The sequence below is a fragment of the Planococcus sp. SSTMD024 genome, from assembly GCF_041320495.1.
Lineage (GTDB): Bacteria > Bacillota > Bacilli > Bacillales_A > Planococcaceae > Planococcus.
Genome location: NZ_JBGGNS010000022.1, coordinates 115343 through 230437, shown reverse-complemented (window position 1 = coordinate 230437; position 115095 = coordinate 115343). Strand labels below are relative to the sequence as shown.

114 protein-coding genes, 2 pseudogenes, 1 riboswitch and 1 other annotated feature (2 of these 118 only partly in view) are annotated in these 115095 nt (G+C 50.4%); of the genes and pseudogenes, 35 read left to right on the top strand and 81 right to left on the bottom strand.

The features are described 5' to 3' along the window. Nucleotides 1-384: the 5' portion of a TetR/AcrR family transcriptional regulator gene (locus tag AB9R92_RS09980; RefSeq protein WP_370669302.1), read on the bottom strand. Its footprint begins 228 nt before the window's first position; only the first 384 of its 612 coding nucleotides appear in the window; it begins with the start codon at nt 382-384; its stop codon lies beyond the left edge, outside the window. Between the two features lie 189 nt (nt 385-573). Here AB9R92_RS09980 and AB9R92_RS09975 point away from each other — a divergent pair, with 189 nt between their 5' ends. Beyond that, the gene (locus AB9R92_RS09975) at nt 574-1230 is read left to right on the top strand and encodes a Type 1 glutamine amidotransferase-like domain-containing protein (RefSeq protein WP_370669301.1); all 657 of its coding nucleotides are present in this window, start codon (nt 574-576) and stop codon (nt 1228-1230) included. A gap of 83 nt (nt 1231-1313) precedes the next feature. On the opposite strand, the gene AB9R92_RS09970 is transcribed toward AB9R92_RS09975, so the two are convergent. Continuing rightward, nucleotides 1314-2309 carry a YhdH/YhfP family quinone oxidoreductase gene (locus AB9R92_RS09970; RefSeq protein WP_370669300.1) on the bottom strand — a complete coding sequence of 332 codons (996 nt, stop codon included), beginning with the start codon at nt 2307-2309 and terminating at the stop codon, nt 1314-1316. 142 nt (nt 2310-2451) lie between these two features. Next, nucleotides 2452-2693, top strand: a binding site (T-box leader). 79 nt (nt 2694-2772) lie between these two features. On the opposite strand from AB9R92_RS09970, the gene tyrS reads away from it, so the two are divergent. Continuing rightward, a complete protein-coding gene (tyrS, locus tag AB9R92_RS09965) occupies nt 2773-3987 on the top strand; it encodes a tyrosine--tRNA ligase (protein WP_370669299.1) in 1215 nt (404 codons plus the stop codon). 55 nt (nt 3988-4042) lie between these two features. Here tyrS and aldA read toward each other — a convergent pair whose 3' ends face one another. The 4 genes from aldA to AB9R92_RS09945 form a co-directional block, all read right to left on the bottom strand. Next, nucleotides 4043-5485, bottom strand: a complete 1443-nt coding sequence (gene aldA / locus AB9R92_RS09960; protein ID WP_370669298.1) for an aldehyde dehydrogenase — start codon at nt 5483-5485, stop codon at nt 4043-4045. A 99-nt stretch (nt 5486-5584) separates the two neighbouring features. After that, nucleotides 5585-6283, bottom strand: coding sequence for a Type 1 glutamine amidotransferase-like domain-containing protein (locus AB9R92_RS09955; protein WP_370669297.1), 699 nt, complete (start codon nt 6281-6283; stop codon nt 5585-5587). A 32-nt stretch (nt 6284-6315) separates the two neighbouring features. Continuing rightward, the gene (locus AB9R92_RS09950) at nt 6316-6717 is read right to left on the bottom strand and encodes an NUDIX domain-containing protein (protein ID WP_370669296.1); all 402 of its coding nucleotides are present in this window, start codon (nt 6715-6717) and stop codon (nt 6316-6318) included. Beyond that, the gene (locus AB9R92_RS09945) at nt 6707-6949 is read right to left on the bottom strand and encodes a hypothetical protein (RefSeq protein ID WP_370669295.1); all 243 of its coding nucleotides are present in this window, start codon (nt 6947-6949) and stop codon (nt 6707-6709) included. Before AB9R92_RS09945 ends, AB9R92_RS09950 begins: the two co-directional genes overlap by 11 nt. A gap of 157 nt (nt 6950-7106) precedes the next feature. Between AB9R92_RS09945 and AB9R92_RS09940 the strand changes: the two genes are divergently transcribed. Both AB9R92_RS09940 and AB9R92_RS09935 read left to right on the top strand, forming a co-directional pair. Next, on the top strand, nt 7107-7772 hold the full coding sequence (locus AB9R92_RS09940; protein WP_370669294.1) for an ArsR/SmtB family transcription factor: 666 nt from the start codon (nt 7107-7109) through the stop codon (nt 7770-7772). Beyond that, nucleotides 7769-8989, top strand: coding sequence for an MFS transporter (locus tag AB9R92_RS09935; protein WP_370669293.1), 1221 nt, complete (start codon nt 7769-7771; stop codon nt 8987-8989). Before AB9R92_RS09940 ends, AB9R92_RS09935 begins: the two co-directional genes overlap by 4 nt. 278 nt (nt 8990-9267) lie before the next feature. Here the strand turns inward: AB9R92_RS09935 and AB9R92_RS09930 are convergent, their stop codons facing one another. The 8 genes from AB9R92_RS09930 to AB9R92_RS09895 form a co-directional block, all read right to left on the bottom strand. Continuing rightward, complete coding sequence (locus AB9R92_RS09930; RefSeq protein ID WP_370669292.1) at nt 9268-10626, bottom strand: hypothetical protein; 1359 nt, start codon at nt 10624-10626, stop codon at nt 9268-9270. Between the two features lie 16 nt (nt 10627-10642). Next, entirely contained in the window at nt 10643-11668 is a 1026-nt protein-coding gene (locus AB9R92_RS09925) for an ABC transporter ATP-binding protein (RefSeq protein WP_370669291.1), read from the bottom strand. Nucleotides 11669-11685: 17 nt separating this feature from the next. Further along, complete coding sequence (locus AB9R92_RS09920) at nt 11686-12648, bottom strand: ABC transporter ATP-binding protein (protein ID WP_370669290.1); 963 nt, start codon at nt 12646-12648, stop codon at nt 11686-11688. A gap of 18 nt (nt 12649-12666) precedes the next feature. Further along, nucleotides 12667-13512 (bottom strand): ABC transporter permease, encoded by an 846-nt coding sequence (locus AB9R92_RS09915; RefSeq protein WP_370670089.1) that lies wholly within the window; start codon nt 13510-13512, stop codon nt 12667-12669. A 71-nt stretch (nt 13513-13583) separates the two neighbouring features. Beyond that, nucleotides 13584-14498: an ABC transporter permease gene (locus AB9R92_RS09910; protein ID WP_370669289.1), complete on the bottom strand. Its 915-nt coding sequence runs from the start codon at nt 14496-14498 to the stop codon at nt 13584-13586. A 48-nt stretch (nt 14499-14546) separates the two neighbouring features. Then, nucleotides 14547-16094, bottom strand: coding sequence for an ABC transporter substrate-binding protein (locus AB9R92_RS09905; protein WP_370669288.1), 1548 nt, complete (start codon nt 16092-16094; stop codon nt 14547-14549). Beyond that, nucleotides 16091-17326, bottom strand: a complete 1236-nt coding sequence (locus AB9R92_RS09900) for a M20 metallopeptidase family protein (RefSeq protein ID WP_370669287.1) — start codon at nt 17324-17326, stop codon at nt 16091-16093. The genes AB9R92_RS09905 and AB9R92_RS09900 overlap by 4 nt, the downstream gene beginning before the upstream one ends. Continuing rightward, complete coding sequence (locus tag AB9R92_RS09895; protein ID WP_370669286.1) at nt 17310-18701, bottom strand: M20/M25/M40 family metallo-hydrolase; 1392 nt, start codon at nt 18699-18701, stop codon at nt 17310-17312. Before AB9R92_RS09895 ends, AB9R92_RS09900 begins: the two co-directional genes overlap by 17 nt. A gap of 168 nt (nt 18702-18869) precedes the next feature. Here AB9R92_RS09895 and AB9R92_RS09890 point away from each other — a divergent pair, with 168 nt between their 5' ends. Then, nucleotides 18870-20057, top strand: coding sequence for a M20 family metallopeptidase (locus AB9R92_RS09890; protein WP_370669285.1), 1188 nt, complete (start codon nt 18870-18872; stop codon nt 20055-20057). A gap of 103 nt (nt 20058-20160) precedes the next feature. On the opposite strand, the gene AB9R92_RS09885 is transcribed toward AB9R92_RS09890, so the two are convergent. The 4 genes and pseudogenes from AB9R92_RS09885 to AB9R92_RS09870 all read right to left on the bottom strand — a co-directional run bounded on the left by AB9R92_RS09885 (nt 20161) and on the right by AB9R92_RS09870 (nt 22130). Beyond that, nucleotides 20161-20514 carry a hypothetical protein gene (locus AB9R92_RS09885; RefSeq protein WP_370669284.1) on the bottom strand — a complete coding sequence of 118 codons (354 nt, stop codon included), beginning with the start codon at nt 20512-20514 and terminating at the stop codon, nt 20161-20163. Between the two features lie 22 nt (nt 20515-20536). Beyond that, nucleotides 20537-20806: a 30S ribosomal protein S14 gene (gene rpsN, locus AB9R92_RS09880; RefSeq protein ID WP_068487709.1), complete on the bottom strand. Its 270-nt coding sequence runs from the start codon at nt 20804-20806 to the stop codon at nt 20537-20539. 39 nt (nt 20807-20845) lie between these two features. Next, entirely contained in the window at nt 20846-20995 is a 150-nt protein-coding gene (rpmG, locus tag AB9R92_RS09875) for a 50S ribosomal protein L33 (protein WP_058382433.1), read from the bottom strand. Between the two features lie 15 nt (nt 20996-21010). Then, nucleotides 21011-22130: pseudogene (locus AB9R92_RS09870) on the bottom strand (GTP-binding protein). Between the two features lie 235 nt (nt 22131-22365). On the opposite strand from AB9R92_RS09870, the gene AB9R92_RS09865 reads away from it, so the two are divergent. Then, nucleotides 22366-23541, top strand: a complete 1176-nt coding sequence (locus tag AB9R92_RS09865) for an FAD-dependent oxidoreductase (RefSeq protein ID WP_370669283.1) — start codon at nt 22366-22368, stop codon at nt 23539-23541. A 44-nt stretch (nt 23542-23585) separates the two neighbouring features. On the opposite strand, the gene AB9R92_RS09860 is transcribed toward AB9R92_RS09865, so the two are convergent. After that, nucleotides 23586-24842, bottom strand: coding sequence for a Y-family DNA polymerase (locus tag AB9R92_RS09860; RefSeq protein WP_370669282.1), 1257 nt, complete (start codon nt 24840-24842; stop codon nt 23586-23588). Nucleotides 24843-25013: 171 nt separating this feature from the next. Between AB9R92_RS09860 and AB9R92_RS09855 the strand changes: the two genes are divergently transcribed. Then, a complete protein-coding gene (locus tag AB9R92_RS09855; RefSeq protein ID WP_370669281.1) occupies nt 25014-25763 on the top strand; it encodes an SDR family NAD(P)-dependent oxidoreductase in 750 nt (249 codons plus the stop codon). A 42-nt stretch (nt 25764-25805) separates the two neighbouring features. Here the strand turns inward: AB9R92_RS09855 and AB9R92_RS09850 are convergent, their stop codons facing one another. From AB9R92_RS09850 to AB9R92_RS09810, 9 genes are all read right to left on the bottom strand, one after another. Continuing rightward, nucleotides 25806-26696, bottom strand: a complete 891-nt coding sequence (locus AB9R92_RS09850) for a fumarylacetoacetate hydrolase family protein (RefSeq protein WP_370669280.1) — start codon at nt 26694-26696, stop codon at nt 25806-25808. A gap of 415 nt (nt 26697-27111) precedes the next feature. After that, entirely contained in the window at nt 27112-27411 is a 300-nt protein-coding gene (locus AB9R92_RS09845) for a hypothetical protein (protein ID WP_370669279.1), read from the bottom strand. Further along, on the bottom strand, nt 27412-28092 hold the full coding sequence (locus AB9R92_RS09840; protein WP_370669278.1) for a FusB/FusC family EF-G-binding protein: 681 nt from the start codon (nt 28090-28092) through the stop codon (nt 27412-27414). 128 nt (nt 28093-28220) lie between these two features. Continuing rightward, nucleotides 28221-29744 (bottom strand): tripartite tricarboxylate transporter permease, encoded by a 1524-nt coding sequence (locus AB9R92_RS09835; RefSeq protein ID WP_370669277.1) that lies wholly within the window; start codon nt 29742-29744, stop codon nt 28221-28223. A gap of 27 nt (nt 29745-29771) precedes the next feature. Further along, nucleotides 29772-30254, bottom strand: a complete 483-nt coding sequence (locus AB9R92_RS09830; protein ID WP_370669276.1) for a tripartite tricarboxylate transporter TctB family protein — start codon at nt 30252-30254, stop codon at nt 29772-29774. A 93-nt stretch (nt 30255-30347) separates the two neighbouring features. After that, the gene (locus AB9R92_RS09825) at nt 30348-31319 is read right to left on the bottom strand and encodes a Bug family tripartite tricarboxylate transporter substrate binding protein (RefSeq protein WP_157824188.1); all 972 of its coding nucleotides are present in this window, start codon (nt 31317-31319) and stop codon (nt 30348-30350) included. 16 nt (nt 31320-31335) lie between these two features. After that, nucleotides 31336-31869: a chromate transporter gene (locus AB9R92_RS09820; RefSeq protein WP_101191972.1), complete on the bottom strand. Its 534-nt coding sequence runs from the start codon at nt 31867-31869 to the stop codon at nt 31336-31338. Then, nucleotides 31866-32396: a chromate transporter gene (locus AB9R92_RS09815; protein ID WP_370670088.1), complete on the bottom strand. Its 531-nt coding sequence runs from the start codon at nt 32394-32396 to the stop codon at nt 31866-31868. Before AB9R92_RS09815 ends, AB9R92_RS09820 begins: the two co-directional genes overlap by 4 nt. A gap of 32 nt (nt 32397-32428) precedes the next feature. After that, the gene (locus AB9R92_RS09810) at nt 32429-34033 is read right to left on the bottom strand and encodes a gamma-glutamyltransferase family protein (RefSeq protein ID WP_101191973.1); all 1605 of its coding nucleotides are present in this window, start codon (nt 34031-34033) and stop codon (nt 32429-32431) included. 159 nt (nt 34034-34192) lie between these two features. On the opposite strand from AB9R92_RS09810, the gene AB9R92_RS09805 reads away from it, so the two are divergent. Beyond that, a complete protein-coding gene (locus AB9R92_RS09805) occupies nt 34193-35122 on the top strand; it encodes a LysR family transcriptional regulator (protein WP_370669275.1) in 930 nt (309 codons plus the stop codon). Nucleotides 35123-35179: 57 nt separating this feature from the next. Here AB9R92_RS09805 and AB9R92_RS09800 read toward each other — a convergent pair whose 3' ends face one another. From AB9R92_RS09800 to AB9R92_RS09765, 8 genes are read right to left on the bottom strand one after another with little or no spacing between them, the layout of a single operon-like run. Then, nucleotides 35180-36079 carry a hydroxymethylglutaryl-CoA lyase gene (locus tag AB9R92_RS09800; RefSeq protein WP_370669274.1) on the bottom strand — a complete coding sequence of 300 codons (900 nt, stop codon included), beginning with the start codon at nt 36077-36079 and terminating at the stop codon, nt 35180-35182. Beyond that, nucleotides 36079-36699 (bottom strand): flavin reductase family protein, encoded by a 621-nt coding sequence (locus AB9R92_RS09795; RefSeq protein ID WP_370669273.1) that lies wholly within the window; start codon nt 36697-36699, stop codon nt 36079-36081. The genes AB9R92_RS09800 and AB9R92_RS09795 overlap by 1 nt, the downstream gene beginning before the upstream one ends. Next, a complete protein-coding gene (locus tag AB9R92_RS09790) occupies nt 36696-37961 on the bottom strand; it encodes an MFS transporter (RefSeq protein ID WP_370669272.1) in 1266 nt (421 codons plus the stop codon). Before AB9R92_RS09790 ends, AB9R92_RS09795 begins: the two co-directional genes overlap by 4 nt. 39 nt (nt 37962-38000) lie before the next feature. Continuing rightward, nucleotides 38001-39497 (bottom strand): sodium:solute symporter family protein, encoded by a 1497-nt coding sequence (locus tag AB9R92_RS09785; protein WP_370669271.1) that lies wholly within the window; start codon nt 39495-39497, stop codon nt 38001-38003. Beyond that, nucleotides 39490-39750: a hypothetical protein gene (locus AB9R92_RS09780; protein ID WP_101191977.1), complete on the bottom strand. Its 261-nt coding sequence runs from the start codon at nt 39748-39750 to the stop codon at nt 39490-39492. Before AB9R92_RS09780 ends, AB9R92_RS09785 begins: the two co-directional genes overlap by 8 nt. A gap of 36 nt (nt 39751-39786) precedes the next feature. Next, entirely contained in the window at nt 39787-40398 is a 612-nt protein-coding gene (leuD, locus tag AB9R92_RS09775; RefSeq protein ID WP_370669270.1) for a 3-isopropylmalate dehydratase small subunit, read from the bottom strand. Continuing rightward, nucleotides 40395-41819: a 3-isopropylmalate dehydratase large subunit gene (gene leuC / locus AB9R92_RS09770; protein WP_370669269.1), complete on the bottom strand. Its 1425-nt coding sequence runs from the start codon at nt 41817-41819 to the stop codon at nt 40395-40397. Before leuC ends, leuD begins: the two co-directional genes overlap by 4 nt. A 13-nt stretch (nt 41820-41832) precedes the next feature. Then, complete coding sequence (locus tag AB9R92_RS09765; RefSeq protein ID WP_370669268.1) at nt 41833-43077, bottom strand: CaiB/BaiF CoA transferase family protein; 1245 nt, start codon at nt 43075-43077, stop codon at nt 41833-41835. A 311-nt stretch (nt 43078-43388) separates the two neighbouring features. Here AB9R92_RS09765 and AB9R92_RS09760 point away from each other — a divergent pair, with 311 nt between their 5' ends. Further along, nucleotides 43389-44060: a GntR family transcriptional regulator gene (locus AB9R92_RS09760; protein ID WP_370669267.1), complete on the top strand. Its 672-nt coding sequence runs from the start codon at nt 43389-43391 to the stop codon at nt 44058-44060. A 61-nt stretch (nt 44061-44121) separates the two neighbouring features. Here AB9R92_RS09760 and AB9R92_RS09755 read toward each other — a convergent pair whose 3' ends face one another. Together AB9R92_RS09755 and AB9R92_RS09750 are read right to left on the bottom strand one after the other, a co-directional pair. Beyond that, nucleotides 44122-46167, bottom strand: a complete 2046-nt coding sequence (locus AB9R92_RS09755) for a CocE/NonD family hydrolase (protein WP_370669266.1) — start codon at nt 46165-46167, stop codon at nt 44122-44124. Then, nucleotides 46167-47690, bottom strand: a complete 1524-nt coding sequence (locus AB9R92_RS09750; protein WP_370669265.1) for a BCCT family transporter — start codon at nt 47688-47690, stop codon at nt 46167-46169. The genes AB9R92_RS09755 and AB9R92_RS09750 overlap by 1 nt, the downstream gene beginning before the upstream one ends. Before the next feature lie 141 nt (nt 47691-47831). Between AB9R92_RS09750 and AB9R92_RS09745 the strand changes: the two genes are divergently transcribed. Then, complete coding sequence (locus AB9R92_RS09745; protein WP_370669264.1) at nt 47832-48485, top strand: TetR/AcrR family transcriptional regulator; 654 nt, start codon at nt 47832-47834, stop codon at nt 48483-48485. Nucleotides 48486-48995: 510 nt separating this feature from the next. Beyond that, complete coding sequence (locus AB9R92_RS09740; protein WP_370669263.1) at nt 48996-50279, top strand: L-lactate MFS transporter; 1284 nt, start codon at nt 48996-48998, stop codon at nt 50277-50279. An 81-nt stretch (nt 50280-50360) separates the two neighbouring features. Here AB9R92_RS09740 and AB9R92_RS09735 read toward each other — a convergent pair whose 3' ends face one another. Next, complete coding sequence (locus tag AB9R92_RS09735; protein ID WP_370669262.1) at nt 50361-51854, bottom strand: amidase; 1494 nt, start codon at nt 51852-51854, stop codon at nt 50361-50363. 279 nt (nt 51855-52133) lie between these two features. On the opposite strand from AB9R92_RS09735, the gene AB9R92_RS09730 reads away from it, so the two are divergent. The 3 genes from AB9R92_RS09730 to AB9R92_RS09720 all read left to right on the top strand — a co-directional run bounded on the left by AB9R92_RS09730 (nt 52134) and on the right by AB9R92_RS09720 (nt 55665). Continuing rightward, on the top strand, nt 52134-53210 hold the full coding sequence (locus tag AB9R92_RS09730) for a Fe(3+) ABC transporter substrate-binding protein (RefSeq protein WP_370669261.1): 1077 nt from the start codon (nt 52134-52136) through the stop codon (nt 53208-53210). Nucleotides 53211-53285: 75 nt separating this feature from the next. After that, the gene (locus AB9R92_RS09725; protein ID WP_370669260.1) at nt 53286-54917 is read left to right on the top strand and encodes an ABC transporter permease; all 1632 of its coding nucleotides are present in this window, start codon (nt 53286-53288) and stop codon (nt 54915-54917) included. Nucleotide 54918: 1 nt separating this feature from the next. Next, nucleotides 54919-55665 carry an ABC transporter ATP-binding protein gene (locus tag AB9R92_RS09720; protein WP_370669259.1) on the top strand — a complete coding sequence of 249 codons (747 nt, stop codon included), beginning with the start codon at nt 54919-54921 and terminating at the stop codon, nt 55663-55665. Between the two features lie 55 nt (nt 55666-55720). On the opposite strand, the gene pabB is transcribed toward AB9R92_RS09720, so the two are convergent. The 17 genes from pabB to AB9R92_RS09635 form a co-directional block, all read right to left on the bottom strand. Next, entirely contained in the window at nt 55721-57463 is a 1743-nt protein-coding gene (pabB, locus tag AB9R92_RS09715) for an aminodeoxychorismate synthase component I (RefSeq protein ID WP_370669258.1), read from the bottom strand. Continuing rightward, nucleotides 57441-58064: an anthranilate synthase component II gene (locus tag AB9R92_RS09710; RefSeq protein ID WP_370669257.1), complete on the bottom strand. Its 624-nt coding sequence runs from the start codon at nt 58062-58064 to the stop codon at nt 57441-57443. The genes pabB and AB9R92_RS09710 overlap by 23 nt, the downstream gene beginning before the upstream one ends. Before the next feature lie 293 nt (nt 58065-58357). Further along, nucleotides 58358-58756, bottom strand: a complete 399-nt coding sequence (locus AB9R92_RS09705) for a DUF1259 domain-containing protein (RefSeq protein ID WP_370669256.1) — start codon at nt 58754-58756, stop codon at nt 58358-58360. A gap of 244 nt (nt 58757-59000) precedes the next feature. Continuing rightward, entirely contained in the window at nt 59001-59183 is a 183-nt protein-coding gene (locus AB9R92_RS09700) for a hypothetical protein (RefSeq protein WP_370669255.1), read from the bottom strand. Nucleotides 59184-59256: 73 nt separating this feature from the next. Beyond that, on the bottom strand, nt 59257-59736 hold the full coding sequence (locus tag AB9R92_RS09695; RefSeq protein WP_370669254.1) for a flavodoxin domain-containing protein: 480 nt from the start codon (nt 59734-59736) through the stop codon (nt 59257-59259). Further along, nucleotides 59723-60769 carry a ribonucleotide-diphosphate reductase subunit beta gene (locus AB9R92_RS09690; RefSeq protein WP_370669253.1) on the bottom strand — a complete coding sequence of 349 codons (1047 nt, stop codon included), beginning with the start codon at nt 60767-60769 and terminating at the stop codon, nt 59723-59725. The genes AB9R92_RS09695 and AB9R92_RS09690 overlap by 14 nt, the downstream gene beginning before the upstream one ends. Nucleotides 60770-60776: 7 nt before the next feature. Next, nucleotides 60777-62954, bottom strand: coding sequence for a ribonucleoside-diphosphate reductase subunit alpha (locus AB9R92_RS09685; protein WP_370669252.1), 2178 nt, complete (start codon nt 62952-62954; stop codon nt 60777-60779). 2 nt (nt 62955-62956) lie between these two features. Next, nucleotides 62957-63445 carry an acyl-CoA thioesterase gene (locus AB9R92_RS09680; protein WP_370669251.1) on the bottom strand — a complete coding sequence of 163 codons (489 nt, stop codon included), beginning with the start codon at nt 63443-63445 and terminating at the stop codon, nt 62957-62959. Nucleotides 63446-63582: 137 nt separating this feature from the next. Further along, nucleotides 63583-63761, bottom strand: a riboswitch (cobalamin riboswitch). Nucleotides 63762-64857: 1096 nt separating this feature from the next. Next, complete coding sequence (locus tag AB9R92_RS09675; RefSeq protein WP_058382400.1) at nt 64858-65046, bottom strand: DUF3934 domain-containing protein; 189 nt, start codon at nt 65044-65046, stop codon at nt 64858-64860. 71 nt (nt 65047-65117) lie between these two features. Beyond that, a complete protein-coding gene (locus AB9R92_RS09670) occupies nt 65118-65594 on the bottom strand; it encodes a glutathione peroxidase (protein ID WP_370670087.1) in 477 nt (158 codons plus the stop codon). A gap of 28 nt (nt 65595-65622) precedes the next feature. Further along, nucleotides 65623-66060, bottom strand: a complete 438-nt coding sequence (locus AB9R92_RS09665; RefSeq protein WP_370669250.1) for a transcriptional regulator, SarA/Rot family — start codon at nt 66058-66060, stop codon at nt 65623-65625. Nucleotides 66061-66080: 20 nt separating this feature from the next. Next, nucleotides 66081-66500, bottom strand: coding sequence for an organic hydroperoxide resistance protein (locus AB9R92_RS09660; protein WP_370669249.1), 420 nt, complete (start codon nt 66498-66500; stop codon nt 66081-66083). A gap of 150 nt (nt 66501-66650) precedes the next feature. Further along, entirely contained in the window at nt 66651-67205 is a 555-nt protein-coding gene (locus AB9R92_RS09655) for a methyltransferase family protein (RefSeq protein ID WP_370669248.1), read from the bottom strand. 215 nt (nt 67206-67420) lie between these two features. Continuing rightward, entirely contained in the window at nt 67421-69073 is a 1653-nt protein-coding gene (locus AB9R92_RS09650; protein ID WP_370669247.1) for a b(o/a)3-type cytochrome-c oxidase subunit 1, read from the bottom strand. A 1-nt stretch (nt 69074) separates the two neighbouring features. Then, nucleotides 69075-69542 carry a cytochrome c oxidase subunit II gene (locus AB9R92_RS09645; RefSeq protein WP_370669246.1) on the bottom strand — a complete coding sequence of 156 codons (468 nt, stop codon included), beginning with the start codon at nt 69540-69542 and terminating at the stop codon, nt 69075-69077. Between the two features lie 17 nt (nt 69543-69559). Further along, complete coding sequence (locus AB9R92_RS09640) at nt 69560-69682, bottom strand: cytochrome C oxidase subunit II (RefSeq protein ID WP_068870976.1); 123 nt, start codon at nt 69680-69682, stop codon at nt 69560-69562. Between the two features lie 1289 nt (nt 69683-70971). Next, nucleotides 70972-71667 carry a Crp/Fnr family transcriptional regulator gene (locus AB9R92_RS09635; protein ID WP_370669245.1) on the bottom strand — a complete coding sequence of 232 codons (696 nt, stop codon included), beginning with the start codon at nt 71665-71667 and terminating at the stop codon, nt 70972-70974. A 171-nt stretch (nt 71668-71838) separates the two neighbouring features. Between AB9R92_RS09635 and AB9R92_RS09630 the strand changes: the two genes are divergently transcribed. Continuing rightward, the gene (locus AB9R92_RS09630; RefSeq protein WP_370669244.1) at nt 71839-72303 is read left to right on the top strand and encodes a universal stress protein; all 465 of its coding nucleotides are present in this window, start codon (nt 71839-71841) and stop codon (nt 72301-72303) included. Nucleotides 72304-72361: 58 nt separating this feature from the next. Here the strand turns inward: AB9R92_RS09630 and AB9R92_RS09625 are convergent, their stop codons facing one another. Beyond that, nucleotides 72362-73411 carry a M14 family zinc carboxypeptidase gene (locus AB9R92_RS09625; RefSeq protein WP_370669243.1) on the bottom strand — a complete coding sequence of 350 codons (1050 nt, stop codon included), beginning with the start codon at nt 73409-73411 and terminating at the stop codon, nt 72362-72364. A gap of 404 nt (nt 73412-73815) precedes the next feature. On the opposite strand from AB9R92_RS09625, the gene AB9R92_RS09620 reads away from it, so the two are divergent. The 5 genes from AB9R92_RS09620 to AB9R92_RS09600 all read left to right on the top strand — a co-directional run bounded on the left by AB9R92_RS09620 (nt 73816) and on the right by AB9R92_RS09600 (nt 76590). Next, the gene (locus tag AB9R92_RS09620; protein WP_370669242.1) at nt 73816-75135 is read left to right on the top strand and encodes a murein hydrolase activator EnvC family protein; all 1320 of its coding nucleotides are present in this window, start codon (nt 73816-73818) and stop codon (nt 75133-75135) included. A 198-nt stretch (nt 75136-75333) separates the two neighbouring features. Next, nucleotides 75334-75624 carry a hypothetical protein gene (locus tag AB9R92_RS09615; protein ID WP_370669241.1) on the top strand — a complete coding sequence of 97 codons (291 nt, stop codon included), beginning with the start codon at nt 75334-75336 and terminating at the stop codon, nt 75622-75624. 48 nt (nt 75625-75672) lie between these two features. Next, nucleotides 75673-75960 (top strand): hypothetical protein, encoded by a 288-nt coding sequence (locus AB9R92_RS09610; protein ID WP_370669240.1) that lies wholly within the window; start codon nt 75673-75675, stop codon nt 75958-75960. A 33-nt stretch (nt 75961-75993) separates the two neighbouring features. Further along, entirely contained in the window at nt 75994-76296 is a 303-nt protein-coding gene (locus AB9R92_RS09605; protein WP_370669239.1) for a hypothetical protein, read from the top strand. A gap of 15 nt (nt 76297-76311) precedes the next feature. Then, nucleotides 76312-76590, top strand: coding sequence for a hypothetical protein (locus tag AB9R92_RS09600; RefSeq protein ID WP_370669238.1), 279 nt, complete (start codon nt 76312-76314; stop codon nt 76588-76590). Nucleotides 76591-76945: 355 nt separating this feature from the next. Here AB9R92_RS09600 and panB read toward each other — a convergent pair whose 3' ends face one another. The 8 genes and pseudogenes from panB to AB9R92_RS09560 all read right to left on the bottom strand — a co-directional run bounded on the left by panB (nt 76946) and on the right by AB9R92_RS09560 (nt 81700). Further along, entirely contained in the window at nt 76946-77779 is an 834-nt protein-coding gene (panB, locus tag AB9R92_RS09595; RefSeq protein WP_370669237.1) for a 3-methyl-2-oxobutanoate hydroxymethyltransferase, read from the bottom strand. 204 nt (nt 77780-77983) lie between these two features. Continuing rightward, on the bottom strand, nt 77984-78454 hold the full coding sequence (locus AB9R92_RS09590; protein ID WP_370669236.1) for a GNAT family N-acetyltransferase: 471 nt from the start codon (nt 78452-78454) through the stop codon (nt 77984-77986). Continuing rightward, nucleotides 78451-78867 (bottom strand): HIT family protein, encoded by a 417-nt coding sequence (locus AB9R92_RS09585; RefSeq protein WP_370670086.1) that lies wholly within the window; start codon nt 78865-78867, stop codon nt 78451-78453. The genes AB9R92_RS09590 and AB9R92_RS09585 overlap by 4 nt, the downstream gene beginning before the upstream one ends. 87 nt (nt 78868-78954) lie before the next feature. Then, nucleotides 78955-79368, bottom strand: a pseudogene (locus AB9R92_RS09580) (class I SAM-dependent methyltransferase); the annotation flags it as partial. Nucleotides 79369-79498: 130 nt separating this feature from the next. Beyond that, the gene (locus AB9R92_RS09575; protein WP_370669235.1) at nt 79499-80056 is read right to left on the bottom strand and encodes a GNAT family N-acetyltransferase; all 558 of its coding nucleotides are present in this window, start codon (nt 80054-80056) and stop codon (nt 79499-79501) included. Continuing rightward, entirely contained in the window at nt 80037-80570 is a 534-nt protein-coding gene (locus AB9R92_RS09570; RefSeq protein WP_370669234.1) for a GNAT family N-acetyltransferase, read from the bottom strand. Before AB9R92_RS09570 ends, AB9R92_RS09575 begins: the two co-directional genes overlap by 20 nt. A 53-nt stretch (nt 80571-80623) precedes the next feature. Continuing rightward, nucleotides 80624-81076, bottom strand: coding sequence for a hypothetical protein (locus tag AB9R92_RS09565; protein ID WP_370669233.1), 453 nt, complete (start codon nt 81074-81076; stop codon nt 80624-80626). A 129-nt stretch (nt 81077-81205) separates the two neighbouring features. Beyond that, nucleotides 81206-81700, bottom strand: a complete 495-nt coding sequence (locus AB9R92_RS09560; RefSeq protein WP_370669232.1) for a DUF4181 domain-containing protein — start codon at nt 81698-81700, stop codon at nt 81206-81208. 267 nt (nt 81701-81967) lie between these two features. Here AB9R92_RS09560 and AB9R92_RS09555 point away from each other — a divergent pair, with 267 nt between their 5' ends. From AB9R92_RS09555 to AB9R92_RS09540, 4 genes are all read left to right on the top strand, one after another. After that, a complete protein-coding gene (locus AB9R92_RS09555) occupies nt 81968-83197 on the top strand; it encodes a dicarboxylate/amino acid:cation symporter (RefSeq protein ID WP_370669231.1) in 1230 nt (409 codons plus the stop codon). 83 nt (nt 83198-83280) lie between these two features. After that, nucleotides 83281-83613, top strand: coding sequence for a heme oxygenase (locus AB9R92_RS09550; protein WP_370669230.1), 333 nt, complete (start codon nt 83281-83283; stop codon nt 83611-83613). Between the two features lie 114 nt (nt 83614-83727). Beyond that, nucleotides 83728-85368, top strand: a complete 1641-nt coding sequence (locus tag AB9R92_RS09545) for a diguanylate cyclase domain-containing protein (RefSeq protein ID WP_370669229.1) — start codon at nt 83728-83730, stop codon at nt 85366-85368. 458 nt (nt 85369-85826) lie between these two features. Continuing rightward, nucleotides 85827-87017 (top strand): MFS transporter, encoded by a 1191-nt coding sequence (locus AB9R92_RS09540; RefSeq protein WP_370669228.1) that lies wholly within the window; start codon nt 85827-85829, stop codon nt 87015-87017. 329 nt (nt 87018-87346) lie between these two features. Here AB9R92_RS09540 and AB9R92_RS09535 read toward each other — a convergent pair whose 3' ends face one another. Then, on the bottom strand, nt 87347-87763 hold the full coding sequence (locus tag AB9R92_RS09535) for a cupin domain-containing protein (RefSeq protein ID WP_370669227.1): 417 nt from the start codon (nt 87761-87763) through the stop codon (nt 87347-87349). A 75-nt stretch (nt 87764-87838) separates the two neighbouring features. After that, nucleotides 87839-88888: an NAD(P)/FAD-dependent oxidoreductase gene (locus AB9R92_RS09530; RefSeq protein ID WP_370669226.1), complete on the bottom strand. Its 1050-nt coding sequence runs from the start codon at nt 88886-88888 to the stop codon at nt 87839-87841. 156 nt (nt 88889-89044) lie between these two features. Between AB9R92_RS09530 and AB9R92_RS09525 the strand changes: the two genes are divergently transcribed. The 4 genes from AB9R92_RS09525 (at nt 89045) to AB9R92_RS09510 (ending at nt 92838) form a co-directional block, all read left to right on the top strand. Continuing rightward, nucleotides 89045-89836 (top strand): ABC transporter ATP-binding protein, encoded by a 792-nt coding sequence (locus tag AB9R92_RS09525; RefSeq protein WP_058382374.1) that lies wholly within the window; start codon nt 89045-89047, stop codon nt 89834-89836. A gap of 7 nt (nt 89837-89843) precedes the next feature. After that, nucleotides 89844-90773, top strand: a complete 930-nt coding sequence (locus AB9R92_RS09520) for an iron-hydroxamate ABC transporter substrate-binding protein (RefSeq protein ID WP_370669225.1) — start codon at nt 89844-89846, stop codon at nt 90771-90773. Nucleotides 90774-90835: 62 nt separating this feature from the next. Then, entirely contained in the window at nt 90836-91834 is a 999-nt protein-coding gene (locus tag AB9R92_RS09515) for a FecCD family ABC transporter permease (RefSeq protein WP_370669224.1), read from the top strand. Continuing rightward, complete coding sequence (locus tag AB9R92_RS09510) at nt 91831-92838, top strand: FecCD family ABC transporter permease (protein WP_370669223.1); 1008 nt, start codon at nt 91831-91833, stop codon at nt 92836-92838. Before AB9R92_RS09515 ends, AB9R92_RS09510 begins: the two co-directional genes overlap by 4 nt. A 47-nt stretch (nt 92839-92885) precedes the next feature. Here the strand turns inward: AB9R92_RS09510 and nhaC are convergent, their stop codons facing one another. Next, nucleotides 92886-94355 (bottom strand): Na+/H+ antiporter NhaC, encoded by a 1470-nt coding sequence (gene nhaC / locus AB9R92_RS09505; RefSeq protein ID WP_370669222.1) that lies wholly within the window; start codon nt 94353-94355, stop codon nt 92886-92888. 204 nt (nt 94356-94559) lie between these two features. Between nhaC and AB9R92_RS09500 the strand changes: the two genes are divergently transcribed. From AB9R92_RS09500 to AB9R92_RS09490, 3 genes are all read left to right on the top strand, one after another. Next, on the top strand, nt 94560-95096 hold the full coding sequence (locus tag AB9R92_RS09500) for a dihydrofolate reductase family protein (RefSeq protein WP_370669221.1): 537 nt from the start codon (nt 94560-94562) through the stop codon (nt 95094-95096). Between the two features lie 106 nt (nt 95097-95202). Beyond that, complete coding sequence (mgtE, locus tag AB9R92_RS09495; RefSeq protein WP_370669220.1) at nt 95203-96549, top strand: magnesium transporter; 1347 nt, start codon at nt 95203-95205, stop codon at nt 96547-96549. Between the two features lie 140 nt (nt 96550-96689). After that, nucleotides 96690-97103, top strand: a complete 414-nt coding sequence (locus tag AB9R92_RS09490; protein WP_370669219.1) for a DUF4395 domain-containing protein — start codon at nt 96690-96692, stop codon at nt 97101-97103. Nucleotides 97104-97153: 50 nt separating this feature from the next. Here AB9R92_RS09490 and AB9R92_RS09485 read toward each other — a convergent pair whose 3' ends face one another. The 7 genes from AB9R92_RS09485 to AB9R92_RS09455 form a co-directional block, all read right to left on the bottom strand. Beyond that, nucleotides 97154-98431 carry a glutamate-5-semialdehyde dehydrogenase gene (locus AB9R92_RS09485; protein WP_370669218.1) on the bottom strand — a complete coding sequence of 426 codons (1278 nt, stop codon included), beginning with the start codon at nt 98429-98431 and terminating at the stop codon, nt 97154-97156. Nucleotides 98432-98459: 28 nt separating this feature from the next. Beyond that, on the bottom strand, nt 98460-99230 hold the full coding sequence (gene proB, locus AB9R92_RS09480; RefSeq protein ID WP_370669217.1) for a glutamate 5-kinase: 771 nt from the start codon (nt 99228-99230) through the stop codon (nt 98460-98462). 540 nt (nt 99231-99770) lie between these two features. Beyond that, nucleotides 99771-100805: a hypothetical protein gene (locus AB9R92_RS09475; protein WP_370669216.1), complete on the bottom strand. Its 1035-nt coding sequence runs from the start codon at nt 100803-100805 to the stop codon at nt 99771-99773. Nucleotides 100806-100991: 186 nt separating this feature from the next. Then, nucleotides 100992-101627 carry a DUF4352 domain-containing protein gene (locus AB9R92_RS09470; RefSeq protein WP_370669215.1) on the bottom strand — a complete coding sequence of 212 codons (636 nt, stop codon included), beginning with the start codon at nt 101625-101627 and terminating at the stop codon, nt 100992-100994. A 22-nt stretch (nt 101628-101649) separates the two neighbouring features. Continuing rightward, nucleotides 101650-103086 (bottom strand): alkaline phosphatase, encoded by a 1437-nt coding sequence (locus tag AB9R92_RS09465; RefSeq protein WP_370669214.1) that lies wholly within the window; start codon nt 103084-103086, stop codon nt 101650-101652. Between the two features lie 535 nt (nt 103087-103621). Continuing rightward, complete coding sequence (locus AB9R92_RS09460) at nt 103622-104695, bottom strand: branched-chain amino acid aminotransferase (protein ID WP_370669213.1); 1074 nt, start codon at nt 104693-104695, stop codon at nt 103622-103624. Nucleotides 104696-104810: 115 nt separating this feature from the next. Next, on the bottom strand, nt 104811-105425 hold the full coding sequence (locus AB9R92_RS09455; RefSeq protein WP_370669212.1) for an NUDIX hydrolase: 615 nt from the start codon (nt 105423-105425) through the stop codon (nt 104811-104813). A 151-nt stretch (nt 105426-105576) separates the two neighbouring features. On the opposite strand from AB9R92_RS09455, the gene AB9R92_RS09450 reads away from it, so the two are divergent. Further along, a complete protein-coding gene (locus tag AB9R92_RS09450; protein ID WP_370669211.1) occupies nt 105577-106335 on the top strand; it encodes a purine nucleoside phosphorylase YfiH/LACC1 family protein in 759 nt (252 codons plus the stop codon). Nucleotides 106336-106643: 308 nt separating this feature from the next. On the opposite strand, the gene AB9R92_RS09445 is transcribed toward AB9R92_RS09450, so the two are convergent. Next, a complete protein-coding gene (locus tag AB9R92_RS09445) occupies nt 106644-109757 on the bottom strand; it encodes a DEAD/DEAH box helicase (protein WP_370669210.1) in 3114 nt (1037 codons plus the stop codon). A 160-nt stretch (nt 109758-109917) separates the two neighbouring features. On the opposite strand from AB9R92_RS09445, the gene AB9R92_RS09440 reads away from it, so the two are divergent. Beyond that, the gene (locus AB9R92_RS09440) at nt 109918-110367 is read left to right on the top strand and encodes an SRPBCC family protein (RefSeq protein WP_370669209.1); all 450 of its coding nucleotides are present in this window, start codon (nt 109918-109920) and stop codon (nt 110365-110367) included. Nucleotides 110368-110393: 26 nt separating this feature from the next. Then, entirely contained in the window at nt 110394-111152 is a 759-nt protein-coding gene (locus AB9R92_RS09435) for an SDR family oxidoreductase (RefSeq protein WP_370669208.1), read from the top strand. A 200-nt stretch (nt 111153-111352) separates the two neighbouring features. On the opposite strand, the gene AB9R92_RS09430 is transcribed toward AB9R92_RS09435, so the two are convergent. Beyond that, a complete protein-coding gene (locus tag AB9R92_RS09430) occupies nt 111353-111826 on the bottom strand; it encodes a potassium channel family protein (protein ID WP_370669207.1) in 474 nt (157 codons plus the stop codon). A 239-nt stretch (nt 111827-112065) separates the two neighbouring features. Here AB9R92_RS09430 and AB9R92_RS09425 point away from each other — a divergent pair, with 239 nt between their 5' ends. Further along, nucleotides 112066-112602, top strand: coding sequence for an ECF transporter S component (locus AB9R92_RS09425; protein ID WP_058382354.1), 537 nt, complete (start codon nt 112066-112068; stop codon nt 112600-112602). Nucleotides 112603-112638: 36 nt separating this feature from the next. On the opposite strand, the gene AB9R92_RS09420 is transcribed toward AB9R92_RS09425, so the two are convergent. The 4 genes from AB9R92_RS09420 to AB9R92_RS09405 all read right to left on the bottom strand — a co-directional run. Next, the gene (locus AB9R92_RS09420) at nt 112639-112899 is read right to left on the bottom strand and encodes a GNAT family N-acetyltransferase (protein ID WP_370669206.1); all 261 of its coding nucleotides are present in this window, start codon (nt 112897-112899) and stop codon (nt 112639-112641) included. A gap of 21 nt (nt 112900-112920) precedes the next feature. Continuing rightward, the gene (locus AB9R92_RS09415; RefSeq protein ID WP_370669205.1) at nt 112921-113058 is read right to left on the bottom strand and encodes a hypothetical protein; all 138 of its coding nucleotides are present in this window, start codon (nt 113056-113058) and stop codon (nt 112921-112923) included. Between the two features lie 80 nt (nt 113059-113138). After that, entirely contained in the window at nt 113139-114668 is a 1530-nt protein-coding gene (gene mqo / locus AB9R92_RS09410; RefSeq protein WP_370669204.1) for a malate dehydrogenase (quinone), read from the bottom strand. Between the two features lie 313 nt (nt 114669-114981). Beyond that, a protein-coding gene (locus tag AB9R92_RS09405) for a hypothetical protein (RefSeq protein WP_370669203.1) crosses the window boundary here: on the bottom strand, nt 114982-115095 show its final stretch. It continues 156 nt past the right edge of the window; 114 of the gene's 270 nt are visible here — the last part of the coding sequence; its start codon lies off the right edge, out of view — the gene reads right to left on this strand; its stop codon occupies nt 114982-114984.

Sequence of the window (115095 nt, the reverse complement as noted above, 5' to 3'; positions counted from 1 at the left end):
CATCAATGCGCCGGTGACATATAGTTTCAGTGTTGGGTAGTTGCGCGACAGGGAAACGAGCTGGTTGAGCCGCCTTAATTTATTGATTGTGAAACTTCCGCGGATATACAATTCGATGGTATCTAAAGGCGTGTAATTTTCCGTGGAAAAGTCGAATTGGTCGCCGCGCTCTAAGTAATCATTCATCGTCAAGGCGTTGGCGATCGCTTCTTCCTTGCATGAGAAGTAATTGGCAAATGTCCGGCGCGAATAGCCCGCCGTCCGGACGATATCTTCCACCACAAACCCGTCCACACCCCGCTCCACTGCTAAGTTAAAAGCAGCTTCAGCCAATGCCTGGCGTGTCGCTATTTTTTTCATATCCCGCAAACCGCTGTCAGTCATTTTATCACCTCATTTTTAATTCTTACATGTTATACCATAAAAATTGCCTAATGTGCAATTTTTCCCTTTGGGCAATTACGAAAAATGAATCAATTTCATTAAAACTCCGGATGAAACTGCTTGCCCAAACAATCTGACAGGCCGATTAACTGTATAATGGCTATCATCACCTACACGAAGGAGGCCTTTATGAAAACCCATTATTATTTAGGATGGTTCACTGATTTTTTCCCGGAGAATCTAAGCAAAGCCTTAAGGGAAGACCTTACGGAACGAAAATCGCTCGTGTTGGTCAGCTCGGACCCGTCAGACGCTGAAGTTGACGGCGCCGCGGAACGTGCATGGCTTGATCAGGCAGGCATTTCATTCGATGAATATCATCTAATCGATTCAAGTGTACAGCCGGATGATGCCCATGCCTTAATCAGGGATGCCTCGGCCATTTTTCTATTGGGCGGGGATACGCTTAAGCAAAACCGGTTTTTGATGGAATACGAATTGGGGGAGCCGATCAAAACGAGCACCGCTTTGGTTATGGGGGCCAGTGCCGGGGCGATCAATATGTCCGCTAAATGGAAATGCTCCGAACGCTTCGGGTATCCTGTTGGCCTGGACAGCGTGTGCGACGGGATTGCCCTGGACGCTTTTTCCGTGCTGTCCCATTTCGACCTTGAAAACAATATGGCACTCGTTCAAGAAGAGCTGTCTGCCCTGTCGGAGGAAATGGATGTGTATGCGTCCAATAAAGACTGTGCCTTGCGCTCAAAAGGCGGCAATATCGACATTTCAGGCGATGTCTATGTCTTGTCGCGCTCACAAGTCCGGAAAATGGAGGAGACTTTTTAGCTTCATTGGCGGAACAGGTATACACCACAAAAAAACGTTCGGCAAGCGCATTTCCATGCTTGCCGAACGTTTCTTTTGTTGGTTTAACTCTCTTGGCATTTAACGATCGTTCTCCCTAAATGCTTGCCGTTCTTGATGGCTTCGATCGTTTCAGGGACTTGTTCGAGCGAGACTTCATCCGTTAAGGCCGTTTGGGTGATGTTCCAGTCAGCCGCCATCTTGTCCCAGATCGCGCCGCGTTTTTCGATCGGCACGTTGACCGAATCGATGCCGAGCAGATTGACGCCTCTTAGGATGAACGGCAGGACCGTCGCCGTCAGCTGCAGCCCGGCCGCGTTGCCGCACATGCTCATGCTGCCGCCGTAGGAAATTTGCGGGATGATAACCGACGCCACATCGCCGCCGACGGTATCGAGGACATAATCGAATTTTTGCTTGTTCAGCGGCTTTTTCAGTTCGCCTAAATCATCTGGGAATATGACTTGAGTCGCTCCAAGCGATTTCGCGACGTCCACTTGATGGTCTTTGCGCACCAAAGCCGTGATGTTCGTGTAGCCGATTTTGGAGAGAATCTGTAACGCGACACTGCCCACGCCGCCTGTTGATCCCGTCACCAATAGCGCTGGATCGTTTTTCGGGTCCATGCCGTGCTGCTCGAGCGCTTGAATGGACAAGGCCGCCGTGAACCCGGCGGTCCCGAACACCATGGCGTCTTTCAGGCTCAAACCGTTCGGCAAAGGCACGATCCACCCGGCCGGCACGCGGGCATATTCAGCGAATCCGCCGGTATGGCTCATCCCCATTTCAAATCCAGTGACAATCACTTCCTGGCCTTCCTGGAATCGCTCGTCTGCCGTATGTACAATCGTTCCGCTGAAATCGATTCCGGGAATCATCGGGTAATCGCGGATGACGCCGCCTTTTTTCTGCACCGCAAGCATGTCTTTGTAATTGATCGACGAATACGCCACTTTCACCAAGACATCGCCTTGCGATAATTGCTCTTCGCCGATTTGTTCCACACCGTAAGTGACTTCGTCTCCTTGTTCTTTAATGACAATAGCTTTAAATTGATCCATAAAAATCCCTCCTTATTTAATGTGTTCCCGGAATGCTTAACCAGTAAAACTGTTTTTGGGTTTGACTTCTTTTCCATACAGGTTATAATGAAAAACAATATCTGCATAACGAAGATTTGCCCAAGCATTTCGGAGTATAAGAACAAAAGCGATGATAAGAACGAGTACCTGTGACTGAAGCATACAGAAAGCGGCCGGTTGATGAGAGGCGCATGCGGTGTCTGGGGAAATACCTCTTTGAGCTGTGTACCGAACCTTCAGTAGGCTACACCGGAGTTGCACCCGTAATCCATGCAGGAGTATCGCTTCGGCCGTACTTTCCAAGGGAAGCTGTGCGAGCAGCTTCCGAACTAAGGTGGTAACACGCATATCCGCGTCCTTTAGGGTTTTTCCCTAGAGGGCGCTTTTTTGTATTCTTATCGATTTTGCGATATGGACTATTCCAAGACAAGGAGATGTTAGCATGCGACTCACCCCCGCTGAACAAATGAAAATCATCGAAAGAGGAGCCGCCGAAATTATCGAGGAAGGCGAATTGCTCCAAAAACTCGAGCGCTCATACAATGAACAGCGCCCGCTCACCATCAAGCTCGGCCTCGACCCGTCTGCACCTGATATCCACCTTGGCCACGCAGTAGTTTTGCGCAAAATCAAGCAATTGCAAGACCTCGGCCATCAGGCGGTCATTTTGATCGGCGACTTCACCGGGCGCATCGGCGACCCTTCCGGCAAGGCGAAAGGGCGGACTGCGCTCAGCGACAAGGAGGTTCGGGAAAATGCGGAGACTTACCGCGAACAGATTTTCAAAGTGCTCGACGAAACGAAAACGACGGTGCGCTTCAATAGCGAATGGCTGTCGAAACTGAATTTCGAGGAGGTCTTGAAGCTCGCCGCCAGCACATCGGTCGCGCGCATGCTCGAGCGCGACGATTTCCAGAAGCGCTACCAAAACCAGTCGCCGATCGGCCTTCACGAGTTTTTCTACCCGCTCATGCAGGCCTACGATTCCGTTGAACTGAAGGCGGACATCGAAATCGGCGGCACCGACCAGACTTTTAATATTTTGATGGGCCGCACGCTTCAAAAGCATATGGGCCAGGAAAAACAAGTCGCCATCTTCATGCCGCTGATCGAAGGGCTCGACGGTGTAGAGAAGATGAGCAAAAGCCTCGGCAATTACATCGGCGTCAGCGAAGCGCCTGAAGTCATGTTCAAGAAAGTGATGGAAATACCCGATCCCTTGGTCTTCAAGTACTTTGAACTCGCGACAGACGAAGACCCGCTGTCGGTTGAATCGATTCTTGACCGCCTGGAAGCAGGAGAGAATCCGCGCAATATCAAACTGGAACTGGCGGAAATCATCACGGGGCTCTACCACGGCGACGACGCGATGAAAGAAGCGAAACGCTACTTCGAGACCGCTTTCCAAAAACGTGAAATCCCGGAAAATATCCCTTCGCTGCTAGTGGAAATCGGCCAGGAACGAATCGAGGAGATCATTCCGCAATTTGTCGCTTCGGGATTTGTCCGCAGCAAAAGCGAATTTGTGCGGCTCATCGAACAAAACGGCGTGTCGTTCAACGGCGACAAGCTGACTCGCGAAGAACTCGACACGGTCGTCCAAAATGGCGACGTCCTGCAGATCGGCAAAAAACGCTTCGTGCGTTTTGAAAAATAAGAATTGGAAAAAGGCGCAGAAACGATACCCGTTTCTGCGCCTTTATTGCTTCAATTTACTTTTTATACTGCATATAAACGACTTGCGTCGCAAGGAAGTCTTCCATGCCGTGCTTGCCGTCCGCCCCGCCGAGGCCGGATTGGCGCATGCCGGCGTGGTAGCCTTGCACCGCTTCGAAGTTTTCACGGTTGACGTAAGTCTCGCCGAATTTCATTTCATTGACGACGCGCATCGCTTCGTTCAGGTCATCTGTGTAAACCGAAGAAGACAATCCATATACGGTATCATTCGCCATTTCGATTGCTTCCTCTAAGGTGCTGAATGTAGTCATCGGCAGCACCGGACCGAAAATCTCTTCGCGCATGATATCGGAATCATGCGACACATTCTTCAAAATAGTTGGCTTGAAGAAATAGCCGGCTTCCAAATGTGGCCGTTCTCCGCCCGTTGCAACGGTCGCCCCTTGCGCGACGGCCTCTTTGACCATGCCTTCTACGGTTTCAAGGCGGTCCTGACTGATTAATGGACCCATTTCCGCTTCTTTATCTTCTCTTGGGTTGCCAAGCTTTGTCGATTCGAACGCACTGATAAGCTTTTCAGTCAGCTCCTCTGCAACACTTTCGTGGACATAGAGGCGCTCTGCATTTGTACAAGCCTGGCCAGCGTTCGATAGCCTTGAGGTAGTGATGGCTTTTGCGGCCAAGTCCAGATCGGCATGTTGCGTAACGATAGCTGGTGCTTTGCCGCCCAGTTCCAAATTAACTTTGGTGATGTTTTTCGCTGCCGCTTCCATTACTTTCGTTCCGGCCGGTAAGCTTCCGGTCATGGTGATCATCTGGACTTTTTTATGCGAAGCCAGCGCATTGCCGATTTCAGAGCCGGTTCCGGTAACCAAATTGTAGACGCCTGCCGGGATTTCTTCCATCGCGTCGACGATTTTCGTGAATTCCATCGCGGTATTCGGCGTTTGCTGGCTCGGTTTGATGACAATTGTGCAGCCTGTGACGAGCGCCGTTGCGACTTTTCTGGCCAAGATGAACACCGGGAAATTCCATGGGATGATTCCCGCTACGACGCCGATCGGTTTTTTATAGACGAAAATATTTTCGTTCGGCTCATCGCTCGGCACGATTTCACCTTCGATTCTTCTCGCCCATTCGGACATGTAATGGAAGTAATCAATTGCCGAATCGACTTCGCCACTGGCCGTTTCGTAATCTTTGCCTTGCTCTTCCTGAAGCAAATCGATGAATCTCTCTCTTTTCTTGGCGATCTCATCGCCTAGCTTGCGGACGATTTTCCCGCGTTCGATGTTCGGCTTCAGTTCCCATTCCTTTTGTGCCTGGAAAGCCGCTTCTACTGCCTTATCCACGTCTTGTTCGGTGCCTTTTGGAATCTTGGAAATCACTTGTTCCGTTGCCGGGTTGATGATGTCGATCCATTCATCTCCCATGGATGCTATATATTCGCCGTTCACATACATTTGGTGAGTTTGCAAAAGATCTCCTCCTAATTTTCCAATTAGTAGGTTTTTCCCTTTACAGATACCGGTAAACTTGGCCTTCTGCACTAACATGCTTAGACATGCCCTAAACTTTCACACTGCGTCAGGCTTCCCCAAAAACTTGGTTTCCAGTTCGTTTTCATATCCCTCGCCTACACGGTAAGCCTTGGCGTAAGGACGTGAACTGACAGCGCTGTGCAAGTCCTGTCCGATAAAATGAAGCGCCACGCCATCATCCGCAGCGAGTCCTGGCTTGATTTGCCCTTCCTTGAGCAATCGCTGGAACGTCGGACGCCGGTGCGCTTCCCCGTCGTAATGGGGGCAATTGCTGCCGGGCAAAAAGCCTAAGCATGCCAATGATTGAAGCTCTTCGCCGAAGGAATCGGTGACGCCTTGTTCGAACCAGCAAATCGACCCGGCGCTGATGCCGGCCAAAACGACTCCTTGGTTCCAGGCTTTTTCGATAATGGCATCAAGCCCCCATTCCTTCCACAGCGCGAGCAAGTTTTTTGTATTGCCTCCGCCGACATACAGAATGTCCTGCGACAAGACAAACTCTTCCAGATCTTGTGCCGGCGGCTTGAACAACGACAGATGCGCCGGCTCGCAGTTTTGCTGGTTGAAGAAATCGTAGAAGCGCGCGATATAGCTTTCCGCGTCCCCGCTCGCTGTTGGGATAAAGCAGATTTTCGGTGTTGCTTTCGGTGATTGTTCCAATATGTATAAATCGAGCAGTGGGTTGTCCGGCTCCATCGAGAAGCCGCCTCCACCAAGTGCGATAATCTGTTTCATCGGTTTTCCTCCTGCACCAACTTTTTATGTATCTATTTTTCTTCATCCAGGCGCTGCAATTTCACGCCAACTTCACGCGGTTTGACATCGATATCATGCAAATTTTTCAACTCAACCCATACAGGTTGATACGTTCCGCGATGCCGCTGCCTGTCTGTGAACTCTTCTCCGCATCCCGTCCCGAAAGTGCCGCCGGTTCTCTTCGCCATAAAAAAATACTGATTGCCTTCATATTCTATTGTTGCGAAAAGCGCTTCGATTTCCAGTTGTACGCCCAGTTCCTCGAACGCTTCCCTTTTCGCTGCAGCTTCCGGCGTTTCGTGTTGTTGAATGCCGCCGCCTGGAAACACATAATAAACAGAGCCGTCGCGTACGCGTTTAATCAGCGCTACCTTATTTTCTTCGATGAGTACGACCGCTCCTCTATTCCCCATACAGTTCTTTATCTTTCTGATTGCTTAAGCGGATGTAATACGGAAACAGTACGATGAGCAACAGCCCGACCGTTCCGCTCACATACCCGAGACCCATCAAAAATCCGCCATTCTTGAATGAAACGTACTGTCTCACGCCGCAGGACGGACAGCTTTTGCCGTCTTTTGCCATGCCCAGCTTCCAGATATCCTTCGCTTTCCATTTCGCTCCGCAATTTGTGCAATGTGCCATCTTTCACCACTCCTTACTGCTAATTACGCTTATAGTTCGTATAAAGTTTCAAATGATCGAAGAAAGCTTCCCAAGCACCGACTCTTTACAAATCTGGAGCCACTCCATTAAACTTTATCTATTCAAGGTATTTATTGAATAGATAAGGGGGCCTAGAATGGAAGCACGGGAATTCAAAAATTTTGCCTATGGGCACTTCACGAAAATCAGCAAAGCTTTATCGAGCCCAAGGCGTTTCGAGCTGCTCGATTATTTGGCACAGGGACCGAAAACGGTGGAACGCCTGGCGAAAGAGACGCATATGTCGGTGGCGAATACTTCACAGCATCTGCAGGCGCTGCGCGAGGCGCGTCTCGTCGCTTCTTCAAAAGTGAAGAATCATCATTATTACGAACTTGCCGATAGTGAAGTCGCTGAATTATTGCAGTTGACAAAACGGCTCGCGGAACGGCAGTTTCCCGATATGGGTGAGATCCGGACGATGGAAACGACAGCGGACGGTGCGATTCCGGTCATGTCCTCGGCCGAGGCATTGGAAGAAGTGGCTAGCGGACGCGCGGTATTGATCGACGTGCGGGCTGAAGATGAGTACAATAGCCGTCATCTTAAGGATGCCCTATCGATTCCGCTGGTGCAGCTCGAAGAAAAATTGGGTCAGTTGCCGCCTGGAAAGAAAATCATCGCCTATTGCCGGGGCGCTTATTGCCTGTATGCGAGTGACGCCGTACGTTTTCTTCGTGAACGCGGGTTTGAAGCGTATCGCTTGGACGAAGGGCCGGCAGATTCGGCCATTTCCCGGGAAATCGAAGAAGAGAAGCGATGAGAAACATCCAATTCGGCATTAAAGAAAACATCGTCCAGTTCCTGTTGCTTGTATTGACGAACTTTTTCGTCGGTTCGATGGTCGGTCTCGAGCGCACCGTCCTGCCGATTATCGGCGAAGAAGAATTCGGGCTCGCTTCAGCAAGTGCGGCGCTGTCATTCATCATCAGCTTCGGGTTCTCGAAAGCGATCGTCAATTATTTCGCCGGCGCCATCGCCGACCGGCTGGGCCGCAAGAAAGTGCTCATCGTCGGCTGGAGCGCGGGGCTTTTCGTGCCGCTCCTCGTCATTTTCGCCGATGCCTGGTGGATGATCGTCGTCGCCAATATTTTCCTCGGCATCAACCAAGGCCTGGCCTGGTCGATGACGGTCAATATGAAGATCGACCTCGCGAAGCCGACAGAACGCGGGCTTGCGGTCGGACTCAACGAATTTGCGGGCTATATGGGGGTTGCCGTCATGGCCGCATTGTCCGGTTACGTTGCCGCGACTTTCTCGAACCGCCCCGAACCGTTCTATATTGGGTTGGCAGTCGTCGCGACCGGCCTTATGCTGTCGTTTCTCGTCCGTGATACTGGCGAACACTTGAAACGCCAGGCCAAGTCGTCGTCACAAGACGCGGCCCTTTCCGCAGGTGAAGTGTTCAAGCGCACAGCGTTCAAAAATCCGACGCTGTCGACCGCCACCTTCGCCGGGCTTTCCACGAATTTGAAAGACGGCATGGCGTGGGGCTTGTTTCCGTTATTTTTCGCCGGCGTCGGGCTGAGCGTTCCGGAAATCGGCTTGCTCGTAGCCTTGTATCCGGCGGCTTGGGGCTTTTTCCAATTGTTCACCGGATTCTTGAGTGACCGCTGGGGCCGGAAATGGCTGATCGCCGGCGGCATGTGGCTGCAAGCCGCTTCGCTGTGGCTTTTATTGATGGTCGATCAATACAGCTTATGGATTATGGCTTCCGTTCTTCTCGGCCTCGGGACGGCAATGGTCTATCCGACCTTGCAGGCAACGATCAGCGACGTGGCCGCGCCTTCTTGGCGGGCTTCTTCGATGGGCGTCTACCGTTCCTTCCGCGACAGCGGCTATGCCTTCGGCGCTTTGTTCGCCGGCATCTTGACCGACGTCATCAATGTCGAATGGGCGATCGGCTTGGTGGCCCTTCTGCCGATGACGGCCGGTGTGATGGCTGCCTTGCGCATGAAAGAGACGCTTCCGGAAAAGTAGCGCCTAAAGTTTCTGCTTTATTGTGCTGACTTTGGAGAGCCCGGGTGAACAGCTGTATGCAGCAGCTCGTTTTTCGATTTTCTTCAATTGGACCCGGCCAGGCTGTTATTCATATTTCCGCTGTGCATTCTATAGGCATTGTAGTACAACACTTTGTGTGCTTTCGTCCTGGTTTTAATGTCCCAAAACTTGGAGCAATCATCGTCAGTGAATCCAACGGTGCTTCTTTTTTACTTAGTCATAATATTGAAGCACAGAGAAAAAGCCTCAACGAACATTTAACTGTTTGTTGGGGCTTTTTTGTCATTAGTTTTTTCGTTTTCTTGGCTGAGGACAAATTTATAGATTTTTTTAGGCCTGCCGCGCTTTCCGGATTTTTTTTCTTCGTTCGCTTCCTGGATTAAGCCCATTTGCTCCATTTCGCTTAATATCCTTCTTGAGTTGCGTTCGGTACTCTTCAACAGCCCCGTGATCAACTCGCTGGAAAAATAAGGAATATTTTTTAAGTTAACGTATTGATAGATTTTAGCCGGAATGGTCGTTCGGTAATTATGCTGCGATAAAATATGAAGCCAATACTCTGGTAGTCGGTCCTCAGTATCCGAAGCGATCGTCTGCGAATCTGACAAATCTACGATCATGCCGCCTTCATCCACATAGACCGCCTTCATCTCCCTATTATCCGACACGTACTCAAACGCAGTTTGGGTATTCAACTCTGCTCCATGTATCGTATAGCCTGAGCCGATGCCGATGTGGACATCAAGAGACGTGCGCATGCTGATTTCCTTGCCTATTTTCATGATTGAACTTGATGCGAACAGCAATTCATAGTCCCCTTGGGTCGTATAGATGAAATAAATCCCTCTTCCCTTATTGATGAGAGCTCCATTCAATTTTTTCGCCACTTGAAGCAATTCCTGCTCGAACTCCAATTCTTTTTCTCTTTCGTAGAAACTATAGTCCGCTTTTTTGGGTTTTCTTTCGGCTTTTAATAGTTCAAACCCTACTACCGCCACTTTCTGCTTTTCATACACTTGGCTCTGGGCTCTGGAAACCAATAACGTAAAAATCGTTTGGATTGCCAGTTTTGAAGGCTTGACCCGATAACACGGAATGCCTAGGTCTGTCAGTTCCCAATACACTTTCGCTAAACAAGTTAAAGCGACCTTCGTTTTTCCGGCCCGATAATTTCGAACATGAAAAGCGATGATTTCTTCATAATCGACAGTGCCTTCATAATGGTGCAGCTCAAATTTGATATTGTTCAATTGGTATTCCGAAAACAACGATTGCACAATGCTTTCATCCACTATATCAAGACTCATGTTTTTTATGAATTGGCCATGGTCGTGCATTGCCTGTAGGCATGTGCCGAGCAGCGCCATTCCGTGAAGTGGCGGATAGGCGGCTTCTTCGGGTGTAATCAGTTCGTTTTTTACACAGTAGTCATAAGGAATAGGCCCTGAGAACATCCATTGCGTTACTTCATAGCGATGCTTTCTCAAAATCTCCGGCAATTGCTCTGCAGCGGAATACTCGAATTCCACCAGCTCTATTCTATTGTCCAAGGCCGCTACCTGACGGATCACTTCAATCGAATCCGCAGGGCCAACCGCTCCAATGCGTACTTTCACTCTTATTCGCTCCCTCTTATACCTGTTCGGAGGAATGTGGCAAAACATCCGTATCTTCATCCACCAAAGGATAATGACAAGCTACATAATGTTCAGGCAGGATCTCCCTGTACTCCGGAACGACCTCTTTGCAATGCTCTGTCGCATACGGGCATCTTGGATGGAACGTGCAGCCTGACGGGGGATTGGTCGGGCTTGGAATTTCCCCTTCTATCAACTGGTGCTCTTTTCTCAACCGAGGGTCCGGTATCGGCACAGAATCGAGAAGCGCATGCGTATACGGATGCAGCGGCTGGTGGAACAGTTCGTCCCGGCCTGCCATCTCCACCATCTTCCCTAAGTACATTACCCCGATCCGGTCGCTGATATGTCTGACTGCCGGTAAGCCGTGAGCAATGAAGATATACGTTAAATCCATTTCCTTTTGAAGCTTTTTCAGTAAGTTCAAGATCTGTGCTTGAATCGAAACATCCAGTGCGGAAACCGCTTCATCGCAGACGATAACTTTCGGCTTTAACGCCAAAGCCCGCGCAATACCGATGCGCTGCCTCTGCCCGCCGCTGAACTCGTGGGGGAAGCGTGTCATTTGATGTTCCTGCAAGCCGACCAGATTCATCAAATCCAGCACCTGCTTTTTCAATTCTCCGCCTTTTGCCAAGCCGTGTACGACCAAAGGCTCTCCGATAATTTCTTCTACGGTCATTCTTGGGTTGAGCGAGGAATACGGGTCTTGGAAAATCACTTGCAAATCCCTTCTCGCCAAGCGCAGTTCCTCCTGGGTCATTGCGGCCAAGTCTTTGTCCTGAAAATAAATATGGCCTTCCGTGGCGTCCAGCAGCCCAAGCATCAATTGTCCGGCAGTGGATTTTCCGCAGCCGGATTCTCCGACGATACCGAGCGTTTCGCCTTTATATACATGGAAGTTCAAGCCGTCGACTGCGCGCACTTTGGAATTCACCTTTTTGATGAACCCTTTGGAGATATCAAAATGCTTTTTAAGATCTTGAACTTCCATTATAATGTTTTTTTCAATTACATTCATAGAGTCACCTCCTGCCCTTAAACTTTGATACAGCGTTTTGCGTGATCTTCCGAGATATATTCCAAAGGTGGATGGATTTTCGTGCACTCGCTATCCCCCAGCGGACAGCGCGGATAAAATTTGCAGCCGCTCGGCATATTGGAAGGGTTCGGGACCGTTCCTTCGATTGAATAAAGTTCATCAACCACGTCATGGATTTTAGGAATAGATTCCATCAAGCCTTTCGTATACGGGTGCAGAGGGTTTTCAAAAAGCTCATAAATCGGGGCTTCTTCCACTACTTCACCTGCATACATGACAATGACACGATCCGCCAGTTCTGCCACTACGCCCAAATCGTGCGTAATGATGATGGTGCTCGTATTCGATTTTTCTTTTATGTTTCTCATCAAGGTCAAAATTTGGGCTTGAATCGTAACGTCCAACGCAGTCGTCGGTTCATCAGCAATCAGCAGTTTCGGATTGCACGACAGGGCCATGGCAATCATCACGCGTTGCCTCATGCCTCCGGATAGTTGGTGAGGGAATCGCCCCATCACTTTTTGGGCATCTGGAATTCCTACCGTTTCCAGCATCTCAATTCCTTTTCTATGAGCTTGGTCTTTAGTCATCTTATAATGGAGAATCAATGTCTCCCTTAGTTGAAACCCGATATTGAATACTGGGTTCAAGGCGCTCATCGGTTCCTGGAAGATCATTGAGATATCGTTGCCTCGGATTTTGCGGTAGTCTTTCTTACTCAAAGTCCGTAAGTTTTTGCCTTCGAAGGCGACATGGCCATTATAAATTTCACCGTTTGCCGGCAAGATTCCCATCAACGCAAGCGAGGTGACACTTTTGCCGCTGCCGGATTCACCGACAATCGCCAATGTTTCACCTTCCTTAATGGAAAATGACACCCCGTTCACCGTGGAAACATGGCCTTCTTCGGTTTTAAAGCGCACTTTGAGATCTTCTACTTCCAACAGATTTTTCGTCATAACATCGCCTTCTTTCGGTTACTCTTTGATTTTCGGATCGAGCACATCTCTCAGCCAATCCCCAAGGAAAATAACCCCCAACACCGTAATCGTAATCGCAACACCAGGGAATGTGGCTACCCACCAGCTGGTTGCAATATACTCCCGTCCGTCGCTCAGCATCAAGCCCCACGAAACATCAGGAGATTGGATTCCCAGCCCGAGGAAACTTAGACTGGCTTCCAAAATGATAGTCGTCGCTACATTCAGTGTCGCGATTACGATAAAGGAAGAAATAACGTTCGGCAGAATATACTTCAAAATGATCCGTAGATTTTTCGCTCCGATCGCTCTTGCCGAACGCACATAATCACGTTCTTTGACACTGAGCGTTTCGCTTCGCACCATTCTTGCATAAATGACCCACGAAGTGCCGCCCAGCACGAGAATCAAAGTGATCAAACTTGGACCCATAACAGCAAGGATAATAAGCATGAACAAGATGTTCGGGATAGCCAATAAGGAATCGACCGTCCTCATAATAACGAAATCCCAAAACTTCCCGTAATATCCGGCAATCAAGCCTAAAGTCATTCCGATGGCTCCAGCTAGTAAAACCGCGCTGATTCCGACCAATAACGAGATGCGGGAGCCGAAAATGATCCGGCTCAAGATGTCCCGGCCCAAGTTATCGGTGCCAAGAGGGAATTCCATTGTTCCACCCAGCCAAAATGGCGGCAATAGACGGTTGACTACATTTGTCTGTGCCGGATCGTGCGGTGCCAATACGGGAGCTAAAATGGCGATCAACACTACAGCGACCACTATCAGAAGGCCCGTCATTCCCGTCTTGCTCCTTAACAATCGCTTCGCCATCTTCTTCATGGAGTCCCTGTATTTCGCCGCCTTTGGAAGTGCTGCAGTATCAGTAAGTTGGGCCAATTCCGTCCCCCCCTTTAGTCATATTTGATGCGCGGATCCAAGAACCTGTAAATCAAATCCGCTGATAAATTACTCAAGATAACAAAAATCGCAATAATGAAAGTGGCTGCCTGGACCACGGCCATATCCCTCAAGTTTACCGATTGCACGAGCAACTGCCCGAGGCCCGGCCATGCGAAAACGGTCTCCGTAATCAAGGTCCCACCAATCAAGGTCGATGTTTGCAGCGCCATGATTGTCACAACCGGAATCAACGCATTGCGGAAAGCGTGTTTATTGACGATAATCGCTTCACCCAGTCCTTTGCTTCTCGCAGTGCGTATAAAATCCTGCCCCAAAATTTCGAGCATGCTCGAACGGATCAAGCGTGTCATTTCCGCCGCAATCCCGGTCCCTAATGTCAGAGCCGGCAGTACCAAATGCCATACTGTGCCTCTTCCAGAAACCGGGAAAATTTGAAAAGTTACTGACAATAGCAAAATCAGCATGATGCCAAGCCAGAAGTTCGGCATCGCCTTCCCTAAAACGGCTCCTCCAGTAATAAAGAGGTCGAAAAAGCTATTGCGTTTGACAGCTGATAAGATTCCAAGCGGCACCGAAATGATGACGGCAATCACCATCGATGCGATGGCGAGTTCCAAGGTGGCCGGCAAACGCTCCATAATCAGCGACAATGCATCCGTGTTGTACCTGAACGAGTCTCCAAAGTCCCCTTGCACCAGATTTCCGAGATACGTAAAATATTGGACGGGCAGTGGTTCATTGAACCCTAACGATTCCCTCAAGGAATCACGCTCTTCTGCGGTCGCTGTTTCCGGCAACATCAAAGACACCGGATCTCCAGTCACTCTCACCAGCAAAAAGACAATAAGAGTAATAAGGAAAAGTACAGGAATGGTTTTTAATAAGCTTTTCAAAAAATACTTCATCTACATCCCTCTCTTATTGAAAAAAAGGAGGTTGCCCTCCTTCTTTCCTCATTTCAATGTAATTGAATCGACATAGAACATCTCGTTCAGTCGCGGCTCGAATTCCACGCGGTCATTGATGCCTGTGATAGCATCCAATTGGAACGTGTAAATTTGCGGCCGATCTTCCGCAATCAATTCCTGTGCTTCCTTGAATTGTTCAATCCGTTCTTCTTCGTTCATGTTCTGCTCGGCTTCCAAAAGCAACTCATTTACTCTTTCGTTGTCATAGTCCGTTTCGCCTTCTGCACTTTCAGCAGTCAAACGCTCTAGCGCAAGAGATGCGTCAAACATAGAGTTGCCGTAGCCGATGTAGAAGATATCTTCAAACGAGCGCTCTTGGTATCTCTGGGCAAAAGCACTCCATTCAAGGAACTCCAAGTTGACCGTGACACCGACTTCCGCTAGCATCGCTGCCATCAACTCGGCACTTTCTCTATCTTTCAAGTAACGTCCGTTCGGCGCACTCATCGTCAATTCGACACCATCTGCGTATCCCGCTTCCGCCAGCAATTCACGCGCTTTTTCTGGATCATACAAAGATTCTCCGTAGAGGTCTTCATTAGCCCCGGTGTTACCCGGCGTGACGCGCGTCCGGGTTACCGTGCCGGCGCCTTCTAACAGTGAATCGACCATCGCTTGCTTATCAATCGCCAAATCGATAGCTTCACGCACTTTTGGATCTCCTGTTACGCTGTTTTCATCTGTACGTAATACCATCATCATGACGCGCTGGGTCGGGGATTGAACGGTTGTTACGCCTTCAGTGGAATCAATCCGCTCCACATCGGTCGGCGGAACATTCACCGCTACATCGACACCGCCCGTCAACAGTTCAGATACTCTTGTAGAATCTTCCGGAATGCTACGGAACACGACTTCTTCCCACTGCGGTTCATCGCCGAAGTACTCCTCATTGGCCTCTAGAACCAAGCGGTCATCTTTTTTCCACTCCTGTAATTTGTAAGGCCCGGATCCGACGGGTTCCTCAAGGAATACTTCCCAGCCCTCTTCTTCAATATAGTCTTTCGGCAAAATTCCTGAACCTAAGCGTGACAAGCGATTCAGCAATGCCGGTTCCGGATTTTCCGTCACGATTTCAAATGAATGATCATCGATGACATTCACTTCGGAAATTTGGTTGTAGTTGCCGTGCTCGAGAAGTGTATCGTCGTTTGCTACACGCTCCAAAGTGAACTTCACATCCTCTGCTGTGAGGTCCTCGCCGTTATGGAATTTCACGCCTTCGCGCAATTCGAATGCCCAGGTCCGATCATCGACGTTCTCCCAGCTTTCCGCCAAATCACTTTGGAAGCCTTCTTCGCCTTCATTTGTTAATAGATAATTGAACATATTGACATGGACTGCTTCTGTTGAAGTCGTATTGTGGTCATGAATATCGAATGTCACAATATCTGTCCCGTTGGCGATCGTCAGTGTTTTGCTGTCGCTTGTTTCTACCGGTTCTTCTGCACCCGATTCACCCGCATCTTCAGATGAACAGCCCGCTATGACAAGGCCGCACCCTAAAACTGTTGTCCATACATACTTTCTCATTCCATTTCCCCCTCATTTAAATAGTTATATGCAAATATGCTCAATACCGAAATGCCATATAAAAAGGATTCTTCATCTACATTGAATTTCGTATTATGGTTCGGGTAGGCGGTGTGATCGCTGCTGTTCGTACCGAGCTGGAAAAAGACTGAGGGCACCTGCTCCGAATAATAGGAAAAGTCTTCCCCGCCCATCGAAGGGGTGGTCCGCTTAATCGACTCTTTGCCATACAAGTTTTCAATAGTAGATAACAGTCTGTCCCTGACAGCTGGATCATTTCTGTTTGACGGAGTCACATGATGATAGTCCAAGGAACAATCTCCACCGAAGCTGGCGGCGATGCCTTTCGCAATCATTTCGATTCGCTTCGGCATCTGTGCCCGTGTGCCAGGATTCAAAGTTCTGACAGTCCCTTTAAGTTTGACGGAATTAGGGATGATCGTCGCTTTGGTGCCGGCTTCTATTTGCCCGAAACTGATGACAACTGAATCGAGTGGATCGGTTTGCCGGCTGACGATTTGCTGCAGCGAGACGAGCACTTGGCCGGAAATCGCAATGGGATCGACCGTTTTATGGGGATGCGCAGCATGCCCCCCTTGTCCCTTCACTTCCATTTCAAAAATATCCACTGCTGCACAACTGTGTTCAGTTTTTGTGATTGCAAACATGCCGGTGTTTACAGTCGGATGGACATGCAGGCCGGCCATCACTTCCACTTGCGGATTTTTGAGCGCACCGTCTTCGATCATCGCTTTGGCGCCTGCCCCTATTTCTTCCGCCGGCTGGAAAACCAGTTTTAACGTGCCCCCTGGAATTCCTTTTTCCGCTAATACTTTGGCAACGCCTAATAAAATCGCAGTATGGGCATCATGACCGCACGTATGGGCCAGCCCATCATTAACGCTCCTGTAGGGTTCATCAATTTCATCCATCATTGGAAGAGCATCCATGTCCGCCCTCAATCCTGCGACAGGACCGGGTTTATGGCTGCGCAATATGCCGACGACGCCCGTCTTTCCGACTTTTTCTTGCACCTCGTAGCCCCAACTTCTCAGCTTTTCAGCAACGATTGCCGCGGTCCGAATTTCTTCAAAGGCCAGTTCCGGGTGTTGCCGTAAGTCTCTTCGTATCTCCACCACTTCTTCGAACACTTCTTTGATTGAATTGTGCCAGTCCGGATGGGAATGTTTCAGGTCAGAAAACGTCTGCCGCTGTTCAGTTGATGCTGTCACTATACCGCTCTCCTTTTGAGTTGATTTTTTCGCCGAACTCAAAGACTAAAGCTGCTGCCATTTTTATTCCGTCGATGTAATCTTCGATATTGATGTTTTCGTTTGGTGCGTGCGTATTCGACTCAAAGTTGCCGACACCGAAAGAAGCGGAAGGAATGCCTAGAGCCTGGCACAAATCATACATCGGCCCGGTTCCCGGCGTGTTCGGGACAATATTCGGCTTCGTGGAGGAATGCTTTTCCACTACATTGAGCATAGCTTCGACAATCGCTGCGTCTGGGCTTGTGCGTGCCGCTCTTTCTGCACTTGTCACATGTATGCCGATATCGGTAAATCCCTGATCATCCAAATGCTGGCGCAATTGCTTGAGAATCTTATCCGGGTCTTGCCCCGGTACCAGCCGGAAATCGAGTTTGGCTTTCGCTTGTGAAGGCAATACGGTTTTGGTTCCTTCCCCTGCATAGCCGGAATGTATGCCGCAGATATTGCATGTCGGTTCAAATATGTGCTTTTCTTTCAACTCCGTTCCATCCAAACCTAACAGGAAATTGTCGAGTGCCAATTTATTCAAAGTCTCTTCTTCATCGAAGCGGTACTGCTTTAGCATTTCTTGATCGAGCTCCGTGATAGGTATGATGTCATCATAAAACCCCGGAATGAGCACTTTTTCGTCCTGGTCTTTCAAGCTGTTCAAAGCCCAAATCAGCCTCCACGCCGGGCTTTCAATGATGGCCGCCTGAGCCGAGTGCAAATCACTGTTGGCGCCTTGCGCACTCAGTTCCACGTACAACATGCCTTTGACGCCGAGTGAGACTTGCAGCGCTCCGTCGGCATCGCGGTAGCCGAACTCCCAAACATTTCCATCAGCATGGATTTTCTCTGCGTATTTCTTAGCGAATGCAGGCAAATGCAAACTGCCGATTTCCTCTTCTCCTTCAAAGATATACTTGATGGTGACCGGTAATTCTTCACCGGCTTGTTTGATTGCATGCAATGCCGCTACACGGGCGATAAGGTTGCCTTTATTGTCAGCTACTCCTCTTGCGAAAATTTTGCCTTCGCGAATATCCGGTTGAAAAGCAGGTGTCTCCCAAAGTTCCACCGGGTCTTCCGGCTGGACATCGTAATGGTTGTAAAAGCTCAATACTTTTTCACTTTTCCCGGGCAGTTCTGCAAACACCACCGGGAATCCGTCCGTCTCCAATTTTTCGGGCTGTGTTGCCAACGCTTGCTCAAATAAAGAGTCCAAGTAATCCACCGCTTCTGTCATGCCTCGTTTTTGTGCAGCCACACTTGGGATTTCACAAAAATCTGTGAGCCATTTTATATACATGTCCCGGTTCGTTTCGATGATCTGCTCAATCTTATTTATCAAATTATCCTCCTCATCTGCATTTTAGGAAAAATGCCGTAATCTTTTTAATAACTTTACAGTGCATAAAAAGTAGAGTCAATAGAATATTGAATATTTTCTGAATTCATTGATTTATCTTTCTTTTTTATTTAATATAATACTTAACTAAAATAACGGGGAGTTGTTAACTTGAACAAGAATTTACAATATCTGAGGGAAAGCGAAGATTTAATTAAAACGGATTTGTTAGCATTAGTGAAGGCCCAGTCTCCTAGTCATAATAAAGAGCTGGTCGATCGCTGCGGGGATAAATTAAAGGAAATATTCCTAAAAAGATTAGGGGACGGGTGGAATTTAGAAACAATTGAAAACGAAACTGCTGGAAATCATCTGCTATTTTCTCAATCCTCCCCTCTAGAAGGGCCGAGAGTTCTGTTCCTCAGCCATTTTGATACGGTCTGGGAAGTAGATGCCATTCCGTTAACCGAAAAAGAAAACAATATTCACGGGCCAGGGATTTTTGATATGAAGGCAGGGCTTTTGTCTTCTATCTGGGCCACTCATTCATTAAAATCCGCCTTAAAGACATTGCCTTTTTCGCCTGTCTTTTTGTTTACATCCGATGAAGAGGTCGGCAGCAAAACCTCCCGGGAGCTTATTGAACAAGTAGCCAAAACCTGCGATGCCGTATTAGTGATGGAGCCGCCTGTGACCGGATCAGGCGCATTGAAGACCGAGAGAAAAGGCGTCGGGAGATATACGTTAAAAGTAAAAGGAATCAGTGCCCATGCCGGAAACCACCATGAAGATGGGGTCAGTGCCATTCATGAACTGGCACAACATATTATTGAGTTAGAAAAGCTGACGAATTACGAAAAAGGCACCACTGTGAATGTCGGGACTATAAAAGGCGGCACCAGCAGCAACGTCGTGTCTGAATATGCTGAAGCTGATATCGACTTCCGTGTTACTTCCTACGAAGAAGCTGACAAAATCATCAAATCACTCGGAAATTTAACCGCTTATCATCCTGGTGCACAAGTTTCCATCGAAGGCGAATTAAACCGTCCGCCACTTGAGAAAAACGATAACAACAGACAGCTTTATACTAAAGCGGTTAAAGCGGGGGAACGGGTAGGGATTGAAATTTCTGAAGCAAAAGCCGGTGGCGGCAGTGATGGAAATTTCACATCAGCGCTTGGCATACCAACACTTGATGGACTCGGCATACCCGGAGACGGCCCTCACGCCATTCATGAACACATTCAATTCGATCGCTTTACAGAACGTTGCGCACTTATAGCAGAACTTTGCCTCGAAATTGGAAAGAAAGAAAATGAAGCAATTCAAGCAACCGATGAAGGAAGTTTTTCATAATCACTACTCTCTATAAGATTTGCTAATAAAAAAACCGAAATGTCCGCTTTTTACAGCGAGAACATTTCGGTTTTTTTCGTTGGTTTACACTTTTCAATGGAATTCATTCACTGATGAACAGGAAAACCTGCTTGTCTTCCCGCCCCGCTTCACCGGCGAAACGGTCTGTGTAATCAAGCCATTTGGCGCGTTCCCGGCGGGCTTCGATTTTATCGCCGAGCTCCGCTTCGATTTGTTGCATCATGGCGGAAACTTCCTTGAACGAGCGGTTGAAGCGGTAGGCCGCCTGTTCGAACGGCGAATGCAGCACCAGCAAACGGCGAAATTCCTCTACGGTATCCGCTTGTTCCGCCAGCGCGTCTTCCAGCTCTATGATGAAGCGGTATAATTGCCGCTGCTCCTCACCCAGTTTCGCCACTTCGCTTTTCAGCAAATAGGCAATCATGCCGTCATTCATTGCCCACGCCTCCTTTATGGTGTTACCAGCTTGATTTTTTGACGCCGGGAATCTGCCCTTTATGTGCAAGGTCGCGGAATGCGATGCGGGACATGCCGAATTTGCGCATGAAGCCGCGCGGGCGCCCGGTCACTTCGCAACGGTTCTTCAAACGGGTCGGCGAAGAATCTTTCGGCAGTTTCGCCAATGCTTCGTGATCGCCTTGCGCTTTCAGTTCTTTGCGGAGTTCCGCATAACGCGCCACCATTTCACGTTGTTTTTTATCGCGTGCTACTTTTGATTTTTTGGCCATCGATAGGCTCCTCTCTATTATGCAATAATTTTCGTTAGATTACTTTGTTTCGCGGTGCAAAGTCACTTTTTTCAAACGTGGGCAATATTTCTTCAATTCGATGCGTTCCGGGTTGTTGCGCTTGTTTTTGGTCGTCGAGTAATTGCGGTCGCCCGTTTCTGTGCAGGCCAGTGTAATATTCACTCTCATATTCGTTCCTCCTTTTTAATGGGTCATGGCTGTTTGCGGCAGCGGATCATTAAACCCGCTCCAGTCTTCCGCCACCTCTTGTTGTGTCAGCAAGCAGCTATCCAAGGATTGGATGATGTCTTGTTGGTCCATCTTGATGCCGATCAACACCAGCTCGGTCATTTTCACACCGTATGCCTCGTCCCCATGCGCCTGCTGTCTCAAGGCTTGCAGATGGTCCTGCCTGGGACAATAAAGTCGCAAACGAATCGCGCGTAGCGATGCGCAAAAATCCTTTGGCGCGGACAATTTCCACCGGCCAGTCCATGATCCAGTCAAACAAGCGCTCCGGATGGAACGGGGTTTCACTGCGGTAAACGAATGAAGCGATGCCGTATTCTTCCGTTTCCGGCACATGTTCTTCGTTGAGTTCTTTGATCCAGCCGGCGCCTTGGCTCGCTTTGTCCAAATCAAACCGTCCGGTATCGAGCACTTCGCCGAGTGCCACTTGCGAGCGCTCGGTACGGAGAATATTCGCAGACGGATTCAAGGCCCGCAGAACGCCGTGAAGCTCATCCGCTTTGTGATCCGTAAGCTGGTCGGTTTTGTTCAACAGGATCACATCCGCAAATTCGATCTGGTCGATGAGCAAATCGGAAATTTCCCGCTCATCGGATTCCGTCGCGCCTTCTTTCCGGTCGAGCAAAGTTTCGCCGGACGCGAAATCACGCCAGAAGCCGTGGCCGTCGACGACCGTCACCATCGTATCGAGCCGGCACAGAGCGGACAGGTCCACGCCGAGCGCGTCGTCCATATAGCTGAAGGTCTGTGCGACCGGAACCGGCTCGCTGATGCCGGACGATTCGATGACGATGTAATCGATATCCCCCTCGCTCACCAACTTTTCGACTTCTACGATCAAGTCTTCGCGCAACGTGCAGCAAATGCAGCCATTTTGCATTTCGACCAGTTTTTCTTCCGTGCGGGAAAAGCCGCCGTTTTGAACGAGTGCGCTGTCGATATTTACTTCGCTCATGTCGTTGACGATGACGGCGACTTTCAAGCCTTCGCGATTCGTTAAGATATGATTCAATAGCGTCGTCTTGCCCGCGCCCAGGTATCCGCTCAATACGGTAATGGGAATGCGCTTATCCATATTATCTAACTCCCTTATCATTTCACTCAACAAATCGTAACGATTACGTTTTATATAATAAAGCCCTTTGATCATTTGTGCAAGTATTTTTTCAGCACATTTTTTCGTTGTCCAGGCTATGCCTTTTGTTTTTGTTTCCCGAACCCCCTTGTCATTTACCATCCAGGCATGTATGCTGTATTGAATAAATCGTAATTATTACTATTTGAAAATTAAAGTTGGGAGAGAAACGCTCATGCATACATGGATCATTATTGGCGGCGGCATCCAAGGAATGACGCTGGCCACTTTTTTACGGAAGCAAAAAGGCGTGATGCCTGAAGAGATGGCGATCATCGATCCTCACAAAGAACCGCTGTCCGATTGGAAACGCTGCACACAAGCCATTTCCATGCCTTTTTTGCGCTCGCCGTTTGTCCATCATCTTGATGTGGATCCCTTCTCTTTGAGTAACCATGCTAAAGACAGCTCTTATAGCGAAGATGCGTCGTTTCTCGGAAGATTCAAGCGGCCATCTTTGCTGCTGTTCCATGAACATTGCGAGCATTTAATGCGCGAACAGGAAATTCGCCGCAGCTGGATCAAAGGCCGCGTAAAATCCGTCGAGCGCTCAGAAACCGGCTGGAAAGTTCAACTAACATGTGGGAGACAAGTTTCCAGCATCAATATCGTCCTTGCAATCGGCGCCGGTGAGCAATTGCACTGGCCTGAATGGGCCCAGCAATTACGGGCGGAATCCCCTGGTTCGATCTTTCATGTCTTCGACCGGGAACTGCCGGAGTTCGATGCTTCACAAGCGCCATTTACGATTATTGGCGGCGGCATTACGGCGGTTCATTTGACCTTGAAGCTCCATAAGCTGTTTCCGGGACAAGTGACACTGTTGAAGCGCCATCCGTTCCGCGTGCACGATTTCGATAGCGACCCCGGCTGGCTTGGCCCGAAATACCAACAGGCTTTCCATAAAACACGCTCGTATGTGCGCCGACGTGAAATGATTGTGCATGCCCGCCGAAAAGGCTCGATTCCCCGGGACTTGAATGCAAAACTGCGCAAACAGCTCCGCCAGTTTCCGGAACTGGTCGTTGATGGGCATGTCCATAAAGCCATCCGTAAGCAAGACGTCACGTCACTAGTCGATGAACAGGGCGCCCTGATCCATCAAACTGGCACCGTCATTCTGGCGACTGGATTTCAACCGCAGCTGCCCGGGCGCGAATGGCTGTCGCCTATTATCGAAGAACAGCGATTGAAATGTGCTGAATGCGGCTATCCCGTTGTCACGCATACGTTGCAATGGGGCCCTGGTCTATATGTCATGGGGCCGCTTGCAGAACTGGAAGTCGGGCCGATTGCGCGCAATATTTCCGGCGCACGCGAAGCCGCTTCGCGCATCGTCCAAGCACAGTAAAAGCCCTGCCAATATGGCAGGGCTTTTGCTTCGTTCCAAACTTTTCATTTTTTGTGTCCGCCGATCAGCTTCGTGCGGTCAATCGCCGTGCCCGCCTCCGTTCCGGAAACGCCCCGGTAAATCGCGGTCGGCCCGTGCTTGCGCTTGATCGCATCCATCGCCGCGCCAAGGCGCCGCCTTTGCCATTTATCCGCTTCGAACAAACTCAGTTGCATCGAGGTCTCGTCTTCTAAATTAGTGATGGACAGCGAGATTTGCCGGACGGGCTGGCCGGTGTAGAATTCGCGGAACAATTCCTTGCACACAGCGTAGATCTTCAAGGTATCGTTGGTCGCTTCGTCGATCGAACGCGAACGCGAGAAGCCTCCGCCAAATGAGGTTTTGCTGTAGCTCATGCCAAGATGGATCGTGCGCCCGGCCATGCGCGCTTCCCGTGTGCGCATGGCGACGTCTTCGCACATCTCCAGCACAATCGTCAGGATGTCTTCACGCGTTTCATAGTCGCGGTAGAGGATTTGGCCTTTCCCGAAGCTTTTCTGCCCTTCGATGAGCAGCGACCCAAGTTCCGAATAGTCAATGCCGCGCGCGTGCTGGTGCAGCTGATGGCCCATGATGCCAAAGCGGTCTTCCAGCCGTTTGATGTCCGCCCGCGCCAAATCGCCGACTGTGAAGATTCCCATATTGTTAAGGTTGCGCTCCATCTTGCTGCCGATGCCCCACATTTTGCTGAGCGGGGAAACCGGCCATAATTTTCTCGGCACGTCTTTCATTGTCCAATGCGCGAGCCCTTTTTTCTTGCCTTCAAGATCGAGTGCGAGCTTGGCCAGCAGCATATTCGGCCCGATGCCGACTGCGGACGGCAAGCCGAATTGGCGCATGATCGAATCCTGCATGTCGACCGCGGCTTTTTCCGGCGTGCCGTACAAATGGATGATGCCGGTCAAATCGATGAAACTCTCATCCACGCTGTAGACATGGATGTCTTCTTTTGGCACGTACTGGGCGAACAGCTCCGTGATCGCCATCGAGATCTCCAAGTAAAACTGCATCCTCGGTTCAATGAGCAGGATATCCGGATGGTCCGGAATTTCAAATAGCCGCGTGCCGGTTCTGACGCCAAAGCGTTTTTTCATTTCCGGAGAGGCCGCGAGCACGACGCTGCCTTTTCGCTCCTGGTTCCCGACGATGGCAATGCATGCTTCCATCGGGTCGAGGCCGCGCTCGACCGCTGAGCAGCTGGCGTAAAAGCTGCGCATGTCGATACAGGCGATATAGCGGGGCTTTCCTGTTTGATTTCCCATGTCGCCACTCCCATATAGAACATTTGTTCTTATTTTAATGGAAAAGATAAAAAGCGGCAAGAGGCAAAAGAAAGGAAATCCAAAAAAGGCAGAATGTTTTGAACTCCATTTCAATAATCTGTAAACTAAAAGGGCAAGATTCAAGCATTAATCTGAAGGAGGAATGGCATAATGGCAAGATTGGAAGGAAAAGTGGCCGTCATCACAGGAGGCGCTGGCGGCATCGGCAAAGTGACGGCGAAGCGTTTTTTGGAAGAAGGGGCGAAAATCGTCCTCGTCGATATTTCTGAACAGGCACTCCAGGAAACGAAGCAGGAACTCGGCGGCGAAGTTGAAATTGTCCAAGCGGATGTTTCCAAAGAAGCAGACGTCAAAAACTATGTCGACAAAGCGGTCGAAGCGTTCGGCAAGATCGACGTGTTTTTCAACAACGCGGGCATCGAAGGAAAAGTTGCTCCGCTCACCGAACAAACCGTTGAAGATTTTGACCAAGTCCTCGCCATCAATGTGCGCGGCGTCTTTCTCGGCATGAAGCATGTATTGCCGGTCATGTACAAGCAGGGTTCCGGCAGCGTCGTCAATACGTCTTCAGTCGCAGGGCTCGGCGGTTCGCCGAACGTGATCCCCTACATCACTTCAAAGCATGCGGTTGTCGGTTTGACAAAAGCGGCGGCGGTCGAAAGCGCGCGCCATCAAGTCCGCGTCAATTCGGTCCACCCGTCGCCGGTCAACACGCGCATGATGCGCTCGCTCGAAGAAGGCCTCGGCACCAGCGAAGAAGCTTTGTCGAAAACGATTCCGCTCGGCCGTTACGGCGAATCCGAGGACATCTCCAATCTGGTGCTGTTCCTCGCCTCCGACGAAAGCACGTTCATCTCAGGTGCCCAGTACCGCGTGGACGGCGGCATGGCGGCATTATAGAAAAAGACGGACATCCCCGATTCGGGGATGTCCGTCTTTTATTTATTCCCGGCCCGGCAATTTCAAGTCTTCGACCGTGTTGTGCAAAGTTTGAAAGCCGTCGATGCGGCATTCGACCACATCACCGTCGCGGATGACGACTGCTCCCGGGGTCCCGGTCGAGATGATGTCTCCAGGCAATAGCGTCATCACTTCCGAATGAAACGCTATGAGGTCCCGCGGCCGGAACGTCATATTCGAGACACTGTTTTTCCGCTGGATTTCCCCGTTCTTGACGGTTGCCACCGTCAGTTCAAGTACCGCATCCACTTCGTCGGGAGTCACGAGTTCCGGCCCGAAACTGAAGAAGGTGTCGAAGCTTTTTGCGCGCGTCAAATAGCGCGGATTTTTCTCAAGAATGTCTTCCGCGGTCATATCAATAATGGTCGTGAAGCCCGCCACTACATCAAACGCATCTTCTCTCGAAACGTTTTTACATTCCGTCCCGATAATGATGCCAAGCTCCGCTTCCGCCGTCACCCGGTTTGATTGCTTGGGCAGCTCGATCACATCGCCCGGCCCAATGATTGCCGTATCGGGTTTCATGAAACTTGCCGGTTCGGTGTCGGGCGATACTTCCTTCAAATCTGCGGCATGTTCGGCATAGTTCAGCCCGATGCCCCAAATTTTCCGCGGGTGCCGGTATAGAGGCGCATAATCCGCTTCGGAAAATGGCATAAGCGATGCCTCGAGCGCCCCTTCAGGCATGCGCTCGAATTCCTCCCTCAGCCATCTTTTCAATAGCTCAAGTTCTCCTGTTTCGATCAGCGTAAACAAATCGGTCGGCCAGTTTTCCGCCGTATGTTCGTTGAGTTTGCGCAATGGCAAAAAGCCGCCCTTCATGACCAATGCCGCTTCTTCTGTGCCGTTCCACTGGATTGTCGCGAGGCGCATCACACCTCCCCCTTTCCTTTCTCTTATTTCGGTTTCTTTCACCCGAAACCCTCCCAAAAGACAGAAAAACAGGCCTTCCTTCTAGAGGAAAGCCTGTTAGCAGAATGTTCAATAGGTTTGTACCCAATTACAATTCAAAAAACTATCGCCTGTTCGACTTTTAAAAATCGATGACCTAGCTAAGTATTTGGAGAAGCGTTCGCTCGTAAACCCTTCTGCTCAATAATGCTGCGCATTACTTTCGCAAAGATAATGTCTCCCGTAGGTCGACCTTATCTTTCCAGTGGATCAGCGAGACGACCGAGACCCCGCAAGACGCGAAGCGACTGAGGAGGCTTGGGCGCGAGCCCACGGAAAGCGAGCGATAAGCTTCGGAAAATACGACTTTCTTGAGTTTCTCAAAAGCCTGTTGGTGTCAATCGTTCTCTTTTAATCCATCGATATATTGCTTCGCTTCGATGAGCGAATAGCCGAACGCGACACGCGCCGCTTTCACGGCACGGACTTCCTCCCCTTCGGCAATCAAGCGCCGCAGCTCGCCATTGATTGCAGGTTCCTCTAAACTTACTTCCGCTTCCAATTGTTCAATGCGTTTTGACATATGTTTCATGCGCACCTCCAATGCCTGTATCCGCTGGCTCAGCAATAAATACACCGCCCCGACTGCCCCTATCGAGAGCCCGATTAACCATACCCAATCCATGCCTTCTGCCATTTAGCGTTCCAGCCGATCCAGGAATTTCTCGAGGCGGTCGACGGTCGTCAAGCGGGCATTGCACGCCGCTTCATCTGCACAGATGTACTGGCCGTGCTTGACGTAGCTGTCAATGTTCGCGCCTTTGGTCTTGGCCATGAATAAGCCGACCGAGCTGTGTTTATGGCAAATCATGCAGACGCCCTGCTTGCGGCTCGCGCCGAATTGGCCGCTCACTGCTTGCAGCCGGCCGTTGCGTTCGGCCACCAAAAAGCGGTTGGTGTTTTCCTGCCAGGACAAATACGACAAAGCATGAAAATCCATTGACGGGAGATTTGGCCCTTTCAGCCTTTTTGCTTTTGGAAACAAACGCTTTAAATTGTCGAGGTTGACAGTTGGAAAGGGAATCAAGTAAGGGCGCAGCCCCGCTAGAAACTCTTCCGCAGCGTCAGTGTCTTTTACCGCCGTCAATGGGCGCAATACGTTTTTCTGCTCTTCTGTCAACGCCGGAAACAATCCGAACACTTTTTCATGGCTTAAATGGCGCAACACGCTCAGCACTTCCGCATCGTTCGCCGTCGCATGTGCCGTCACGAGCGCCAAAGCCTGTTCTTTAATGAAATTATATTGATGGTTGCGGATAAACGCTTCAGGCTGTCCTGATACATTTGTCCGATCCGTCGACTCTTTGATGATGGTCATCGCTCTCCATCTCCTTTTCAGGTTCTGGTTATTTTCTCTTTCATCATACTTCATCTAAAAGCTCGTTTCCATTATAGCCCATTTAAAAGCCAACGATCCGGTATGTTTAAGGACCGCTGGCTTTTCAATTAGCTGATATTCTTTTTCAAACGGTAATTGGTGCGATAATTCTGCCACGCTGTAAACACGATAGACAACACTGCGAGAATAAGGAACGTTAAGGAAATGGGCCGTGTTAAAAACAGCGTCCATTCCGGATCGGCCATCACCGCACGTCTCAAGTTCACTTCTGCAATTGGGCCGAGGATAACTCCGATAATCGCTGGAGCCAGTGAAAAATTATACTTGGTGAAGAGGTAGCCGATGAATCCCATAACAATCAAAATATAGAGATCCGTAAACCGGTTATTAAGGACAAACGTCCCGATAACACACAGTACCAGGATTACAGGGACTAAAACCTGCACCGGCACCTGCGTCACTTTCATGAAATAACGCATGCCAAGAAACTGGGTGATCAGCATCCAGAAAGAAGCGACCAGAAAGGCGAAGAAGATTCCCCCGACGATGTTCGGCTCGTTGACAATCAGTAAAGGACCGGGCGTGATGCCATGGACCATCAATGCAGAAAGCAAAACAGCCGTGACGGCTGAACCGGGTATGCCGAGAGCTACCGTCGGAATCAAGTCCCCGCCGACAGTGGAGTTGTTTCCAGCTTCGGAAGCGATGACCCCTTCTTCACAACCTGTACCGAACTTCTCAGGATTTTTTGACCATTTCTTTGCTTGGTCGTAGGCTACGATATTGGCGATGCTCCCGCCAGCGCCTGGGATCGCACCGATGATGGCACCGATTGACGATGAACCGAGAAGCGTCCACGGCTTCTTCAGAACTATCAACATCGTATGGATCGGGCGCAAAACAAATTGAACGTCCTTTAATTTCTCTTCAGCGCGCTTGGCGTCGTCTTTATCCAGTTCCTTGCGCTCAAGTGAAACAAGAAGGCGCGAAATCGCAAACATCCCGATCAGCACAACGAGGAAGGGAATGCCTGCCCGCAAAGTCTGCAAGTCGAAGGAAAAGCGTGATATGCCAGAGATTGGATCTGCCCCGACTGTTGCGATTAATATACCGAACAAGCCCGCAATCAAGCCTTTGATGATGGAATCCCCCGTAACGCTTGCGATGATCGTCAAAGACACGACGATGAGCGAGAACATTTCCCAAGGCCCCATCATCAGTGCAAATTTGGAGATTTGAGGCGCAATCGAGACAAGGAGAATGAAGCTGATGATCGAGCTTAGAAATGACGCCCAAATGCCGATCGATAGCGCCTTGCCCGGCTCCCCTTTTTGCGCCATCGGGTAAGCATCGAAGGTCGTGGCGATTGATGAAGGCGTACCAGGGATTCCAAGCAGCGCTGCCGTAATCAAACCGCCGGACATGCCTCCGACAAAGACGCCGACCATCGCTGCGACACCCGATACAGGGTCCATGCCGAATGTCAGCGGAAGCGTCAGGACAATCGCCATAGCGACCGTAAAGCCCGGGATCAAACCTGCCAGAATCCCAACGATTACTCCCACTAAAATGATTAATAAAATACGCCATTGAAATATTTCAGCAATTCCTAGAATAAACAAGTCCATCATCGAGAAAGACCTCCTTTCTATGTTGGTTTAAAAGAAGATTCCGGAGGGGAATCGGACATTCAGGAAGTTTTCAAAGAAGAAATATGTCCCGAGTGTGACGGCGACAGAAACGATCGTGATGACCATAATATCTTTTTTGGCACGAGACCCGACCAGCAAGCCCGTAAAAATAATGAAGACGATCGTCGAGACGACGAATCCGATAAATTGCATCAGGAAAATGTAAACAAAAAATACCAGCAGCGTCAGGATCACAAGTTTATATTCTTTATAAAAATCACGCACTCTTTCCCCTGCTCCTTGCCGCTCGCCAGTCGATTGGGACTTCATAAGAGCCAGTCCCTGCTTGATGATCAGCAACAGCGACAGCAAAATCAGAAGCCCCGCAATCAGCTTGGGAAAAGAGCCGGCATCGAGATGGACTTCGTTGAGTGCCGGAAAATCATTTGATTGCAGATAAATAACTGCGCCAAGCGCAATCAATGCCACACCTATCAATATCTCACCCATGATGTTGTTCCTCACCTTCTTATTGGATGCACGAAGCCCGGGAGTCTTGATGGACCCCCAGGCTTCCGCTTCAACATCCGTTTAGTCCACTTTCTATTCGAGGTCTTGGACGATTTCGCTAATGATTGCGTCTTGTTCCTCTAGATGGGTGCGGTATTCTTCCGGCCCCATGAAATCGACTTCGGTTCCTACGTTCTGTACAGCTTCGATATAAGCAGGATCATTTGAAGCCTCTTCAAATGCGGCCGCCAATTTTTCAACGATTGCCGGATCTGTTCCTTCCGGTGCCACATAACCGCGGTTGATGCTCATCGTCACATCATAGCCACTTTCCACGAATGTCGGGACGTCAGGCAATCGCTCGATGCGTTCCGATGTACCGATAGCCAGGAACTTCATGTGCCCGGCTTCAACGAATTCATTCGCAGAAGAATAATCGACGATCGCCGCATCGATATGGCCGCCTGCGAGTGCTTGAATCGCTTCACTCAAACCTTCGTAGCCGACGAGGTTGTAATTAATTTCAAGCGCACGGCCAAGTTGCTCTACCCATACGCGCGGGATGCCGGCAACCGTTCCGCCGAAGCGCACTTCATTTTCTTTGCCGTATTCCACGAATTCCTCCAAGGAGTCGATCCCAAGGTCATTCGATACCGCTAAAATCTGGTCAGAGGCGGACATTGAAGCGATCGGTTCAAAGCTGTCATAGTTGATTGGCGTAATATCCGTATGGTGGGCAACCAAGAGCCCTTCATGGACTTGCCCGATGCTATAGCCGTCCGCTTCCCGTTCAGTCAATTCCTCCAAGCCGACGGTACCGCCGACGCCAGGTGAATTGATGACAACGAAGGATTGGTCAAAATGCGTCCCGCCATGTTCAGCGACAAGGCGCCCTTCGATATCGCTTCCTCCACCCGGAGCCCAAGGAATGATCATTTCCACTTCACGCTCGGGGTAATTTTCGACTGCCGCCCCGCTATCTTCTTCACCGCAAGCTACAAGTCCGAATGCAGCTGCTGAAACTCCTGTCGCCAACGCCATTTTTTTCCATGCATTTCGTCTCATATACATTTCTCCTTTTTTAAGAAATTCCTGTCAGCGCGCCATACAACAGCGCCAGTCCGATTACCAAGGCGGGATGCAGTTTCCATTTCTCAAGCATCAAGTAACTGACGACGATGAGCACTGCCGTCTGGATGCCGCCTAGTGCAGCTTCGGATGTGAGAATGAAGTCGAGCGTCATCACACCAATTAGTACGGCGATGACCGGCTTGACGACCTTCGATATATTTTTCACTTCACGTGAATCTTTGTATTTGAAAAGAACTGCCATCAGCGCAATCATCAAGATTAACGACGGGGCAACGGCACCGAACAGGCCGACGATTGCGCCGAGGGCACCTCCCTCAGCATAGCCGATGTAACCGGCCATTTTCGTTGCAATCGGCCCGGGCAAGGAATTGCCGAGCGCCAGCACTTCACTGAATTCCTGCGTATCCATCCAGCCATACCGGTCGACGACTTCCTTTTCAACGAGCGGGATCGATGCCGGCCCGCCGCCATAACCGATGATGCCTGGAATGAAAAACGCCAGGAATATCTGCCAGTAAATCATTTTCTGCTCACCGTCCTTTTAATGAATGGCACGAGAACCAGAAGAATCAAGGCGGCAATCAGGAAAGCCGGATGCAGCCCAAGCACTTCAAGAAGAACAATCGATACAACGATCAACAGGATTGCCCGGCTCCACCCCAGCGCTTTTTCGGATTGCTGGACGAAATTCCAGGTCAGGACGCCAAGCATAACGGCCACAACCGGAACGACCGCATTTGACATATTCGCTACCCATGGCACATCTTTATAATTTTGCAGGATGCCAAGAAGCAGGATCATCAAGATGACGGTAGGGATGACGGAGGCGGCAAGGGCGATCAAACAGCCACGCAGCCCTGCCACACGATAACCGATATAACCGGCGAGTTTGGTCGCAATCGGCCCAGGCATTGTGTTGGCGAGGGCAATCGTATCGCCGTAATCTTCATCCGTCATCCAGCCGTAGCGTTCCACCACGTCACGCTGCAGGATCGGAATGACCGCCGGACCGCCGCCGAACCCGAGCATGCCTGCGCGAAAGAACGCCATCGTCAGGTCGAGCGATTTGACGCCTTGTTCTTTTACCAAACAGCAATCGCCCCGTCTGTCCGGGATTCGGTGCCTCCTGCAAGCACGCCTGTTTCGGGATTGCGCCAGATGATCTGGCCGCGCCCGAAACTTCCTGAATCAGCCATCACTTCCACTTGATGCCCTCTTTGCTGCAATTGCTGCGCCAGGTAATTCGGAAATTCCGCTTCCACGGTCACTTTCTTGCCGCCCATCCATTGCCAGCGCGGCATATCGAGTGCCGCTTGCGGATTGAGGAGGTAATCGAGCGTATTCACCACTACTTGGAAATGGCCTTGTGGCTGCATATAGCCGCCCATGACGCCGAATGGCCCGACCGCTTCTCCCGCCTTCGTCAAAAAACCGGGGATGATCGTATGGAAGGTGCGCTTGCCGGGTTTCAAGGCATTCGGATGGTTTTCATCAAGTGAGAAATCCGCCCCGCGGTTCTGCAGGCCGATGCCTGTGCCCGGGATGACGATGCCCGATCCGAAGCCCATGTAATTGCTTTGGATGTACGAAATCATATTGCCTTCTTCGTCGGCGGCGGCGAGATAGACCGTACCGCCTCTTGGAAGCTCGTACGCGACAGGGTCGATGGCTTCAGCGCCGATTTCCTTCGCGCGGCTCGCGGCATAATCGTCGGATAATAAATGTTCAGCCGTCACCGGCATATCCGTTTGTTCGGTGATGAATGCCTGGCCGTCTGTATACGCCAGTTTCATCGATTCGATTTGCTGGTGCAGCGTGTTGGCGCTTTGCCACGCCGGCTCGTCCTGCTGCTTGAAAATATTGAGCGCCATTTGCGCGACCATGCCCTGGCCGTTCGGCGGGATCTCCCATACTTCATGCCCTTTATAACTCGTCGAGATCGGCTTGACCCATTCCGCTTTGTATGTAGCTAGGTCTTGTTTTTTCAGGAAACCGCCGTGTTCAGTCATGAAGCTGTCGATTTTCTCGGCCAGCTCGCCTTCGTAAAAGGCTTTCGCATCGCTGTCGCCGATTTTACGGAGCGTGTCGGCATGGCCAGGTGATTTCCACATTTCGCCGATTTCCGGCGCACGGCCGTCCGGTGCGAAAGTGTCGAACCAGGCTTCGAATTCTTTATCGGTAAAAGTCTTCTTGAAATTATCGTATGCCTTTTTCCAGAACTTCCCGAGGATCGGCGTCAGCGGATAGCCTTCTTCCGCGTAGCGGATCGCAGGTTCCAATGTTTCCGCAAGCGATAATTTGCCAAAGCGTTTCGACAGCTCCGCCCATGCCGCCGGGACGCCAGGGACCGTAATTGGCACCAATCCGTGTGTCGGCATCTTGTCGTGCCCTTTCGCCTTCACCGCTTCGATCGTGAGTTCCTGAGGGGATGGCCCGGAAGCATTCAGGCCGTGCAGCTCGCCTTTTACCCAAACCAGGGCGAAGGCATCTCCCCCGATGCCATTTGATGTCGGTTCCACAACCGTTAAGGTCGCAGCGGTCGCAATTGCAGCATCAATGGCGTTGCCGCCTTTTTTCAAGATCTCAAGCCCAGTCTGTGCAGCAAGCGGCTGCGATGTCGCCACCATGCCTTTTTTGCCGAAGACTGTATGGCGTTTCCCTGAGAAGGGATGATTCGTATAATCCATGTCATTTCCTCCTATATACTTTCATCCGGTTGAATAAGTTATCACCTTTCCGAATAAAGATGTCATTTTTGTATTATTCAAATTTTACAAAAATATCTTTGATAAGTAAAATTAAATATATTTAATGGTATGATTAAAAAAACTCATTGAGGTGAAATTATGGATCATAAACTTGAAATCTTCGTGACCACAGCAGAGCAGAAAAGTTTCACGCGCGCAGCCGAGCTGCTTCACATGACGCCTTCCGCCATTTCTTTGAGCATCAAGGTACTCGAGAAAAAGCTCGGCGTTCGGCTGTTCGACCGCAACAATAAATACGTCCAATTAACGGAAGCCGGGCAAGTGAGTTACGCACAGGCTAAAGAGATCCTTCTAAAATACGACCAATTGAAAATCGCCCTGTTGGAACTCGAACCGTCCGCGGCCATGCCATTGTCAATCGGGGCGGCCTATACGTTCGGCGAATACTTTCTGCCAGGCATCATCTATGCATTCAACAAACGCCACCCGAACATCACGCCAACCATTACAATCCACAACTCCAAAGCCATCATCGAGCACACCCATAAGCAGGAACTCGATATCGGCTTTATCGTCGAAGGCGACATCGGCAATCCGGATATCGACATCGAATTGTTTACGGAAGAAGAAATGGTCATCATCGCCCGCCCCAACCATCCGATTATCCGCAACTCACAAGTCGACCGCCGCTTGCTTGAAGCAGAAACTTGGATTATCCGCGAACCCGGTTCCGGCACGCGCGATGTGACCGATAAGCTGTTCGCTCAGCTTGGCATTGCACCGAAAAAAGTGATGAGCTTCGGCAGCTCCCAGACGATCAAGGAATCGGTCGCACTCGGCCTTGGCATCTCCTATCTTTCCGAATCCACCGTCAAAAGCGAGACGAATAGCGGAACCATTGGCGCGATCAGCCTGACCGATTTCCCGAACAAAAGCCGTTTTCATTACATCACCCACCGCTCGAGCTTCCATACCCAAGCTGCCCAATTGTTTTTGGACTTTCTTGACTCCTATGTCATGGATGAAAAAGTCTCGGTGCATACGAAGAAGCGTTTGGCGGACAAATAACGCTTCCGTTTTCCACAATGAAAAATGGCAAGAGGCTGCATGCCTCTTGCCATTTTTTTATGCAATATGCGTTTTATCGGCTTGTCCCGATTTCATGACTTGCCCCGGCAGCGTTCTGCCGAGCAATTTTTCCAGATCGACTGCTGCTTCAAGCAATTGCGGCAGTTTGCCATGAACCGGCACACCCATGAACTCGAACATGTGGACGACGTCTTCTAACGAGACATTGCCACTCGCGCCAGGAGCAAACGGGCAGCCCCCGATGCCGCCCAACGCTGCGTCGAAATGGCGCATCCCCGCCTGGTACGCCGCATAGATATTCGCCAAGCCCATCCCCCTTGTGTTATGAAGATGCAGGCCGAAATAATGTTGCGGATATTGTTTCTTAATCGTCGAGATAAATTCCGTCATCTGCACCGGATTCGCCATGCCGGTCGTATCGGCAATCGTGAATCGGCTGATGCCAGCCGCGGTCAAAATCTCGATATTGCCGAGGATTTTGTCGACTTCATACAACCCTTCGAACGGGCATCCGAATGCGGTGGCTAAACTCACCGTGATCTTCGAAGAATCCATTAATTTCTGGATGTCTTTGACCCCTTCGATCGATTCACCGACTGTTTTCCTGACATTTTTCTGGTTGTGCGTCTCGCTGATGGACAGTACGTAATTCACTTCATCCACCCCTGCTTCCAATGCCAGCTCGGCACCTTTCACGTTGGGCACGAGCGCAATCACTTCCACGTTTTCGCGTTTGATTCCCCTGATCACTTCGCGTGCATCGCGCATTTGCGGAACGGCTTTCGGTGAAACAAACGAAGTCGCTTCGATGCGCGGAATTCCCGCTGCGATAATCTGGTTAATGATATGGATCTTATCTTCGGTAGCGATCCAGTCTTTTTCCATTTGAAACCCGTCTCTACCTGTTACATCGGTCATGATTACTCTTTCGTCCATCACTTGATCCCTTCTTCCACTTTTACTCTGGGCAAAGTGAACAAATTATCGACTTCGCAATAATTGCCTGCCAGCCTGCCGAGCGGTTTGAGTTTTTCAAGGTCCACTTTGTAATTGCCGAGATAATATTCATCCTGGATATGGTATTGAACGACTCTTCCCAAAATTAGATGGTCGCTGCCAAGTTCGATGATTTGATCCAGCTCCAACTCAAAAGAAATCGGCGCTTCGCCTACTCGCGGCGCCTGCACATTAATGCTCTCAACCGGTGTTAGCCCTGCCGCTTCAAACTCATCCACCTCCGCAGGCAAATTACCCGAGCTGATGTGCATCTCGTCTCCGAGCGGGGAATTCACGATATTGACAACGAATTGCTTGGTGCTTCGGATATTCGATAAGGTATCCTTGGTCGTTCCTTCCCTGTCGCCGACACCGGGACCGACTGAAATGCATAGTGTGGCCGGATTTCGTGAGGCGACCGTGAAAAAACTGAAAGGCGCCAAATTGCGGTTGCCATCTTCGTCTATAGTGGAGACCCAAGCAATCGGCCGAGGCACGATCGACCCGGTCATCAATTTATACGCTTTTTTCGTGTCAATGCTGCGCAAATCAATATTCATCCTTTTCCACTCCCTTTGTGAGGCTTGCTTTCTTTATGTGCTAATCGTTTGGCCCATAAAAGCAGGACAATGACAAAAAGCAAAACAAAAGATAGAAAGAACCAGCCATAATTGAAATTTCCTGAAAGATCGACTATATATCCAAATAGCGGCGGGCCGATGATTACCCCCCATGAACCGACCATCAAAGTGAAGCCACTGGCGATTCCGGCCTGCTTGAAAGGCACAAGTTCGGTAGCCGCATTCATCCAGATACCATTGAATCCTGAAATACAAAAGCCGAAAACGGCGACCACTGAAGCAATAGCCCAGAACGAAATCCCTGCAGGAAGCCGCGTGACAATCAAAGCGATGCCGATTGAGAGCGCCGCAATATAAACAAGGACAATCAAACGCTGCCCTTTAAAAATAGTATCGCTGATGATCCCCCAGGCCACTCTGCCAAAAGAGCCGCTGACTTCTGAAATGACTAGCAGCATGCCCGCCAGCAACAGGCTGAGCCCGAGTTGTTCATAAGCAAACAAGACGATATACGTATTCAATATCAATTGGCTCCCGCTCAAGCCCATAGCGGCAATGCTGAGCAGAACGAGCGGTTTATGGCGAAACATGGCCCCAATCGATTCCTTTAAATAAAACCAGCTGACTTTCCTTTCCTGCTCATGAGGCTCCGCTGATGGCGGATCTCGGTAAAAGCGATAAGCAAGCACGCCCGTCGCCATCAATAAACCACATGCCGCCAGTAACGCCATGCGCCAGCCCCAAACCGCTGCCAGCGGCAATAGCAAAAGGGCCGATAGAGCCGACCCCAATGTAACGCCCATTTGCTTGATGCCCATTGCCGTTCCACGCTTTTGTTGGAACCAGTGCAAAATCCCTTTATTGGACGTCGGATGCATCGTGCCGTAGCCCACTCCGCCGATCGTCACCATCAACAGCACGAAAAAGTAATTACTGCTGATCGCCATCAGCATAAAAGCGCCGCCGAGGCCGAACGATAAATACAGCAATAAGCGTTTGGAACCGATGCGGTCGACGATAAATCCGGCGGGTATGGACGCAATGGATTGGCCGAGAAACAAAGCAGCCGGCAGCATGCCGATCTGAGCCTTCGTCAGCGACAAATCTTCCCCGATCAATACCCCGAGCGGCGCCAGGCTCCGGCCGATGAATGCGACCATCACCTGGGCAATAAGCAGCCACCCGAGCATATGCCAGGGATTGATTGTTTTGAATGGTTTCACAAGTGTTGAGTTGTCCATTTAATCGCCACATTCTTATTCAGCATAAAGGAAAACCGTTTATGCCAAATCGATTTTTTTGAGTTCCGCTTCTTTTTCAACGGTCAGCGGCACAAGGTATGAACCGACAACAGCGATAAAGAAGTTAGCAGCTAATCCGATGACGCCGCCGTGAATACCGAACACCGTCTTGTAGCCGGTCCACGTCAATACGCCGGCAATGATCGCCCCGGCCAACATGCCCCAGAATACAGGCTGTGCCGCCATTCGCTTCCAGTAAAGCCCCAAGACAAACGCCGGGAATACCTGGACGAGCAATTCGAATTTCAGCACGAAAATCTCATAAAGCGTTGCAGGCGGATTCCAAGCGATCCACAATAGCAAGCCGACAGCCGCGACGCCGGTCACTTTCCCGACCATCACTTTTTTCTTCTCGGGAGCTTTCGGGTTGATGAAGCGGCCATAGATATCATTGGAAACGATGGACGAGAAACTCAATAGCACAGAGTCAGCCGTCGAAACAATCGCGGCTACGATCGCCCCGAAGAAAATAATCATGACCCAATAAAAGAACCCGTTGATGCCGGCAATTTCATTCGCCATCAACCCGACCAATTGCTCAGAACCGGTCGTATCCAAGTTCGGAATGAGCGCGATGCCCAAAATCCCGATGACAAACACCAAGCCTGTCGTAATCGGCGGCATCCAGGCCATGCGTGAGAAGGAACGTTTCAACGTACGTTCACTGTCTGCTGCGAAAATCCGTTGTACGGCGTGGGGATAAATCGCCGCCCCGAGCCCGACCAATAGCAGCATGCTGAACCAGTTAACCGAAGTCATCATATCCGGAACCCCGAGTTTCGCAGGTTCATTCGCGGCGATATATTGTGTCGCTGATGAGAAATCGCCTCCGACAAGGTAAATTGCTCCCACCAAAAAGATGACAATCCCAACCATCAGAACCAAGCCTTGCATAACGTCAGTGAAGGCAACCGCTTTCATTCCGCCCAACCATTCGTAGATCAACATGACCAGGACAAAGGCGATTACCGCCACTTGATAAGGAATCGTTCCTCCCGTCAAACTTGATGCGGCGTGGCCAATTGCCACTAACTGTTCAAGCAAGTAGTTTCCAAGGCCCCAAAGCATGAGCACGACAGCCAGAATCGTCACCGATTTCGATTTGAAGCGGTGTGAGATCCAGTCAGCCGGTGTAATGAAATTCATTTTCTTCGATACGACATACATGCGGGGAGCAAAGAGCAAATAGACCCCGATAATGATGGTCATGAAGGAAATCGACTGCAGCCAGGAAAAACCGGTGCGGTAAGCGGTCGGAGCATAGCCGATAATGGTATTCCCGCTGTACTGTGTGGCATAAAGCGTGAAGAACAACGCCACAATCCCCAGATTTTTCCCTGCCAGATAATAATTACTCAAGCTGTCATGGAGTGTTTTGTCTCCACGGCCTGAGAAATAGCCGATCAATAGCATGACGATTGCATAAGCTGACAGAATCAATACGCCATCCATGCCTGCAAACACCAAATCATTCATTTACTCTCCCCCTCTTCTCCGCTTCTTCTTCATCTTCCACAATGTCCCATTCTTTTAGCGTCACCCAGCTTAAAAATCCGCATAAAATCAGTGAAAACGCCAAAATGATCAAAGCCCAATAAGGAACACCGAAAATCAAGGGTTCATAGGAGCCGATTGGCAAATACCACGGGACGTTTCCGATCACAATCAACAATAAAGCAATCCAAATCCATTTTTTTCGAATCGGCTCTTTAATTTGCTTTTTCTCCATATCCGAAGCTCCTTTTAACTGCTGTATTTTGAACCTTCACCCTGATTGCAGGCTGTAGTAAAGCCGGTGTTGTTGTTCGAATGCGTCGATTTGTTTCTCATGCCGGATTGTTGCGGAAATTTCGTCCATCCCTTCAAGCAACATATGCTTCCGGTAGTCGTCTACTTCAAAATGCTTTGTCATGCCGGTGGAATCCCGAATTTCCTGCGATTCCAAATCCACTGTCAAGGCATAATCCGGTTGTGCCGCAACCCTGCTAAACAGTTCTTCTATCTGTTCTTTAGGCAGTTGGATCGGTAAAATCCCATTCTTGAAGCAGTTGTTATAGAAGATATCTGCGAAAGAAGACGCCAAAATAACACGAAATCCATAATCTTCAATCGCCCAGGGCGCATGTTCGCGCGACGAGCCACAGCCGAAATTATCACGCGTCAGCAAAACAGTCGCGTTGCGGTAGGGTTCGCAATTCAGAATGAATTCTTCATTTTCTGTGCCATCTTCATTGAAGCGCCAATCGAAAAAGAGAAATTGGCCGTAGCCCCTTTTTTCGACACGCTTCAAAAATTGCTTCGGAATGATGGCATCGGTATCTACGTTGGCGCGGTCCAGCGGCGTCAATGTTCCCGTATGGGTTTTCAGCGCTTTCATCCTGTCACCCCTTCTCCCGTTTTGAGCGGCCAGTCCCGGACATCGGTAAAGCGGCCGGTGATTGCCGCGGCCGCAGCCATCGCCGGGCTGACCAAATGGCTCCTCGACTGGCGTCCTTGCCGGCCTTCGAAATTGCGGTTGGAAGTGGACGCCACCCGGTCTCCGGGCTTGGCGATGTCTGGATTCATCCCGAGGCACATGGAGCATCCCGCATCCCGCCATTCAAATCCAGCATCTATAAAGGTGCGATCCAAATTCTCTGCTTCAGCTTGTGCTTTCACTGCCTGTGAACCTGGAACAACCAGTGCCCGAATGCCCTCTTTTATGCGATAGCCCGTTACGACAGCCGCTGCTTCCCGCAAATCCTCAATCCGCCCATTCGTGCAGGAACCGATAAAGACCGTATCGATCTCGATGTCTTTCATTCTTACTCCCGGTTCCAGCCCCATGTAAGCCAAAGCGCTTTCTGCGATTTTTCGCTGCTCCAAAGGCAGATCTTCCAGCACCGGCACTCGACCGTTTACTGAAACGACCATGCCTGGATTTGTCCCCCATGTCACTTGAGGCTCTACTGTGCCGCAATCGAATTCCACCAATTTATCGAATGCCGCGTCTTCATCGCTGAACAATTCTTTCCACTCTGCACGCGCTTGCTCCCATTGTTCACCTTCCGGAACATAAGTCTTGCCTGACAAATAAGCGAATGTCGTGTCATCCGGCGCGATCATGCCTGCTCGTGCGCCGATTTCAATCGACATATTGCAGACAGTCATCCGCTCTTCCATTGACAGCTTACGGATGGCTTCACCGCGATATTCGATTGTGTAACCGGTTGCAAAATCATGCCCATATCGCCCGATCAACGCCAAGATCAAGTCTTTCGCAGAAGCGCCGGTCGGCAATTCTCCTTGGAATTCAATCGCCATCGTTTTGGATTTGCTTTGCTTCAAGGTCTGTGTGGCAAGCACATGCTCAACTTCGCTCGTCCCGATGCCAAAAGCCAATGTGCCGAATGCCCCGTGCGTTGCTGTATGGCTGTCTCCGCAGACAATGGTCTGCCCTGGCTGCGTTAATCCAAGTTCCGGTGCAATGATGTGGACGATGCCCTGCTGTTTATGGAAAAGGTCAAAAAGTTTGATGCCAAAGTCTTCGCAGTTTTTACGCAGTGCCTCTACTTGCTTTTGTGCAATTTCGTCTTCAAAAGGCTGGTCGCGGTTAAGTGTGGGTATGCTATGGTCCATAGTTGCCAATGTCCTGTCTGGCCTGCGCACGTTCCTGCCCGCTTGCCTTAACCCGTCGAATGCTTGCGGTGAAGTCACTTCGTGCACTAGATGCAGATCGATATACAGAATGTCCGGCTGCTCCGGCTGTTGGGCCACCACATGCCGGTCCCAGATTTTTTCATATAGAGTCTTTCCCAAAACCCATCACTCCTTAAATGATTTCGCGCTCCTCCAGCTCTTTCAACTTTTCTTCGCCATATTCCAAGATTTTTCCATAAATGAGTGCATTGTCTTTTCCTGCGCGCTCCGCTCCTACGTGCTTCACTTCACCTGGCGTCCGGCTCAATTTCGGCACGACGCCTGGCATCGGAAACTCGCCGAGAGTTGGATGTTCCCGCTTGATGATCATTTCGCGCGCTTCATAATGGGGATCTTCGACAATGTCTTTGGCAGTATAAATCAATCCCGAAGGCACGCCTTTTTCCGCTAAGATTTCGAGCGCCACTTGTGTATCTTGCTGTTTCGTCCAGGCTTCGATAAGTTCATCCAGTTCTGTCATGTTCTCGCTTCTGGCGTGGTGGGTATTGTATTTCGGGTTGTCGTATAGCTCCGGTTCACCCATCGCTTCACATAAACGCTTAAAGACCCCGTTTGCATTGGCACCGATGACGATGTACGTATCGTCTTTTGTTTTATAAATATTGGAAGGCGCGACACCCGGCAGAATATTGCCCATTCGCTCACGCACATAACCCGCCAGCAAATAATCCGGAATGGTGCTTTCCATGACAGAGAAGACCGATTCATAAATGGCTGTATCGACCACCTGCCCTTTTCCGGAATGATGGCGCTCGTGGAGGGCCGTCAGTGTTCCAATGGTTGCAAATAGCGCGGCCAGCGTGTCTCCAATAGAAATTCCGATGCGCGAAGGCGCACGATCCGGAAAGCCCGTAACGTTTCGGATGCCGCCCATCGCTTCGCCGACACTGCCAAACCCTGCTCTTTCTTTATAAGGGCCGGTTTGGCCATATCCAGACGTTCTCGTCATGATGATGCCCGGATTGATTTCGGCTAATTGCTCATAGGAAAGGTTCCATTTTTCCATTGTTCCAGGGCGGAAATTCTCAATGATGATGTCGGCATTTTTGACCAACTCTTTAAAAATCTCCTGTCCTTCCGCCGTCCGCAAGTTCAAGGTCACTGATTTTTTATTGCGCGACTGGATCGGCCACCACAAACCTTCTCCATCCTTTTGTTGCCCCCATTCGCGCAGCGGATCCGCTTTATCAGGTGCTTCGATTTTGATGATTTCTGCTCCAAAATCCCCGAGCATCCTCCCCGTAAATGGGCCGGCAAGCAAGGTGCCTAATTCCAGGACGCGTACTCCCTGCAGCGGCAGCCTGTCTTCTTGTTGTGGTTCGCCTTGGATATCGATTGCTTCTTGTAGGTTTGTCATATGTGGCACCCCCATTTATTTTTTGCATTGTATCCAATTTGTCCGTTTCCCCATCTTCTGAAGCAGGCAGCACATTGCCCTATGGATTAAAGGCGCTGATGCGGCGTGGTTTTGTCAACACGGATAAATTTTCGGATAATTAGCAATTGATAAAAAAATAACACATTGTATACAATAAGGTCAACACTCTTTCTTAAATAAAATTTAATTCCTTGTTATACCGCTTAAAAATAAAAAGGAATCTGTTTGACTGCTATGGATATTTGTCTCCAAATCTAATTTTGTATACAATAAAATGAGAGGTGTTGAACATGAACGCATACGAAATGATAAAAAATGAAATCATCATCGGCAAATTGCCACCCGGCAAGCGTTTAACGGAAGAGGCATTGGCCGAACGCTTTCAAGTCAGTAGGACCCCGGTAAGAGAAGCGATTAAACAGCTTGAATCTGACGGCCTCATCACCCCTTTCCAAAGACGGGGCTATACGGTCCGCGAATTCACAATTCAAGACATTCGCCAAATCTATAACGTCCGGGCGCTTCTGGAAAGCTATGGAACTAGCGAAGCCGCCCTTTACAGGACAGAAGACGATCTTGAAAAAATCCACAACAAAAACCTAGCCTACGAAAAAGCGATTAACGAATTGGACCGCGACGACATTTACTCGATCCGCAGCTTACAGCAAGCGAACCAGGCATTTCATGAAGAGATTTACAAAGCCACCAAAAATGAGTATTTGATGTCCCTCATCTCAAAAGTAGTGGTAGTCCCGCTCATTTTCCGTTCTTTCTATTGGTACAATGAAAATCAATTGATGCGCTCATTGGACGTTCATAACACCATATGGAAAGCCATTGAAAACCAAGAGCCGGAGCGCGCGAAAATCGCCATGCAGGAACATATTTACCAAGGACGGGATGATGTGTTGAAGCAATTGAGCAACCCTGAATTGGAGATATGGAAAGAGAACGTTCAATAATCGTATTTGAGAAGACAATAACAACGAAAAAGAGACAGCCCAGGGCTGTCTCTTTTTAGGTTTAATTGAAATCCCGCTCCGTTTCAAATTCACGGCAAGTATCATGCACTTTTTCATCGCCGTCATATGCGGCTAACTCACTCGTCACATAAAATTTCTTCTCATCAGCCCACATTGTGCTGGTGGATTCTAAACGCGTCTGCCATTCTCCTCGGCCAAGTGTCAATGTCCAGTCGCAAACCACTTTTGCAGACAAGGCATCTCCTTCCACAATCCGATAGACATTGCGGTTGGTGCTGCCATATTCCAAGCCGTTCGACGGCAATCGACGGCATCCTTCGTCCGAAAAGTCTTTCAACACCCATTCATTCGTGACAGTGTTATGGCGGATTTCACGCGTGCGGCCAGCTTCTCTAAGCACTTCGCGGTCCAGCACTGCGGCTGTCTCCGGCTGTTCAAAAGGTGAAGTTGTTTTTGGCGCAATTTCTTGTTGGTAAACGGGCAGCACTAATTTCGTCGTTGCGTCTTTGATCAACAAGACATTTGCTTCTTCAGCCGAAGGCCAGGCATGCGGCCAATAATTTGGTGAAATCGAAACTTGCAGACGGTGGCCTTTCGGAACTTTATAGCCGATTGCATCCAATTCAATGGTGGCTGTAAAAGCTTCTCCGGTCGGCACATCTTCCGGGAATTCGTGACTGTTCCGATGCGTCAGGTTCAATTGCCCCCAACTGATCAGCTTGGAAGTGCCGAATGGCGAAAGCTCGCTCAAGCGTACCGCCAAATTGCCGCGCTTCTGATCGCTTTTCAACTTCACTGTCATAACCGGAAAGCCGAGTATTGGCAAGTCTTGTTCCAACTCCGTGCTGGTGAAAGTATTGGACAGCCCGTTTTCGATGCCTTGATCAGACGGCATATCTCCTTCTTGTCCGAATGGGCAAAAGACGCCGGCATACAAACCATGCTGCTGATGATTTTTCAACCATTCTTCGCCTTCGGCCGGTGCTTCAGCCAAATCAAGATCCCCTAAATAAAAGTTTCGGTTTTTCGTGTTCGGGGTCGGCCATGCCTGCTCTTCCACCCATTCTCCCGGCCGCATATCGTAATCCGTTTTCGGCGGAACCGCATCCTGCATCCACAAACGGATCGGCGCGTCTTCCATAATGCCCGTTTCTTCCTGTTTCAACCACTGGTCCCACCAGCGAAGGCATTCCTGAAGAAATCCGATTTGCGGCCCTGGCACAGCGACTTCCGGGTACTCATGCGCCCACGGGCCGATCAATGCTTTTTTCGGGCCCTTCAAGTTTTTCATCATGCGAAAGATTGCGTTCGTGTAACCGTCCGCCCATCCTCCAACTGCATAGACCGGAATTTGCACATCCTCGTAATTCTCACAAATCGAGCCATGTTTCCAATACGCATCACGCCGCTGGTGGCGCATCCATTCTTCTATAAAAGGCGGTGTCTTTTCCAGACGTTCCAGCCATTTTTCCCGCCAAGTTTCCCCGACATGCGCCGGGTCTGCCGGGCGCGCATTGTAAGCGAGCATTGTCGAAGCCCACCACAGCATGTCTGAGGCTAGCACTGCGCCTCCCTTATAATGGACATCGTCCGCATAGCGATCATCGGTCGAGCACAAAGTGATGATCGCCTTTAATGCCGGATGCTGCCGAGCAGCTACTTGAAGGCCGTTAAAGCCGCCCCAGGATTTCCCGATCATCCCGACCGCGCCATTTGACCAATCTTGCGCTGAGATCCAATCCAAGATTTCCAGTGCATCGTCTTGTTCCTGCTTGGCATATTCATCGTACATGATGCCTTCTGAATCTCCGCAGCCGCGCATGTCCACGCGGATGCTTGCATAACCATGACCTGCAAAATACGGATGCCGCAATGAATCACGCAAGGCGGTAAATTCGTTTTTCCGATACGGCAAGTATTCAAGCACCGCGGGCACCTTAAGCCCGACTGCTGTTTTTGGCATCCAAATTTTCGCAGACAACCTGACACCATCAGACATTGGAATCCATAGATGATCCGTCACTTCCACTTCATGCAGAAATTCTTCTTTCACTTTGCGCGTGCTTTCCCTTACGTTAAAGACCATTATTTTTCCGCTCCTTTACCCATCTGTTCGGGATAATCTTCTTTCAGCCATTTCAACAACGAAGCCGTCAATAAGCCATACAGCAAGATAACCGGTACCGAAACGATGACCGAAGAGGTTTGAATGACGTTCAACCCGCCGATCAACAATAACGAAATGGCAAGCGCCGCCAGCACCATCCCCCAAAGCATACGGTTCCAGCGTGCCGGTTCCTGTCCTGCAGACAATTCTTTCGTCGTGATGGATGCGAGGATATAAGTCGCTGAATCCAATGATGTCGCCAAGAAGATAAAGCCGAGAACAGCAAAGAATGGCAGCACCAGGAAGCTTAGCGGCAAGCTTTTCAAAATCTCAACGATTGCTGCCGGGTCGCCGCTTTCATTCATCACGCCTAAGACATCCAGTGCTCCGCTCAATTGCAAGTTCAAGCTATAGCCCCCAAAGATGCCGAAGTATAGCCAACTGCCGACTGAGCCCCATAAGAGAATATGCGTAATCAATTCACGGATCGTTCTGCCACGTGAAATCCGGGCAACGAACAATCCGATGAACGGCGCAGTTGCCGCAAACCATGCCCAATAGAAGACAGTCCAGCCTTGCGGGAATCCACCTTGATTGATTGGATCAGTCGAGAAGCTCATGAACGCGAAGTTCTGGAGCATCAGCCCGAAGCTATTCGTAAAATTCGATAAGATAAACAAAGTCGGACCTGCCAATAAGACAAATACCGCCAAGCCAAGCGCCAAATAAACATTCCAGTCGCTGAGCTTGCGTATGCCTTTGTAAAGCCCGACGTACGCACTGGCGCTGTAAATGACGACCCAAACCGCGATGATGATAATGCTCAAGGTGAGTGATTGGGCGACGCCGAAAATTTCACCGATCACTGCGGAGACCATTGGCACACCAAGGCCCAGCGAGGTTCCGAGGCCTCCAACCAAACTCCAAATAACGAGAATATCGATGATTTTGCCAAGCCAGCCGTCTGCATGTTTGCCTAAAATACCGCGGCATGCCGAACTGATTTTCAACGAATGATTTTTCTTAACGAAAAACGAATAAGCAATGGTCACTGTGGGCAAGGCATATAACGACCAAGCCGAAATGCCCCAGTGGAACAAGCCATAAGTGACTGCCCATTCCGCTGCCTGGTTGCTGTTCGGCTCATAGCCAAACGGCGGCCCCATGTAGTAATACATCGGTTCCATCATCGACCAGAACATAATGCTTGTGCCCATCCCCGCACAAAACAGCATGGCTCCCCAACTAAAGGTCGAGAACTCAGGCGGTTCTTCGCCCAACCGCACTTTTCCGTATTTACTGAAGACTAGATACATGAGCAATATAAATAAACCGAAAGTCAAAAATTGAAATGCCCAATCCAAATTGTAAGTAATGCCGGTTAACATCGTATTTAGGACAGGTTCAGCCGTATCTCTGAAAATAACCAAAGCTAAAGTTGCGACGACAATAACCCCCAGCGAAGACCAAAACACCAAAGGATCGATTTTTACTTTATTCACCCAATTCCCCCTTTAATTATTAATCAAGATTATTTTATAATCATGATTATTTTTTTTACTATGTTTAGGTTAGCATGGTAGTATAAAAGAAATCAACAGTCGTTTAGGCAATCGCAGATGACAGAAATGGTGGAGTTGGATATGGAAAAACGAAATTTAAAAAAACGGAGAATGTGGACTTATTTTATCGATGCGACGGAGGAATTGATCCAAGCTGAAGGATTCCGCCACGTCACGATAAGGAAAGTAGCCGATAAAGCAGGCTATAACAGCGCGACCATTTATAATTACTTTGATGATTTATCTCATTTGCTATTTTTTGCTTCTTTGAAATTTATGCGTCCTTATATTGAAACGGTGACTGCAGAAATGGAAAAAGCAGATGACCCCATCGAGAAATACCTTGCTGCGTGGGATTGCTTCAGTCGCTACTCGTTTTCAATGCCTGAAATTTTCAACGCCGTTTTCCTGATGGATCTTGGGGATCATCCCGAGAATATGCTGGCGCATTATTACGAATTGTATCCGATGGACTTGGTGACGGTGCCCGATGAACTGTTGCCAGGTTTGAAGAAGCGCAGCTTAACGGATCGTGGCCGATACGCCATCCATTTCATCGTAGAATCCGGGGTACTTGATGAGCAGCAAGCCGAAGAATTGAATGAATTGACCAACCTGGTGTGGCAAGGAATGTTTTCAAACTACTTGAATCACCGAAATGACTATAGTCCGGAAGAAGCGCAAAGACGCGTCATGGCTTATATCCGCGATATCGTCCAGATGAAAGTGGGTTGACGAATCAGTTTATGGAACCAGAGGCTTTCAACTACAGAGAGGCTCTGGTTTTTTGTATGCCAAATAATTATATTGCCTGAAATAGCATTTATTCTTCTAAAAGAGAGAGATTAATGCTTAAAGCAGAATATTTTAGAATAGTTGAAATCCTCCTTCAGATAAGCCTCAAAACCTCATGAACACTGGGTTTCAGGTACCTTTCACATCTCCCAGGCAGAGAATCTCTCCTTTAAACCAGAAAATTTCTCTCTCAGCGAAAAATGAGCCAATATCCCTAAACTAATTTGGACTTTTCTGAAAACGCTTACTTTAATTCCCCTATTTTATTCCTTTTTCATTAAAAAGGAGGGATTTTCACTCCTTCAAACACGTAAGTTCACGTTTCCGTTTAACAGGATTATCATATTTTTATTAGACTAGTTTTTCTATTCTGAAAATTAGTTTGTCGAAATAGTGAAAACCATGTATTCTCTAGAAACAAGTTCTACGAAACAAAGGAGGAATTTCACTATGAAGACGAACAAAAACAGATGGCTGATTGCGTTATCCGCCATCGCGATCCAATTGTCGATCGGTGCGGCTTATGCCTATAGCGTCTACACGAAACCCATCAGCGAAACGATGGGCTGGTCTCCAACAGAAATCACCTACGCCTTCACGATCATGATGGCGCTCGGCGGTATTTCCGCAGCGTTCTTCGGCGGCTTCGTCGAAAAGAACGGGCCACGGAAATCTGCCATGGTGGCCGCTTTCTTGTTCGGCCTCGGACAAGCGGGCGCTGGATTTGCGACTCAAATTGATTCACTCGTACTATTCCTGCTTACATACGGATTCATGAGCGGCATGGGGCTTGGCGTCGGGTATATCGCGCCGATCTCGACACTCGTCAAATGGTTCCCTGACCGCCGCGGGCTTGCGACTGGCATGGCCGTCATGGGCTTTGGCGCCGGCGCACTCATTACCGCGCCGGTTGCGGCAAGCTTGATCGCTTCTGTCGGCGTAACGACTACTTTCTATATTCTCGGCATCAGCTATTTCATCTTGATCTCACTCGGTGCTTCCTATATTGCCCCGCCACCTGAAGGGTTCATGCCTAAAGGAATGGAAGCGGACCTTGCTTCCGGCAAAAAAGTCATGAAGAAAGACTTGGCCCAACTGACAGCTAGAGAAGCTGTGAAAACACGCCGCTTCTGGATGCTGTGGACGATGATGCTCATCAATGTCAGCGCCGGCATCATGATTATTTCGGTCGCTTCACCGATGGCACAGGAATTGGTTGGCTTGACGGCAGCCGGCGCGGCGACGCTCGTCGGCATCATGGGGATTTTCAATGGCGGCGGACGCCTTGGCTGGGCTGCAATTTCCGATTATATCGGGCGCCCGACTGTGTTCATGATATTCTTCATCATCCAGATCATCGCTTTCGTCATGCTCCCGGGCATCACGAACGTTATCATTTTCCAAGTATTCATCTTGCTCATCGTTTCATGCTATGGCGGCGGCTTCTCGAACTTGCCGGCGTTCATCGGCGATATGTTCGGGACAAGACAGCTTGGCGCCATCCACGGCTATTTGTTGACGACGTGGTCTCTCGGCGGGATCATCGGCCCGGCGATCGTGTCACAAGTCTATGCCGCAACAAATAGCTATGTCCCGGTCTTCTATATCTTCATCGGATTGATTTCCGTCGCGCTTATCATGTCTATCTTGATCCGCATGGATATTCGCCGCGTGGAACGCAATTACCAAAAAGAAGAGAAGGTCCAGGCCACTCAACAGGCCGTTTCTTCTTAACACCAATGAAAGCCCAGGAAAAGGGGTGCCTTTTCCTGGGCTTTTTGCGTTTTCTTCTATATAACATAATCCAATTCAGTTCTATTGAAAGAATGGATTGCCGCGCTGGCCGATCCATAGGTCGCTTTGTTCGATTTGCTTCGCCAACTGGAGCAAGCGATGCTCTTCTCCTTTTTGCGCCATCACTTGGACACCGATCGGCAAATTCGCCTCGGTCACATGAAGCGGCAAAGACATCGCCGGCTGGCCGGTCAAATTCGCCAGCTGCGTGAACGGCGTGTAGCTGAGGCTCGGCAAGAACATCGCATAAATCAATTCTTGCTGGTCCGAGGTGTCACGCGCCATGTCGAGTGCTTGCAACAGGCGCTGGCGTGATTCCTTGGAATGGCTCAGCTCGCCAATTTGCGGTGCGGCATGCGCCGTGGCAGGCGTAATATAGAAATCGAAAGTTTCGTGAAGCGCCGCCATTTTTGCGGCTGCTGCGTCCCATGCGGCAAGGCTCGCGGAATAATCGGCGGCAGAAACCCGTTTTCCAGATGTGGCCAACAGCCAGGACTCGATTTCCATATCGTCTTCCGACAAGCGCCGGCCGAGCGTTTTTTCCAGATTCTTTTGGAGCAGCGCCATTTCCCCGCTGTTCATCAAATAATACTCGCGCATCAATTGGACGCCATCGATGTCAGGAGCTTTTTCTTCGACTCGATGCCCTTGCCCTTCCAGCCAGCGCACCGTTTTCAAAACCGCGTGTTTTGCATCTTCCGAGACCAGCGTGCCGACAGGCGATTCCAGTGAGAACGCAATTGCCAGCGGCTTCTCGAACTCCCGTTGCAACTGTTCCGCGTATTTTCCGGGAAATAGCGGCGTCTGGAACGCGGCTTCCGGCTGGACGACTTGCAATTCATCCAATAGCGCAGCACTGTCCCGCACTGTCCGGCTCAGCGCAAAATCGATCGATGCCCCTTGCCATTGCCGCCCGGCTCCAGGTCCGACAGGGGTTCTGCCGCGCGTCGGCTTGAGCCCGAACAAACCCGTGAATGATGCAGGGATGCGAATCGAGCCTCCCCCGTCGCTCGCACCGGCGACCGGTACGATGCCGGATGCGACAGCGGCGGCCGCCCCGCCGCTTGAGCCTCCCGGTGAATGATCCATATTCCACGGATTGTGCGTCGGGCCGAACAGTTCCGGCTCCGAAATATTCTTCAAGCCGAATTCCGGCGTATTGGTGTGGCCGATTGGGATGAGCCCGGCCGCTTTCAAGCGCGCAACGAAATGAGAATCCCGTTCCGGGCGGATATTTTTCAGCAATTTCGACCCTGCGCTCAAACGCTCCCCAGCGAGTGCCTGGGAGATATTCTTCAGCGCAATCGGCACACCGCCGAACACACCGTTTTCTATGTTGTTTGCATCCGCCATCGCTTGTTCACGGCGATCTGCGGTAAAGGCACGGAGCTTCGGCTCTACTTCGTCCAACCGGCGAAAGCTCGATTCCACTAGTTCCTTCGGGCTAACTTCCCTGGTTTTCACCAGTTCTGCCATCGCTGTTGCATCCAGTGTCAAATATGTTTTCATGTCCATTTCTTATGCCTCCATTCCAGCTGTTGTAGCCCTCGATTCTCACTTTCAAGTGTAGCATTTTCTATCATGTGGAAGTAGCAGTGGCATTGGGCTCTTTTGCGGCTCGTTTTCATAATCGTCCGTTCTCATTTCCGGCGTAAATTACAATGACACTTATCACGTATTTATTAAATCACCCCAAAAGCTGTTGACTTTATCTTCTCAGTAGCTATAATTGACATTGAGAATCATTTTCATTTGAATGCGATTCATCACTACATACTTAAAGGAGAGACATCCATGAAGAAATTGCTTTCATTCCTATTAGTGCTCGGCACGCTTCTCGTGCTTGCTGCGTGCGGCAGCTCGAACAGCTCAGAAGAACAACCGGCGGAAACGTCCGGTGACGAAGCTGAAACAGCCAGCAACGAAGTTAACCTATATACGGCTCGCCATTACGATGTGGACGATGAGCTCTACAAGAAATTCGAAGAAGAAACCGGCATCAAAGTCAACTTGATCAAAGGCGAAGCAGATGAGCTTCTTGAGCGCATCAAGCGCGAAGGCGATGCAACGCAAGCCGATTTGTTCTTGACGGCTGATGCAGGCCGCCTGCACCGCGCGAAAGAAGACGGCATTTTGCAATCTGTTTCAAGCGATGTGCTGGATGAACAGATCCCTGCCAACTTCCAGGACGAAGACCAAATGTGGTATGGCCTGACAAAACGCGCACGTGTCATCCTGTATGACAAAGAAAAAGTTGACCCGTCTGAGCTATCCACTTACGAAGCATTGACGGAAGACGAGTGGGCTGGACGCGTCTTGATCCGCAGCTCTGAAAACATCTACAACCAATCTTTGCTCGCTTCTTTCATTGAATTGAACGGCGAAGAAGAAGCAAAAGAATGGGCAGCCGGCATGGTCGAGAACTTTGCACGCGACCCTGAAGGCGGCGACCGTGACCAGGCGAAAGCAATTGCAGCAGGCGTCGGCGATGTGGCCATCATGAACACGTATTACTTCGGCCAAATGCTGAACTCTGAAGATCCTGCAGAAGTCGAAGTGGCTGAAAGCCTTGATGTGTTCTTCCCGAACCAGGATACAACAGGCACGCATGTTAACGTCAGCGGCGCGGGTGTGGTAAAATCAGCTAAGAACCAAGAAAATGCCATCAAATTGCTGGAGTTCCTCTCCGCACCGGAAGCACAGGAAACATTCGCTTCTGTCAATTATGAATACCCAGTAAACGAAGCAGTGGAACCATCCGAATTGCTGCAATCATGGGGTGACTTCAAAGAGCAGGACATCTCGATGTCCGCACTCGGCGAAAACAACGCCAAAGCGATTCTATTGTTCAACGAAGTCGGCTGGAAATAAGCTACATGATCTCCCCTTGCCGCTGTCTGAATGCGGCAAGGGATTTCTTGCGATTTGGAAAGAGGTGCCTGGATTTTGCAACGCAGATTGGCCAATTTCAATATCTGGACGGTGGGGGCAGCCGTCATCATCCTGATGCTGTTCCTGCCGAACTTGACCATTGTCACCGGGCTGTTCACGCCGTCGAATGACAATTGGGAGCATATGAAAGAGTTCGTATTGCGTCAGTTTGTCATCAACTCACTGATCCTGACGCTCGCCACGGCATTCGCCACGATTCTCATCGGGCTGAGCCTTGCCTGGCTGGTCGCGCAATACGATTTTCCATTCCGGCGCTTTTTGAAGTGGGCATTGATCCTCCCTCTTTCCATCCCGCCGTTTATCGGTGCTTATACGTACCACGGCATCTTGAATTTCACCGGTGCCGTGCAGACGACGCTGCGCGAGGGATTTGGAATGGAACTGGACCCGGCGTATTTTGATATCATGAACTTGCCCGGGGCGATTTTCATCTACACGATGTTTTTGTACCCGTATGTTTACACGATCACGCAAGTGTACTTGTCCGAACAATCGGCATCCTTGATCGAAAGCACACGGTTGCTCGGCAAAGGCCCTTGGCGCACGTTCTTCCAAGTGGTGCTGCCGATTTCCCGGATTTCCATCATCGCCGGCGCGAGCCTGGTCGTGTTGGAAGTGCTGAATGATTACGGTGTCGTGAAATATTACGGCATCCAAACCTTCACGACCGCCATCTTCCAAAGTTGGTTCGGCCTTGGGGATTTGGATACATCGATTAAACTGGCCGCTTCACTCATGGGCTTTGTCATCATCATCCTGCTCATCGAGAAGCTGCTTCGCGGCAGGCGGCAATACAGTTATTTCTCTACGAAAGTCCGCCCGCTCCAGCTAATCCCGCTCAGCGGCTGGAAAGGCTTTGTGGCGGCAGGCTACGGCATGCTGATCTTGAGCCTTGGGTTCTTCATTCCCGTCATTCAGCTGGTTGACTGGACGATTTTGACCTTCGGGACAATCCCGATGGAAGAATTCATGCGCTACGTGCAAAACTCGGTTTTTGTCGCCGGGCTCAGCGCGACCTTGATCGTCATCTTTGCACTCATCGTCGGGAATTTCGCCCGCATGGTACAAGGCAAATATACGAAATTGTTGCCGAAACTGACGGTGCTCGGCTATTCGATTCCGGGGGCGGTCATTGCGGTCGCGGTCGTCACGGCTTTTGTCGCACTCGACGGCTACCTCGCCCCGCTTTATATGGCAATCGGCCTTGAGACAACGCTGGTGCTCAGCGTCAGCATTGTTCTGTTGCTGTCGGCTTACATCATCCGGTTCTTCGCCATCGGCTATAATTCGATCGAGACAGGCTACGACAAGATCGGCACGAACTTCCGGGATGCTTCAAGGCTCCTCGGTGCCGGCCCGACGAAGACCTTTTTCAAAGTCGATGTGCCGATGATGAAAGGCGCCATTATCAGTGGATTTATCCTGGTCTTCATCGATGTGCTCAAGGAGATTCCCTTGACATTGATCCTGAGACCGTTTAATTTTGATACATTGTCAACAAAAGCTTTCCAGTACGCAAGTGATGAAAAAATCATGGAAGCTTCCCAAGCTTCCCTTTTGATTGTCGGTATTAGCGCCTTGGCCATTGTGATTTTCTATAAGATACTCGAGAAGGAGATGGATTGATATGTTTGTCGCCATTGAAGATGTGAGTTTTTCCTATCCGAATACACAGGCCCCTGCACTTGATCGGTTCACGCTGGACATTAAAAAAGGTGAGGTCATTTCGATCCTCGGGCGCAGCGGCAGCGGAAAAAGCACGATTTTGCGCTTGCTCGCGGGGCTTGAGCGGCCGAAAAACGGTCGCCTGGTCATCCAGGACGAAACCTTGTTCGACGACAAGACATTTCTGCAGCCTGAAAAACGCGGCATCGGCATGGTCTTCCAGGACTATGCCTTGTTCCCGCATATGACGGTTGCTGCGAACATCATGTTCGGTTTGTCCGGCATGAAAAAAGCCGATAAGAAGAGACGCATGCGCGAAATGCTTGAACTCGTCGAATTGGAGGAATACGAAAAGCGCTATCCTCATCAATTGAGCGGCGGCCAACAGCAGCGTGTGGCAATTGCCCGCGCGATTGCGCCGAACCCTCATTTGATCTTGCTGGATGAACCGTTCAGTAATTTGGACGCCGAGCTACAAGGGAAAATTCGCAAAGATCTTCGGGAGATTTTGAAAAAGGCGAACATCACATCCATCTTCGTGACACACGATGAAAAAGACGCGCATATCCTCGCCGACCGCATTGTAAAATTGAAAGACGGCAAAATGGATTTTGTCGGGCGCCCGTGCGATATGCTCGATACGTTCCGCCAAGAAGCCATTGCCGAATCCGAAGAAGTATTGAAATCCCAACCCGTCGTCAATGTGTAATATAGAAAAGCCGGCCCTTCCATTATGGAGGGGCCGGCTTTTTTCAGCTGCTATTTTACACAGGATCAGTATCAAGTTCCACTTTCATCCATCCGCGGACGCTGTTGATGAACCAGATGGCGTCGAACGTGTCGAGTTCGTCTTTTTTCAGCACTTTCGTTTCGATGTGCCCTTCTTCAATCAGCTGTTCTCGGTAGGTGCCGGCGAGCAGGCCGCTTGAGACGGGCGGCGTGTAGAAGCGGCCGTCTTTTTCAGCGACCACATTGCCGATGGTGAACTCGGTCAACTCTTGACGGTCATTCCACAAAAGCACAGAAAAAGCGTCAGGCGCTTCTTGTTGGTGCTGTTCATAGATGCCGCGGTTGGTCGTCTTGTGATAGAGAAATGCATTTCGGCTGTCGACTGGCGTTTTGGCGAGTGCACAGCGGATCGGCTGCTCGATTGGGGCTGCCGGCTGTGCAGTTAATTCCATCTTACCGCTGCGCTCAAGCGTCAGGCGGACTTTGAAAAGGCCTGCCGGATGCTTTACAGCAAGCGATTCCAATTGTTTCGCCACAGCTTCTTCATCTAATGCAAAACGGAAGTACGCGGCGCTTTTTTTCAGCCGTGCGAGGTGCAGCGCGATCAGCGGATAGTTTCCGTCTTCCAGCTTGAGCGATTCGATCAAGGCGAATTCCGGACGCTGATCGGTCAGCACGCGGGCTTTCGTCAATAGCTCTTCGTACTCGCCCTCGGACGTCGAATCCCAAGTGATGCCGCCGCCCACGCCGTAGCGCGCAGCCGATTTGTCCTGATCGATGACGACGGTGCGGATCGGCACATTAAAGACGGCATTTTTTTCAGGCGTGATATAGCCGATTGCGCCGCAGTAAACTTCGCGCGGCGTCTGTTCGAGCCCGGCAATATAGCGCATCGTGCTGATTTTTGGCGCGCCGGTGATCGAGCCGCATGGAAACAAGGCTTTGAACCAATCGAATACGCTGAGCCCTTCCGGCAGTTCGGCTTCAACCGTTGACGTGAGCTGATGGACGGTCGGGTATTTCTCCGCTTCAAACAGCTTCGGCACTTGCACGCTTCCCGGCTTCGCGAGGCGGCTCATATCGTTTCGCAATAAATCCACGATCATCAAGTTCTCGGCGCGTTCTTTTTCTGAATCGAGCAGCACATCCAAAATGGCCTCATCTTCCCAATTCGTCCTGCCACGCGGTGCAGTGCCTTTCATCGGTTTCGTGCGGATGCGCGAGCCATCGATGCGGAAGAATAATTCCGGCGACGCCGATAAAATCTGGTGGCGCCCGATATCTAAGTAAGCGCTGTAATCCGCTTGCTGGTTGCGCGCAAGCTGCTGGTAAAATGCTTTCGCATCCCCTTTGAATCCGGCGGTGAGGCGTTCTGTGTAATTCACTTGATAGGTATCGCCTTCTTCGATCGCTTGGCGGATTTTCTGGATGCCGTTCTTGTACTCGGCAACGGAACCTTCGAGCGTCCAAGACGATACTTCATAATCTCCATCGCCTGAAGATTTTGGTGCTTGTGAATCGCTATAGATGCCGAACCAGACGAGCGGCATTTCGACTCCTTCGCGAACGGCCATTTCGGCATGAAAAGCAGGCGCGGCTTCGTAGGACACATAACCCGCGGCGTAATAGCCTTGGGAGGTGTAGCGGTCGACTTGTTCAAAAACGGCCGCCACGTCCGTCAGCGTCTTTGCTTCAAGCACCGCGTGCGGCTCGGAAAAAGCGACCGTCTCAGGCGTTCCATCGTCTTTCGCAAAGTCAAACTGCAGATAAGGGGCCATCCTGTGCGCCTCCTTTCTTTTCGCGATTCCATAATTGGGCATTCTGATAGGCGGTCGCGAGCATCTGAAAACCATCCTTCGTTAAAATCGATTCGGGATGGAACTGGATGCCCTCAACCGGCAATTCTTTATGGCGCACGCCCATGATGCTGCCATCTTCTGCTGTTGCCGTGACTTCAAGAATGCCCGGCAGCGTAGCGCGGTCGGCTACGAGTGAATGATAGCGCACGACTGGCGTCGGTGAAGCGAGCCCCGCAAAAACCCCTTGCCCGCTATGTGCCACTTCCGACACTTTGCCGTGGACAGGCTGTGCACCTTTACGGACGTTGCCGCCGTAGAACTCGACGATGCTTTGGTGGCCAAGGCACACACCAAGTATCGGCACGTTGCCGCTGAGCTGTTCGAGCGCTTTATGCCCAAGCCCCGGCTGCAAGGGCTTGCCCGGCCCTGGCGACAGCACAATCAGTTCTGGCGATAAGGCTTCGATGCCTTGGAGTGCGGCCTGGTCATTTTGGAAGACCTCCACTCTCGCACCGAGCCGTTCGAAGTAATGGACCAGATTATATGTAAATGAATCATAATGATCGATGATAACAATCACGGGAAAAACTCCTCTTCAAATGAAATGTTGCGTAGTTTCATTATAAAGGGAGCAGCGCGATTAAGCATAGCTTATGCAATGGCGTGCGGAAGGAGAAATGCCCAAATTAAGTCCGCATAACAGAACACTCGCTATAAATAGCGCAATCAGCAAAGCGCAAAGCTAGTTTGTCTATGTACCTCTCCAGGCAATTAAATACGCCAGCATCCTCACCATAACATGCCGACTTTCTCTTTCCCAATAAAGGATGCATCCTAAAAACCCGGATCGCCTGGCGTCCGGGTTTTGTCTATTTAATCGATCTGGCGCAATGCAGCAGCGAGGCGTGCGGCAAAATTCTCTGGCGGTTCCTCTGCAGTCAAGCGCAGACACACAATATTCGGGTTTGAGTCGATGATTTGCTCAAATTCTGTCGGCAAGGCAATCGGGTATTGCTGCAATGCTTGCGTAAATAACGCCACTTCTTCAGGGAGCAGGTATATGTCTGCTTCGTTTACAGCAGAGCCATCCGATTTCAGGTTTCGAAACGATATATCGTGTTCCAGTGTGCAATCAAAACTTTTATCATGCAATTCAATGGTTACGGTCCGGTTTTTCTTGATCAGGCATTCCATGTCCGTGGTATCGGTTTCTGCCTCAAGCAAGTTACCGACCTGTTGTGCCAGGTCCATGATAGTATGTTCGATCTTCATATCGTTCCCCTTTCTTAAAGCAAATTGCGCTAAAAAGAAAACGCCGAAAAAAACCCAGGCAAGGGCTTTTTTCGGCATTGGTTCCAGCGCTATGGTCTGTTCCATTTTACCAAATTGGAGTTGTGCATTTTGAAGCAGCGATAATTGATACCTGACCGGAAATACTATGGCTTTCCGTTCGTAAATAGTATAAGGCAAATCATTCAAAAAGGGAAACTATAGGCCTACACCAGCTTATACAAATTTAGTCTTCTTCCTCTTCCTCGCCGTCGTCTTCATTGTCTTCAGAATCGCCTTGATTCTCATCCGGCATGACATCGGTTTCCTGTTCCATCTCCGGCTCTTCTTCCCCGCCGCCGCATGCAGCAAGCATGCCCGCAGACAGCATTGCCGCTGCGCCGACTTTCAACCATTTCTGTTGTGCCATTGATCTTCCTCCTCTGTTTCAGTTCCTTATTAGCTCTATACCCGCTTGTCAAAAGGAAAAACTATCGGAGGCTTCAAGAGTTCGCGGCTGATAACCTGCCTTTGTGATGGCTGTATTTCATCAGCACACTTTGTGCAAACGCGCTGCAGCGCATGCTGTCATCCGCAGACGGCATCTGTTCAACTTTGAGCGTCGCGGCTAAGGAGGTTTTCGCATGAAGCATGTCCCGGAACAAATCCACCGCGCCGCAATACGCCGCAAAGCAACGGTCGCCTGTGCCGAATACGCCCGTAATGATGTTTTTCTCTTGCTGTTCCATCACTTCAAATAGGCCATGAAGCTGTTTTGGAATGTCGCCGTTCATCCAGGTATAAGTACCGACCAAAACTATATCGTAACGGCATAGTTCGGCAGGATCGAATTCCTTCGCACGAAAAACAGCCGGATGAACCCCTTGCCGCATGAAGGCATCCTCTATCATACAGGCGAGGTTTTCCGTGTGCCCCGTCGCAGAAGCATAAACAATTGCGATGTTCGGTTTATAATTCGTCAAAGCCGTTTGACTCCGATACTTTCGTATAAGCGCGTGATTTCTGTTCGAAGAAATCCGATTTCGTGCTGTTCATCATATCATCGCCGAAGACGCGGATCCACGGCATCGGGTTGTCGCGCGTTTCGTAAAGGTTGCCGAGGCCGATTTGGCGCAGCCGCTTGTTTGCCAAATACTCGACGTATTCATTGAACTCATCAAGATCAAGCCCGTCAATCTCTCCAAGAATATGCTGTGCCCATTCTTTTTCGAGTTCGACGGCGTGCGCCACTTCCTCGCGGATCCAGTTGTTCATGTCATCAGTCGCGAGTTCCGGGTTTTCCGCGATCAGGATGCGGATAAACTGCGAAACGAAATAGGCGTGCTGCATTTCGTCGCGCTGGATGTAGCTGATCATCGTGCTGGTCTTGAGCATTTTCTGCTGGCGCGCCAGGTGGTAGAAAAACGCAAAGCCGGCGTAGAAATAAATGCCCTCCAAATTGATTGAGTTGACCGCAAGCTTCAGCAGGTTTTCCAAATTCGGTTCGGTACGGAACGCTTCGTACGCTTGTAAAATGCGTGCATTGCGTTTTCTGACGAGCGGGTCGTTCTTCGCTTCGTCAAAGCGCCGGTTTTGTTCATCGAGCGGCACAAGCGAGCTGAGGACGTAGGAATACGACTCGGTGTGGACCGCTTCTTGCTGGGCAATGACAGCGAAAATCGACTTGAAGCTCGAATCGCTGACATAATCCATCACTTGGGTCATCGTCGGCGTCTGCAGGCTATCAAGTGACGCGAGCTGCGTGTTGATGCGCAAAAAGACATCCTTCTCGGTTTCTGATAACGAGTCCCAATTTTTGATATCATCCTGCATATTGATTTCCTGAGCTTTCCAGAAGTTCGCCAACAGTGCTTGGTACAGTTCATACATATGCGGGTGGGCGATATCGTTCCAATTGAGCAAACCGGAGCTTGCCCCGCCGACAATGGCAGTCGAGCGGTTCGGTGCATCCGGGTCCATCAATGCTTGTTTCGTTAAAGTTTGCATGTTCCCCATCCTCTCTTTAGCTTTCACATGCCTCGCATGCTTCGATTTCTTCCTGCGACGTGCTGCGCACATAATAGCTCGTCTTCAATCCGCATTTCCACGCTTCGAGGTGCAATTCCAGCAATTCTTTGGCGCGAATCGTGTGCGGCACGTATAAATTAAAGCTGATCGACTGGTCGATATGGCGCTGTCTCGCCGCGTTTTGGCGGATGCTCCATTTTTGGTCCAGCACATGGCGCGCGCGGCGGTAATAATCATATGTCCGGTGGTTAAGGTCCGGTGCCGTCACGTTAAAGCGGAAATTCTTTTTCTCTTCTGCGTATTCGACAGCATACAAAGGGTCGATGCCGTCTGTCGAGCCGCCGATTTTCGCGGTCGATGAGTTCGGCGCGACCGCCATCATCCAGCCGTTGCGCACGCCGGATGCCGATACTTTCCGGCGCAATGCGTCCCAGCGCTCGCCCGTGTAGCTACGGCGCTCGAAATACTCGCCCGTATGCCATTCAGAACCTGTGAATTCACTGAATGCGCCTTTTTCTTCCGCCAGTCCCGCTGACGCGCGGATGGCATGCCAGGCAATTTCTTCATACAATGTATCGGCATACTCGACCGCTTCTTGCGTTTCCCAATGGATGCCGCGGAGCGCGAGCAGATGGTGCCAACCGAATGTCCCTAATCCAACGGCACGATATTTTTGATTGGTCACTTCCGCCTGGCCGACAGAAATCGTGTTCAAATCGATGACATTATCCAGCATGCGCAATTGAATCGGAACCAAGCGCGACAAGACGTCCGCTTGGACCGCTCTCGGCAAATTGATTGACGATAGGTTGCAGACGACAAAATCACCGGGTTTTTTCACGGTGACGAGATTGCCTTCCTCGTCTTTGTATTCTTTGATGATTTCAGTCGGCGACATGTTCTGTGCAATTTCACTGCATAGATTGCTGCAATAGATGGATGTTTTGCCGATGCCGCGCAAGTGCTTGTTCGGGTTCCCGCGGTTCACTTCGTCGCGGTAGAACATATACGGCGTGCCGGTCTCGAGCTGTGATACCATGATGCGCGCCATAACGTCCATCGCACGGAATGACTTTCTTGCCAATAAGGGATGATTGACCGCTTCTTCGTATTTTTCAGTGAAGTATTTATGATCGGTTTCGTCGTAGAAGTCTTCGAGGCCGAGCAAATTGCCCTGCTCGTCTTTCCAGGCCATCACTTGCTTGACTTCGTGCGGGCAGAACGTGTGCCATTCGCCGATGCTGCGCCCGTTTTCGTCTGTTTCCTGCAGCTTTTTCATGAACAAATCAGGAATCGACACGCCGGTGAAAATATCGTGCGCTTTTCGACGCTCATCGCCATTGTTCGTTTTCAAATCCAGGAAGCCGTTCATAATGTCTTTATGGAAGACATCCAAATAAACCGCCACTGCGCCTTGGCGCTGGCCGAGCTGGTCGACACTGACGGCTGTGTCATTAAGCAGCCGGATCCACGGGATGACGCCGGATGAATTGCCTTTGAATTTGCGGATGTCCGAACCGAGTGCGCGCACTTTTCCGTAATAAACGCCGAGGCCGCCGCCGTCTTTGCTGAGGCGCGCGACATCCCAGTTGTTTTGGTAGATGCCGTCAAGCGAATCTGCCACCGTGTCGATAAAACACGAAGACATTTGACCGAAGCTTTTCCCGGCATTCGACAAAGTGGGTGTCGCCACTGTCATATACAAGTTGCTCATCGCCCAATAGGCTTCTTTGACGAGTTCCAGGCGCCTCACTTTCGGTTCTTTTTGCATCAAAGTCATGGCGATAATGAGAAAGCGCTCTTGCGGCAATTCCCACACACGCCCATCATAGTCTTTTGCCAAATAACGGTCCGCCAGCAAAAACAAGCCGATGTAATTGAACAATTCGTCGCGTTCGGGTGCAATTTCGCGGCCCAACAGGCGAATTTCGCCCTCGGAATAAGCTTCGAGCAAGTCTTTCGAATAAATGCCAAGGCGGCTCAGCCCGTGAATCAATCCGTAGAAGTCATCGTATTTATTCGCCGCGCTGTAGCCGCGCGTTTGTGCCGCTTGCTCGTATAATTTCTCCAAATACAACCCTGCCGCCTCAAACGTCCAATGCGGTTCGTCCATCGACACCCGGTCAAGTGCATCCTGTATTTTTCTATCGCGTTCTACTGCTCCTAAAGTCATTGTTAACACAGCTCCTTTGCGTATTCGTTTGCGATCATTCGGCGTTCTTTCCGTTCTTGTGCATTCTCAAACAGTCGTTTCTCATTTTCCGTTTCCGGCACTACGCTCGCGACCGGTGTCGGACGGCCTTCTGCATCCACAGCGACCATCGTTAAGATTGAGGTAGTCGTCAAGCTGCACGTACCGCTTTCGATGTGCTGGCATTCCGCTTTGACGTATACTTCCATCGAGGTCCGGCCGGTCGAGATGACGACGCCTTCTAATGTCAGGATGTCGCCGACTTTCGCCGAGGACAGGAAATTGACGTTGTCGATCGACGCGGTCACGACCGCACGCCGGCTATGCTTCATCGCCGCAATGGCTGCGATTTCGTCGATATACGCAAGCACCGTGCCCCCAAAAATTGTGCCCATATGGTTGGTATCCGGCGGCAAGACGAGCCGGGACTGGATGGTCCTGGATACGCCGGCCGGAAGTTGTTCTCTATGCATGCTGACTTCCTCCTTTTTAAAAACACAAAAGCCCCCACTCTCCGGAGAGAATGGGGGCATAAACGCAAGTTAATGAAGTGGGCATACTTGGGCCGCACAAACCAAACCTTTGTCATCCTTCCCAATTCCCGGAGAAGTGCAAAACGACAACAAAGGCAGGTCTCCTGGCTCGCGCGTCACTCTCCCCATGCCCTTCCCGTCCATTGGACAGTGGGATTTCATGGTTCGTCTGCGCTTACAGTTGCGGGAACAGCTCCGGGATTTCACCGGATTCCCTATTCAGCCCATATTGGGCACCTTTGTTGCGGTATCACTATATATGGTGTTGAATTTTTACATCATCACCAAATCTTGTAGTTTCACTATAGACCAGTTCGAATTTCGCCGCAAGGATTTTCTCGAACTTCGTGAAGAAAGTGATAAAGGGTCTAGTGGCGGGCAGGTTTTTCGTACAAACCTTTCAATTGGTAGTTATTTTTTGATACGCGGTTCTGCGATTTTCCTTGTTTGCGTAAAAATAGTGAGAGCTTTCTTGTGGAACAGTTTTGGCAGTTGGTTTGTGCTTCAGCTTGGCAGTCGCCGCCGGGCTTTGGGTTAGCCTTTCGCAATAAGCCAGGAAGAGCACCTGTCTTATCGCTTCGGCTCACCCCTTTGCGCTCGGCGGCTTAGAGACCTTATTGATCTTTGTGTGTTTAATCGGATCTACTTCTTTAGTTAGTTACCGGCTAGCGGGGGAATCGCTTCCCGAGGACAGGCTTCGGTGAAGATGGTGAGAGCTTTCTTGTGGAACAGTTTTGGCAGTTGGTTTGTGCTTCAGCTTGGCAGTCGCCGCCGGGCTTTGGGTTAGCCTTTCGCAATAAGCCAGGAAGAGCACCTGTCTTATCGCTTTGGCTCACCCCTTTGCGCTCGGCGGCTTAGAGACTCCATTGGTCTTTATGTGTTTAATTAGATCTACTTCTTTAGTTAGTTACCGGCTAGTGGGGGAATCGCTTCCCGGGGACAGGCTTCGGTGAAGATGGCGAGAGCTTTCTTGTGGAACAGTTTTGGCGGTTGGTTTGTGCTTCAGCTTGGTAGTCGCCGACCTGCTTTGGGTTGGCCTTTCGCAATAAGCCAGGGAGAGCGCCTGTCTTGTTGCGTCGGCTCACCCTTGTCGCTGGCCGGCTGAGAGATTTCGTTGATCAGTGCGTATTTAATTAGATCTGCTTTTTTAGTTAGTTGCCGGCTAATGGAGGAATCGCTTCCTGAGGCACGCATCGGCAAGATAGATAGAGTTGATCCTGAAGCTTGGTGTGTGCTTCAAATTAGTTTTCAGCGCTTTGATTAGCGTAGCTCGCAACAAAATCCCCACCATTATCCGCCCTTTCTATTTCCCGGGAAATAAAAAGGCCGCGCAATTACCTGCGCGGCTTTTGTTATCCATCGACCCATTCAGATTCAGCTTCTGGCTGTTTTCCTTTTTGGTTCGTGGCTTCTTTATTGTCTTTGCTTGTATACGGCTTGAAACTTTTGGCTTTGTTTTTGCCTTTTTCCCAACGGTTCCAGCCTTTCTTGCCGGTTCCTTGGCCTACGCCGCTTTTCGATTTAGCTTTCGCTTTGCCCATTTCTTTCACTCCCGTTCACTCATCGTGACGTTCAGCTTACCACATCCCGCCGCTTTCGTGAACAAAGGTGTTTAGGCGCTGAGCACTTTCTGGATGTCTTTGTGCATCGAATCAGGTGTATCTTTCGGCGCGAACCTCGCCACGACTTTGCCGTTCGGGTCGACCAGGAATTTTGTGAAATTCCATTTGATGCCGCTCGACAGGAAGCCTTTCGTATTCGACGTCAAAAAATCGAACAAGGGATGCGCATCTTTACCGTTCACTTTGATGATGTCATGCATAGGGAACGTAACGCCGTAAGTCATGCGGCACGACGATTCGGCATCCGCCGCTTCGCCGAGTTCCTGGCCGAATTGATCGGACGGAAAGCCGAGCACAACGAGGCCTTCATCTTTGTAGCGCTGGTAAATCTTTTCGAGGCCGTCAAATTGGCCGCGCAAACCGCATTTAGTCGCCGTGTTGACGATGACCATTGGCTGGCCTTTGTAGCGTTCGAGTTTGTACTCTTCCCCGCTGGCATCGGTGACCTTAATATCATAGATTCCCATCATTCATCACTCCTGTTTCCATGAATTTTCATAGATCCATCTCGCCGAAAAATGCATTCAAGGCTTTCAAGTTGTTCATCAGTTCGATGGCATTGACATCAAGATAATTGCAGCTGGTGATCTTGTCGTGAATGGCCTGCTCGATCGGTTTTTCATCCGCGCGCGACTGTTCGGTCAAGGAAATCCGGAAAGCACGGCGGTCTTCAGCCGATTGTTCTTTCACAATCCGGCCATTTTGAATCATCCGGTTGATGATCGGGGTGAGCGTGCCGGTGCCGAGCCCGAGTTGCCTGCCGATCTCTTTCATCGTCAAGCCGTCTTCTTCCCATAGCACGAGCAACACCAAATACTGCGTAAAGGTCAGGCCGAACGGTTCTAAGGTCTTCGCGTAAAGTTTCGAGAAATTGCTCGAAGCTTTGTACACTTCAAAGCATAGTTGCTGTTCCAGTCTGGTTGGTTTGTCCATGTCATCACCTGTTTTTCTGCTTATCGAACGACAATCTCCACGTCCACTGAATCTTTAATGGCTTTGGAATATGGGCAATAGGCGTGGGCTTTGTCGACATATTCCTGTTTCTTGCCATCTTCCAGGCCGTCGATATCCACTTCGAGGCGCACTGCAAGTTTCACGCCGCCGTCCGTTTTATCGCCCAGCAAGGAAACCGTCGCTGTGACTTCGCTGTTCGTTACTTTCACTTTATCACGTTCCAGCACGAAGTCCAACGCACTGTTGAAGCACGAGCTATAGCCTGCTGCAAACAATTGCTCAGGGTTTGTCGCGGTGTTCGGCTGGCCGCCAAGCGCGACCGGTTTTGCCACATCAAGGTTGAAAATATTGTCCGGTGAATAAACCGTGCCTTCGCGTCCACCGCTGTTGATCATGGTCGTTTCAAATAGTGGTTTCATTTTTATATCCCTCCAATAATTATATCTTACACGATCTATATTATTTTAAATCGTACACGATGTAAAATGAAACGCTTCGGTTTTTTGCAATAGAAAAATCCCGGATGCAAGATCCGGGATTTCCACTTCTTTATTCGCGATAGCTGAGCTTCAATAAATATAAGGAATCAAGCGGGCGCGGTGCTTCATCCATTCCTTATACTCGGGGCCGAACTTTTCGACGAGCAAGGCTTCTTCGTGCTGCATGCGTTTATTGAGCGCAAAAGCGAGCAACAAGCCGCCGGCAAGCGCCGCAATCAGGCTCGTGAAGAACAGCGCCATGCCGATGCCGATCAAAAACAAGCCGGTATAAAGCGGGTGGCGCAGCTTGCGGTAAGGGCCGCTGCTGACGATCGTATCGCCTTCACGCACCGTCACGTGGCGCGTAAATTGTGATTTCAAATGAATGATCCCCCAAAACCGCAAAAAGACGCCGGTAATCAGCAGCACGAGCCCAATCGGCCTGAGCACCGAGGCAATGTCGGTTTCCGCCAACTCCTGAAGCCCAAAACCAGCCACGATGGTGGCAATCAGCGACAATAGAATCCCAAAGAAGGTCCTTTTTTCGACCGGGTCGCCTTGACCGGTCTCACGGTTTTTAAAAACGATGAATTCGACCAGCCAAATAACGCTCACGGCGGTGAAAACCCAGTCCATCCACCCCATCACATCCACCTCTTTCTTCTTCCTAAAATACTATAGAAGATGCCGCTCAAATACAATTTCCAACCTGTCACGCATAGAAAAAAGCTGTCCCGGCATATTGCCGGAACAGCTCTTCGTCAGTCTTCGTCCGTCACCGACAACTCAACAAGCATCGCGGTGAAAACGATAAAAATGGCCATTAATGCGATTACCATTGTGAACATTGTCCTCAACTCCTACCATGTAATAAATCCTTTCGAGCCAGGCGGTGCATGTTGAATCATATGGGTCAGTGGAATCGCGTATGCAATGATGATTAAGGCGGCGGCAATGCCGATCCAAATCCACCAGTTCTCCAACCATTTCGGCGTATGGGACATATCGCTTTCCGCCAGCGGAAATTCCACCCTCTGTTCAGGCATTTCCGCTTTTGGCGAAACGAACATCGTCATGATGACGATATACATCAAGATCATGGCGGACAGGAACAAAATCGTCCCGCCGATTGCCATCGTTACATGGTTCGAGATGATGCCGTCGAACCATTCCATCGCCGACGGGTGGTCGTTATAGCCGCTGTAAGCCGTTCGGCGCGGCGCCCCCATCAAGCCTAATACGTGCTGAGCGGTCGACATGAGCAGCATGCCGATCGACCAAGTGATAATCTGGACAAAGCCGAGGCGCTGCATGCGCTTCGTGAAACGGCGGCCCGTCAAATACGGGATGAGCCAAAAGGTCAAGCCCATAAACGTCATTGCAACAGGCGTTCCGACGGTAATATGGAAATGCCCGACAATCCATAAGGTATTGTGGACGACTTCATTCAATTGGAAACTGGCATTGATGATTCCGCCAGCGCCCCCAGGAATGAAGAACGCCATGGCGATAAAAATCGAGGTGAACCGTATATCCCGCCACGGCAATTTCTTGAACCAGCCGAAGAGGCCGGTGCCGCCTTTTTTGCGCCCTGAAATTTCAAAGGTCGCAAACATCGAGAACGCCGTCATGAGCGACGGCACGATGACCATGAACGTCAAGACGACCTGCAGGAATTTCCAGAAGTTCGAGATCCCTGGCTCCGTCAATTGGTGGTGGAAGCCGACCGGAATCGAGAACAGGATGAACAAGACGAACGCAAGGCGCGCCAAGGAATCGCTGAACACTTTCACTCCAAGCAGTTTCGGTACGATCGTGTACCAGGCGATGTACGCCGGAAGCAGCCAGAAATACACGAGCGGATGGCCAAAATACCAGAACAAGGAACGGCTCAATTCCACATTGATCGTATCCGTCCAGCCGAACGCCCACGGAATGTATTGGAACAACACGGTAGCCACAACGCCGAGACAGGCGATGATCCATAAAATGATGGTCGTAACCGTCATGAAGGCGAACAAGGGGCTCAATTGTCCTTTATTGTTACGCCGCCACACCATATAATGGCCGACCAAGGCAAAACTCGAGATCCAGGTGCCGACAATAACCAAAGCCAACCCGACATAATAAAAGCCGTTCGCTTTCATCGGGGCATAAAAGGTATAAAGGACCGAAGCTTCCCCGGCGATGATCATCACCGTGGCCATGACGGTTCCGAGTAAAGTCACCCACAGGCCAACCCATGAATACAAGCGGACTTTCGGGCCGAAGCTGCCAAGGCTTTTGCTCATGCCGGTGATAAAGAAGGCGAAAATAAAAAAGGTTGTATAAATAAGTGCAAGCAAGACGCCGTGTGCGGTCAGGATTTGGTAATAATCAAGCCAAGCTGGGAGCTGGAGGGCGTCGTTGCGGATAAAGACCTGCAATACGCCCATGAGCGTGCCGATCAAAAAAGCGGTATACGCGACACCTAAGTGCCATAAAGCGATTTTACGTTCTGGTTGGGCAATCATTTCAGTACACCTCAATTTCTGCAGACATCATATGGTGCCCGGTGCCACAGTATTCGTTGCACAGAATCAAATACTTGCCGGGTTTTTCAAATGTGTAAGATTTGGTCGTGACCCGTCCCGGAACGACCATCATGTTGACTTTCGTATTGTCGATCGTAAAGCTGTGCACCACGTCCGTGCTGGTGACTTTGAAAATGATTTCCTTTCCGGCCGGCACGCGCAAGTCCGGTGCGTTGTAGCCAAAAGCCAGTGCGACGATCGCCACTTGGTAAGTGTCTTCGTCCAATTGCGTCACGCCCGGGTTGTCGAACGGGGCGGTTTCGTTCACTTTCTCCGGGTCGATGGTGTCCATTCCTCCGGACGGGGTGTGGTTTTGCGAAAACGCGCTGACGCCGACGACGCTCAAAAAGACGATGAGCGAAACGATGCCGAAACTGAGCCAAATCTTCTCATATTTATGGAAATGCATGATGAATCTCTCCTTTTTTATCTCGCTACATACATCAAATATACGGCAACCCACATGGCAACGATGACGATGCCGACGAAGAATACACTGACGAGTGTCCCCTTCAAATTCACATCATGATCCGATTGCTTCTTATCCATTGCTTCCACCTCATCACTCGTTTGCTATTTCCTTTAGCATAGGACCTAAGTTTCGGTTTAGCTGTGACATAAATCACACCTGACCGCTTTTATTTTCACCCGTTCATATTTTTGCCAAAAAAATAAAGCCTGCGGGTCGGCAGGCTTTTGGGTAGTTGCTATTTGTTGGAATGAATGGTGGAGATAGCTGGGGTTAGTGTGTGGCGTTGTTTCGCTGTTCTATTGGTGCTTCATATTGGTAGTCGCCGCCGGGCTTTGGGTTGGCCTCTCACTGTAAGCCAAGAAGAACACTTGTCTTACTGTGTCGGCTCACCCTTTTACGCTCGGCGGCTGAGAGATTTCGTTGATTCGGGTGTGTTTAATCTGATCTGCTTCTTTACGAGTTGCAGGCTAGTGGGGGAATCGATTCCCGGATCAGGGTGATTGAAGATAGTTAGGATTTGCGAGTGGCGTTGTTTCCCTGTTCTATTGGAGCTTCATGTTGGTATTCGCCGCCGTGCTTTGGGTTGGCCTCTTGCCATAAGCCAGGAAGAGCGCCTGTCTTACGGCATCGGCTCACCCCTTTACGCTCGGCGCCTTGGAGATCTCGTTGATTCGGGTGCGTTTAATCAGATCTGCTTCAATATGCAATTGCCGGCTAGTGGGGAAATCGCTTCCTGAGATGTTGCGTCTGATAAACCGGCGCTTGAATAGATTATGCTTACTTGTTGGTTTGTTTAGTGAATGGAGACATGCGACACTTCATTCTTCGACCTGTTTGAAACAAGCAACAGAATAGGATGCGTTTTTATAAGCTAATTTAAATGAACTGAAGAAATGATCTTAGGCTCTAAAACTAGAGACGGAGTGGAAGGGGTGAATGGATGGCGAGGGGAAGCCGAGACCATTCATTTGCGACGCATCTGCGTAGCAGATGTTTTTTGCGAGGCCCGAACACTGTTAGGGTTGAGCAGATGTGGGAGCAACGGTTCTTCTGCGATGTTCGAACGCAGTGAGAATTGAGCAACGCGTATCAAGCGATGCACGAACACAGAGAAATTTGGCACGTTGGCCGGGCACCCGCCCAATCCCCGGGCAGCTGAAAGCGCGACGTCCTGTCGCATCAGCTGCATGACTCGCATCCTGCGAGCCCCAAGCAGCCCCCTGCAACGCAGTCGAAAAGCGGAAGCTTTTCCTTTCATTGCTCTTATCTGTTCAGCTATATAATTCCTTTGCGCCACCCTCTTAAGTAGAAAAAGCCGATTTTACTAGAACACACAAAAAGCCTGCCGTTGCGGCAGGCTTCATAATCAGTCGATTTTGCAGAGGTAGATCGGGCATTCTTCGCAATTGATGTCGAATTTCAGTTTCGGGATATTGTATAGAACAATTTTGCCGTCCTTCATGCCGACGGTTCCTTGTTTACGCAAATCGCTGAGCATCCGGTTGACCATTTCCCGGCTCATGCCGCAGAAATTCGCCAACTCCTGGTTCGTCAGCACGACGTCGATCAATAAGCCGCCTTCCGCTTCTACGCCATAGCTGTTGCCAAGGCGGATCAACGTCGAATACAACGCCCCTTTTTTGCCATGGAGCATCAAATCCCGGAAGCGGGTCTGTGTTTTCTGCTGATCGATGCCCATCCATTTCATGAACGCTATCGCAAGCGCTGGGTCTTTTTCAAGCGATTGTTCCAGCTCTTCTACGGGAATTTTCAAACAGGCGGTCTTGGTCAGCGCACGGGCATCCAGCAAATAAGTGGCGCCTTCTGCGAAAACGGTAATCTCGCCGACCATCTGCCCGGCTCCGCAAATCTTCAATGCCAATTCACGGCCGTCCGGTGTTACTTTTCCGATTTGCACTTTTCCGGAACGGAGAATATAGAGGCCTTTTACTGCCTCCCCTTCACGGAAAAGATAATCGCCTTTTTGATATTCTTTCACTTGATGGCTGATCGTCAATAGCTTCTCGAGCTCTGGTGTCAACTTGCCGATCCCTGATTCCAAAGGGTTCTCCTCCTTTCTCGTGCTCCTGTTTTTTTTCAAGCGTACCATATTTTTCATAAAATTTGGTCGCGTTTTCACAATTCTGTCGAAGCTCATAGGAAATTTTCTGAAAAAGAAGGAAGTCCCGGATTAGGTATCGAAATGATAGCAGTATAGAAGGAGGAATGGACAATGACTTTGAAATATTCCCGAATCATGGTGGCAGTGGATGGTTCCAAAGAAGCGGAATGGGCTTTCAAAAAAGCTGCTGCAGCGGCTTCCCGGAACAATGCGGAACTTTACTTGGTGCATGTCATCGATAACCGCTCATTCGGCTCCATTGAAGCGTACGACCGCACGATTGCCGACCGCGCACTGAAAAGCGGTGAAGAACTGCTTGCTCGTTATAAGGAAGAAGCTTCTTCACACGGCGCAACGAATGTCCATACGATGATCGAATACGGTTCACCGAAAACGCTCATTCCAAAAAAACTGGCAAATGAGCTGAAAGTAGACGTCATCGTTTGTGGCGCTACCGGATTGAACGCAGCGGAACGCCTGATCATGGGTAGCGTTTCCGAACGCATCGTCCGCACGGCCAAATGCGACGTGCTCGTGGTCCGCAGAAACCAAGAAGACATCGACGCAGACGAATAACAAGCTCCACAATAAGAAAAGCCTTTCCCGATAAAAGCGGGAAAGGCTTTTCTTCGTCTTATTCCGTTTCGCGGGTTTGCTGGAATGCCAGCGTATCCCAGAATGACGTGTCTTGCGTATCGATCGACCCATCTGCAATGGCGCGTACAGTCGATTCCAAAGTCGTTACAGTTTGCTTGATCAAATAGCCGTTGCTCTTCTGTCCAAGGACATACGGCTCGTATTCGTGGTCGGACATCCCACGCATTTCAAAGAGCAATGTCGAGATCCCGTACTCGACTGCAATACCGTTGCGGCTGATGGTTTCAGCGTCGCCGCCGCGGTATTTGCCGAGGTGGCCCCACCCAGTGGAATCGACGGCATCAAATACGACCGCCCCAAGTTTTTTGGATCCTTCAAGTACTTCAGGGTCGACGTTTGGCGTTGTCGGATACAGAATCGATCCCGAGACCAGCTTTCCATCGCGCTCGCTGTTTGCTCCTTGATGATGCAAATCAATCATGTAATCGATGTCGTATTTGCTCATCACGTTCGTGTGCAAGGCTTTCGTTTCGGGTTGGATTTTTGTGATGTGGTCACGGTTCAAGTCAACGCCAACTGCATTGTAACGCGTTAAGTTGCGATCGCCTGACGCTACGTAATCATCCAATGAGAAATCGACATCTCCCATGGCGCCGTCTGCATTGAGCATCGGCACAACCAGGATATTGACGTTATCCGTAACGCCTTTCATTTTACCTGTGCCTAGATGCTTGATGAATTCAAGCGCGCCTTCTGTCGTCAGCTGTTCATTTCCGTGTTGCTGCGTCAAGAACAGGATGGTCGGGTTTTCCGGGTTGCTCATATATTTTGCTGCGTACAAGTCGCGCCCTTTTACGCTTTGCCCGATGACTTCAAGTTCCATGTTTTCTTGTTTGGCATCCTGTTTTTTCAAAAAATCGGCCATTTCCGAATAAGTTTTTAAAATGGATGTGTTGATTGTTTCATTGCCGCCGTATCCTGGCCCGTTGCCGACCGCCTCCACTACCGAAGAGTTCATCGGCACTGCACTCATTGCAAGAGCCCCCGCCAATGATAATGTTAATGCCCCTTTTTTCAATGATTTCATCGATCCATCACTCCTTTTTGTATGTTGCCATCCCACCCTTTCCGTTTTTCTCCCTTCTTCTCCTGCCCGAATGGTGAAAACGCTTCCTTCGTAATACGAAACAAAGAGTGCCGGCTGACCCCAGCCCTATCTGAAATAAGAGATAATATGAATTATTCTGCAAAAACATTACTTTATACTTATAAAATATTACATTCCATCGGCTTATGTGTCGCTTATGACAGTATATCCCGACATTTGATAAGAAACTGTAATAATAAATAGGTTTATGCGGTGGTACAATGGGTCTGCCGGATTTTTTGACGGCTTTTTTTCATGACATCATTAGATTTTATTACTTCAGAAAAGAATTCTTATATAGAGAAACAATAATGATTAACGGAATGCGAAAGGAGCACAACACATTGAACACATGGTCTAAATGGTTCGTAGCAGCATTATCGGCTGTTCTGGCGCTATCGATTTTCTTGCCAACAGCAAGTGCTGATAAATTGTCCGACCTCGAAAAAGAAAAACAACAGGTCGAGCAAAAGAAGAACAACTTGAATTCGGAGATCCAGTCAAAGAATAACGCAATCGTCGAGAATCAGACGAAGCTTGAAAAAATCATGAACAAAATCCAGGAATTGAACGGCGAAATCGAAGAAACCCAGGGCAAGATCGACGGGGTTCAAGCTCAGATCGACCAAACGAAAGCCGAAATCGATGAGTTGAAAGAATCGATTGAAGAACTGGAACGCAAAATCGCAGAACGCGAAGAACTTTTGCAAGAACGGGCACGCGCCATTCAACTCAGCGGCGGTTCCGTTGACTATATCGATGTATTGCTTGGGGCGAACAGCTTTGTCGACTTTATCGACCGCGCTTCTGCCGTCAACACATTGATTGAAGCAGACCGTGAAATCATGCGCGAACAGGCAGCGGATAAAAAGCTATTGGCTGAACAAAAAGCGGAAGTTGAAGAAAAACTCGCGAAACAAGAAAGCCAAAAAGCAGAACTTGTGGACTTGAAAGATTCATTAGACGCGCAAAAGAAAAAGCAAGACGATTTGCAGGATGATTTGAAAGCAGAACAAAAACGCCTGGCAAAAGAAAAATCAAAACTTGAAGAAGATCATGCAAAAGCCATGAACATCAGTTCTTCACTTGAAAAGAAAATCGGCAAAGAACAAAAACGCCTAGCGGAAATCGCACGTAAAGCAGAAGAAGAACGCAAAGCGAAAGAAGCAGCAGCCCGCAAAGCGGCAGCTAAAAAAGCAGCACAATCCAGCGCTCCTGCAGCCACTGTCACACAAGCGGCAGCGCCTAAATCAAGCGCTGGCTTCATCCGCCCGGCAGCTGGACGCTACACTTCAGGTTTCGGCGGCCGTGACATCGGTGCTGGAGCCGAGTCTCACCTGGGCATGGATATCGCCAATAGCCCAGGAACGCCAATCCACGCAGCAGCAAGCGGATATGTATCGCACGCTGGTTCAATGGGCGGTTACGGCAATGTCATCATCATTACCCACGTCATCAATGGGCAAAGCTATGCTACAGCCTACGCGCATTTGAATTCCATCAATGTCTCTGTCGGCCAAGCAGTCTCGCAAGGACAGAAAATCGGCGGCATGGGCAACACTGGGCGTTCAACTGGCCCGCATTTGCACTTTGAAATCCACATCGGCAGCTGGAACGGCGCTCGCTCGAACGCGGTTGACCCAGTCAGCTACGTCGGTGGTTGATAACCATACGCTATAAATAAAAGGCAGTGCCCGAGAATCTCGGGCACTGCCTTTTTTGCATCTATTGAATTCTGCCAAGGAGTTAAATTCTTCCTTTTATATGTTAGACTGAAGGGAATAAACTGATTTCTTTCTATAATAATACGATTTAAAAAGCGTTACATTCACGGAAAGACAAAGTTTATGGGAGGGTCAAGGATGAAAACACTTCTCGAACTGGTCCGTGTCTTTGCCATTTTGGTGACCTTGGGGATGGGCGGCGGATTGGTTTTAACAGGGATTTATTCGAGCAGTCCCGGTACCGAACCGTATCGATGGCTCGGCGGTGTCGCGATGCTGGTGCTGATTTTTGTGCTGTACCGCAATAAATTGCAGTTTTCAGGCTCGCATCAAGGAACAGGGCGCGATAAGCTTCCGCGGGCTATTACGGTTTTATTGATCTCCGCTTCCGTTTTGCTGATGATTTCGCCGTTTGTTTTGGGGACATGATCTGCTTAAGCAAAGAGTTAAAGCAATTTCTAATAAAGAGGTGGAGCAATGGGTTCGAATCAAGGAAGGAAAGAGAAGAAGATACACAATCCATACTTTTCGTTAAGCATCGGCGCTATAGGGATGTTGCTCCTGACTTTTGGCATCTTTCAATTGGTTATCGGCAATATGGACATGAACCCCGCTCAGTTTTTTCTGCCCTGTGCTGGGCTGATCATCTTAGTTCACTACATATACTACTTGGAAAAGAAAGCTGGCATCAGCGATAAGTTGATCTGGATCCGGGCGTTGGCGATTATAATAGTCCTGGCGGTGGGGGTATATGTGGCTTATTGAGCGGTTTTATACTGATAAATGAGGTGTGCTATTTTGGAGACGAAGACGCGAGGAACTTTTACTGAAGCAAAACCGATTGTGCTGACTTTGTCCTTGGTCCTCGCATCTATTTTAGTGCTAGTGATTGGTTGGCAACTTCCGAATATGAATTTCTGGGTTTATTTCTTCGTCTATGGCCTCATCGACCTTGGATTTCTGCTGGCTATAGTTGTCGGCATACGCACTAAAAATAAACCGATTATATTTTTCAGCGTCATTACAAATGGCATCTTTTTCACAGCTCTCTCCGGCTTTATCTTCCTGCTGTTGCTGGGGCATAGCATATCCGAACCGTAAATTAGGAGGTTTTCGATGAAACAGAAACTGCTGTCCATCTTTTCGTTCCTGTTGTTTCTCGCACTGCTCATTCCCTTCGCATATTCTAGCAGCCGGTTAGGAATACTGTTATTCGATGGGCTATTCGCGCTCGGTTTCTACTCGCCGCTCGTGCTGGCCGTCATCGGATTCGCTGCAGCTTGGTTCGGGGTCAGGACTGTTTACCGGATGCTGCTCACTAGCGGGCATGCCATTCTTTTCGTGCTGTATGCTTTCTTGCTTTTTGTCGCGATGTTCGGCTTTCAGGAACCGTAATCGACTGAATGCAAAATAGGATCGACTTGCCGTGATTTTTGTACTGGCTGCCTACATTGCACTGCTGATTTTTTTAGTGAAAGCTTTTGCCGACAAGCAACGGCACCGGTGGATCCATTTGGGATATGTGACAGCGTTTCTATTGCCTTTTTTGGTATGGGCGGTATTCCTTTCTTTGAATCATCGGCCCTTTCGTCGGCTCCGGTATCGGGGCAAGCGCAGTCGGCATGGCCTGTGCCGTTATGACTTTGATTACCGGCCTCGGCTTTTTGTATATCGGCTACAGTTCCAAAAGCACTCATTGAAAAAGATTGCCCTCATCCGCCGTGAAAATGGCTTAAGAAGGCAATCTCTTTTATTTCGACCCGTACAGCTGCTCGAGTTCTTCTTCTTTCATCGTGAAGCGGTGCTGTTCTTTCGGGAACGCGCCGCTCTTCACTTCTTCGACATACTGGGCGAGCCCTTGTTGCATCGTTTCGCCTGCTTCTGCGTAGGACTGGACGAATTTTGGCAAATGGTGCGAGCCGTATTTGACGGTGTCGTGGTAGACGAGCACTTGCCCGTCGGTTTCGCTGCCGGCGCCGATGCCGATGACCGGGATGTTGAGTTCTTTCGTGACTTGTGCAGCCAATTGATGCGGGATGCATTCGAGCACGAGCATGCAGGCGCCTGCCGCTTCGCACGCTTTGGCGTCTTCGATCAATTGCTTGGCGGCGCTGGCGGTTTTGCCTTGCACTTTGTAGCCGCCGAGCACAGCCGCTGACTGCGGCAACAAGCCGAGGTGGGCGACAATTGGAATGCCTGCCCCGACGAGCTTGCGTGTCACATCGAGCACTTCCCCTGCGCCTTCGAGTTTCAAGGCTTGGGCGCTCGTTTGCTGGAAGATGCGCATGGCATTTTCCAGCGTGCGGTCCCAGCTGCCATGGAACGAGCCGAACGGCATATCGACGACGAGGAAGGTGTCTGGTGCCCCTCTTCGTGCCGCTTTTCCGTGATGGACCATGTCTTCGACGGTCACTTTGACAGTTGAATCGTAGCCGAGTACGACCATCCCGAGCGAATCGCCGACAAGCAGCACATCCATCCCTGCCGCTTCTGCGATTTTGGCGGACGGGTAATCGTAGGCCGTCAGCATCGCGATCTTGTTCCCTTGCTGTTTCATCTTCATCAATGAAGCTGTATTTTCCATTGTTTTCTCCTTCCGGGAAGGAAACCTGTGAAAAAAGCCCGCCGCAATAAAGCGGACGGACAGAATTTGATTGTGTCGGTTTCTCCGTCCCTGTCGTTTTTCAGATCAAGGCAGATCTATTGAGTTGTTAAGCTTTCCTACAGGTGCAGTTCCGGATAGATACCGCCCTGTTTTACTATAGCAGATGCTTATGCCGGCCGAAAGTCACTCATCCTTCAGCATCACTTGGAACGCGGCATAGTCGTTGTTGAACTCACCGGTCTTCACGAATCCAGCCCTCTCGTACAAACGGATCGCGCGTGTATTGAACTGGGCAACGGTGAGGCGCAGTGCTTGTCCGGGATGACGCTTTTTGATTTCACTGAGCAGAAAATCCACAAACGCAGCCCCCCGCCCCGCTCCGGTTTTTTCCGGTTTCATGCCAAGCCCGATATCGACTGGCCCCTCCGGATAAGCATTCGATGTATGGCCAGCCGGCACTTGCGCCCCCTTGCCGGTGCAATAAAAACCGAACAACTCCCCGTGCTCCCACACCGCCCGGTAGCTGCCGTTCATCAGCTCCTGCGAACTTTCATCCGATGCGTCCCCGTTATAGAAATCGTAAGGATACGGATAGCGCCAAGAGAGGATGTCCCGTGCGCTTTCTTCTGTCATCGCTTGTTCTTGAAAACTCATCGTTCATCGCCGCCTTGGCCAGGGCGTCGGTTCTCCGGTTTTTTCAGCCAGTGGCGCAAGCCTTTTCCGGCATACGGTTCATCGTTGAAACGCGGGATGACATGAAGGTGGCTATGGCCGATCGATTGATTCGACGCTTCGCCGACATTCCAGCCGAGCGTATAGCCATCCGGCGCTATTTGCTCGAGAAAAGGTTTCACATGCCCAAGCAGCTCTTGCGTCTCCTGCCATTCTTGCCGCGTCAGTTCGAACGGCGACGCGCGGTGCTGTTTCGGGACGATGACACCTGACCCTTCAAGCACGCCCTGCGCTTTCTCATGCTGCAAGAACCAGCAATTGGCGGTTTCAAAAACAATGCGCTGGTCCAAGTCGTAGACCGGATGGCAAAACGGGCATTCAGGGCGCAATTGAATAACAGCACCGCAATGGGAATGCGCTTTGAATTCACATTTTGCGATATTGGATAGGGCTGCTTCGAGCTCGTCAAAAACGGTATAAGCTTCTTCATCGTCCCAGACATTTTCGTACTCATTGCGGCAAGCTTGCCGGTCCTCCTGCGTCCGAAAAGCAATATCGCCGATCAATAATGTCCCTCCCGGCGCCAGCCTTTTCAGCAATTGCTTGAGGAAACTCCATTTATCCGCGTCTTCCAAGTGATGAAGCGCGTATGTACTGACGATGCAATCAAAAAACAGCCCGTCAAAAGCAGGCGGCAAGCCATCCGCCATGTCCCATTCCACGAGCTGCGCTTCCGGCATTTTCTTTTTGGCACGCTCCATCATATCAGATGAAAAATCAATCCCGAAAATACGATGGCCTTTGTCGTATAAAGCAGACGCCAATGCACCCGTCCCAAAGCCGATATCTAGAACCGACGCCTGTGGCTTGTCGTCAATTGCTTCGAAAATGTCCATCAGTACGTCGCTGTAGCCTGCAAACGGATACGTCCCTAGACGCTCGCTTTCGCGCACCGTGTCGTCGTATTCCGCTGCCCATTCGTTGAATCCTTGTTTTCCTAACATCCTGCCGCTTCCTTTCTCGTCATCAATTGTCTTGTTGCTGCATCTGCCATTCAGGGGACAGCAGCGAAAAGATCAGTGCATCGTGCGACTCTCCGCGCTGGTACAAATAGCCGCGGAGCCGCCCTTCTTCCGTAAAGCCCATTTTCTTCAACAGCCGGTTCGACCCGGTATTGGCCGGATAGGTCGTGGCGCCTACCCGGTAAAGCCCCAGCTCATCAAACGCATAGGCCAGGACGGCCGAAAGCGCTTCTTCCATCAACCCTTGGCGCCAATAATCCGGATGCAGCTCGTAGCCGACTTCTGTCTTTTTCGAGCGCAGCTGAAGTTGGTTGAACCCGATCGTTCCGATCAATTCTTCCTCTCCCCGCAAGCGAATGCCCCAGCGCATGCCGCGCATGAATTCAAACACGACGCGAAAAGCTCGGATCATCTCGAGCGCTTCTTCTTTCTTTACTAACCGGTCCATGCCGTAATAATAAGTCACGTCTTCACGCTGCAAGAGCGCGAAAAAACGATCGGTGTCCTGCTCTGTAATTTCCGTCAGCAGTAACCGCTCCGTCTCAAGTGTGGGAAATTGCATGCCATCGCTCCTTCTGCACCCGGTAAACGAGTACGTATTGTCCGTTGCGTAAAACCGGTTCACCGCATTCCATGCCAAGTGCTTCTGCTACTTTTTGTGAGGCATGGTTTTCTTGTTGAATGAGTGAAACAAGTGCGCTTTGCCCGTGCTCTGTAAACCCTTTCTCACAAAGCAGCCTTGCCGCTTCACGGGCATAGCCAAAGCCCCAGAATTCCGGTGCAAGCCAGTAACCAACTTCCAGTTCCGTCTGTCCATCCACCGATTGCGGCACCAGCCCGGCATGGCCGATCCGTTTGCCGTCTTCTTTGCGCACCAGCAAAAACAAGCCATATTCAGGATGTTCCTTGTACATGCGATAGATCCAATACAGGAATTCCAAAGCTTGCTGGCGGCTTTTCACCTTGCCGTTTCCGATATGCCGCATGACTTCCGGCTGTTTCAGTAAAGAATGCAGAAAGTCAAAATCCTCATCCCGGTACCGGCGCAGCAGCAAACGCCCACTCTCCAACTGCATGCCCACTTGCCCCTTTCGCTGTTTCACGTGAAACATTTTTCAGACTTTTTTCATTAACGAAGCCGGTTTTGGCCGAGCTTTTCGACGGTTTCGTACTCTTTGGACTTGCGGAGCTCCAGATCGTTGCGCTTGGCAAATTGCGATAAATCCTCAAACAAGCCGTCACCGAATAGCGCGAAGCGCAAATCGATACCTTTTTTCACACGCACCACCGCCACTTTCGCCGCCCAACTGCTGCGCTTGAATTCAATGCGGCGGATTTCCTCTCCGTATACCGTTTTGTAATAAAGCGGCAAGCCCCATAACTCAACACGGTAACTGATATTGCCATTCCGGACCTTGACGCGCGCTTCGATAAACAACGCCAGCATAATCAAGGCCGAAACGAATAACTGAAAATACAGCGCAAACCCGTCCGGAAACGAGCTCAGGAGCAGCGGCGGCAGATTGACAGCGAGTAACATGATGACGAGCAGCCAGCGCTGCACTTTTCCTTGATGGACCATTCCGCTCTCCTCCTTGTTTCAAGCTTCAATCGGTTAAGTTCATAAAAAAGCAGCTTGTTGAATTCACACACACGCAGTCTCTACATATAAATGAACTGTCCAGGCAGCTCTCTCTTATATCGCTTACATTTAATTCATAAAATCGGCCAGCAAGCGGATATCCTCCAATATGAATTCGGCAAAATCCGGGAAAAAAGCAAATATGCACGTGCCGACAATGACTGTACTGGTGATGAATTGCAGAAAGCTGTATTTATAATCATTCGGATTGTCGGCGTGGGTTCTTTCCATATAAACATTGTAAGCTCCCTGCACCCCATTGACGGCAAGCAACGCAGCTATCGGAAGCAGCGACCGGGTTTCTTGAAACACAAAGAGTGCCCCGATGGAAATGGCTGCCCCGCTCCAACGGAAATACGCATCCACTTTTTCATGGCGCTCATTGACGAAATTCGACGAACTGGAGAAAAATTTCTTGCGCTCGACCCTTAAAATCTTGCGCAGGATCCAGTTTACGCCCATGATCGCTAAAACCGTGACCGCAATAAACCCAATCATCGGCCATACCCAGTCATACTGCGCTTCGTAATACTCCATTCCGTCTGTTTCACCGACTCCACCCATTTTATCGCCCTCAACTTTCCGCTCAATGCTGAAATACGCTTATGCTTTTGGTCTTATCGTATCACGAGATTTTGGGAAATTATAGAATATTTTTAAGTTTTCTGATAACCAGCATTTCGTTCATCTTTTTTTCGCCTTTTGCACTTGGTTCTCCTGCCGAGTTCGCTTCTTTGACAAAACAAAGGGCATGGGCTATCGTAATTAAGTCAAATCCGACTAAGTTTATATGGTTTTTAAAAAATAAAGTAAAAATAAAGGAGGCGCTTTATGAAAGCTCTTTGGAAATCTTATGCAAATGTATCGCTTATCTTAAAAATCACTGTGGCGCTCATCCTCGGCGTCATCGTCGGCTTGATTTTCGGGCCAGATGCCGCCGCCTTGGCACCGCTTGGCGATTTGCTCTTGCGGCTCTTGACCTTCCTGATTGTGCCGCTCATTTTCTTCACCTTGATCGTCGGGATCAATCAATCGAAAATCGGGGACCTTGGCCGGATGGGTGGAAAAGTCTTTCTGTTCTATACGCTCAGCTCGGCATTCGCCATCATCGTCGGCTTATCGGTCGCAAGCATTTTCCAGCCAGGTTCGGGCATGCAGCTCGACGGATCGGAAACATTCGATGTGCCGGAAAATCCCGGCTTTACGAGTGTGCTGCTGAACATTGTGCCGTCCAATATCATTGCGGCATTCAGTGAGATGAACTTGCTCGGCATCATCTTCACGGCGTTTGCGTTCGGCATCGCCATTTCCTATATGAGAAGTTCTGCGGAATTTGGCGAACTTGGCAACCATCTGATGAAAACGATCAACGCGCTAAACGAAGCAACTTTGCTCGTCTTGAAAGCCATCCTCCAGTACGTGCCGATCGGCATTTTCGCCATCATGGCGGAAACTGTCGGGTCGCAAGGAGTGGAAACGCTCGTATCACTCGGCGGCATGGTCGCCGTTCTTTACATCGCCATCGCGGTGCAGATTGCGCTCTATACGATCGCCATGTTCGTGTTCAAAGCCAATCCACTGAAGTTCTTCAAACACGCGCGGACACCGATGCTGACGGCTTTCGTTACGCAAAGCAGCTCCGGCACCTTGCCGTTGACGCTTGACGCTGCGCGCGGGCTCGGCATACCGAAAAGCTTGTACGGCTTCAGCCTGCCGCTCGGTGCCACGATCAATATGGATGGTGCGGCCATCCGCATTGCCGTTTCGGCCATTTTTGCCGCCAATATTATCGGGGACCCATTAAGCCTGTCAGAGATGTTCATGGTCGTCTTGATCGGGACGCTCGCCACAGTCGGCACTGCCGGGATTCCAGGAGCCGGCATCGTCATGATCGCCACGGTCTTCGTCCAGCTCGGGTTGCCGATGGAAGCAGTCGCCCTCCTCACTGCCATCGATGCACTCGTCGGCATGGGTGCCACGATGCTCAATGTGACAGGCGATTTGGCAGGCTCGAAATTGATTGACCAAAGTGAGAAAAGACGCGGAACGGCCAAGGCTTAACACGGCTCGCTGCGGACAAAGCATGGTGCTCTGTGATACAGTGGGAATATCTCGTATCCCATCGAAAAAGGAGACATGCAGTTATGTATATCGTAACCAACCGCATCAAAATGAAACCGGGATTTGCTGAAAAAATGGCGCCCAACTTCACCCGCCCAGGCGCATTACAGGAAATGGAAGGCTTCCATAAAGTCGAAGTGACCATCACGCAGGACCTGGAAGAATACGATGAACTGAACGTCAATATGTATTGGGAAACACTCGAAAATTACGAAGCATGGAAATCCAGCGATGTTTTCAAGCAAGCCCATAAACGCCCGGAACCGGCGGAAGGCGAAGAGAAAAAAGAATCGCCGATGCTCGGCAGCCAACTTGTCATCACAAAAATCGCTTCGGTCATTGAAGCCGCTAAATAATGGAAACAGGCAGCAAAAGCTGCCTGTTTCTTTTTGCCTTCTTTCCCCTTTTATACAGGACTTTTGATATACTGAGTGTATTCGTGAAAATTGCCTAGTTTGGAAGGGAACCATATGAAATCATTATCGCTTAGAAACTATTGGGGATTGATATTCGCTGCCTTTGTCCTGTTGTTTGCTGCCGTTCTCAGCATGCTTGTCTCTGAAGTAAGCACACAGCGCCTGGAAGAAGAACGCGGCAACGCCTTATCGAGTGCGGCGTTTCAGATGAAGGACCGGTTGGATCAATATATGTGGGGACGCTATAGTGAAATCAAGACGTTCGGGGAAATCGAAGAATTGGCGTTGGTTACGCCCATTGAAGAAAAGCGCGCCACGCTTGAAATGCTGCAAGAGCAAGTGCCCGCTTTTTCCTGGATCGGCATTACCGATCCGGCCGGAACCGTTACTATTTCAACAGACCAATTGCTGGAAGGAATGGACTTGTCCGAACGCCCGGTTTATTCCGAAGCCCGTCAAACCGATTTTATCGGCGATGTGCATGAAGCGCTCCTGTTGGCTGACCTTTTGCCGAATCCGGGAGGCCATGAATTGGAGTTTGTCGACATCAGTGTACCGATCTTTTACCCGGACGGCTCATTTGGCGGCGTAGTGGGCGCCCATTTAAGCTGGGACTGGGCACAGGAAGTGATGCAATTCGTATTGCGCCCGCTGAACCGCAGCGAAAACGAACTGGAGGTTTTCGTTGTAAGTCCAGGAGACCACCGCGTCATTCTCGGCCCTGAGCAATTTCTCGGCCAGAAGCTCCCAATTGATTCTTACACCCTGTCGCAAGGAAAACGGGCCGGTTGGGTACTCGAACAATGGCCGGACGGCAATTCCTATTTGACCGGGTTTGCCGGTGGCCGCAGCAATTGGGACTATCCCGGACTTGAGTGGACCGTCCTTGTTCGCCAACCGGAAGAAACCGCCTTCGCTGCTGCCCGCGACTTGAGCCGCATCATCATGTTGAGCGGTTTGGCAAGCGCCGCCCTTTTTGCCTTAGCCGGCTGGCTCGTGGCGGGGCGCATCAGCCGCCCGCTCAATGAAATCTCCCGGAAAGCGAAAGCCTTCCGCAAAGGAGAACAATTGGCTTTGCCGAAAAATACCGGGGTGCGCGAAATTGAAGATCTGTCCCACTCTCTTGAAAGCCTGGTCATGACACTCGGCACGACGGAATCCGACCTGATGCGCATGCAGGATTTGGCGCAACGCGACCCGCTGACCGGCTTGCCGAACCGTATTGCGCTTGAAGAGGCCGCAGACCGGATGATGAGACAGGCGAACGACACAGGAGAGAAATTGGCTTTTTTCTATCTGGATCTGGATGGTTTTAAGAAAGCCAATGATAGTTTAGGGCATTTGGCGGGCGACCATGTGCTTCAGAAAGTGGCCGAACGGCTGACGGCAGAACTGCCTGAAGATGCATTCATTTCCCGCATTGGCGGGGATGAATTCGTCTTGCTGTTCCCTTGTGAAGCCATCGGCGAATTGCCGACAAGGCAATTGGCGCTGCGTTTGATTGACCGGCTGGGCAAGCCGATCACTGTCGAAGCCGGCCGGGTGCAGCTCGGGTGCAGCATCGGAATCGCCATTTACCCGGACAACGCCGAGAACCTCTATACTTTATTGTCATATGCGGATGCGGCACTTTACGTGTCCAAGGCAAACGGCAAAAACCAGACAACGTTTTACAAAGACATCGCCTCGGAATGAACAAGCCGAGATGCCTGTTTGCTTCACCCATACCCGTAAGGATCTAAAAGCGCTGCCCCTTGAGGCGGCGCTTTTTCACAGTATTGAAGAAGTCTATAATTTGCTATAGATCAAAAAGGAAATCACATTTTTTTACAATTAAAAATCAATGTTCTCTCTAAGTATTTGGAGAAGCGTTCGCTCGACTCCGGTGGATCAGCGAGACGACCGAGACCCCGCAAGACGCGCAGCGGATGAGGAGGCTTGGGCGCGAGCCCACGGAAAGCGAGCGATAAGCTTCGGAAAATACGGCTTCATACTTTCTCAACAAGCTGAAAAAGCGCTGCCTCTTGAGGCGGCGCTTTTTCAAGTACCGTATATTGGACGACATGCCAGGGGTCTGCTACGGTTAATAATGGCGAAAGCCGAAGATGTATTATATATTGCACTGCTAGTGTGCTTTCGAAGGAGTCTTTCAGTTGAGTCACAACAAACCCAAATTATGGACGCGGGACTTTATCGGCGTTTCCGTCGTCCATTTCCTGCTATTGCTTGTTTTTTATTTATTGATCGTCACGATCGCTTTATACGCCGTCGAAGAATACGGGGCTTCGACCAGTGAAGCCGGCCTCGTCACCGGGATCTTCATCTTGGGAGCGCTGACGGGACGCTTGGTTATTGGCCGCACACTGGATATGATCGGCCGAAAACGCGCCTTGGTGCTCGGTTCTGCCTTGTTTGTCGGCATGACTGCACTGTATTTCCTGCCGCTCGGTTTGCCTTTCTTGATGCTGAACCGCTTCTTGCACGGCGTGACGCTCGGTGTCGCGAGCACCGCAGCCGGCACAATTGCCGCACAAGTCATTCCCCATACGCGTAAAGGCGAAGGCATCGGCTACTTCAGCATGAGCGCGACGCTGGGTGCAGCGTTCGGGCCGTTTATCGGCTTGATGATGAGCCAATGGACTGGCTACAATGTGATTTTTGCTGCCTGTGTCGCGATCGCCTTGTCTGCACTGGCGCTCAGCACTTTTGTGAAAGTACCACAGCTTGAGAAACCGCCTGCTGAAGACGTGAGATCCGGCTTCCAGCTTTCCAATTATTTAGAAGCGAATGCTGTTCCGATTGCCATCGTCATGTTTTTAATCGCACTCAGCTATTCGAGCGTTTTGTCCTTCATCAATTTTTACGCCAATGATAAAGGGCTGGTGGAAGCGGCCAGTTTCTTCTTCCTGGTATACGCTGTCGTCATCTTGCTGACACGCCCGTTCACCGGCCGCATCATGGATTTGTATGGCGCCAATTACATTATGTACCCTGCGCTTGTGTCGCTCGCAGCGGGACTGTTGCTGCTGAGCGTTGCTGATTCAAGCCTGGGGCTGTTATTTGCGGGTGCTTTAATCGGCCTCGGGTTCGGCAATATGCAATCGACGACGCAAGCGGTCGCCATCAAGCTGACGCCTCCCCACCGGATGGGGCTTGCCACCTCGACGTTTTTTGTCGCGATGGACGGCGGGCTCGGCATGGGGCCGTATATACTCGGCTTTATCATCCCGTTCACTGGCTATAGCGCACTTTACGGATTGCTCGGAATCGCCGTATTCGCGTTAATCGTGCCGTATTATTTCCTCCACGGAAAAAAAGAACGCAAGCTCGCTTCTGCGCATTGAACGGATGCAATATAAAAGAACGGCCGACAGTCAGCTGTCGGCCGTTTTTTCAGAGTGTTGACGAAGTCTATAAATCCATTACGAATTAGAATGGGGTTTTTTTCTACATTCAAAAATCAATGACCTATCTAAGTATTTGGAGAAGCGTTCGCTCGACTCCAGTGGATCAGCGAGACGACCGAGACCCCGCAAGGCGCAAAGCGACTGAGGAGGCTTGGGCGCGAGCCCACGGAAAGCGAGCGATAAGCTTCGGAAAATACGATTTTCCAACTTTCTCGGCAGCCTTAAAAACGGCCGACAGTCAGCTGTCGGCCGTTCTTTATTTTAACTTATTCTTCCTCTTCTGCTGCGTCCGCTTCCGCTTTTGTTTTGTGCACTGTGCTGTGCGGATGTTCCGGCGGTGCATAGATGGAATAGATCTTCAGCGGCTTATCGCCTGTATTGGTGACGTTGTGCCATTTGCCTGCAGGGATAAGGATGGCGTAATCGTCTTCCGCTTTTTCTTCAAAGCTTAAATTGTCTTCGCTGTCGCCCATCTGCACGAGGCCTTCCCCTTCTTCGATGCGAAGGAATTGGTCGCCGTGTTCATGGACCTCAAGCCCGATGTCATCGCCTGCTGCAATGCTCATCAATGTCACCTGCAAGTTTTTCCCGGTCCAAAGAGCAGTGCGGAACGTATCGTTTTGTTTTGTCGCGTCTTCGATATTGACGACAAATGATTCAGCACCATAATCTTTTAATTCCATGGATGGTTCCTCCTTCGGTTTGTTGTTCTGTCCTGCTTTTCTCTACCCTGAGAGCATCGGACATAAACAAACCGCTCAGCGCAAGGCCTGTTTTTTCAGCGCCTGGTTGCGGGAGTTGAACACATCATTATGGGAAGACACCATGGCAATATTGGCAGCGTCCGGCTCGATGAACTTTTTCGCTTTATTGACGGCATTGGCGGCGTCGGTAAACGTGCCGGCGATCAAATTGAGCTTGCCGTCGTGCTGGAGAATGTCCCCTGCCGCAAACACTCCCGGTACGGAAGTTTCGCTTGCTGGCGTGCCTTGCAAATAGAAGTCGTCTTTTGTTTCCAGATCGAGCGGGCTGTTTTCGAGTAAGCTCGCATCGCGCTCATAGCCGTGGTTGATGACGAGCTGGTCGACCGGCAGCATGCGCCGTTCGCCCGTCACTTGGTTCATCACTTCCACTAGTTCGACGCGGTCGCCCGCATCCGATGCCACAAGCCGTGTAATGGCCGAATCCAGTAAGCATTCGGCACGGCTTTCAAGCAATTGGCGAACTTGCGCTTCGTGGCCGGTCATTTCGGATTTGCGGTGGATGACATAGACTTTTTCGGCAATCGGCTCGAGCTCGTTTGCCCAATCGACTGCCGAATTGCCGCCTCCTGAAATGAGCACCGTACTCCCGCGGAAGCGTTCGAGCGTTTTCACGGTATAATTGAGGTTCGCCACTTCGAAGCGTTCGGCTCCTTCGATCTGCAGCTTTTGCGGCTTCAGGATGCCTCCGCCGACTGCGACGATGACTGATTTCGAGTAATGGAGTTCCCCCGACGCGCCGGCCAGCACAAACAAGCCGTCTTCGTTCTTATTCATGCTCTCCACTTTCTCATCCAGGCATACCGTCGGATCGAAAGTGAGCCCTTGTTCGACCAATTGGGTGATCAGCTGTTCGCAGCGGATCGGCGTCTGCCCCCCGACGTCCCAGATCATCTTTTCCGGATAGACATGAAGCTTGCCGCCAAGGCGCGGCTGGAACTCGATAATTTTCGTTTTCATGCCCCGAAGCCCGCTGTAGAAAGCTGAATACAAGCCCGCGGGACCTCCCCCGATGATGGTTACGTCAAAGATGTCGTGATTGGCCATTTTTTCCATCCCCGTTCTATAGTAAATTCCGATTGACAACGATTCTCAATAACTTTATAGTATACATTGTAATGAAAGTGAGAATCATTATCAACATATATCCCATTTTTATTTTTTTGCTTCAAAATTACCGTTTAATGAAAAGGAGGGCTGTCGATGGGACGCCTTTTTACAGAAAACCTGGAAGTCAGCTATGGCGAAAGGAAAATCGTCAAAGGCTTGTCCCTGTCGATTCCAGATAAAAAGATCACCGCAATCATCGGGCCGAACGGCTGCGGGAAATCGACTTTTTTGAAAGCGATGACACGCGTCATTCCGCACGAATCCGGTTCGGTCATTCTCGACGGCCAGCAAATCGCAGAAGAGAAAACAAAGCAATTGGCGAAAAAACTTGCCATTTTGCCGCAGTCGCCGGAAAACGCTGCCGGTTTGACGGTCGGTGAAATCGTCTCTTACGGCCGCTTTCCTTATCAAAAAGGATTCGGCAAGCTCAGCAAACGGGATTATGAAATGATCGACTGGGCTCTCAATGTGACCGGTACCCAATTTTTCAAATACCACCCCGTTGATGCCTTATCCGGCGGCCAGCGCCAACGTGTCTGGATTGCCATGGCACTCGCTCAGGAAACGGAAATGATTTTCCTCGATGAGCCGACAACTTACCTCGATATGGCGCATCAATTGGAAATCCTGGAACTGCTCCGCGAACTCAACGCCGAAGAAGAACGCACCATCGTCATGGTGCTGCATGATTTGAACCACGCCGCCCGCTTCGCCGACCATATCGTCGCGATGAAAGACGGCCAAATCATCAAGGCCGGATCGCCCGAAGAAGTCATCGTTCCGGACGTGCTCCGGGAAGTTTTCCGCATCGATGCGGAAATCGGCCTTGATCCACGAACACAAAAACCGATTTGCCTGACATACAATTTAATTAAAGGAGCTTAACCAGATCATGAAAAAACTACTTATCTTGTCCATTGCATTACTCTTTATGCTGGCGCTTGCCGCTTGCGGTTCTACAGAAGAAACGACAGAGGAAACGGGCGGTTCGGAAGGCGAAGCAAGCGGATCCGATACCATCCAATACGAATCGGAAAACGGCACAGTGGAAGTTCCGGCTGACCCGCAGCGCGTTGTGGCCTTGGCTTACGGCGGAAACGTCATGGCACTTGATGTCCCGCTTGCCGGCATCGATGCTTGGGCGATCGACAACCCGAACTACGAACCGTATTTGGACGGCGTAGAGGAAGTGTCGGAAGAGAACCTGGAGAAAATCATCGAATTGGATCCAGATTTGATTATCGGTTACTCGACTCTTCAAAACGTCGATAAACTGGAACAAATTGCACCAACTGTGACTTATACTTACGGCAAAGTCGACTATTTGACACAGCACCTGGAAATCGGGAAACTATTGAATAAAGAAGACGAAGCACAAGCATTCATCGACGACTTTAAAGAACGCGCACAAGCAGCCGGTGAAGAAATCAAAGCGGAGATTGGCGAAGATGCAACAGTATCCGTCATCGAGAACTTCGATAAGCAATTGTACGTATACGGCGACAACTGGGGCCGCGGCACTGAGATCCTGTACCAGGAAATGGGCTTGAACATGCCGGAAAAAGTTGAAGAAATGGCTCTTACTGATGGGTACTATGCCTTGTCACAAGAAGTCCTCCCTGAATACATGGGCGATTACGTAATCTTCAGCAAAGACTCCGAACAGGATAATTCATTCCAGGAAACGGACCTTTACCAAAACACGCCAGCTGTAAAGAACAACCAAGTGTTCGAAGCGGATGCGAAGAAATTGTACTTTAACGATCCGATTTCACTCGATTACCAACTTGAATTGTTCCAGGAAAAATTCCTTGGCCAATAAACACAAAAGGGATTCTGCCAAGCGGAATCCCTTTATCCTTTCTATAGAAAAGATGATGATGCATGCGTTATAATTTCCGCTTTACGTACATATTTGGAATCAGCCTGCTGGCACTTGTGCTGGCTTTTGTTGTGTCGATGGTCTTTGGCGCGGCTGATGTCAGCCTGAAGAATCTCTGGCTGGCGCTGTTTTCCGACAGCACTGGACAGCAAATATCGGTCATCCAGGAAATTCGCCTGCCGCGTGAAGTGGCCGCGATTTTCGTCGGGGCAGCACTCGCCGTCTCAGGAGCGATCATGCAAGGCATGACCCGCAACCCGCTGGCAGATCCCGGGCTGCTCGGTTTGACGGCCGGAGCCAATGCGGCACTCGCCGCGACATTGGCATTTATCCCCGGAGCCAATTATTTCGGCATCATGATCGCCTGTTTTATCGGGGCGGCAATCGGCGCCGGGCTTGTCTTCGGCATCGGGGCTTCGCGTCGCGGCGGCTTCTCGCCATTTCGCATCGTCCTCGCCGGAGCTGCGGTATCGGCGTTTTTAACCGCCATTGCAGAAGCAATCGGCTTATTGTTCAAAATCTCCAAAGACGTCTCCATGTGGACCGCCGGCGGCTTGATCGGCACATCTTGGGGACAGCTGCAGATTATCATTCCGTTTATCACGATCGCTTTGTTTGTCGCGTTATTGCTGTCGCGCCAACTGGCGGTATTGAGCTTAAGCGAGGAAGCGGCAATCGGCCTTGGCCAAAAAACCGGCCAGATCAAAGCGATGCTGTTTGTCGTCGTCACTTTGCTTGCCGGTGCCGCAGTCGCTTTGGCCGGCAACCTGGCGTTCATCGGCTTGATGATTCCGCATATCGTCCGCGTGATTGTGGGCAGCGATTATCGCTTCATCATCCCGATGTCTGCCGTCACGGGCGCCATTTTCATGCTGCTTGCGGATTTATTCGGCCGCACGGTCAACGCACCGTTTGAAACGCCGGTCGCAGCGGTGGTCGCCATGCTCGGCTTGCCGTTCTTCCTGCTCATCGTCCGTAAAGGTGGAGGTGCGTTCACATGATCCAACAACATTTGATCCGCAAGCAACGCATCACTCTGCTCGTGCTCACCATTATCCTATTGATCACCGCCGTCTTGAGTTTGGGTCTAGGCTATTCGACACTCGGCTTCGGCCGGATCTTGCCCGTGTTGATGGGACAAGGCGACTTCAAAGAAGAATTCGTGCTGTATTCCATCCGCATGCCGCGTTTGCTCATTACGTTCCTGGCAGGGATGGCACTCGCCTTATCGGGCGCAGTGCTGCAGAGCATCACGCGCAATGATTTGGCAGATCCGGGCATCATCGGCATCAATTCCGGAGCCGGTGTCGCCATTGCCATTTTCTTTTTGTTCATCCCTGTAGATCCGGGCTCTTTTGCTTTCTTGCTGCCGTTCGTCGCATTTCTCGGCGCTTTTATCACCGCGATCCTGATTTACTTGTTCTCCCGCGATCCGCGAACGGGCCTTCAACCGGTCCGGCTCGTATTGGTCGGGATTGGGTTTTCGATGGCGTTATCCGGCGTCATGATTGTGCTGATTTCATCTGCGGAACGGGAAAAAGTGGATTTCATTGCCCAGTGGCTCGCGGGTTCCATTTGGGGAACTGACTGGCCGTTTATCCTGGCACTCTTGCCATGGCTTGTTCTGCTGATTCCGTTTGTTCTCTATAAAGCGAACCGGCTGAACATCCTCGGGCTCGGCGAATCCGCCGCCATCGGTCTCGGGCTCAATATCGGCAAAGAACGCGCCGTGCTGCTGCTCGCGGCCGTCGCACTCGCGGCCGCTGCGGTTTCTGTTACCGGCAGCATCGCCTTTATCGGCTTGATGGCCCCTCACCTCGCGAAAGCGCTCGTCGGGCCGCGCCATCAATTGTTCCTGCCCGTCGCCATCCTGCTCGGCGGCTGGCTGCTGCTTGCGGCTGACACGATCGGACGCAATCTGCTCGAACCATCGGGCATTCCGGCTGGCGTCATGGCCGCATTGATCGGCGCTCCGTATTTTGTTTATTTATTGATGAAGAAATAAAAAATGGCTCATGTCCCTTTTTCGGGGACATGAGCCATTTGCTATGGTTATACCGGTTCTTGCTGTGCTTCCATTTCCATGCGCGCTTCGCGTTCTTTGAGCTTCTGCATTTCCTCATCGGTCATGAATTCGACTTTCCAGCCGAGGAATGCCATGAGGATCGCGATGATCGGCACCGAGTAATTCAACACCGCATAAGGTGCATAAGCAAACGGATGGACCGCGAGCGTCGCGAGGATGAACACGCCGCATGTGTTCCACGGGACGAATGGTGACGTGATCGTTCCTCCGTCTTCCAGTGCACGGGACAGGTTTTTCGAATGCAAGCCCTGGTCCTGATACGCCCGTGCATACATCCGCCCTGGCAATAGAATCGAAATATACTGCTCAGAGGCCGTGACATTCGTCAAGAACGCGGATGCGACCGTTGCAGCGATCAGGCTGCCCGCTGTTTTCGCCAGCATCAAAATCTTCGTGACGATCGACTTCAGCATGCCCGTGTGCTCCAATACGCCGCCGAAGGTCATCGCGAAAATCGTCAAGGAAATAACGAACATCATCGAATCGATGCCGCCGCGGTTGAACAAGGAATCGACCACTTCGTTGCCGGACGTGATTGCGTAGCCGTCATGCAGCGCATTGACCGCTTCTGCCACCGAGCCGCCCTGGACCAGAATGTGGCACAGCCAGCCGAGCACGATGCCGACCCCCAGCGCCGGCAATGCCGGCACTTTCTTCATGACCAATACGATGACCGCCAAAGGCACGAGCAAGAGCCACGGCGAGATGACGAAATTCTCTTCAAGCGACGCCAGGATAGTGTTGATATTGCCGCTGTCGATTGCATTGCCGCCGAATTGCCGGCCGAGGAAGAAATAAGCGATCAAGGCGATGATCAGCCCTGGAATCGTTGTGTAGACCATGTGGCGGATGTGGACGAATAGATTGGTATTTGTGACCCCTGCTGCCAAGTTCGTCGTGTCCGACAGCGGTGACATCTTGTCTCCGAAATAAGAACCCGAGATGACCGCTCCTGCGACCATTGCTGCCGGGATCCCCATGCTCGCGCCGATGCCCATGCCCGCGATGCCGACAGTGCCCATCGTTGACCAGGAACTGCCGATCGCCCCGGCAACCAGCGCGCAGATCAAGCAGATCGTGACGAGGAACAAAGACGGTGTAATGATTTTCAAGCCATAATAAATCATCGTTGCGACAATTCCTCCGCCGATCCAGGAAGCAATGATCATGCCGACCATGATGATGATGACCAAAGCCGGAAGCGCGAGCCGGATTCCTTTATACGCCCCTTCTTCAATCATATGCCAGCGGTACCCCAACCGCCAGGCGATGATGACTGCGATGGTCGTACCAAGAAGCAAGGGAATATGCGGGCTGCCTTCAAAAATGATAATTGTGACAGCCATCGCCGCGACCATGAAAACCAACGGCAGCAAAGCCAGCCAAAAAGGGACTTCAATCTCTTGCTGTTTCGGGCGTTTCTTTTCTTCTTTCATGTTCTCAAACCCCTTTGTAAATATGGAATAAATGCTTGTATTTATTTTGCCACTATACTGATTTCATTGCTATAAAAATTTTCAGATTACCCCGATTTTTCGGAATTCGGAATAGTTCAATGCAGGATTCTCCTCTTGCCGTCCCGAAGTTTAACCGTATTGCCTAAGCTTCCGGCATCCAGTTATGGAAAGGGGAAGATGAACGTGGGAAAATTGACTGTTTCAATGTATGTGACACTTGATGGCGTTATGGAAGAGCCGTCATGGACTGCGGCTTATTGGGACGATGAACTCGCCCAGTTTCAACTGGACCAGCTTTACAACAATGATGCCTTGCTGCTCGGGCGTGTTACGTATGAAGGGTTCGCTGCCACTTGGCCGACCGCAGAGGATGCTCATGGCTTTGCAGATCGCATGAACGCGATCCCGAAATATGTCGTTTCGCACACGCTGAAGCGAACCGAGTGGAATGCGCGCTTGATCAACCACGATTTCGCTTGGGAGATCAAAAGGCTGAAGAAAACCGGCCAGCGTTTGCTCGTCTATGGCAGCGCCGAACTCATCGACACCTTGATCGAATACGATTTAGTGGACGAATTGCATTTGATGACCTTTCCGCTGCTTCTCGGCGAAGGAAAAAAATTATTCCGCGACGGCGTATCGCCAAAAGCATTCAAATTGCTGAAAAGTTTTTCGACCGACCAAGGGGTATTGATCGCCAATTATGCGCCAGAACGATGATGCATATTTTAAGCTGCAAAAAAGCATGACCGCCTCCCTTTTGGGGAAAGAAGAAATGAGGCCGCCTCGCACTTAAGGCCACCCCAGAAGGAGCTGAAGCCTTGCGATGACAGAAAATGAAATCACTTTAGCATTGATCCAATCATTGAAAGACGGGCGGACGCAAGACTTCCAGCATATACTCGATGAGCTGCAGCCTTATGATATCGCCGTCCAATACCGCCATTTGCCTGAAAAGCACCGCGAACGTTTCCTGCTTCATCTGACAATCCGCCAATTGACCGAACTCATGCAGGAACTTCACCGGAATGACCAAGTCCATCTGCTCGAGCGGATGTCGGTGGACCAATCGACCAAAGTGCTCGACTTGATGGACAACGACGATCTCGTTTCGCTATTGTCCGACCTGGAACCGAATATGATCGAAGAGCTGCTGTCGCGCATGAACCGTGAGGAGTCTTCCTATATCCAAAAGACGATGAACTACCCGCCGGAAACAGCGGGCCGCATCATGAACAACCGCTACGTCTGGATTCCGCGCCATTATACGATCCGTGAAGCAATCGATAAAATCCGCGATTTCGCGGAAATTGCCGAGTACTTGAACTATTTATATGTCGTCGACGAAGACAAGAAACTGCTCGGCGTCGTCTCCTACAAAGATTTGATTCTCGGCGAACTCGATGAACAAATCGACGATGTCATGTATACACGCGTGGTCAAGGTCGATGCGCTGACCGACCAGGAAGAAGCCGCCGCCATCATCGGGCGCTATGACTTTATCACCTTGCCGGTCGTCGATACGGAAAACCGGCTGCTCGGCATCATCACTGTCGATGATGTCATCGACGTCGTCTTGCAGGAAGCGAACGAAGACATCGAAAAGCTTTCCGCATCCGGTAAATCCATCGATTTCCAGACGCCGCCTTTTGTCGCAGCTTACCGCCGTTTGCCTTGGCTGATTTTGCTTTTGTTTATCGGGCTGATCTCCGGCGGCATCATCAGCCGCTTTGAAGACACCTTGCAGACCGTGGTCGCTTTGGCGTTCTTCATGCCGATGATTGCCGGCATGACCGGCAATACCGGCACCCAGTCGCTCGCAGTCGTCGTGCGCGGCCTCGTCGGCCAAAAGCCCGATAAGAAAGGCACAGTGAAGCTTATTCTTCGCGAATTATGGGTCGGCATCATCATCGGCGTCACCTGCGCCATTTTAATCATGCTCATTGCCTATGTTTGGCAAAACAATATCGTGCTGGGTTTGGTTGTCGGCAGTTCGCTGCTCTTGACGCTCATTATCGGCACACTTGCCGGCACCCTCATCCCGTTGATTTTATACAAGCTGAAAGTGGATCCAGCTGTCGCTTCCGGCCCGCTGATTACGACCATCAACGATATTCTTTCCCTGCTCATTTATTTTGGCTTGGCTTCGCTGTTCATCTCTCGTTTGATGTGAACAGCGTTTTTTTGAGCTTTTTTCTTTATTCCGAGTAATCAACTATGTATAATAAGGAGAAACTTTATGCAGTATTTTTTTCTGCGCACATCGCCTTGTTGCTGATCCGATTGGCCATAAAAAACTCGGAGGGATTCCAGATGACCATTCCAAAACCGCTCGTCCAGCTCAATCAAGCCTTTCTTGTCGCCACAGTACTGGCTGGGCTCACCATCCATACATCTATCCTGCTCATGCCTTTCGCCGTTGGGACCGTTACCTTGGTCACGAAGAAAAATCCGCTCATCGCATTCAGCTATCGCTTTTTGCCGAATCCCCCGAGCAGCTATCCGCAGGAAGACCGTGACCAGCAATTGTTCAACCAATGGATCGCCACGGTCTGCCTCGGGCTCGCGCTCATCTTTTTAGCAGCTGGCCTTCCGATTGTCGCTATGGTATTCGGCGCTATGGTCATCATCGCTGCCGGAGTGGCGCTGATGGGCTATTGCATCGGCTGCACCGTGCGCTATCAGCTGATGATGTGGAAACACCGCCGGGCGAAAACGGATTATTGAGGTATTTCTAAATGAACAGTAAAAAGCGGAGACCGCAGTCTCCGCTTTTTTTATTTTGTTTGGCCGTTGCCTTTAATGAGGTATTTCGTTGACGTCAGTGCCGGCAAACCCATCGGCCCGCGTGCGTGGAGCTTTTGCGTGCTGATGCCGATTTCGGCCCCGAAACCGAATTCAAAGCCGTCGGTAAAGCGCGTCGACGCGTTATGGTAGACGGCTGCCGCATCCACTTCCGTGAAGAATTGCTGGACGCTTTCTGCCTGTTCCGAAATGATCGCCTCGGAATGCTTCGTGCCGTACTGGTTGATATGCTTGACCGCTTCCCCCGTGCTATTTACCGTTTTCAGCGCGAGTTCGTAAGCTAAGTATTCCGTTCCCCAATCGGCTTCTTCCGCCGGGATGATGCCGCTGCCTGATTGCTGCGCTTTTTCATCGCCGTGGATTTTCACGTCTTTTGCCTGGAGCGCTGACACCAGTTCCGGCAAATGCTGTTCAGCCCATTTCTCGTGTACGAGAATCGTTTCGCAGGAGTTGCAGACGGATGGACGCTGGGTTTTCGCATTCAAGGCGATGTTGATCGCCATGTCCTTGTCCGCCGTCTCGTCGATATAAACGTGGCAATTGCCTGCGCCTGTCTCAAGTACCGGCACGGTTGAATTCTCGACGACCGTCTTGATCAAGTTCGCGCCGCCGCGTGGGATCAACACATCCAAATAGTCGTTCAGCTTGAACATCGCAGAAGCCGCCGCGCGGCTCGTATCTTCCAACAATTGTACGGAATCAACCGGTAATTCACTTTGTTCAAGTGCGCGGTGGATGACCGCAACAATGGCCGTGTTCGAATGGATCGCTGTCGAACTGCCGCGCAAGACGACGGCATTGCCGGTTTTCAGGCAAAGGCTCGACGCATCCACTGTGACGTTCGGGCGGGCTTCGTAAATCATGCCCACCACGCCAAGAGGTACGCGTACTTTCGTCATATCGAGTCCGTTCGGCTGTTGCCAATGCTCGAGCTCTTCACCGACCGGGTCAGTGAGTTCGGTCAATTGGATGAGTGCATCCGCCATATCCGCAAGGCGCTGTTCATCGAGCTTGAGGCGGTCAACGAGAGATTCGCTCATGCCGTTTGCACGCCCCGCTTCAATGTCTTTCAGGTTTTCTTTTAAAATGAAACTTTTTTCAGCCATTAGCTGCTGAGAGATGAGTTCTAATGCTTTATTTTTCAGGGTGGTGTCGGCTTTTGCGAGTTCCCCCGCTGCCGCTTTCGCTTTTTTCGCTTTCTGTACCAGTTCTGTCTCCAAAGTTGCTTCTTTTTGAAGAACTTCTGTCATCCAATCTTCTCCTTTCGATTTCCGTACTTTACGCTAATTCTTTAACGGGTTTTGCGATATACGTCCCGTCGCCGTTTCCATTCATGATCTCAACCAATTTTTCACTGCCTTCTCCGGTACCGATGAACACATCGACGCCGAAGTTATGGGCTGTTTTCGCGGCTTCCACTTTCGTCTTCATGCCGCCAGTCCCCACATCCGATCCAGCACCGGATGCGGCTTCCATCAGCTCATCCGGAATGTCTTTTAGGTGGGTATATCGTTCAGCGGCTGGGTTGGTCTTCGGATTGTCTGCATAGATGCCGTTGATGTCCGTCAGAATGATCAATTGATCTGCGCGGACAAGCCCGCTGACAAGAGCCGACAACATATCATTGTCGCCAAAGGTCAATTCCTCAACCGCCACCGAATCGTTTTCGTTGATGACCGGCATCATGCCGCGTTCCAATAATTTCGAAATGGTATCGTCCGCTTTTTGGTACAAGTCTTTCGTCAACAATAATTGCGCAGAGACGATATCGAAATTCTTGAATTCTGTTGCATATGCCTGCGCGAGCAGGCTTTGCCCGACGGCTGCCGCTGATTGCTTGTCGACGACCGTGTCCGGACGGGATAAATAACCCATGCTTGTGCATCCCGCTGCAACCGCGCCAGACGAGATCAAGATGACGTCATGGCCTTCTTCTTTTAAGCGGGCCAACGCCCCGACATGTTCCCGCAACTTCGTGATGGACAATTTACCGTGGCTGTCCGTCAATGAGCTGCTTCCTATTTTCACTACTATTCTTTTCTTTTCCATTGTTACAGTCACCACCCGATTTTGATTATTTAATGAGCTCTCCCATTACGATCAAAAGCGGAAGAACCCGGTCTCCGTAAAACGCTTTACAATGGCTGACTTTCGTTGTCTGATAATAAGAATTATTATGCATTTAAATGCATTTTAAGTCAACTATTAATTTCAAAAATACTTATAAAACAGTTTTTTAATGTTCGCCACTTTCATAATTATGAATATTTATTCAAATGTGCGTGTTTCATTATAAACCATTTTCAGTTCCGGAGATGGCGCCTGCGCATTCTTCGCCGCCCGGAAATTCCAGACGGCAACTGACCGCCTGCAAGACGCCAATCACAAGTGGCAAGTGTAACATAACCAGAGGGTATTTCAAGTTCATGGAGGGGATTTCGCCTTATGAAAAGGCTTTCATATTACTTAAAATATAGGCAAAAAGATATATTTGACAATCTACAAAAGCCCGTACCACAAGGGATACAGGCAAAACACGTACAAGTGTTGCTATTTCATTCTAAAGTACCACTAGATAAAACCCCATTTTCAACCGAGCGGCGCAGCACTTTGCCGGCGTTTGGCGGCTCGCCGGTAGCCTTGGATGATGTCGCTCAACGCGCCTATAATCATGATGGTCAAGATACCGCCGAAAATCCATGTTAGCGCATTGGTTCCACCAAATGTATCGGTGAGAAACTGCTGGAATTCCGGATTGAGCACCTCAGAGTTGAGGAAAATCAGGATGAAGACGAGCACCGAGACGGTTTGTACCACAGCGTTGAATGTGGCCAGCCGGTAATTCCAATAGCCAGCGCGCCACTGCCAGACGGCAAGCGACAGCTCCAGAATGATGACGAGCGCAATGAAGGGCCAGTACGATAACAGTACGTCCTGGTTGAATACCGCCATTTGAAAGCGCAAGCCTTCCCCATCGTCAGTGTAAATACCGAGCACTTTATCGGCATTGAAATAAACCGTCGTCCAGATGACCATCCAGATCAAGCTGCCGAAGATTTGGCTTTTCGCCACTTTCGCTTCAACCGGCTCGAGCAGTGCCTCCTGCCCTCCCCATTCTTTCAAGTCATCAGGCGTCCATTCTGCCATTGTCAGCCCAAGCGGCGTCTCCACACCTGATTTATCTGCCCAATCCATAATGGCAACGACGAGCGTGATCCAAAACAAAGTTTGCATGATGGTATTGAAGATCGCGCTGATGATATTGCCGATCAACGAAGCGAGCACCGTGAACAGCGTCTCCTCCTGGCCGATACCCGAAACAATACCGACGATTGTCACGACAATGAGCGTGATAAGAACTGCCAGCGGGATGACCAGCCTTAACAGGCGGACATACAAATCAAAATAGCGCGGGCCGATCAAGTAACGCCTCACTTTTCCGTAATGCTCCGCCATGAGTGCCGGATGGCCGAATTCCTGAAGGACGGCCCGCTCTTCGTTTTCCGTACTGTCTGCCGTGAGCCGTTCCGCCAATTTGCTTCTCAGGTCTTTTTCCGCTTCCTGCCGTTTGTCTTGCGGCAGCCGTTCGAGCACTGCCCGGATATACCGTTCACTTAGCTTCATAACCCCATCTCCTTTTGAGGCAGCCTTTTATTAGCTCTATCATGAGGGATTTTTCTGGAAATTACAATAGAATAATTCAATTATTCAGATATCACGATTCATCCCGATTATTCCTTTTTCATGCAAATACCCGACTGTCGGATTAACAGCCGGGTTTGCGTTTCTTCTATAGAAAATGTACGATGCTCAATCGAGCTTGACCTGGATGGTTTTTGCCGGGGCGAGCAATTCCCCGTCCGCAGCGAACAGCTTGCTGGTGGTCAATTTGAGCGTTTGTGCCCCGTCTTCTACAATAAAGCCGATATTCCCTGACTTTACTTCCCCTGGTTTCAGCCCTTCATTCAGCGACTCCAAATACACATCGTCTTCCCAGGTCTTCACTTCGCCGCTTTCTGTTTCGACCAATGCGACTGGAGCGAAATTTACTTCTTCGCTAGAGGTATTAGTGATTTCGACAAAGAGCTTCGCGAGCTCGAATTCCTGGTCGTGCGTATAGGAATGATAGAAATCGATCAGGCTATAATCCGGCGTGTACTGCAGCAGCTTCGTTTCATGGATGGTCAGCCCAATATCGCCGATCTTTACCATCTGAGGCTCCATATTGGCCGACAATAACTCCAAGCCGCCTTTCGCATCACGCATTTTCTGGCCCGGTTCCTGCAACTGGCGGTCATCGCTCACTTGAGGGCTGAGTACATATTGATCCGTGTATTCGGGGGTTTCCGATAAAGCCGCCGCGTTCGCCGCCCCTTGTGCTGTCTCATCCTGGCACCCCCATAACGTTGCCAATGGGACAAGCAGCCATGCTAATCTCGCCTTCATCCAATCCGCTCCCTGCTATCGTTTATTGTTTATCATCAATCGTTACGTCCGCGCCCATCAAGTCGAAGATGATGCCGGCATGATCCGTATTGTCCAGTTGCCCCGCAAATTTTTGGCTGGCTGGCCCATAAGCATAGACCGGCACGTCTTCTCCCGTATGGCCGCCAGTCGTCCAGCCGGTGTGCGAACGCTTATCGAAGATGCGCTCGATGGCATTATCGATATCCAAGTATTCGCCTTCGTCGGCCGCTTGCTTCACAGAAGCGATTTCTTCTTCAGTCAAATCCAAGTCGATATAGCGTTCCAATGTTTCCTCTACGCCAGCCCCTTCTGTAATCTCAGAAGCCATGAAATCGGGTGTGCGCTGCGCAGCGAGAATTGGCTCCGCGAACCAATTATAGATGCCGTCTGCGCCGATCGAGAAGCCGCCTGTCGAGTGGTCAGCTGTCGCCACCACCAATGTGTTCTCATCTTGCTTGGCGAATTCGATCGCTGCTTGGAAGGCACGGTCGTAATCTTCCATTTCGCTCATCGCTGCGACGATATCGTTATCATGCCCTGCCCAGTCGACTTGGCTGCCTTCGATCATCAGGAAGAAGCCGTCCTCGTCCTGCTTCAAGCGGTCGATCGCAGAGCGGGTCATGTCTTCAAGAGACGGTACGCTGGCTTCACGGTCGATCATTTTCGGCAAGCCGCCTTCTGCAAACAGCCCGAGCACTTGGTCGTCTTCACTTGCGAGCAGTTCTTCTTTCGATGTCACATAACCGTATCCGGACTCCTGGAACTCCTCCGTCAAATCGCGGTCCGTGCGATCGAATAGTTTGGTGCCCCCGCCAAGCAAGACATCGATTTTATGTTCGCCCTCGATGCGCTCGTCAAAATAATCGTCGGCGATGGCGTTCATGTTGCGGCGGCTGATATCGTGCGCGCCGAATGATGCCGGTGTCGCGTGGGTGATTTCAGAGCTTGCCACGAGCCCGGTCGCTTTGCCTCGTTCTTTCGCCGCTTCAAGTACGGTTTTCACTTCCGATTCATCATTGTCGACCGCGATGGCGTTGTTATAGGTTTTGATGCCCGCTGCCATAGCCGTGGCGGCCGATGCCGAATCGGTGACATTTTGATGCGCATCTTCCGGGTAAGTCATTTGCTGGCCGACTAAATAGGAGTCGAACGACATTTCGTCCGCAAAGCGCGCAGATGGGTCGTCCTGCAGATAACGGTAAGCCGATGTATAGGCCGTGCCCACACCGTCGCCGATCAGGAAAATGACGTTTTTCGGTGCATTCTTGTCTTTGCCTTTCTCTTTCCCTTTTCCTTTTCCAGGGTTTTTTTGTTCTTTATGTACTTCGGCTTTGCCATTTCCGTGCGCTTCAGCTGGTGTAGACGCGGTAAAACTCGTCACGGCGACCGCTGCCACCACGGCGGCTGGAACTAGTTTCTTCATTTTTTTTCGGATCATCCGGCATTCCTCCTCGTGTTTGTTAACCATCGCCAGTGTAGCGAAGGACTATTAAGGAATTGTTGAGTGCGTGTATGGAATTTGTTAAAGGAGTTCTATTCCCCAGGAAATAATTTCGAGGATATTTCCAAATTAAAAACCGGCCTCATTTAAGAGACCGGGTTTCAGGACGTTGAAGAAGTCTATTAATACACTATAAATAATAAAGAAATCATCCTTTTAAAAAAATTCAATGACCCATCTAAATATTTGTAGAAGCGTTTGCCCGTAAATCCTTCTGCTCAATAATGCTGCCACGCAGATGTGGGAGCAACTCTTTTTCTGCGATGCTTGAACGAAGTGAAAGTTGAGCAACTCTTTTTCTGCGATGCTCGAACTCAGTGAGAGTTGAGCACAAGGGTTTCGAAGCGGCTGAAGTGGCCTGGGCGTGAGCCTCCGGAGTCGTGTGATACGCTTCGGAAAATACGGCTTTTTACCTCTCTCGACAAGCTGAAAAAAGCCCGGACAATTGATGTCCGGGCTTTTTTGCGCTGATTTAGTTGATTTCCACGGTCCAGTCGAGCGTGTCTTCGACTTTGCCTGTCTGGATGCCGGTGATTGTGTCGTATAGTTTTTGCGACAATTCACCGATTTCGTGGTTGTTGATGATCATTTTCTGGCCTTTCCAGTTGAGTTCGCCGACCGGGGAGATGACTGCAGCCGTCCCCGTACCGAAGGCTTCCTCGACTTTCCCGGCCTGGTACGCTTCGTATAACTCGTCGATCGCGATCCGCTTCTCTGTTACCGGAATGCCCCAAGAGTTCAGTAGTTCAATGATCGACATGCGCGTGATGCCTTTCAGGATGCTGCCGTTGAGTTCAGGCGTCACAATTTCGCCGTCGATTTTAAAGAAAATGTTCATGCTGCCGACTTCTTCGATATAGCGCTTTTCGACGCCATCAAGCCATAAGACGTCCGCGTTGCCTTCTTTCTTGGCATTCGCTTGCGCCTGATAGCCCGAAGAATAGTTCCCTGCCGTTTTCGCCATTCCCGTGCCGCCTTTGACCGCGCGCGTGAACTTGTCTTCCACATGGATGACCACCGGTTGCAGGCCGCCCGGGAAATACGAACCTACAGGTGACAGGATGACCATGTACTTATATGTAGAAGATGGCCCTACTGCCAAATTGGCATCCGTCGAGATGATATACGGGCGGATATAAAGCGATGTGCCCGGTGTTTTAGGTACCCAGTCTTTTTCGAGCTTGATCAATTGCTTCAAGTGCTCAAGTGCCAACTCTTCGTCGATTGGCGGAATGCTGAGGCGCTCGCTCGATAGGTTAAGGCGCTCGAAGTTCTTCTCCGGACGGAACAGCAACACGCGCCCGTCTTCTGTGCAGTATGCTTTCATGCCTTCAAATACCGTCTGGCCGTAATGGAAAATCATAGCTGCCGGATCCAAGGAAATCGGACCATAAGGCACGATTTTCGGTTCATGCCAGCCTTTTTCCGTTTCGTATTCCATGATGTACATATGATCAGTGAAAGTTTGGCCGAATGGAATCTGGTCTTGCGCGGGCTTGTCTTTCTTCGCAGTATTTTCGATTACTTCCAATTGATAAGTCGTCATGGTCATATCCCCTTCTATGCAGCATTTTTATTTTCACAATTTCGAATAATTATACACACATTTTCCAACGCTGAAAAGGCTGTTCGCTAAATTCCCTAAATATCGAACCATTGGCTCAGCGGACCAATTCCATGAAATGCATGAGAATTTTTGCCGTTAATCCCCAAATGACGCGGTCTTCGTACAAATAGAAAAATTCATCCACTTGGCGTGCGCGCCAGCTGTAGTTTTCACCGCCCGCAATCAAGTCATATGGAAAACTTTCCTCCGGCTGAATATCAAAATCGATGCGGTACACGCGCGGCTCATTTTCAAGGAAAAACTGGAGCGGCACCGTGAAGACGCTGTCGACTTCCGGCGGATTCGGCTTGAAATCCGTTTCAGGGTCGATAAAGCCCGCAAACGAATAGACAATCATGCCAAACGGCGAGACGATGTAATCGAGCGGAAACACATTGCTGATCGCATCTTTGCGAATGCCAAGCTCTTCCATCGTCTCCCGCAATGCCGTCTCTCTTTCGTCTTCATCCCCGCGGTCGATGCGGCCTCCAGGAAAGCAAATCTCCCCCGGCTGGCGTCTCATTTCAAACGAGCGCACTTCAAACAGGATATGGACGCCATCTTCTTTTTCAATCAATGGGAGAAGAATCGCATACTTCGAGAAATCCCGGTTGCCGAGTACTTCAGGCACCCGCCCTTTGACTTTTTCCAAAATCTTTTCCGGTTCCATGCCATCACCTCGACTTTCTTTTTTCCTATCTTACCAAATAATCGACGAGCCCGGCCTTTCAACCGCTCCGGAAAGATGAAAATCCGAATTCCCTGGACACTATTGGCGAATGCACTGCGCCTTCGCTACAATGGAAGTGGAGGGGATAGACGTGAACCGAAAAACCTATATCGACAACGATTCCTATATTGCAGGCATGACTGTAAAAGACCCGCAGGCAAACGGCGGCAATAATTTGGCGCTTCACGCCGGAAGCCATCGCGCGCATTCACTCGAAAACCGAAAAGCCTTGCTTTCATCGCTTGGCTACAGCATCGATGAACTTGTATGCGCCAATCAAACCCACAGCAAGCATTTCCAAAAAGTGTCGCAGGCGGACGCCGGCAAAGGTGCTCGAATTTTAGATGATGCGATTATGGATACCGATGCGCTCTATACGCGCGATACCGGGCTTGTTGTTTCGAGTTTCGCCGCCGATTGTGTGCCGGTGACGTTCTATCACGCAACGGAAGAGTTGGTCGGCGCCGTACATTCCGGATGGCAAGGCACCGTAAAAGAACTCGTGCCGCACTTGTTTGCCCATTTAATCGCCAATGAAAATTGCGCGCCGGAAGGATTCCGCGTCCAGATCGGCATGGCGCTCAGCCAGGAGAAGTTTGAAGTGGACGATGATGTCTATGTAAAATTCAAGGCACTCGGCTATGCTGACCCGTTCATCGAATTCAATGAAGAAACCGGGAAATACCATATCGACAACCAGCTCACCGTCAAAACCCAGCTGGAGCGCGCTGGCATTCCCGCCGAACATATCGACATCGACCGGAGCTGCACCTTCAAGAGCCCAGACGGCTTCTCCTATCGCGAAGACAAACAATGCGGCCGCCATATGGCGTATATCGTCAAAAAATAGCAAAAAACTCTTCCGCATAGGGAGAGCTTTTTTATAATAACTATTTGAACTGACGATCGACTGGATTAACCGTTTTTACATCCTGCTTTGAGAGAGATACAATAACTTCCTACTCTTAAACTAGAGACGGAGCGGAAATGGCTGACTCCTGGGGGACCGTGCGGGCTGGCGAGACAAATGTGCCATGCTCTTCGGCACATTGGCTCAACACCCGCCCCCCGGAAAGCAGCCATTGAAGCGCAGTCTATTGGCACTGGCTATGCACACTTGCTTCAACTACCAGACGGCATAATTCATCAATTATATCTTCAAATCATCAAAATCTCCCGAATGTCTTCTTCGCTCATCGACTGCACGGCTTCTGATCCGGATTGGATCATCTCATCGACTAAATCCTGCTTGCGCAGCTGCAGGTCGTACATCTTCTCTTCAATCGTCCCCTTCGCCACCAAGCGCAGCACTTGCACTTCCCGCTTCTGCCCCATCCGGTGCGCACGGTCCGCTGCCTGTTGTTCGACGGCCGGATTCCACCACAGATCATACAAGATGACCGTATCAGCCCCCGTCAAATTGAGCCCGGTGCCGCCCGCTTTTAAAGAAATCAAAAACAGGTTTTCCTCGCCTTCGTTAAAGCGGTCGCATAATTCGACGCGCTCTTTCGGCGGCGTCGAGCCGTCCAGATAAAAATACGACCTGCCCGAGCGCAATAATGACTGCCCGATGAGATTGAGCATGCCCGTGAACTGGGAAAACACCAGCACGCGGCGGCCGGTGAGGCGCGCCTCTTCCAAGATCTCCAGCAATTGCTCGAATTTCGCCGAGCCCCCTTTATAATCTTCCACAAACAACGATGGGTGGCAGCACAATTGCCGCAGGCGCGTCAGTCCCGCAAGGATGCGGATGCGGTTCTTGCGCATGCTGTTGTCGCGCAGATGCTTCAAGGCTTCGTGGCGGAGTTCCGCGAGATACGCGGTGTACAGTTTCTTCTGTTCTTCGCGAAGCTCGGAATGTTCGATGCGTTCGATTTTTAGCGGCACTTCGCCGAGCACTTCCGCTTTCGTCCGGCGCAACAGGAACGGCCGTATACGCTTCGCGATATCGGCGTTGCGCAGTTCTGCGAATTGGCTGCGATCCGGAAGCAGCGCCGGAAAGACGACATGGAAAATCGACCACAATTCATCGAGCGAGTTTTCGATCGGTGTCCCGGTGAGCGCAAAACGGTGTCTCGCCGTCAGCTCTTTCACGGCTTTTGCGGTTTGGGTCGCTGGATTTTTAAACGCCTGCGCTTCGTCGAAGAAAATCGTATGGAAGATCCAATTTTTGTATGCGCCCCTATCCATGCGCAGCGCCGGGTAAGAAGTGACATATACATCGCCCGGCTCTTTTAAAGCTTGCGTCCGCTTTGCTTTCGGGCCGTCGACGATGACCGTCCGGATTTCCGGTGCAAAGCGCTCGAATTCGGCTTGCCAATTGTACATGAGCGAAGAAGGCGCAACGATCAGCGCCGGCTCATCGCTCCTGCGGATGTCTTCAAGCACCGATTGCACGAAAGCGATGCTCTGGATGGTTTTCCCGAGTCCCATCTCATCCGCCAGTATGCCGCCGAACCCGTATTTCGCAAGCAGGTGGAACCAACTGAATCCGCGCTTTTGGTAATCCCGCAAAATGTCTTCAAAATGCGCCGGCAATTGTTGTGCTTGCGTCCACGGATGGTGCAGCTCTTTCAGCAAGCGCGCAAATTCCGTTCCAGTCTCCGATAATTCATGCTGTTCGAGGCTTCCGGCAAGCCGCATGCCTTCCAGCAGCGGAATGCGCTGGACGCGTTCAAAATTATCTTCATCGATGTTCATTGTCTCCAAATATTCCTCAAATGCCGACATGCCTGGTGTCTCAAGCGACATTAACGTACCGTTAGGGATGCGGAAATAACGCTTTTTCTCCCGGATGGCACGGATAATGCCCCGCAACTCCTCTTCCGGTATGCCCCCGAGATCGAAGCGAAACTCCAGCCAATCGGTCCGGTCTTTTGGCAGATTGATACGGATTTTCGGCCCCGGCAAAGTTTTTTGGATGCGCATTTTCACCGAAGTCGTCGCATAGACCTCGAGCCATTGTTCAAGCAGCGGAACCGTATCGTAAAGAAAATCGTATTCCGCTTCCTCGTCCTGCAAATAGAAACCGCCGTCCGTTTTCGTTAGCCGGCCCGATTCCATCAAATCCATGATGGCCCGTTCTTTTTCGAGCTGGCGGAATACTCCAGGATACTGCCGATAAGTTCCGTCGGGCTCTTCGCATGGATTGATGATGAGCTGGCCGTAATGAAACTCAAGGCCTGCGAGCAATCGGCTGCGCACGCGGTCGAGATACAGTTTCGCGCGCAACGGCGTTTCGCCGATTTTTTCAATCGCCTTTTCCGTCACAATGACCGGCCCGAGCTTTTCCAGCCCCGGCAAGACAGCTTTCATCATATGGGCGACTTGGCTTTCTTCCACCGGCAGCTCCTCGCCTGCCCCTTGCATCAATTCCTGCAAACCCGATAAGCGCTTCATATCAGCTGCGGCCGGCTGGACAATCGATTCTTCCGTCAAGGCAATACCGTATTTCAGGAAAATGTGAAGACGCTCCAATCCGCGGACAATCAAGCGGTAACCGCTATCGCCATGGTCCAGCCGAAACGACACTGGCAGTGTATCCGTTACATGAAATGGCAATACTTCACCGAGCGGATTTTCGAATTTGGCATGCGCCATGCTGCGGAGCACGGGCAATAGGCGCTCCCAATCGCTTGCGGAAACGAGCAGTTTTCCGTTGTCCCCCAGCTGCGGATTGCTTTTATCGAGCACCCGGAGCAGCTCTGTGGCCGGCTGTTCGAGCGAATGGCGGCCCGGGTCGTACGGAATCGCTGCAGTCTCTTCGTATTCGCCGTTCGACAGGGCCGACACGAAACGCAGCGGATCCCGGACATTTTTCAAGATGGCCGTGCCGCTTCTGAACGTCAGCGCCAATTGCTCTTTGCCTCCCCTGCGGATGGTTGCTTCAATGTGATATAGCACACGCCGGTCGAAGCGATGCAAACGCGCAGCAGGCTTGCCGTCTTCTTCGAACAAGCCGAACATCTGCTCAGCGAGCGGGCGCTCCCGCTGGCCGAGTGCTTCCGCGGCGATCATTACCGCTGCAATGTGATGGCAATATGTATGGATGAATCCAACAGGCGGACAGCTGCATTCCGCGTCGATGGTACCGGCTTGCGAGCGGGCCAAATTGACGTGGAAGGAGCTGCGTCCTTCGACGATGGCTGTTATGGACCGGTCGCTTACTTCTGTGATGTTGACTTTTCCAGCCATGTAAAACGCTTGGCCTTTTTTATAAGCAGCCTGGCCGCATAATTTGCGGATGTGTTTATCGCTGATCCAAAATTCCATGGCGGCCCCTTTCTTCTGCGTGATGATGTCATGCTTTCATTATCCGGCATGCTGCGTTCGTCTTCAAGCGGAGGCGCTTTACACATGCAGGGCCCTCGACTTATAATAGACTTAATTTTCAGATATTAATAAGCGGTTTCATTCCAAGGGGGAGATAGCAATGGCTCGTGCCCGTCAAAGCATATTCATCCAAGCGCCGATCGACGAAGTGTTCCAGTTCGCCAAGAAGCCTGAAAACTGGACAAGTTTCTACAACCATTTATCCAAACCGGACCGAATCGAAGGGACCGGCGAAGCAGGCACAGAAGTCGAGACCGTGTTTTCCATTGTCGGCTTGCGTTTTCCGGTGACAATCAATGTAGTCCGCTGTGAACGCAGCGGCGATGAAGGCTTTTGGGAAGGCATCATCACCGGCAGCTTTATCGCCCATCAAAAGAGCCATTACCGCTCGATGGACGGCGGGACCGAAGCCGTCTTCGAACTGGAAATCGATTTGCCAGACAGCGCTTTTGACCGTTTTACCGAGCGCTTGATCTATGACCGGCTGGAGAAGAATACCCTTCGCCATACGCTTGAAAACCTCAAAGCAGCCTGTGAATTGGACCGTTAAAATCTAATTTCGAAAGGATGAATCAGATGAGATTGGAAGGAAAAGTAGCGATCGTCACGGGAGCCGCTTCTGGCATCGGAAAGTCCATTGCCGCCTTGTATGCAAAAGAAGGGGCACAAGTCGTCATTTCCGATATCAACCAGCAAGGGGCCGATGCAGTGGCAGAAGAGATTAAATCCACTGGCGGCAAAGCGATTGCCGTCGCATGCAATGTCGCAAAAGAGCAAGACATCCAAACGCTGGTCGACAGTGCTGTTGCCGAATACGGCTCCCTTGACATCCTCGTCAATAATGCCGGTATCATGGATAATTTCGAAGCTGCCGCAGACATTGATGACGACAGCTGGGAACGCATTTTCGCAATCAACACGACTGGTGTCATGCGCGCCACCCGAAAAGCGCTGAAAGTATTCCTCGAAAAAGGCTCCGGCAACATTATCAATATCGCATCAATCGGCGGCTTGCAGGGAGCGCGTGCCGGCGCCACCTATACCGCATCGAAGCACGCCGTTGTCGGCTTCACGAAAAACACCGGCTTTATGTATGCCAATAGCGGCATCCGCTGCAACGCGATCGCCCCTGGCGGCGTCGAGACCAATATCGGCTCTACCATGACCCATATCAGCGAATTCGGCATGGGCCGCACGCAACCCGGCATGGCGGTCAATCCGCGCATCGGCAAACCGGATGAAATCGCCTATGTCGCCTTGTTCCTCGCCTCCGATGAATCGAGCTTCGTCAACGGCACTGTTATCACTGCGGATTCCGGATGGACGGCTCATTGAACCAATTTGAAAACCCGTGCGCTGATCGTCCGGCGCACGGGTTTTTGGGCATTAAAAAACATCCCGCATAAATGCGGGATGTATCGATAGCTGCGGCGTATCAGGCCACGCTCCACAACGTGTTCCATAAAGGAATGCCTGTCCGTCTTATGCAGCTTAGCTCATCGCGTAGTTAACCATACCGGATGCTTGGCAATCTGTCAATCCTTTGGTTTATCGGCTTGATTTTTCTTCGTATTTCCTGATGCTTCCGCTTCTTCCTGCTCAACTTCGCCTTCTTTTCCACTCCCCGCCAAAACTTTGGCGAAGTAAGCGGCTGGCAACAATAAGCCGATTGCTGCCTGTATAAGCGAGAAAAAGCGGGCACTGCCGACTGGCACAATATCCCCATAGCCGACCGACAGCATCGTCGTTCCGCTGAAGTACAAGTAATCCCAAAAGTTTTGCGCACCGTCATCACCCTCTGCAGTGGCAATTCGCAAAATGTCGTTCTGGGTGCCGAGTATAGAGTAAAGCACTGCAAATCCCAATGTAATGCCGATTAAGGAATAGAATAACTTTTGGAACAAGGGCGGATGAAAATGGCTGTTTTGGAATTTGCGGCCCGTGAAAAAGAACCAGAGATTCGCGAGCATAAACAAAATGGTCAATCCGATCAATACTGTAGCAAGCATGCAACCTATCCTTTCTAGCCGGTCTGTTTGTGTTCTATATTAAAAGCGATAATAGAAAATTGCCACTCTTTGCCTTTTTAAACTATTCACCCCGCCTCCTCCTCTAAACTGGCCCCTAAAAATTCTTCGTTATTGATACTTTTAACTGGGTCAATTCCTTGCTACAGTAGTTCAAAACTACATGGCATTACGTGAAGGCATTGCGCCCGGTGAATGGCCCAGAAAGAAGGAAACGTTTTATGCAAAAAACCACGACTTATTCCAGTTCCAAAACCTACGATTTGATCATCACTTCCATGCTTATCGCACTCGTTTTTGTCGCAACGATGCTGCTCAATATCCGCTTGCCGATCGCGGCGAATGGCGGGCTGGTCCACCTTGGCACGACGATGCTGTTTACGGCAGCGCTCTTGTTCGGCCCGAAAAAAGGCGCCATCGCCGGCGCTGTCGGGATGGGGCTTTTCGATTTGGTATCGGGCTGGACGCTGTGGGCTCCGATCACCATCATCGCACGCGGCTTGCAAGGTTACCTGGTCGGGAAAATCGCCTGGTCGGGCGGGCGCGGCGGTGAAAGCCTCGGTTTCAATATCCTGGCTGCGGCGCTTTCCATCCCGGTCATGGTTGCCATCTACTATATCGGCGAAGCGATCATCTTCAGCAGCTGGATCATTCCGGCAGCTTCCATTCCAGGCAACCTGGTCCAAAACGCAGTGGGCTTGGCACTCGCCATTCCGGTCGTTGCGGCGTTGAAAAAAACGCCTTACTTCAGAAATTAATAGAATGCCGCTCCTGAATTTCAGGAGCGGCATTTCTTATTGGCGTGATTTTCTGAAGCCGTAAAAGGGGCGGAAATCATGTTCTTCGTAAAAAGATCGCGAGGAACTGGATGCCAGGAGGTCCATTCTGGTCTCAGGGTACAGTGCATGAACAAATTCCAGCAGCTGCTTTCCCGCTCCACAGCCTCTATGGGAATCCGCTACGAGCAGTTCGCAAATATACGTACTGATGGAGCCGTCGGTAAATCCTCTAATATAACCGACAAGTTCTTTATCTGCCGATTGCGATTGCGCCACATAAGCGACGCTGGAATTATTCTACGCCGCTCTTGCAGCAGCATGCTTTTCAACCAAGTTGTACCATCCTTGCTGTTTGTTCAATTGCTGAATTTGTTCCAAATCTCCTTCTTCGTAGCTTCTTATTGTAATGTCCAGCCCATTCCCCGTTTGTGCCATTTAAAATCCCCCTGCCGACATAGTTTCGCTTCTATCCGACGCTAAAAAACCGCCGAGCTGCCTCGGCGGTTTTCTTTTCGTTAAATTTGCGGTGTCAAATCTTCCGGCGCGTGGTCGGCCGGTTTCACTTCATTCAAATCCAGCGTTTCGGCTGTATATTTATGAACGTGCTTCAATAGTTCTTCGTTATTCATCAAAGATTTGCCGTAAGACGGAATCATTTCCTTGATTTGCGGCTCCCATTTCGCCAAATCTTCCGGGAAGCAGCGCGCCAGTACGTCAAGCATGACGTGGACGGCTGTCGACGCTCCTGGGGATGCACCAAGAAGCGCTGAGATCGTGCCGTCTGCCGAGCTGACGACTTCCGTACCGAATTGCAGCGTACCTTTGCCGCCTGCGTCGGTATCTTTGATAACCTGGACGCGTTGTCCTGCGACAACGAGCTCCCAGTCATCACTTTTCGCAGCCGGGATGAATTCGCGCAGTTCTTCCATGCGCTGTTCTTTCGACTGGATGACTTGCTGGATCAGATATTGCGTGAGCGACAAGTTTTTCGCTCCGCCTGACAGCATCGTCAAGACATTATTCGGCTTGACGGATGCCACCAAGTCCATATAAGAACCGGTCTTCAGGAACTTCGGCGTAAATCCTGCGAATGGCCCGAACAACAAAGATTTCTTGTCGTCGATAAAGCGTGTATCCAAGTGAGGCACGGACATCGGCGGTGCGCCGACTTTCGCTTTGCCGTAGACTTTCGCGTGATGCTGCTCGATGACTTCCGGGTTTTTGCAGACCATGAACAGGCCGCTGACCGGGAATCCGCCAATATGCTTCGATTCCGGGATGCCGGATTTTTGGAGCAAGTGGATGCTTGCGCCGCCGCCGCCGATAAAGACGAACTTCGCTGTGTGGACATCGAGTTTGCCGGTCTCCAGGTTTTTGACTTTCAACAACCAGCGGCCGTCTTTCATTTGTTTCAAATCCTGTACCATGTGGCGGTAATGGACGTTGACGTCCTCTTTTACGAGACGGTCGAACAACATGCGCGTCAACGCGCCGAAGTTGACGTCTGTGCCTGTATCGATTTTTGTTGCCGCGATCGGCTCGTTGTCTTTCCGGTTCGCCATGATCAACGGCATCCATTCTTTCAAGACTTCCGGATCGTCCGAAAATTCCATGCCTGTAAAGAGCGGGTTTTGAATCATTGCATCAAAACGCTTTTTCAGGAAACAGATATTGTCTTCGCCCTGCACCATGCTGATGTGCGGAAGCGGGCGGATGAATTCTTCAGGATTTTTCAACAATCCTGTTTTCACGAGGTGGGACCAGAACTGGGCCGAAACTTGGAATTGTTCGTTGACGTCGATGGCTTTGCTGATATCCATCGTGCCATCCGGCTTTTCTTTCGTGTAGTTCAACTCACAAAGAGCTGCGTGGCCTGTGCCCGCATTGTTCCATTCGTTCGAACTTTCTTCGCCAGGGCTCGACAGTTTTTCGAACACCTTGCTTTTCATGTCTGGAGACAATTCCTTCAGGAGAATTCCCAAAGTCGCACTCATAATACCGGCACCGATTAAGATTACATCTGTATCAGTTTCTCTATTGCTCATGTATACCTTCCTTTTCTACGCGAGTATTAGCGGCTTTTCGAGTCCGCCGCTTCCGTGTTAAATCCATCATCTATTGTATGCCTTTTTGACACAAAATTTCTACTACTAACAGATAATTATAAACCATTTTGCGTAAGGATTAAAGAAAATACGCCTTTTGGGCAATGCGATAAGATGAAAAAGTGGATTTCCACACTAAGGCCGCGAAATCAATACTCGAACTAGCATCTTGTTTCATTGCCCAATCCGCGCCCATCATAAAAAGAAACCGCCCTGACGGCAGTCTCTACAAAGTATTGTGCATCCCTGAATGTCACCAGCTCGGTTTAGAAGCGACCTTCTTGTAGAGGACAAGCAGGCACCAGAACAGCAAAGCCGTGGCGAGAAAACTTATCACGTACCCAATTGGGGAAACTGTATATCCGAA

Bases quoted from the DNA above. Each gene is read 5' to 3' on its own strand.
- AB9R92_RS09925 (WP_370669291.1), bottom strand. From the start codon at position 11,668: ATGAATGTAATTGAAAAAAACATTATAATGGAAGTTCAAGATCTTAAA.
- AB9R92_RS09570 (WP_370669234.1), bottom strand. From the start codon at position 80,570: ATGCAGTTGGAGAGTGGGCGTTTGCTGCTGCGCCGGTACCGGGATGAG.
- AB9R92_RS09490 (WP_370669219.1), top strand. From the start codon at position 96,690: ATGACCATTCCAAAACCGCTCGTCCAGCTCAATCAAGCCTTTCTTGTC.
- AB9R92_RS09600 (WP_370669238.1), top strand. From the start codon at position 76,312: ATGAAACAGAAACTGCTGTCCATCTTTTCGTTCCTGTTGTTTCTCGCA.
- rpsN (WP_068487709.1), bottom strand. From the start codon at position 20,806: ATGGCCAAAAAATCAAAAGTAGCACGCGATAAAAAACAACGTGAAATG.
- AB9R92_RS09745 (WP_370669264.1), top strand. From the start codon at position 47,832: ATGGAAAAACGAAATTTAAAAAAACGGAGAATGTGGACTTATTTTATC.
- tyrS (WP_370669299.1), top strand. From the start codon at position 2,773: ATGCGACTCACCCCCGCTGAACAAATGAAAATCATCGAAAGAGGAGCC.
- AB9R92_RS09520 (WP_370669225.1), top strand. From the start codon at position 89,844: ATGAAAAAACTACTTATCTTGTCCATTGCATTACTCTTTATGCTGGCG.
- AB9R92_RS09765 (WP_370669268.1), bottom strand. From the start codon at position 43,077: ATGACAAACCTACAAGAAGCAATCGATATCCAAGGCGAACCACAACAA.
- AB9R92_RS09460 (WP_370669213.1), bottom strand. From the start codon at position 104,695: ATGACGACTTATCAATTGGAAGTAATCGAAAATACTGCGAAGAAAGAC.
- AB9R92_RS09920 (WP_370669290.1), bottom strand. From the start codon at position 12,648: ATGACGAAAAATCTGTTGGAAGTAGAAGATCTCAAAGTGCGCTTTAAA.
- AB9R92_RS09975 (WP_370669301.1), top strand. From the start codon at position 574: ATGAAAACCCATTATTATTTAGGATGGTTCACTGATTTTTTCCCGGAG.
- AB9R92_RS09700 (WP_370669255.1), bottom strand. From the start codon at position 59,183: ATGGCACAACAGAAATGGTTGAAAGTCGGCGCAGCGGCAATGCTGTCT.
- AB9R92_RS09780 (WP_101191977.1), bottom strand. From the start codon at position 39,750: ATGGAGAAAAAGCAAATTAAAGAGCCGATTCGAAAAAAATGGATTTGG.
- AB9R92_RS09435 (WP_370669208.1), top strand. From the start codon at position 110,394: ATGAGATTGGAAGGAAAAGTAGCGATCGTCACGGGAGCCGCTTCTGGC.
- AB9R92_RS09470 (WP_370669215.1), bottom strand. From the start codon at position 101,627: ATGAAGGCGAGATTAGCATGGCTGCTTGTCCCATTGGCAACGTTATGG.
- AB9R92_RS09860 (WP_370669282.1), bottom strand. From the start codon at position 24,842: ATGGGAAATCAAACAGGAAAGCCCCGCTATATCGCCTGTATCGACATG.
- AB9R92_RS09885 (WP_370669284.1), bottom strand. From the start codon at position 20,514: ATGAATGACGGCATGATTGCCTATTTGCTGAAAAGCGAAGTGGCGAAA.
- AB9R92_RS09445 (WP_370669210.1), bottom strand. From the start codon at position 109,757: ATGGAATTTTGGATCAGCGATAAACACATCCGCAAATTATGCGGCCAG.
- AB9R92_RS09485 (WP_370669218.1), bottom strand. From the start codon at position 98,431: ATGACAGAAGTTCTTCAAAAAGAAGCAACTTTGGAGACAGAACTGGTA.
- AB9R92_RS09475 (WP_370669216.1), bottom strand. From the start codon at position 100,805: ATGAAGCTAAGTGAACGGTATATCCGGGCAGTGCTCGAACGGCTGCCG.
- AB9R92_RS09565 (WP_370669233.1), bottom strand. From the start codon at position 81,076: ATGGTCCATCAAGGAAAAGTGCAGCGCTGGCTGCTCGTCATCATGTTA.
- AB9R92_RS09655 (WP_370669248.1), bottom strand. From the start codon at position 67,205: ATGGGGTGGATGGACTGGGTTTTCACCGCCGTGAGCGTTATTTGGCTG.
- AB9R92_RS09785 (WP_370669271.1), bottom strand. From the start codon at position 39,497: ATGAATGATTTGGTGTTTGCAGGCATGGATGGCGTATTGATTCTGTCA.
- AB9R92_RS09590 (WP_370669236.1), bottom strand. From the start codon at position 78,454: ATGAGTTTTCAAGAACAAGCGATGACAGAAGAAAGCGCACGGGACATC.
- AB9R92_RS09630 (WP_370669244.1), top strand. From the start codon at position 71,839: ATGACTTTGAAATATTCCCGAATCATGGTGGCAGTGGATGGTTCCAAA.
- AB9R92_RS09730 (WP_370669261.1), top strand. From the start codon at position 52,134: ATGAAGAAATTGCTTTCATTCCTATTAGTGCTCGGCACGCTTCTCGTG.
- AB9R92_RS09550 (WP_370669230.1), top strand. From the start codon at position 83,281: ATGTATATCGTAACCAACCGCATCAAAATGAAACCGGGATTTGCTGAA.
- AB9R92_RS09425 (WP_058382354.1), top strand. From the start codon at position 112,066: ATGCAAAAAACCACGACTTATTCCAGTTCCAAAACCTACGATTTGATC.
- AB9R92_RS09720 (WP_370669259.1), top strand. From the start codon at position 54,919: ATGTTTGTCGCCATTGAAGATGTGAGTTTTTCCTATCCGAATACACAG.
- AB9R92_RS09845 (WP_370669279.1), bottom strand. From the start codon at position 27,411: ATGGCAGAAGGCATGGATTGGGTATGGTTAATCGGGCTCTCGATAGGG.
- AB9R92_RS09905 (WP_370669288.1), bottom strand. From the start codon at position 16,094: ATGAGAAAGTATGTATGGACAACAGTTTTAGGGTGCGGCCTTGTCATA.
- AB9R92_RS09640 (WP_068870976.1), bottom strand. From the start codon at position 69,682: ATGGATAAGAAGCAATCGGATCATGATGTGAATTTGAAGGGGACACTC.
- AB9R92_RS09560 (WP_370669232.1), bottom strand. From the start codon at position 81,700: ATGGGTGGAGTCGGTGAAACAGACGGAATGGAGTATTACGAAGCGCAG.
- AB9R92_RS09690 (WP_370669253.1), bottom strand. From the start codon at position 60,769: ATGGGGAACATGCAAACTTTAACGAAACAAGCATTGATGGACCCGGAT.
- AB9R92_RS09645 (WP_370669246.1), bottom strand. From the start codon at position 69,542: ATGCATTTCCATAAATATGAGAAGATTTGGCTCAGTTTCGGCATCGTT.
- proB (WP_370669217.1), bottom strand. From the start codon at position 99,230: ATGGAAAAGAAAAGAATAGTAGTGAAAATAGGAAGCAGCTCATTGACG.
- AB9R92_RS09735 (WP_370669262.1), bottom strand. From the start codon at position 51,854: ATGGACATGAAAACATATTTGACACTGGATGCAACAGCGATGGCAGAA.
- AB9R92_RS09850 (WP_370669280.1), bottom strand. From the start codon at position 26,696: ATGCGCCTCGCGACAATCCAGTGGAACGGCACAGAAGAAGCGGCATTG.
- AB9R92_RS09465 (WP_370669214.1), bottom strand. From the start codon at position 103,086: ATGATCCGAAAAAAAATGAAGAAACTAGTTCCAGCCGCCGTGGTGGCA.
- AB9R92_RS09615 (WP_370669241.1), top strand. From the start codon at position 75,334: ATGAAAACACTTCTCGAACTGGTCCGTGTCTTTGCCATTTTGGTGACC.
- AB9R92_RS09915 (WP_370670089.1), bottom strand. From the start codon at position 13,512: ATGAAGAAGATGGCGAAGCGATTGTTAAGGAGCAAGACGGGAATGACG.
- AB9R92_RS09940 (WP_370669294.1), top strand. From the start codon at position 7,107: ATGGAAGCACGGGAATTCAAAAATTTTGCCTATGGGCACTTCACGAAA.
- AB9R92_RS09440 (WP_370669209.1), top strand. From the start codon at position 109,918: ATGGCTCGTGCCCGTCAAAGCATATTCATCCAAGCGCCGATCGACGAA.
- AB9R92_RS09950 (WP_370669296.1), bottom strand. From the start codon at position 6,717: ATGGGGAATAGAGGAGCGGTCGTACTCATCGAAGAAAATAAGGTAGCG.
- AB9R92_RS09815 (WP_370670088.1), bottom strand. From the start codon at position 32,396: ATGGCGTTCTTTCGCGCAGGCATGCTCGGGTTCGGCGGCGGTCCGGCG.
- AB9R92_RS09970 (WP_370669300.1), bottom strand. From the start codon at position 2,309: ATGGATCAATTTAAAGCTATTGTCATTAAAGAACAAGGAGACGAAGTC.
- AB9R92_RS09820 (WP_101191972.1), bottom strand. From the start codon at position 31,869: ATGATTTACTGGCAGATATTCCTGGCGTTTTTCATTCCAGGCATCATC.
- AB9R92_RS09660 (WP_370669249.1), bottom strand. From the start codon at position 66,500: ATGAAACCACTATTTGAAACGACCATGATCAACAGCGGTGGACGCGAA.
- pabB (WP_370669258.1), bottom strand. From the start codon at position 57,463: ATGGCCCCTTATCTGCAGTTTGACTTTGCGAAAGACGATGGAACGCCT.
- AB9R92_RS09865 (WP_370669283.1), top strand. From the start codon at position 22,366: ATGCATACATGGATCATTATTGGCGGCGGCATCCAAGGAATGACGCTG.
- AB9R92_RS09555 (WP_370669231.1), top strand. From the start codon at position 81,968: ATGAAAGCTCTTTGGAAATCTTATGCAAATGTATCGCTTATCTTAAAA.
- AB9R92_RS09510 (WP_370669223.1), top strand. From the start codon at position 91,831: ATGATCCAACAACATTTGATCCGCAAGCAACGCATCACTCTGCTCGTG.
- AB9R92_RS09705 (WP_370669256.1), bottom strand. From the start codon at position 58,756: ATGAAGATCGAACATACTATCATGGACCTGGCACAACAGGTCGGTAAC.
- nhaC (WP_370669222.1), bottom strand. From the start codon at position 94,355: ATGAAAGAAGAAAAGAAACGCCCGAAACAGCAAGAGATTGAAGTCCCT.
- AB9R92_RS09610 (WP_370669240.1), top strand. From the start codon at position 75,673: ATGGGTTCGAATCAAGGAAGGAAAGAGAAGAAGATACACAATCCATAC.
- AB9R92_RS09515 (WP_370669224.1), top strand. From the start codon at position 90,836: ATGCGTTATAATTTCCGCTTTACGTACATATTTGGAATCAGCCTGCTG.
- AB9R92_RS09525 (WP_058382374.1), top strand. From the start codon at position 89,045: ATGGGACGCCTTTTTACAGAAAACCTGGAAGTCAGCTATGGCGAAAGG.
- mqo (WP_370669204.1), bottom strand. From the start codon at position 114,668: ATGAGCAATAGAGAAACTGATACAGATGTAATCTTAATCGGTGCCGGT.
- AB9R92_RS09415 (WP_370669205.1), bottom strand. From the start codon at position 113,058: ATGGCACAAACGGGGAATGGGCTGGACATTACAATAAGAAGCTACGAA.
- AB9R92_RS09830 (WP_370669276.1), bottom strand. From the start codon at position 30,254: ATGGGTGAGATATTGATAGGTGTGGCATTGATTGCGCTTGGCGCAGTT.
- AB9R92_RS09910 (WP_370669289.1), bottom strand. From the start codon at position 14,498: ATGAAGTATTTTTTGAAAAGCTTATTAAAAACCATTCCTGTACTTTTC.
- leuD (WP_370669270.1), bottom strand. From the start codon at position 40,398: ATGAAAGCGCTGAAAACCCATACGGGAACATTGACGCCGCTGGACCGC.
- AB9R92_RS09545 (WP_370669229.1), top strand. From the start codon at position 83,728: ATGAAATCATTATCGCTTAGAAACTATTGGGGATTGATATTCGCTGCC.
- AB9R92_RS09755 (WP_370669266.1), bottom strand. From the start codon at position 46,167: ATGGTCTTTAACGTAAGGGAAAGCACGCGCAAAGTGAAAGAAGAATTT.
- AB9R92_RS09665 (WP_370669250.1), bottom strand. From the start codon at position 66,060: ATGGACAAACCAACCAGACTGGAACAGCAACTATGCTTTGAAGTGTAC.
- AB9R92_RS09535 (WP_370669227.1), bottom strand. From the start codon at position 87,763: ATGGAATTAAAAGATTATGGTGCTGAATCATTTGTCGTCAATATCGAA.
- AB9R92_RS09840 (WP_370669278.1), bottom strand. From the start codon at position 28,092: ATGACCATCATCAAAGAGTCGACGGATCGGACAAATGTATCAGGACAG.
- AB9R92_RS09935 (WP_370669293.1), top strand. From the start codon at position 7,769: ATGAGAAACATCCAATTCGGCATTAAAGAAAACATCGTCCAGTTCCTG.
- rpmG (WP_058382433.1), bottom strand. From the start codon at position 20,995: ATGAGAGTGAATATTACACTGGCCTGCACAGAAACGGGCGACCGCAAT.
- AB9R92_RS09530 (WP_370669226.1), bottom strand. From the start codon at position 88,888: ATGGCCAATCACGACATCTTTGACGTAACCATCATCGGGGGAGGTCCC.
- panB (WP_370669237.1), bottom strand. From the start codon at position 77,779: ATGGAAAATACAGCTTCATTGATGAAGATGAAACAGCAAGGGAACAAG.
- AB9R92_RS09855 (WP_370669281.1), top strand. From the start codon at position 25,014: ATGGCAAGATTGGAAGGAAAAGTGGCCGTCATCACAGGAGGCGCTGGC.
- AB9R92_RS09575 (WP_370669235.1), bottom strand. From the start codon at position 80,056: ATGCAATTTCCCACACTTGAGACGGAGCGGTTACTGCTGACGGAAATT.
- AB9R92_RS09945 (WP_370669295.1), bottom strand. From the start codon at position 6,949: ATGGCACATTGCACAAATTGCGGAGCGAAATGGAAAGCGAAGGATATC.
- AB9R92_RS09760 (WP_370669267.1), top strand. From the start codon at position 43,389: ATGAACGCATACGAAATGATAAAAAATGAAATCATCATCGGCAAATTG.
- AB9R92_RS09670 (WP_370670087.1), bottom strand. From the start codon at position 65,594: ATGGGAATCTATGATATTAAGGTCACCGATGCCAGCGGGGAAGAGTAC.
- AB9R92_RS09675 (WP_058382400.1), bottom strand. From the start codon at position 65,046: ATGGGCAAAGCGAAAGCTAAATCGAAAAGCGGCGTAGGCCAAGGAACC.
- AB9R92_RS09810 (WP_101191973.1), bottom strand. From the start codon at position 34,033: ATGGATTATACGAATCATCCCTTCTCAGGGAAACGCCATACAGTCTTC.
- AB9R92_RS09800 (WP_370669274.1), bottom strand. From the start codon at position 36,079: ATGGACGAAAGAGTAATCATGACCGATGTAACAGGTAGAGACGGGTTT.
- AB9R92_RS09790 (WP_370669272.1), bottom strand. From the start codon at position 37,961: ATGGACAACTCAACACTTGTGAAACCATTCAAAACAATCAATCCCTGG.
- AB9R92_RS09825 (WP_157824188.1), bottom strand. From the start codon at position 31,319: ATGAGACGAAATGCATGGAAAAAAATGGCGTTGGCGACAGGAGTTTCA.
- AB9R92_RS09740 (WP_370669263.1), top strand. From the start codon at position 48,996: ATGAAGACGAACAAAAACAGATGGCTGATTGCGTTATCCGCCATCGCG.
- AB9R92_RS09680 (WP_370669251.1), bottom strand. From the start codon at position 63,445: ATGCATAGAGAACAACTTCCGGCCGGCGTATCCAGGACCATCCAGTCC.
- AB9R92_RS09650 (WP_370669247.1), bottom strand. From the start codon at position 69,073: ATGATTGCCCAACCAGAACGTAAAATCGCTTTATGGCACTTAGGTGTC.
- AB9R92_RS09685 (WP_370669252.1), bottom strand. From the start codon at position 62,954: ATGACTTTAGGAGCAGTAGAACGCGATAGAAAAATACAGGATGCACTT.
- AB9R92_RS09430 (WP_370669207.1), bottom strand. From the start codon at position 111,826: ATGCTTGCTACAGTATTGATCGGATTGACCATTTTGTTTATGCTCGCG.
- AB9R92_RS09455 (WP_370669212.1), bottom strand. From the start codon at position 105,425: ATGGAACCGGAAAAGATTTTGGAAAAAGTCAAAGGGCGGGTGCCTGAA.
- AB9R92_RS09835 (WP_370669277.1), bottom strand. From the start codon at position 29,744: ATGATGGACTTGTTTATTCTAGGAATTGCTGAAATATTTCAATGGCGT.
- AB9R92_RS09625 (WP_370669243.1), bottom strand. From the start codon at position 73,411: ATGAAATCATTGAAAAAAGGGGCATTAACATTATCATTGGCGGGGGCT.
- AB9R92_RS09805 (WP_370669275.1), top strand. From the start codon at position 34,193: ATGGATCATAAACTTGAAATCTTCGTGACCACAGCAGAGCAGAAAAGT.
- AB9R92_RS09795 (WP_370669273.1), bottom strand. From the start codon at position 36,699: ATGAATATTGATTTGCGCAGCATTGACACGAAAAAAGCGTATAAATTG.
- AB9R92_RS09955 (WP_370669297.1), bottom strand. From the start codon at position 6,283: ATGAAACAGATTATCGCACTTGGTGGAGGCGGCTTCTCGATGGAGCCG.
- mgtE (WP_370669220.1), top strand. From the start codon at position 95,203: ATGACAGAAAATGAAATCACTTTAGCATTGATCCAATCATTGAAAGAC.